Annotated in this window: 78 protein-coding genes (2 of these 78 only partly in view); 40 read left to right on the top strand and 38 right to left on the bottom strand. The window is 73.3% G+C overall.

From position 1 onward, the window contains the following. Both WMF12_RS19545 and WMF12_RS19540 read right to left on the bottom strand, forming a co-directional pair. Positions 1-2817: the 5' portion of a DNRLRE domain-containing protein gene (locus WMF12_RS19545; protein ID WP_437873061.1), read on the bottom strand. 522 nt of this gene lie to the left of the window's left edge; the window shows 2817 of its 3339 coding nt (coding positions 1-2817); its start codon is at positions 2815-2817; the stop codon falls past the left edge of the window. Positions 2818-3067: 250 nt separating this feature from the next. Next, positions 3068-3349 carry a hypothetical protein gene (locus tag WMF12_RS19540; RefSeq protein WP_437873060.1) on the bottom strand — a complete coding sequence of 94 codons (282 nt, stop codon included), beginning with the start codon at positions 3347-3349 and terminating at the stop codon, positions 3068-3070. Between the two features lie 337 nt (positions 3350-3686). Here WMF12_RS19540 and WMF12_RS19535 point away from each other — a divergent pair, with 337 nt between their 5' ends. Continuing rightward, positions 3687-6125 (top strand): SUMF1/EgtB/PvdO family nonheme iron enzyme, encoded by a 2439-nt coding sequence (locus WMF12_RS19535; protein ID WP_437873059.1) that lies wholly within the window; start codon positions 3687-3689, stop codon positions 6123-6125. A gap of 148 nt (positions 6126-6273) precedes the next feature. Here the strand turns inward: WMF12_RS19535 and WMF12_RS19530 are convergent, their stop codons facing one another. The 3 genes from WMF12_RS19530 to WMF12_RS19520 all read right to left on the bottom strand — a co-directional run bounded on the left by WMF12_RS19530 (position 6274) and on the right by WMF12_RS19520 (position 10370). After that, a complete protein-coding gene (locus WMF12_RS19530) occupies positions 6274-7677 on the bottom strand; it encodes a hypothetical protein (RefSeq protein WP_437873058.1) in 1404 nt (467 codons plus the stop codon). An 83-nt stretch (positions 7678-7760) separates the two neighbouring features. Continuing rightward, on the bottom strand, positions 7761-9767 hold the full coding sequence (locus tag WMF12_RS19525) for a potassium transporter Kup (RefSeq protein WP_437873057.1): 2007 nt from the start codon (positions 9765-9767) through the stop codon (positions 7761-7763). Between the two features lie 198 nt (positions 9768-9965). Beyond that, the gene (locus tag WMF12_RS19520) at positions 9966-10370 is read right to left on the bottom strand and encodes a hypothetical protein (protein WP_437873056.1); all 405 of its coding nucleotides are present in this window, start codon (positions 10368-10370) and stop codon (positions 9966-9968) included. On the opposite strand from WMF12_RS19520, the gene WMF12_RS19515 reads away from it, so the two are divergent. Next, entirely contained in the window at positions 10359-10571 is a 213-nt protein-coding gene (locus WMF12_RS19515) for a hypothetical protein (protein ID WP_437873055.1), read from the top strand. The two genes, WMF12_RS19520 and WMF12_RS19515, sit on opposite strands and share 12 nt — an antisense overlap. 401 nt (positions 10572-10972) lie before the next feature. After that, positions 10973-11800 carry an SPOR domain-containing protein gene (locus tag WMF12_RS19510; protein WP_437873054.1) on the top strand — a complete coding sequence of 276 codons (828 nt, stop codon included), beginning with the start codon at positions 10973-10975 and terminating at the stop codon, positions 11798-11800. 46 nt (positions 11801-11846) lie between these two features. On the opposite strand, the gene nikR is transcribed toward WMF12_RS19510, so the two are convergent. Together nikR and WMF12_RS19500 are read right to left on the bottom strand one after the other, a co-directional pair. Further along, the gene (gene nikR / locus WMF12_RS19505) at positions 11847-12269 is read right to left on the bottom strand and encodes a nickel-responsive transcriptional regulator NikR (RefSeq protein ID WP_437873053.1); all 423 of its coding nucleotides are present in this window, start codon (positions 12267-12269) and stop codon (positions 11847-11849) included. A gap of 14 nt (positions 12270-12283) precedes the next feature. Continuing rightward, entirely contained in the window at positions 12284-13402 is a 1119-nt protein-coding gene (locus tag WMF12_RS19500) for a hypothetical protein (RefSeq protein WP_437747148.1), read from the bottom strand. 394 nt (positions 13403-13796) lie between these two features. On the opposite strand from WMF12_RS19500, the gene WMF12_RS19495 reads away from it, so the two are divergent. From WMF12_RS19495 to WMF12_RS19485, 3 genes are all read left to right on the top strand, one after another. Next, positions 13797-15011 carry an SPFH domain-containing protein gene (locus tag WMF12_RS19495; RefSeq protein ID WP_437873052.1) on the top strand — a complete coding sequence of 405 codons (1215 nt, stop codon included), beginning with the start codon at positions 13797-13799 and terminating at the stop codon, positions 15009-15011. A 123-nt stretch (positions 15012-15134) separates the two neighbouring features. Continuing rightward, on the top strand, positions 15135-17018 hold the full coding sequence (locus tag WMF12_RS19490) for a protein kinase domain-containing protein (RefSeq protein WP_437873051.1): 1884 nt from the start codon (positions 15135-15137) through the stop codon (positions 17016-17018). A 181-nt stretch (positions 17019-17199) separates the two neighbouring features. Further along, entirely contained in the window at positions 17200-20238 is a 3039-nt protein-coding gene (locus WMF12_RS19485) for a response regulator (protein ID WP_437873050.1), read from the top strand. Positions 20239-20253: 15 nt separating this feature from the next. Here the strand turns inward: WMF12_RS19485 and WMF12_RS19480 are convergent, their stop codons facing one another. The 3 genes from WMF12_RS19480 to WMF12_RS19470 are packed head-to-tail and all read right to left on the bottom strand — an operon-like array spanning position 20254 to position 24841. Then, positions 20254-21366, bottom strand: a complete 1113-nt coding sequence (locus WMF12_RS19480; protein ID WP_437873049.1) for an ABC transporter permease — start codon at positions 21364-21366, stop codon at positions 20254-20256. Further along, positions 21363-24053 (bottom strand): ABC transporter substrate-binding protein, encoded by a 2691-nt coding sequence (locus WMF12_RS19475; protein ID WP_437873048.1) that lies wholly within the window; start codon positions 24051-24053, stop codon positions 21363-21365. The genes WMF12_RS19480 and WMF12_RS19475 overlap by 4 nt, the downstream gene beginning before the upstream one ends. After that, on the bottom strand, positions 24050-24841 hold the full coding sequence (locus tag WMF12_RS19470) for an alpha/beta fold hydrolase (RefSeq protein WP_437553997.1): 792 nt from the start codon (positions 24839-24841) through the stop codon (positions 24050-24052). The genes WMF12_RS19475 and WMF12_RS19470 overlap by 4 nt, the downstream gene beginning before the upstream one ends. A gap of 455 nt (positions 24842-25296) precedes the next feature. On the opposite strand from WMF12_RS19470, the gene WMF12_RS19465 reads away from it, so the two are divergent. Together WMF12_RS19465 and WMF12_RS19460 are read left to right on the top strand one after the other, a co-directional pair. Continuing rightward, positions 25297-25815, top strand: a complete 519-nt coding sequence (locus WMF12_RS19465) for a MerR family transcriptional regulator (RefSeq protein ID WP_272099309.1) — start codon at positions 25297-25299, stop codon at positions 25813-25815. Between the two features lie 242 nt (positions 25816-26057). Further along, positions 26058-26828, top strand: a complete 771-nt coding sequence (locus WMF12_RS19460) for a sigma factor-like helix-turn-helix DNA-binding protein (protein WP_437873047.1) — start codon at positions 26058-26060, stop codon at positions 26826-26828. Here WMF12_RS19460 and WMF12_RS19455 read toward each other — a convergent pair whose 3' ends face one another. Genes WMF12_RS19455 through WMF12_RS19445 form a run of 3 tightly spaced genes read right to left on the bottom strand, consistent with a single transcriptional unit; the run spans position 26829 to position 30892 of the window. Continuing rightward, a complete protein-coding gene (locus tag WMF12_RS19455; protein WP_437873046.1) occupies positions 26829-29333 on the bottom strand; it encodes a hypothetical protein in 2505 nt (834 codons plus the stop codon). Beyond that, a complete protein-coding gene (locus tag WMF12_RS19450; RefSeq protein ID WP_437873045.1) occupies positions 29321-30193 on the bottom strand; it encodes a hypothetical protein in 873 nt (290 codons plus the stop codon). The genes WMF12_RS19455 and WMF12_RS19450 overlap by 13 nt, the downstream gene beginning before the upstream one ends. 60 nt (positions 30194-30253) lie before the next feature. Continuing rightward, a complete protein-coding gene (locus WMF12_RS19445) occupies positions 30254-30892 on the bottom strand; it encodes an RNA polymerase sigma factor (protein ID WP_437873044.1) in 639 nt (212 codons plus the stop codon). A gap of 314 nt (positions 30893-31206) precedes the next feature. Between WMF12_RS19445 and WMF12_RS19440 the strand changes: the two genes are divergently transcribed. Next, positions 31207-31758, top strand: a complete 552-nt coding sequence (locus tag WMF12_RS19440) for a hypothetical protein (protein ID WP_437747138.1) — start codon at positions 31207-31209, stop codon at positions 31756-31758. A 191-nt stretch (positions 31759-31949) separates the two neighbouring features. Next, entirely contained in the window at positions 31950-32318 is a 369-nt protein-coding gene (locus WMF12_RS19435; RefSeq protein WP_437748003.1) for a septal ring lytic transglycosylase RlpA family protein, read from the top strand. 15 nt (positions 32319-32333) lie between these two features. Here the strand turns inward: WMF12_RS19435 and WMF12_RS19430 are convergent, their stop codons facing one another. After that, the gene (locus WMF12_RS19430; RefSeq protein WP_437873043.1) at positions 32334-34760 is read right to left on the bottom strand and encodes a PQQ-binding-like beta-propeller repeat protein; all 2427 of its coding nucleotides are present in this window, start codon (positions 34758-34760) and stop codon (positions 32334-32336) included. Positions 34761-34982: 222 nt separating this feature from the next. Here WMF12_RS19430 and WMF12_RS19425 point away from each other — a divergent pair, with 222 nt between their 5' ends. From WMF12_RS19425 to WMF12_RS19415, 3 genes are all read left to right on the top strand, one after another. Then, positions 34983-35609: a CDP-alcohol phosphatidyltransferase family protein gene (locus tag WMF12_RS19425; protein WP_044965217.1), complete on the top strand. Its 627-nt coding sequence runs from the start codon at positions 34983-34985 to the stop codon at positions 35607-35609. Positions 35610-35734: 125 nt separating this feature from the next. Next, complete coding sequence (locus WMF12_RS19420; RefSeq protein ID WP_437873042.1) at positions 35735-36325, top strand: Uma2 family endonuclease; 591 nt, start codon at positions 35735-35737, stop codon at positions 36323-36325. A gap of 231 nt (positions 36326-36556) precedes the next feature. Then, on the top strand, positions 36557-37519 hold the full coding sequence (locus WMF12_RS19415) for an outer membrane protein assembly factor BamB family protein (protein WP_437873041.1): 963 nt from the start codon (positions 36557-36559) through the stop codon (positions 37517-37519). 31 nt (positions 37520-37550) lie between these two features. On the opposite strand, the gene WMF12_RS19410 is transcribed toward WMF12_RS19415, so the two are convergent. Continuing rightward, the gene (locus tag WMF12_RS19410; RefSeq protein WP_437873040.1) at positions 37551-38285 is read right to left on the bottom strand and encodes a hypothetical protein; all 735 of its coding nucleotides are present in this window, start codon (positions 38283-38285) and stop codon (positions 37551-37553) included. A gap of 320 nt (positions 38286-38605) precedes the next feature. Here WMF12_RS19410 and WMF12_RS19405 point away from each other — a divergent pair, with 320 nt between their 5' ends. The 3 genes from WMF12_RS19405 (at position 38606) to WMF12_RS19395 (ending at position 46224) form a co-directional block, all read left to right on the top strand. Then, complete coding sequence (locus WMF12_RS19405) at positions 38606-40135, top strand: hypothetical protein (protein ID WP_437873039.1); 1530 nt, start codon at positions 38606-38608, stop codon at positions 40133-40135. Between the two features lie 224 nt (positions 40136-40359). Then, a complete protein-coding gene (locus WMF12_RS19400) occupies positions 40360-44265 on the top strand; it encodes a serine/threonine-protein kinase (protein WP_437873038.1) in 3906 nt (1301 codons plus the stop codon). Positions 44266-44469: 204 nt separating this feature from the next. Beyond that, positions 44470-46224: a hypothetical protein gene (locus WMF12_RS19395; protein ID WP_437873037.1), complete on the top strand. Its 1755-nt coding sequence runs from the start codon at positions 44470-44472 to the stop codon at positions 46222-46224. A 320-nt stretch (positions 46225-46544) separates the two neighbouring features. On the opposite strand, the gene WMF12_RS19390 is transcribed toward WMF12_RS19395, so the two are convergent. From WMF12_RS19390 to WMF12_RS19375, 4 genes are all read right to left on the bottom strand, one after another. Then, positions 46545-50405: a TIR domain-containing protein gene (locus tag WMF12_RS19390; protein WP_437873036.1), complete on the bottom strand. Its 3861-nt coding sequence runs from the start codon at positions 50403-50405 to the stop codon at positions 46545-46547. 229 nt (positions 50406-50634) lie between these two features. Next, positions 50635-52269: a hypothetical protein gene (locus WMF12_RS19385; RefSeq protein WP_437873035.1), complete on the bottom strand. Its 1635-nt coding sequence runs from the start codon at positions 52267-52269 to the stop codon at positions 50635-50637. Between the two features lie 124 nt (positions 52270-52393). Further along, positions 52394-52888, bottom strand: a complete 495-nt coding sequence (locus WMF12_RS19380; RefSeq protein WP_437873872.1) for a toll/interleukin-1 receptor domain-containing protein — start codon at positions 52886-52888, stop codon at positions 52394-52396. Positions 52889-53856: 968 nt separating this feature from the next. Continuing rightward, positions 53857-54606, bottom strand: coding sequence for an ATP-binding protein (locus WMF12_RS19375; protein ID WP_437873034.1), 750 nt, complete (start codon positions 54604-54606; stop codon positions 53857-53859). A 216-nt stretch (positions 54607-54822) separates the two neighbouring features. Between WMF12_RS19375 and WMF12_RS19370 the strand changes: the two genes are divergently transcribed. After that, complete coding sequence (locus WMF12_RS19370) at positions 54823-55071, top strand: hypothetical protein (RefSeq protein WP_437873033.1); 249 nt, start codon at positions 54823-54825, stop codon at positions 55069-55071. Continuing rightward, positions 55068-55472, top strand: a complete 405-nt coding sequence (gene vapC / locus WMF12_RS19365; RefSeq protein WP_437873032.1) for a type II toxin-antitoxin system tRNA(fMet)-specific endonuclease VapC — start codon at positions 55068-55070, stop codon at positions 55470-55472. Before WMF12_RS19370 ends, vapC begins: the two co-directional genes overlap by 4 nt. Before the next feature lies 1 nt (position 55473). Here the strand turns inward: vapC and WMF12_RS19360 are convergent, their stop codons facing one another. From WMF12_RS19360 to WMF12_RS19350, 3 genes are all read right to left on the bottom strand, one after another. Further along, on the bottom strand, positions 55474-56016 hold the full coding sequence (locus tag WMF12_RS19360) for a DoxX family protein (RefSeq protein ID WP_437873031.1): 543 nt from the start codon (positions 56014-56016) through the stop codon (positions 55474-55476). Positions 56017-56040: 24 nt separating this feature from the next. Then, positions 56041-56835, bottom strand: coding sequence for a helix-turn-helix domain-containing protein (locus tag WMF12_RS19355; protein ID WP_437873030.1), 795 nt, complete (start codon positions 56833-56835; stop codon positions 56041-56043). A 108-nt stretch (positions 56836-56943) separates the two neighbouring features. Continuing rightward, a complete protein-coding gene (locus tag WMF12_RS19350; protein ID WP_437873029.1) occupies positions 56944-57258 on the bottom strand; it encodes a hypothetical protein in 315 nt (104 codons plus the stop codon). A gap of 739 nt (positions 57259-57997) precedes the next feature. On the opposite strand from WMF12_RS19350, the gene WMF12_RS19345 reads away from it, so the two are divergent. After that, positions 57998-58624, top strand: coding sequence for a hypothetical protein (locus WMF12_RS19345; protein ID WP_437873028.1), 627 nt, complete (start codon positions 57998-58000; stop codon positions 58622-58624). A 31-nt stretch (positions 58625-58655) separates the two neighbouring features. On the opposite strand, the gene WMF12_RS19340 is transcribed toward WMF12_RS19345, so the two are convergent. Next, positions 58656-63824 (bottom strand): pentapeptide repeat-containing protein, encoded by a 5169-nt coding sequence (locus tag WMF12_RS19340; RefSeq protein WP_437873027.1) that lies wholly within the window; start codon positions 63822-63824, stop codon positions 58656-58658. Positions 63825-64327: 503 nt separating this feature from the next. On the opposite strand from WMF12_RS19340, the gene WMF12_RS19335 reads away from it, so the two are divergent. After that, the gene (locus tag WMF12_RS19335) at positions 64328-67033 is read left to right on the top strand and encodes a dynamin family protein (RefSeq protein ID WP_437747120.1); all 2706 of its coding nucleotides are present in this window, start codon (positions 64328-64330) and stop codon (positions 67031-67033) included. A 52-nt stretch (positions 67034-67085) separates the two neighbouring features. Here WMF12_RS19335 and WMF12_RS19330 read toward each other — a convergent pair whose 3' ends face one another. From WMF12_RS19330 to WMF12_RS19320, 3 genes are all read right to left on the bottom strand, one after another. Beyond that, positions 67086-68642, bottom strand: coding sequence for a protein kinase domain-containing protein (locus WMF12_RS19330; RefSeq protein ID WP_437873026.1), 1557 nt, complete (start codon positions 68640-68642; stop codon positions 67086-67088). Between the two features lie 53 nt (positions 68643-68695). After that, complete coding sequence (locus WMF12_RS19325) at positions 68696-70285, bottom strand: 3,4-dehydroadipyl-CoA semialdehyde dehydrogenase (RefSeq protein WP_437873025.1); 1590 nt, start codon at positions 70283-70285, stop codon at positions 68696-68698. A 116-nt stretch (positions 70286-70401) separates the two neighbouring features. Next, the gene (locus WMF12_RS19320; protein WP_437873024.1) at positions 70402-71892 is read right to left on the bottom strand and encodes a TolC family protein; all 1491 of its coding nucleotides are present in this window, start codon (positions 71890-71892) and stop codon (positions 70402-70404) included. Between the two features lie 162 nt (positions 71893-72054). Between WMF12_RS19320 and WMF12_RS19315 the strand changes: the two genes are divergently transcribed. Next, positions 72055-73101: a hypothetical protein gene (locus tag WMF12_RS19315; RefSeq protein ID WP_437873023.1), complete on the top strand. Its 1047-nt coding sequence runs from the start codon at positions 72055-72057 to the stop codon at positions 73099-73101. Positions 73102-73127: 26 nt separating this feature from the next. Here the strand turns inward: WMF12_RS19315 and WMF12_RS19310 are convergent, their stop codons facing one another. Continuing rightward, positions 73128-74615: a hypothetical protein gene (locus WMF12_RS19310; RefSeq protein ID WP_437873022.1), complete on the bottom strand. Its 1488-nt coding sequence runs from the start codon at positions 74613-74615 to the stop codon at positions 73128-73130. 140 nt (positions 74616-74755) lie between these two features. Between WMF12_RS19310 and WMF12_RS19305 the strand changes: the two genes are divergently transcribed. The 8 genes from WMF12_RS19305 (at position 74756) to WMF12_RS19270 (ending at position 82869) form a co-directional block, all read left to right on the top strand. Next, entirely contained in the window at positions 74756-75295 is a 540-nt protein-coding gene (locus WMF12_RS19305) for a hypothetical protein (protein WP_437747114.1), read from the top strand. A gap of 39 nt (positions 75296-75334) precedes the next feature. After that, positions 75335-77770, top strand: coding sequence for a DEAD/DEAH box helicase (locus WMF12_RS19300; RefSeq protein WP_437873021.1), 2436 nt, complete (start codon positions 75335-75337; stop codon positions 77768-77770). A gap of 224 nt (positions 77771-77994) precedes the next feature. After that, entirely contained in the window at positions 77995-78684 is a 690-nt protein-coding gene (locus WMF12_RS19295; RefSeq protein ID WP_437747112.1) for a hypothetical protein, read from the top strand. Positions 78685-79277: 593 nt separating this feature from the next. Then, a complete protein-coding gene (locus tag WMF12_RS19290; protein WP_437873020.1) occupies positions 79278-80627 on the top strand; it encodes an STAS domain-containing protein in 1350 nt (449 codons plus the stop codon). A 23-nt stretch (positions 80628-80650) separates the two neighbouring features. Continuing rightward, a complete protein-coding gene (locus tag WMF12_RS19285) occupies positions 80651-81046 on the top strand; it encodes an STAS domain-containing protein (protein WP_157906757.1) in 396 nt (131 codons plus the stop codon). Next, positions 81027-81812 carry an anti-sigma regulatory factor gene (locus WMF12_RS19280; protein WP_437747110.1) on the top strand — a complete coding sequence of 262 codons (786 nt, stop codon included), beginning with the start codon at positions 81027-81029 and terminating at the stop codon, positions 81810-81812. The genes WMF12_RS19285 and WMF12_RS19280 overlap by 20 nt, the downstream gene beginning before the upstream one ends. Next, positions 81809-82393, top strand: a complete 585-nt coding sequence (locus WMF12_RS19275) for a SpoIIE family protein phosphatase (RefSeq protein WP_437747109.1) — start codon at positions 81809-81811, stop codon at positions 82391-82393. Before WMF12_RS19280 ends, WMF12_RS19275 begins: the two co-directional genes overlap by 4 nt. Further along, complete coding sequence (locus tag WMF12_RS19270) at positions 82390-82869, top strand: ATP-binding protein (protein ID WP_437747108.1); 480 nt, start codon at positions 82390-82392, stop codon at positions 82867-82869. Before WMF12_RS19275 ends, WMF12_RS19270 begins: the two co-directional genes overlap by 4 nt. A 58-nt stretch (positions 82870-82927) precedes the next feature. Here the strand turns inward: WMF12_RS19270 and WMF12_RS19265 are convergent, their stop codons facing one another. Both WMF12_RS19265 and WMF12_RS19260 read right to left on the bottom strand, forming a co-directional pair. Further along, entirely contained in the window at positions 82928-83953 is a 1026-nt protein-coding gene (locus WMF12_RS19265; RefSeq protein ID WP_437747107.1) for a tetratricopeptide repeat protein, read from the bottom strand. A 294-nt stretch (positions 83954-84247) separates the two neighbouring features. Next, the gene (locus WMF12_RS19260) at positions 84248-86161 is read right to left on the bottom strand and encodes a L,D-transpeptidase (RefSeq protein WP_437873019.1); all 1914 of its coding nucleotides are present in this window, start codon (positions 86159-86161) and stop codon (positions 84248-84250) included. Positions 86162-86445: 284 nt separating this feature from the next. On the opposite strand from WMF12_RS19260, the gene WMF12_RS19255 reads away from it, so the two are divergent. The 3 genes from WMF12_RS19255 to WMF12_RS19245 all read left to right on the top strand — a co-directional run bounded on the left by WMF12_RS19255 (position 86446) and on the right by WMF12_RS19245 (position 89526). Next, on the top strand, positions 86446-87810 hold the full coding sequence (locus tag WMF12_RS19255; RefSeq protein ID WP_437873018.1) for a hypothetical protein: 1365 nt from the start codon (positions 86446-86448) through the stop codon (positions 87808-87810). 142 nt (positions 87811-87952) lie between these two features. After that, positions 87953-89224 carry a hypothetical protein gene (locus tag WMF12_RS19250; protein ID WP_437873017.1) on the top strand — a complete coding sequence of 424 codons (1272 nt, stop codon included), beginning with the start codon at positions 87953-87955 and terminating at the stop codon, positions 89222-89224. Positions 89225-89277: 53 nt separating this feature from the next. Beyond that, positions 89278-89526: a hypothetical protein gene (locus WMF12_RS19245; RefSeq protein ID WP_437747103.1), complete on the top strand. Its 249-nt coding sequence runs from the start codon at positions 89278-89280 to the stop codon at positions 89524-89526. A 17-nt stretch (positions 89527-89543) separates the two neighbouring features. Here WMF12_RS19245 and WMF12_RS19240 read toward each other — a convergent pair whose 3' ends face one another. The 5 genes from WMF12_RS19240 to WMF12_RS19220 all read right to left on the bottom strand — a co-directional run bounded on the left by WMF12_RS19240 (position 89544) and on the right by WMF12_RS19220 (position 99104). Then, complete coding sequence (locus tag WMF12_RS19240) at positions 89544-91226, bottom strand: hypothetical protein (protein ID WP_437873016.1); 1683 nt, start codon at positions 91224-91226, stop codon at positions 89544-89546. A gap of 240 nt (positions 91227-91466) precedes the next feature. Next, on the bottom strand, positions 91467-95591 hold the full coding sequence (locus tag WMF12_RS19235) for a hypothetical protein (protein ID WP_437873015.1): 4125 nt from the start codon (positions 95589-95591) through the stop codon (positions 91467-91469). Between the two features lie 105 nt (positions 95592-95696). Continuing rightward, a complete protein-coding gene (locus WMF12_RS19230; RefSeq protein ID WP_437873014.1) occupies positions 95697-96719 on the bottom strand; it encodes a hypothetical protein in 1023 nt (340 codons plus the stop codon). A gap of 159 nt (positions 96720-96878) precedes the next feature. After that, on the bottom strand, positions 96879-98447 hold the full coding sequence (locus tag WMF12_RS19225; protein WP_437873013.1) for a methyltransferase domain-containing protein: 1569 nt from the start codon (positions 98445-98447) through the stop codon (positions 96879-96881). A gap of 6 nt (positions 98448-98453) precedes the next feature. After that, on the bottom strand, positions 98454-99104 hold the full coding sequence (locus WMF12_RS19220; protein ID WP_437747098.1) for a transaldolase family protein: 651 nt from the start codon (positions 99102-99104) through the stop codon (positions 98454-98456). Positions 99105-99372: 268 nt separating this feature from the next. Between WMF12_RS19220 and WMF12_RS19215 the strand changes: the two genes are divergently transcribed. Further along, on the top strand, positions 99373-100917 hold the full coding sequence (locus WMF12_RS19215) for an ATP-binding protein (RefSeq protein WP_437873012.1): 1545 nt from the start codon (positions 99373-99375) through the stop codon (positions 100915-100917). 20 nt (positions 100918-100937) lie between these two features. Here the strand turns inward: WMF12_RS19215 and WMF12_RS19210 are convergent, their stop codons facing one another. Next, positions 100938-102449, bottom strand: a complete 1512-nt coding sequence (locus WMF12_RS19210; protein ID WP_437873011.1) for a sigma-54-dependent transcriptional regulator — start codon at positions 102447-102449, stop codon at positions 100938-100940. A 119-nt stretch (positions 102450-102568) separates the two neighbouring features. Here WMF12_RS19210 and WMF12_RS19205 point away from each other — a divergent pair, with 119 nt between their 5' ends. The 6 genes from WMF12_RS19205 to WMF12_RS19180 all read left to right on the top strand — a co-directional run bounded on the left by WMF12_RS19205 (position 102569) and on the right by WMF12_RS19180 (position 110420). Continuing rightward, the gene (locus tag WMF12_RS19205; RefSeq protein ID WP_437873010.1) at positions 102569-103426 is read left to right on the top strand and encodes an outer membrane protein assembly factor BamD; all 858 of its coding nucleotides are present in this window, start codon (positions 102569-102571) and stop codon (positions 103424-103426) included. Further along, on the top strand, positions 103423-103737 hold the full coding sequence (locus WMF12_RS19200) for a hypothetical protein (protein ID WP_044965207.1): 315 nt from the start codon (positions 103423-103425) through the stop codon (positions 103735-103737). Before WMF12_RS19205 ends, WMF12_RS19200 begins: the two co-directional genes overlap by 4 nt. Positions 103738-103846: 109 nt before the next feature. Further along, positions 103847-104323 carry a transcription elongation factor GreA gene (gene greA, locus WMF12_RS19195; protein ID WP_012236225.1) on the top strand — a complete coding sequence of 159 codons (477 nt, stop codon included), beginning with the start codon at positions 103847-103849 and terminating at the stop codon, positions 104321-104323. A 143-nt stretch (positions 104324-104466) separates the two neighbouring features. Then, the gene (locus tag WMF12_RS19190; RefSeq protein ID WP_437873009.1) at positions 104467-107829 is read left to right on the top strand and encodes a sulfatase-like hydrolase/transferase; all 3363 of its coding nucleotides are present in this window, start codon (positions 104467-104469) and stop codon (positions 107827-107829) included. A gap of 31 nt (positions 107830-107860) precedes the next feature. Beyond that, positions 107861-109162, top strand: coding sequence for a tetratricopeptide repeat protein (locus tag WMF12_RS19185; protein WP_437873008.1), 1302 nt, complete (start codon positions 107861-107863; stop codon positions 109160-109162). Then, positions 109149-110420, top strand: a complete 1272-nt coding sequence (locus tag WMF12_RS19180) for an outer membrane protein assembly factor BamB family protein (protein ID WP_437873007.1) — start codon at positions 109149-109151, stop codon at positions 110418-110420. The genes WMF12_RS19185 and WMF12_RS19180 overlap by 14 nt, the downstream gene beginning before the upstream one ends. Before the next feature lie 521 nt (positions 110421-110941). On the opposite strand, the gene WMF12_RS19175 is transcribed toward WMF12_RS19180, so the two are convergent. Both WMF12_RS19175 and WMF12_RS19170 read right to left on the bottom strand, forming a co-directional pair. Further along, positions 110942-111535: a GNAT family N-acetyltransferase gene (locus WMF12_RS19175; RefSeq protein WP_437873006.1), complete on the bottom strand. Its 594-nt coding sequence runs from the start codon at positions 111533-111535 to the stop codon at positions 110942-110944. Between the two features lie 71 nt (positions 111536-111606). Continuing rightward, on the bottom strand, positions 111607-113313 hold the full coding sequence (locus tag WMF12_RS19170) for a hypothetical protein (protein ID WP_437873005.1): 1707 nt from the start codon (positions 113311-113313) through the stop codon (positions 111607-111609). Positions 113314-113795: 482 nt separating this feature from the next. On the opposite strand from WMF12_RS19170, the gene WMF12_RS19165 reads away from it, so the two are divergent. Next, on the top strand, positions 113796-115223 hold the full coding sequence (locus tag WMF12_RS19165; RefSeq protein ID WP_437747088.1) for a serine/threonine protein kinase: 1428 nt from the start codon (positions 113796-113798) through the stop codon (positions 115221-115223). A gap of 23 nt (positions 115224-115246) precedes the next feature. Here WMF12_RS19165 and WMF12_RS19160 read toward each other — a convergent pair whose 3' ends face one another. Further along, positions 115247-115343 carry the end of a hypothetical protein gene (locus tag WMF12_RS19160; protein WP_231864919.1) on the bottom strand. It continues 707 nt past the right edge of the window, so only the last 97 of its 804 coding nucleotides appear in the window; the start codon falls outside the window, past its right edge; its stop codon occupies positions 115247-115249.

Below are 115343 nucleotides of genomic sequence, written 5' to 3'. Positions count from 1 at the left end.
GGCCCGGGGCGTGAGCGTCGTCTCCACGCCGGCGGCGTTCTCGTAGACGACGGACACCGACGCGGGATCCGAGACGCCCGCGAGGGGGACGGCGACGTCGCAGGGCAGCGCCTCTCCGCGGATCGAGACCAGCGCATTGAGGAGGTTACCTTGCAGCGTCGAGCCGGCGCTGAGGTTGTGCGCCTGCCCTCCGCCTTGAGCCGCGATGAGGTTGATGAGCTCCGCGTTCGAGTTGCCGAAGCCCACCGCGTGCACGCGAACGCCGTGGTTCACGAAGGCGTTTCGCGCCAGGTTTCCGATCGCGTTGGGGACGGTGTTGCAGCTCGACGGGATGCCGTCGGTGATGAACACGACGGCGACCTCCTCCTCGGGGTGGGTGTTCTTGTAGTTGATCGCCCAGGTCGTGGCGCCGTCCAGCGCCGGGTACATCGGCGTTTCGCCGTTGGGCGTCGGGAAGTTGATGAAGGCCTGCATGAGCTTTATCTCTTGCTGGTCCCCCATCGCCGCAGACTCCTCGGTCAACCTGTCGGCCGCGGCGCCGTTGAACGGGACGAGCGGCAGCGCACAGCCGCCGCCGCCGGCAGGCGGACAGGAAGGGGTCTCGTTGCACGGGCCCGGGTTGTCGTGCGGCCAGAACCGGAACGCGACACCGAGCCCCGCCGACGCCGGATCCTGGAAGAAGGACTTCAGCGCGTTCGTCGCCGGAATCCATCGATCCGCGCTCACGTCCACCCCCGACAGCGTCTGCCGCATCGAGGTGGATCGATCGAGCGCCACGAACAGGGTGACCGGCCTGACCTGCGTGGCGCTGGCCGTGGCGGTGCAGGCGGGCGACCCGCACTCGCCCGATTGATAGACGCTCCCGTTGTTGCCGCACTGGCATTCGGCGATCTGCCCCGCGCCAGGGGGATTGACGATGAGCTCCATCCCGTCGGTGACGCCGGTGCAGCCTGCCACGCTGATGCACTCACCCGGGGCGATCGGCTGCGCCGTTGTGCAGGCGAGGGTGCCGCCCGTCGGGTTGCACGCGTTCAGGACCCGGCTCGGGGCGGAGGATGGCAGCTGGTTGGCGGTGGAAGCATACCGGTGGATGGCGATTCCCGCCGGGGCCGGGATGGTGCCGCGGTTGCAGACGGGGATCGTCCCGCCGCAGGGCACGCCGATCGTGAGGTCCGGGAGAGAGCATTCGGGGTTCGTCTCGCCCGGCAGGTAGGCATTGCAGAGCCCCTGCTGCGGGCAGGTCTCTCCGCAGACGCTCTCCACGAGGTCGACGCAGCTCTGTGTCCACGCACCGCCCGGCGCGCAGCAGCTCGGCGACACATCGCAGACCTGCGACACGCACGAGTCGCACCCTGCGTTCAGACGCTCCCCGGTGTAACACTTGTCGTGCGCGCAGCCCGGATCGGTCTCGCAGCTGGAGCCGCACAACGATCCGGCCAGGGCGACGCAACTCGCGTCCCATTGCGGGGTGACCGAGCTGCACGTCTTGGGGGCGCACTCCGTGGCGACATAACCCGCGCAGGTCGCGCTCCAGATCCCCGTGCACCTGCCGCCTGACAGGATGGTTCCCGGGGGACATACGCCGCTGGGTGCTGTGCAGCGGCCTGGGAAGACGCAGGTGCTGCCCGTGCCGATGATCGCAGTGCACTGCGCCGTCGTGCTGCACGTGATCTCGCAGCAGCGCGGATGGTTCGCGCAGATGGTCGCGATGCACGCGTCGCCGCAGGTCGTGTTCATGTTGGTCGCGGCGCCGGGAGCCGCCACGCAGGCGTCGTGCCCGCAATCCCCCGGTACGGCCGTCGGCGTGCAGCAGTTCGGGTTGGCGTCGCAGACCTTCGTCACGCAGCCGCTGCACGTCGACAGCAGCGAGTCACCCGTCGCGCACGGATCGTGGGCGCACGCGCCCTGCGCGGGGTTGTCGCAGTGCTGGTCGAACTGGCAGTCCTCGCCGGTCGTGCACGGCTCGTTCGTGCCCTGCCGCGCGATGGACTCCGGCAGCTCGTCGAGATCACCGACCGACCAGCCATAGGCCGCGCCGGTGCCCTCGAGGTCGACGGGGCTCCCGCCCGGCGGCCCCTCGAACGACTCGCCGCCGCAGGGCGCGCACGGGCCGCCGCAATCGACGCCGTTCTCGCTGCCGTTCTGGATCCCGTCGTCGCACGTGACGTAGCAGACGTCGAGCTTCGGCCGGCTCGCGATCTCCGGCCGCTCGCTGCTCTTGAACTCGCTCCTCACGACCGGGTCTTCCTCGATGAGGACGCCGTGGTTCTCGGCCTCGCCGCTCACCCACGCGCGCGCGAGCGCGGTGAGGTCGGAGGAGCGGACGCCCGCCGCCCCGCCGCCGGTGAACGACGCGACGATCGCTGGATCGAAGGACTCTCCGAAGCTCCCCCAGGTCGCGGTGGACTCCGCCCAGGCGCTCGTGACGCGGTGGACGCGGACCGTGCTGGTGTCCGCCTTGTAGATCTGCGAGAGCGACAGGTTCGCCGACACGACCTCGGCGTTCGATGGGAGGCCGGAGAGGTCGAACCGGAGCAAGCTGCGCCGGATCCCGCCGCTCGCGCTCGTCCCCGAGCTGAGCGCCACGTTCGCGCCGTCGTTCCACGTCGGCGCGTTCTGCCAGAGCACGACGTCATCCACGCCCGCTGGTCCGGCGCCGCGCTGGACGGTGGTGCACACCTGTCCTTCGGTCGATAGTTCCTGCGCGGCGCGCGCCACGCTCTCGTCGCCGTCGTCGCCCGCGCCGCCGGGATCGGCGCCGCACGAGGCCGCGAGGGCGCTCGCCAGACCAGCGCACAGGGCGCTGAGTATTTTCATTTTATCTCTCATACAAAGATTCTCCGTGACAGACGTTGTGGTCCGCCGCGCAAGGCTTCGCCGCGCGCAAGGCCAGTGTCGTGTAGCCCCACGGTCATGAGCGCTGGGTACGAGGCGAGGTGCGGCGTGAGTCGCTGCAAAAGCCCAAGACAAATATCCATCCATGGTCCGCCGCTCACGCATGCATGTCAAGTCGTGAAGACGACGATTCCGTGGTTCGGACATGGGATGCCGGCTCCCGGCAGCTCGTTCATCGTTGACGTTCTTTGCAATTGTTTGCGTGGTCTGCAACAACTGCGTCACGCCCGCATTGGCCGCAAGATTTTGCGAATTGCATTGTTTGCGCGGTCTGCATCGACTGCGTCGCATCTACATCGCTCGCAACATTTTGCGAAGCTGTCATCACGGCGGCGGTGGATGAGCCGCGGGCGAGTCTGACCGGCCGATCAATGGCCGATCGATGGCCGACCGGACGGTCGGTTGTCCTTTGATCAGGCAGGTTCACGGCGTGGCCGCCCGCCAGGAACTGCATGGAACCTGGAGGGCAACACGCGGCGACACGAGCTGTGGGGGGCGCTGCCGCTCGGTGCGCGAGAAGGCAGCTCGGAGAGAGTGCCGTCGGCCAGGCCAGGGCGGTTACGTTGAGAGTCAATTCCAGGGACTCGGGTCGGGGCGAGCCGTACGATCCCGCGAGGACTGTGCGAGACGTGGGAACCGTGCGAGCCGTGCGAACCGTGCGAACCGGTGCGAGACAACCGCGCGGGCGCGACGATGGGCTTGACTTCCAAGAGGTCGTTTGCTCTTCCTAGTAGATTCCCCTGGTCGACTCGTCGCACCACGCGCCTTCCCGGCTGGCACCTCGGACGACCGTGCAGAAGCCCATCGACGTATTCATCTCCTATGCGCGCAGGGATGAAGCCGCTCTCCGGGAGCTCGTTTCGCACCTGGCGCCCATGCAGCGACAGGGAATCCTGCGGGCGTGGCACGACCGGGAGCTCGAGGCCGGCGCCCGATGGGAGGAAGAGGTGCGCGAGCGCCTCGAGGCGGCGCAGCTCATCTTGCTGCTCGTCAGCGCGGATTTCATCGCCTCGCCGTCCTGCTGGGACGTCGAGATGGAGCGCGCAATGGCTCGCCACGCGGCCGGCTCGGCGCGCGTCATCCCGATCCTGCTCAGGGCGTGCGACTGGAAGGGCGCGCCGTTCGGTCACCTCGCGGCGTTGCCCGACAACGAGCGCCCCATCCAGGGCCGGGCCGATCGCGACGAGGCCTGGACCGACGTCGCGCTCGGCATCCGCGCCGCGCTCGAGAAGAACGAGAAGAGCGACAAGAAGCGCCCGCGCGCGCAGAGCCACAGGCCGATCTACCCGGACGCCGAGACCCGCAGGCTCGCCCAGGAGCTGGAGCGCGCGCGCGTGCGGCTCGGGGCGCTGCAGCTCGCAGGCGGCGACACCGCCGAGGCGCAACGCGAGGTCCTGGAGCTCCGGCGGCAGCTGCGCGAGGGAGGCCAGCTCCGCGCCGGCGACAGGCTGGGGCAGCGCGGCAGGTACCTGCTCCTCGATCGTGTCGGGCGAGGCGGCTTCGCGAACGTGTGGCGCGCGCGCGACGACGAGCAGGGCCACGTCGTCGCCATCAAGGTGCTGCACTCGAGCCTCGCGGAGGACGCGATCCGGCGCGAGCGCTTCTTCCGGGGGGCCCAGCGCATGGCGGGGCTCGATCACCCCGGCGTCGTGCGCGTGATCGAGCCGCACGGCGAGGACGGCGGCTTCCACTTCTTCGTCATGGAGTTCGTCAGCGGCGGCGACCTGCACCAGGCGGTCCTCCAGCAGCGCCTCCCGGCAGCGCAGGTGATCCCCCTCGTCCTGCGCGTCGGCGAGGCGCTGCGCGCGGCGCACGCGAAGGGCCTCGTGCACCGCGACGTGAAGCCGGCGAACATCCTGCTCGAGCCGTCGGGCGAGCCGCGGCTCACGGACTTCGACCTGGTCGCGGCGGCGGACACGACCGGCGGGACGCGGACGGGGGCGCTCGGCACGTACGTGTACAGCGCGCCCGAGTCGATGGACCGGCCCCAGGACGCCGACGCGCGGGCCGACGTGTACGGCCTCGGGATGACCGCGCTCTTCTGCTTTCACGGCGCCCAGCTGCCGGCCGAGGCGGTGCACGACCGGGCGGCGTTCCTGCGGGAGCTCTCGTGCGACGGCACGGTCAAGGCCGTCCTGGAGCAGGCCGTCGCGTGGAAGCGCGAGAAGCGGTACGCCAGCGTCGACGACCTCTGCGCGGCGCTGAGCATCGCGAGCCGGCCGCGGGGCGCGCTGCAGCCGCGGCGCGGCCCGTCCGATTCCCCTCCGGCCGCGCCGCCCGTGGCGGTGGTGCCCTCCGCCACGGCGACGCCGGCGACCGGGATCCCTGCCGTCGGATCCGCGGCCTTCACCGCGCCGGCGGGGAGCCCGGGGGCGATCGTGGCCCGCGCCGTGGACGCCGAGGATGACGCCGGCCGCGCCGGGAGCGCGCCCAAGATCGAGATGGCCGTGATCGTGGGCGGGCGTTTCTGGATGGGCAGCGCGGACGACGACGTGTCGGCGAAGCCCGATGAGCGCCCGCGGCGGCAGGTGCTGGTCGCGGCGTTCAGGATGGGCGTCTATCCGACGACGCAGCGGCTCTACCGCGAGGTGATGGGCACGAACCCGGGGCTTCCCGCGAGCGACGAGCTCCCGGTGAACAACGTCAACTGGTGGGACGCGATCGAGTTCTGCAACCGTCTGTCCGCGCTACGAGGGTTCGGGCCCGCGTACCAGCTCGAAGGAGAGGGCGTGATCTGGAATCGCGAGGCGAACGGCTATCGGCTCCCCACCGAGGCAGAGTGGGAGTACGCGGCGCGGGGGACCCGCGGACGCATGTATCCGTGGGGTGATGAGCCGCCATCGGACCAGCTCGCCTGGAGCGACACGCGCATCAAGAGCCCGGTGCTCGCCATGCGGGCCGGACCCAGCCCCGTGGGGTACTACCCGAAGGGGGCGTCGCCGTTCGGGATCCTCGATATGGCGGGCAACGTCTGGGAGTGGTGCTGGGACTGGTACGGCGATTACCAGGCCGTCGAGGGTCCGGTGAGCAATCCGGTCGGGCCTTCCATCGGCTACGGGCGCGTGCTCCGCGGCGGTTCGTGGCGGGTGGTCGCGAAGAACCGGCTGCGGGCCGCGGCGCGCCACTTCATGTTCGCCAGCGCGAAGAACGCCGACGTCGGCTTCCGCTGCGTCCGCGGCTGGATGCAAGCCCACAGCGCGAAGCCGCCGGCCGGGCAGCCCGCCCGCTGACGGCGGCGCCGCCCGCGAGGGCCCCTCGCGCCGGTTGCTGTCCGCGCCGACGGGCCGCGCCGGGAAGAGCTGCGCGAGGGCGATCGAGCGAGCCCTGCGCAGCGCCCGCGAGATCGTCCTGAAAGCGCCGCACCCTCCGGCGGACCGCTCACTCCGGGAAGAACGTCTCGATCGTCAGCGCCGGCGTCCCATCCGCGTGGACCCCGCCGAGCAGCGCGAGCGTCCCGTTCGGCGCGGGCACCACGGCCGCGCCCCGCCGCGGCTCCCGAAGCGGCAGCTCCTCGACCTGCGCCGCCGCGACGTCGACGATGAAGCTCCGCGTCAGCCCGTCCTCGCCCGCCTCGGAGCCCACCGCGAGGATGCGCCCGCCGGGCAGCGCGAACGCGGCGACGCCCCCGATGGCCGCGGTCAGCGCGGCGCCCTCGACCTCCACCGCCGCGCAGGTCGCGGCGCACCCCGGCGCGAGCCGCCGCGTGGGCGCCGCGGCGCCGCCCTGGACCCCGCCGACGAGCGCGATCTCCCCGGGACCGGTCACCGCGGCGCCCGCCCCCTCGGAGGCGTCCGGCGGAAACGGCCTCGGCGAGAACTCGGTCGCGCCGTCGCCGAGCACCTCCAGCCCCGCGCCGTCCGCGCTCCCGCCCGCGACGACCAGGCCCAGACCTTCCACCCACACGGCCGCGGCGCCGGCCCGCGCAAGGCGGAGCTTCGCCACCGAGAGCGCCCCGTCCGCGCCGACGACGAGCACCTTGTCCGAAGGCGCGCCCGGCGCTCCCGCGGCCGCGCCCGCGCGCGTCGCGCCGACCACGAACGAGCGCCCGTCCGAGGCCTCGACCGTCCGGCCGCCCGCCACCTCCGCGAACGAGCCGAGCCCCTCGGGCAGCGACGCCTCGGCGCTCTGCCCCGCCGCGACGTCGGTCCAGCTTGCGCCCTCGTCGTCCAGGGTGAGCAGCAGGTCTCCCCGCACCACGAGCGACCGCGCCGCCCGCGGGAGCGCGCCGCTGGAGGCGCTCCCGCCCCACGCGGCGAGGTCGTACGCGTCGAGCCGCGCCGGGTCGACGCTGCCCGCCGCGGCGCCCCCGGCCGCGGCCCCGCCGGTGAGGATCAGGTAGCGCTCCGCGAGCGCCGCCCCGGGCGCGCCGATGCGCGACGCCGCGAGCTCGCCCGGCGGCCGCGCCCACCGGCCGGTCCGCTGGGCGAAGAGCGGCAGCACGTCGCCCGTCACCGCGGCGAGGTAGATGCCCGCCGCGGAGCGCCCCCGCACCACGGTCGCGCCGCCCGCGTCGAGGCCGCGCACATCGAACGTGTACGCCCGCTCGGCCGGGATCTCGCCGAAATCGAGCTCGCCGCCCGGCGCCGCCGCCGCCGACACGGTGACGTCTCCCTCGGCCGCCGTCGCGGTCACCTCGATCCGGGCGACAGGCGGGTCGTCCTGGAACGCGGTCGCCTCGTGCCCCGGCACGACCTCGACCGTGAGCGTCCGCGGCCCTTCCGCGCAGCCGAGGAGCGACAGGCCGAGCGCGGGAAGGACACGGCCCAGGAGCGGGATCTTCATGAGGGCCGAGTCATAGCGCCTCGAGCGCGCGAAAGCCCAGCGGAGGTGGGCCGATCGCGCCGCGCGCCGATCTCCACCGCCCGCTACAGGTCGACCTGCACGCCGATCTCCACCACCCGCTCCGGCGGCAGCCTGAAGTAGTCGGGCACGGCGCCGGCGTTCCGCGCCATCACCGCGAAGATCGTCTCCGTGATCCTGCCCATCCGGCCCCTGTCGGTGGCGAGGATCGTCTCGCGGCCGAGGTAATACGCCACGTCCGCGAAATCGATGGGCAGCGCGTGCGCCGCCGCGGCCCGCCGCAAGAGGGCCGGCACGTCGGTCGACTGCATGAAGCCCGATCGGATGACGACCTGGTGAACCCCCTTGTCGAGGCTCGTCACGTCGAGACGATCCCTGTCGGCGACCCGCGGGACGTGCTCCGTCACGACGGTCAAGATCACCACCGTCTCGTGGAGCACCTTGTTGTGCTTGAGGTGGTGCGTCAGCGCGTAAGGCGTCTTGCCCGCGCGCGCGCTCAGGAAGACCGCCGTGCCGGGGACCCGCGCGCGGCACTTCGCGTCGAGATCGCGCACGAAGGCAGAGGCCGAGGGGGCCGCCCGCGTGAAGCGCTCGGCGAGGATCGCGCGGCCTCGCTTCCAGATCACCATCATGGCGAACAGGACCGCGGCGATGACCGCCGGCACGTACCCGCCGTCGAGGAACTTGATCAGGTTGGCCCCGAAGAACGGCAGATCGAACGAGAGGAACAGGATCAGCAGCGGCAGCGCCTTCGCGAGCGGGGCTCGCCACGTGTGCCGCATCACGACGAAGAAGACGATCGACGTGATCCCCATCGTGCCGGTCACCGCGATGCCGTACGCCGCGGCCAGCCGGCTCGACTGCTGGAAGATCAGCACGAGCGCGAGGCACCCGGCCGCGAGGGCCCAGTTCGTCAGGGGGATGTAGATCTGCCCCGCGGCCTCGCTCGAGGTGTGGCGCACCTGGGTCCGCGGCAGGTACCCGAGCTGGATCGCCTGGTGCGTGAGCGAGTAGGCGCCCGAGATCAGCGCCTGCGACGCGATCACGGTGGCCATGGCGGCGAGCGCGACCAGCGCGTAGGTGAGGGGGCCCTTCGGCACCATCGCGAAGAACGGGTTCGCGGCGGCCTCGGGCTCCTGCAGCAGGAGGGCCCCCTGGCCGAAGTAGTTGAGCACGAGCGCCGGGAGCGCGGCGGCGTACCAGGCGAGCCGGATCGGGCCGCGCCCGAAGTGCCCCATGTCCGCGTAGAGCGCCTCGCCCCCCGTGATGACGAGGACGACCGACCCGAGGATCGCGACCCCATGGAAACCGTGGGCGGCGAAGAAGCGCGCCGCGTACACGGGGTTCAGCGCGGCGAGCACCGCCGGGTTCCTGGCGATGAACACGAGCCCGAGCACGGCGAGCGCGGTGAACCAGAGGACCATGACGGGGCCGAAGACCTTGCCGACGCGCGCCGTCCCCCAGCGCTGCACGCTGAAGAGCCCGACGAGGATCGCGCAGGTGAGCGGCACGACGAACGGCTTGAGCCCGCTCGTCGCCACCTCGAGCCCCTCCATGGCGCTCAGCACCGAGATGGCGGGCGTGATGACCCCGTCGCCGTAGAGGAGCGCGGCGCCGAGCACCACGAGCCCGGCGAGCCACCCGACGCCCCGCGTCCCGCTGGCGCGCAGCCGCTCCGGCACCAGCGCGAGCAGGGCGAGGATGCCGCCCTCACCGTCGTTGTCGGCCCGCGTGATGAAGGTGACGTACTTGACCGTGACCACCATCATCAGCGACCAGAAGAGGAGCGAGAGCAGCCCGAGGACGTTGTCGGGCGTCGGCGGGACGCCGTGCGTCGCGCTCACGCACTCCTTGAGCGCGTAGAGCGGGCTCGTGCCGATATCGCCGAAGACGACCCCGAGCGCGGCCAGGGCGAGCGCGGCCTTGCCGCCGTGGTGGCCGCGCGCCGCGTCCGCGTCACGCGGAGCCGCGCCGGCCTGCGACGAGCCGTCTCGGGGCGCCGCGGGATCCGTCGCTGCGCGGAGGGCAGGCCGAGCGCCGGGAGGGCGCGCCGTGGTGTCGGGGTGGTCCATGGGGCCGAGTCATAGCGCGTCGGTGGCGCTCCGATGGATCGAATCCTCCGCGGCGGCTCGCGGGAGCCGGCGCATGATGAATGATGCGTTGAGGGGAAGCTCTCGTCGCGAGACCGAAACCGTCATCGCGGTTGCGTGTCGCCGCGCGGGTCCGCGGGCAGACCGAGATGGATTGGCCAGGTTCGTCGACCTCGACCTTCAGTCACATTCGTACTTCCACATGCAGAAGCCCTGTTCGTCCCGGAGGCCAGGCCCGTGGAACATGTGCCAGCACTCCATGCCGCTCGGGCACGTGGTGTTCTCGTCGCAGGGCAACTCGCAGACCGAGTTGCACACCGGCGTGGCGGTGCCGCTCGGCGGCCGCGGGCAGTCCTCCGCCGTTTCGCACTCGTAGTTGCATTGCGCCGCCACATCGCACCACGTCGATCCATCGTCTTGTCGCTCGGCGATGTACGCCACCCTGCACCTGCGCTCTTCACCGCTCGGTTCGGGATCCGGACAAAGGTGGGGGAGGGCGAAGTTGCCCTCGTCCCCGGAGGAAACGCAGGCAGCCCACGGCCCTTCGGTGGTCCCCTCGACGGTGGTCGCCAGGTGGACTTCCACGATCGGATCGACATGGCGGTCGCCGCACGCGGCCTGTGCGGACGCGAAGGCCGTCGACAAGCCCAGAGCTTCGTAGCCGTGATCTTCATCGGGTCCTCCACGCCGCGCGCCGACGCGCCCGGCGTCAAGATGGTCTGCGCTGAGGTCACGGCGGCTGCCACGACCACCACGGTGAATCCGAGCGTGGCGAGCTCGGCATAGACCCGGGCCATGATCGGGCCCGACCGGCGATCGGCGATCAGGACGACCTTCATGCGTGGAGGCTCCGGCGGTGGCTCCGTGATCGTGGGGCTCCGCTGGGAATGACCGAACGCCTCCTGCCGCCTCGTGACCCGATCGGCCCCCTTGAGTCACGGCAGCGCCGCGAGACGGCTCACCGCGGACGAAGCCCGCGGGGATCGGTCGGCCAGCGCGCGCCCGGCGCCAGCCGAGAACTTTCTCCGCGCGCGCCGCGCATGCGAGGCTGCCCAGCCCCGCCGAAGCGCGCGCTCGCCCGAGAGCGCTCGTCCAGCCACCGGACCTATCCGGAAGATGTAGGATAAAGTAGCACACGAAAGTTGTGGGTCGCCGTCCGGGCAGGGTAGACGGGGCGAGGAGGACGCATGAGGCGCAGCAAGGGCGAGAGCATGGACACCGGGGCGGTGCGGAACCTCGAGGAGATCCAGGAAGAGGATCCCGGGGCTCGCCCGTCGCGCGCGGGCGCGCTGGTGCTGGCCTCGCTCGGCGGGGCGTGCATCGTCTTCGCGGCGGTGGCGCTCCTGCGCGCCCCGCACCGCGAGCGGCCGGTCACCGCCGATCCGCTCGGCGATCTGGTCGCGCGCGCCCACCCGGCCGGCGTGAAGCCGGCCCCGCGCCCTGCCACGATCGGGGAGGACGTGACCTTCCCCGCGGTCCTCTCGGACGCGGAGCACCCGACGACCGCGCTCGAGGCCGTGCGCGATCCGCGGGCGGCCAAGGCGGCCACCTCCGCCGAGGCGCCCGCCGCGGAGCCCGTCCCGCCGCCTGCCGCGGACCGGCTGCCCGTGGTCCCGCTGCCGGCGCAGCACGTGCTCGGGCGTCCCGGAGGCGAGGTCGCCCCGAACGACACGCTCACCGCGATGGCCCGTCACGTGTCGCGCGAGGAGGGGCCCGAGACCGAGCGGGGGGGGCCTGGCAGCTACCAGCTCCAGGTGAGCTCGTTCAAGGACCCCACCGACGCCGAGAACTTCGCGGCGGCCCTGCGCCGGCGCGGGCACAAGGCGTACGTCGAGCCGGCGTACGTCAAGGGCCGCGGCCTCTGGCACCGGGTGCGCGTGGGCCCCTTCAAGTACAAGCGCTCGGCCGTGATCTACCGGCAGGAGTTCGAGGCCAAGGAGCGCCTCGTGACGTTCATCGTCGACCCGCCCAAGACCACGGTCAAAGTGGCCGACAGCCCCGGCGACGACGCGTAGATCAGGAGCTCTGGAGAGCCCTCCTCCATCAGCGCGCCGCCCCTCGCTACCGGCGCGGCGCCCCCGGGAGCGCCGCGGCCGGCGTGAGCGCGCAGGACAGGACCCCCTTGGCCCCGGCGAGCTGCCCGGCGAGCTCGGACAGCTCCTGCCCGCGGCCCTTCAGCACCATCACCTGGAGCAGCCGGGCCGCGTCGAGGCGGACCAGCAGGCTGGAGACCAGAGACCCCGCGCGCCGCTCCTCCAGCTCGGAGATCCGCAGCACGAGCTCCCGCACCTCGGGCTCGTAGACGAGCGTCAGCGTGGCCGCCACCTCGGCCCCCTCGTCCAGCGCGGCGCGCGTCAGGTCCGCGCGGACCAGATCCCGCAGCGCCTCCGAGCGGTTCTCGTAGCCCTGCGCGGTGATGCGCCGATCGAACTCGGCCAGCAGCGCGCGATCCATCGCCACGCCGAAGCGGACCAGGTCGCTCATCGCTCGTCCCCCGTTCAGCTCTTGCGCCGCTCGAGGTGCCGCCTCGCGGCGTCCTTCACCGGCGACGTCACGTTCTTGCTCTTCGCGATGCCCCGGAGATCGGACTCGCGCAGGTGCTGGACCAGCCGCGTCGCGACGAGCACCGGCGTCCTCGGGTTCTCGACGAGGTTCCGCTTCACCGTGTAGCTCTTCAGCCACTCGGGCGTCGTCGAGATGATCCGCAGCACCTCGTCCGAGATGTTCCGGTTGCGGCTGATGAGGACGACCTCCTCCTCCTGCATCTGCGGGCTGCGCACGGCGGCGCTGGCCACGAGGCGGTTCGAGTCGCGCACGAGCAGCATGCGCTCCTCGCGCGAGCCGAGCATCGCCCGCCGGATCCGCTGCGACATGGTCATGTCGGCGAGCCGCTTGTAGAGCGGGACGTACTGCTCCTTGATCGCCTCCTTGCCCTCCTCGTCCTCGACGTGCGTGTCGACCGGCTCGTCCGCGGCGAGCGCCTCCGCGAGCGCCTGCGTCTCGCTGAACAGCACGTCGTCCGGCGTGGGCTCGGGCGACGGCTCCGCGATGAGCTCGTCCTTGATCGCGGCGCTGACCTCGCGCCACGCCGGGATGCCCGTGAGCTCGACCCCGTTGCGGGACGCGAGATCGACGAGGCGGTCGGCGGTCGACATCCGCGTGTTCTTGTTGAGGTAGAGCTTCTCGATGACGCGCGGGTTCTTGAGCAGCCGCTCCTCGTTGACGGCGATGAGCTCCGTCACCGCCTCGCCCCCGGTCCGCGCGAGCTCCTCGAGCGTCTCCGCGGCGACGCCCGGCATCGCGCAGAGCCTCTCGACGACCGGGAGGCGGTCCGCGTACGCGCGGGCCAGCCGATCGATGACTGGCGGCTGCAGATCCGCGCCGAGCGCCCCCTGGAGCAGCGGCTCGGGGAGCGCCGCCAGCGTCTTCTCCGCGGCCTCGCGGGTCGGCTCCTCGTCGCGCGACGCGAGCAGCACGAGCACCGTCACGACGTCGCCCGGCTTGAGCCCGGGGGCGATGCCGCGCGCCGCCATTTCCCTGAGCTTCTGCGGCGCGCCCGGCTGCGCCAGCTTCTGCGCGGGCGCCGAGAGGGCGCTGATGTCGATTGGCGCGGTCATCGAGGCGCCCTCGCCAGCGCGGCCCCATGCCAGGAGGACGAGCGCTTCAGCTGCCGCACGGCGGAGCTCGGGATCCCGAAGGACGCGGGTGACACGGCCGACGCGGGTGACTCGGATGACTCGGATGACTCGGATGACTCGGATGGCGCCAGCGGCTCGAGCAGAGCTAGCAGAGCGAGCGGAGCAACGGGCATACGGTCCTCCCGGCGGGCATTGCTGCCCTGCGATCTGCGGACTATCCTGAGGCCGCTGTGTGCCTGAAAGGCGCGGCGACCGTCAACGGAGAACGAACGGCGCGGACCCTGCGCGCCGTCTGCCGGAATGAAACCCGAGGTCCCGGGGGGCAGGGGACCGGCAGATCCGTCACACCCAGCACACCGAAGAGGAGCGCGACATGGGGATTTTCGATTTCGTGAAGAGCGGCGTCCGCGAGATGATGATCGCGCGCCCGGACGCGGCGAAGCATCTCATCGTTTACAAGCACCCGGACCAGAACATCCCCTTCTGGTCGCAGCTGACGGTCGACAGCGATGAGTGCGCCCTCTTCTTCAAGGACGGCAGGTACATGGGTTACCTGCCCACAGGGCGCCACACCCTCCAGACCCAGAACATCCCGTTCCTGAACAACCTCGTCAACAAGTTCACGGGCGGGGACGTCTTCATCGCCGAGATCTTCTTCGTCAAGACGCAGCCGGTCCGCGGCGTGCCGTTCGGCGGGCCGCTGGAGTCGATGGAGGATCCCACCCTTTACGAGTTCGTGACGCCGCGCATCTTCGGTGAGTTCTCGCTGGTCGTTGTCGATCCGGTGCGGTTCGTCGTCGGGTACCACGGGCAGTGCGGCGGCAGCGGCGACAACGACGTCGTCCTGAGCTGGATCAAGGGCAAGTTCTTCATGAGCGTGAAGACCGTGATCGGCCAGGTCTGCGCGCAGCAGCAGAAGAGCCTGCTCAACCTCGGCGGCATGAGCATGGAGCTCGGCGCCCGCATCGTGCAATCCGCGCCGAACCTCGAGGAGATCGGCTGCAAGATCCTCGAGATCGGCAACTTCAACATCAACTTCTCGGCCGAGGACCAGAAGCTCCTCCGCGAGGCGAACAAGGCGCGCGGCGAGGCGCGCCGCGGCATCGGGGTCGCGCAGGACACCGCCCGCGCGAAGCAGTTCGAGCTCGATCAGCGGTTCCAGCAGGACGCGCGGTACGTGCAGCAGCTGGCGGGCAACTGGCAGAACTACGCCGCCGGCCAGGCGATGATGGGCGCCGGCCAGGGCATGGCGCAGGGCGGCGACGGCAGCGGCGTCGCGGGGCTGGGCGCCCAGGTGGCGATCGGCGCCGGCCTGGCGCAGGCGATGAACCCCGCGCTCGCGGCGCAGGGCCAGCCCCAGTTCGTGCCGCCGCACATGCAGCAGCCGGGGGCGCCGCAGGGCTACCCGGGCGCGCCGCAGGGCTACCCGGGGGCGCCGCAGGGCTACCCGGGCGCGGCGCAGGCTGCCCCCGGCGCAGCGCCGTCGATCGAGCAGCGCCTGGAGCGCCTCGGGGAGCTCAAGAGCAAGGGCCTCATCACCGACGAGGAGTTCCAGGCCCGCAAGGCGAAGATTCTCGAAGAGATCTGAGTCCTTACAAGGCGGCGCTGGCCGCCGCGCGCGGCGACCCGCGGGGAGGCGCTCCACCGCGGTCGCCAAACTGGCGCCATCTGATCCGAACCACCGAGCGCGCTTTCGGCTAGACTCGATGGGGTGCCAGTGACGCTCCGCATGGCCGGGGATGCTCAGCCCGAGATGACCGCCGGCGAGTCCGAGGCTGCCGAGCTGTTCCATCGGGAAGACATCCCGCGGCTGCACGGAGACGAATCATTTGCTCAGCCTGCGGCGCGCAGCGATGTGCCGCCAGCGCGCAGCGACCTGCCACCGGCGCGCAGCGACGTGCCGCTGCGCAGCGACGCGCCGCCGCGCAGCGAGTTGCCGTTCCGCAGCGACGTGCCGCCGCGCGGGGGGGACACACTGCCAGCGCACGTCGACGCGCGTCCGGCGCTCCCGCCGCTGCCGGCGCTCCCACCCCTGCCGGCGCGCTTCGACGGGCCGGCGCGCCGGGGGAAGGCGAAGCAGACCCCGCGCGCGCGGCGCTGCCCGACCTGCAAGCAGACCTTCTCCGGCGACTCCCGCTTCTGCCCGTTCGACGGCGATCCGCTCGCCGACGCGCCCGACTGGAATCCATCGGCCGATCCGATGCTCGGGCGCACCATCGACGGCCGCTACGAGGTGCAGGCGGTCGTGGGTGAAGGGGGGATGGGGACGGTGTACGAGGTGCGCCACAAGTCGCTCGGCCGCCTCTTCGCCCTGAAGGTGCTCCGGCGCGACATCGCGCAGGACGCCGAGCTCGTCGCCCGCTTCATCCAGGAGGCCAAGGCGGCCGCGGCGATCGGCCACCCCAACATCGTCGCGGTGAGCGACTTCGGCGCGATCGAGGTCGAGACGGGGCAGGCAGAGCTGCCGTTCTTCGTCATGGAGTTCCTCTCCGGGACCTCCCTCGCGTCGCTGCTGCGCACCGAGAAGACGCTGCCGGCCGACAGGGTCGGGCAGATCATGCTCCAGTGCGCCGCCGCGCTCGGGGCCGCGCACTCCGCGGGCGTCATCCACCGCGACCTGAAGCCCGACAACGTGTACCTCGTCCGGAACGGCGATCAGGAGTTCGTCAAGCTGCTCGATTTCGGCGTGGCGAAGGTGACCGGCGGCAAGCGGCTCACGCGCATCGGCATGGTGTTCGGGACGCCGCATTACATGAGCCCGGAGCAGGCGGAGGGGAAGCGCATCGACGCCCGCGCCGACATCTATGCGCTCGGCGTCCTCATGTACGAGTGCTTCGCGGGGCGCGTCCCCTTCGAGGCGGACACGTACATGGGCGTGCTGACCAAGCACATGTACATGTCGCCCGAGCCGCTCGAGCAGGTGATGCCCGACGCCACCGCGCTCGGCGCGTTCGGCCCGATCGTCATGCGCTGCCTCGCGAAGAACCCCGAGGAGCGCTTCTCCTCGATGGCCGACCTCGTCGAGGCCATCGAGCTCGCCCTCGATCCGCCGGGCCGCGGGGTCTCCGTCGCGCCCCCGGGCGAGCTGCCTCGCCACGAGTCGATACGGCCGCGCGCGCACGAGTCGATGCGGCCGCGCGCGCACGAGTCGATACGGCCGCGCGCGCACGAGGAGGTGCTCGCCCCGGTCCAGGCGCCCGCGGAGCCGTCCGAGCCGCTCTCGATGGCCGCGCGCGTGGCGATCGCGCTCGCGGCGGTCCTCGTGCCCATCGTCATCGCCCTCGGCGTCCGCGCCTTGCGCGCCTCGGCGCCCGAGGAGCAGCCCCAGGCCGCCGCCGACGACGCTCCCGGCGGCGCCCTCCCGGCGGAGACGGCGCCCGCCAGGGCGATCGACGAGCCGCCCGCCGCGCCCGCGGCCGCGACGGCGGCGCCCGCGCCGACCGCGCAGGAGCCGCCCCGCACCCAGGGCACAGCCGCCCCGATCCCGGCGAAGCCGACCGCGGCGACGGCCCGTCCGTCGGCGACCGCGGCGCCCACGGCCTCCATGGTAAGGCCGCAAGCAACCGGCGATATCGTCGATCCCTGGAAGCGCTGATCGCCCGATCGGCGCGCGACGAAACCTGGCCTTCCCAGCCGTCCTGTGTGCACGATGGACGACGTCGAGCACCGGGCCCGCGGCCGCGGGACAAGCGATCGACGGCAGCGGCGACGCTCAGGGCGGAGCGCTTGACAGCGTCCGTTCGGGCTCGCCATCCTTCGCGAGGCGGAAACCTCTAGTGGCCAAGCAACAGCTCCTCCTGGTCGACGCGGATCCGCGCAGCGTTCGGGTCCTCGAGGTCAGCCTGAAAAAGGCCGGTTACAGCGTGACCACCGCGAAGGACGGAGCGGACGCTCTCGCGAAGCTCGAGGTCTCCACGCCGGACCTCGTCCTCAGCGACACGCGCCTCCCCAACGTGGACGGATATGCCCTCGTCCGCAAGATGAAGGAGCACGCCGACTGGGCCTCGATCCCGGTCGTCTTCCTCACGAGCCAGCGGTCCATCGAGGACAAGATCCGCGGGCTGGAGCTCGGCGTCGAGGACTACCTGACCAAGCCGATCTTCGTGCGCGAGCTCATCGCGCGCGTGACGCTGCTCCTCGCGCGGCGGACGCGCGAGGGGATCACGACGCGCCACTTCTCGACGACGGGGCGGACCAGGTTCTCCGGGTCGATCCTCGACATGAACGTCGTGGATCTGCTGCAGACGTTCGAGGTGAGCCGGAAGAGCGGGATCGTCCACCTGTCGCACGCGGACAACGAGGCGCAGGTCTACTTCCGCGAGGGCAAGGTCGTCGACGCGACGCTCGGCCGGCTCTGCGGCGAGGAGGCCGTCTACCGCGCGCTCCTGTGGAACGAGGGGACGTTCGAGGTCGAGTTCTGCAAGGTCGACAACCCCGACGGGATCGAGACGTCGACGCAGGGCCTCCTCATGGAGGGCATGCGCCGCGTCGACGAGTGGGGCCGGCTCCTCGAGGCGCTGCCGTCGCTCGCGACCGTCTTCGAGGTCGACAGCGAAGAGCTCCTGGAGCGGCTGAACGAGATCCCCGACGAGCTGAACGGGATCCTGCGCCTGTTCGACGGCAAGCGCACGCTGATGCAGGTGGTCGACGCGTCCCCGTTCGAGGATCTCTCGACGCTCTCGACCATCTCGAAGCTCTACTTCGAGGGGCTGCTGGTGCCCGCCGCCGCGCTCCCGCCCGACGACGTGGTGCCGAGCGAGCCGGAGGCGGCGTTCCACGACGAGTTCTCGCCGCTCTCGTCGCCGTCGAGCGCGCGGCGCTCCAACTACCCCGAGGGGAGCCCGGGGAACGCCGGCTCCGACGACCTCGAGGACGCCGCCGTGGTCCCGGCGCCGCTCTCGAACCGGGTCTCTCCGGCGGTGCTCCCGCGCTCCCGGCCCGGTCACGAGCTGCACGCGCCGGCGGGGGACCCCGACGCGGAGTCCCCCGGCCGCCCCGTGACGACCCGCAGCGCGGTGCACGGGCCAGGGGCGGTCGGCCGAGCGGCCAGCGCGAGCGCCGCCGTGGCGCGATCCGCGCCGGAGGGGGCGCGCGCGCCGTCGGAGCCGCCGCGGAGCGCCGTGTCGGCCGCGACGGCGCGCTCCGGCGCGGCGGGTGGCCGCGCGCCGTCGGAGCCGCCGCGGAGCACCGTGTCGGCCGCGGCGGCGCGCGCCGGCGCGACAGGGGGCCGCGCGCCGTCGGATCCACCGAGGAACGCCGTGGCGCGCCCTGTCGCGGCGGGTGGCCGCGCGCCGTCGGATCCACCGAGGAACGCCGTGGCGCGCCCTGTCGCGGCGGGTGGCCGCGCGCCGTCGGAGCCGCCGAGGAACGCCGCATCGCCTGCCGAGGCCGCCCGGGTTACGCGGCCGCGCGCCGAGGTCGATCTCGACAAGGACACCACGCTCGCGAGCAGCGATGAGGCCCCGCTCACGCGACCGCTCGTGACGCCGCGCAGCTTCGCACAGAAGCAGCGCTCCACGAGGAGCGACAGGCCCGTGGCCGCGGCCGCTCCCGCCGAGCAGCGCGTTCGCTCCACGCCCCCCGAGGCGCCCGCAGCGGCGCTGCCCGAGCCCGCGGCGCCGCCCGCGCCTGCGGCGGCGCCGCCTGTGCTTGCGGCGGCAGCGGGCGTCGCGTCGCCCGCTGGCGAGGAGCGCACCCCGGCGGCGTCGACGAGCCCCACGCTGCGCCCCCGCCCGCCGAGCGACGCGCCGCCGCCCGTCGCCGTCCCGCGCGCGGCGGAGCGTGCGCTGGCGCCGCAGCCCGTCGAAGCGAAGGCCGGGGAGGCGCGCCCGATCGAGGCCTCCCCGCCGCCGCTGCCGGTGCCGGACGCCGCCCCGGCGGCGAGCCTCGCGGCGGCGCCGGACGACGCGCCTCCTGGCGACCGCGGGCCGATCAGCGAGAGCGAGCGCTTCTTCCTCGGTGGCGGGGTGGACGCGCCGGAGGGGATGGCGGCGCGGGAGCATCCCTCGGCCGAGGACGCCGACACGACCGCCGGCGCAGTCGAGGCCACGCTCTTCGGGCCCCGCCACGAGGAGCGCCGGGCCCGCATCGCGCGGATCGTCGCCGGCCTGGTCACGGCGCTCGCGCTCGGGGCCGCCGGCGTGTGGCTGGTCGGCCAGACGGGGCGCCCCGTGCCAGCGGCGCCGGTCCATGCGCCATTGCCGGAGGAGGGGCCGGCGGGGCAGCACTCCGCGGCGGTGCCCGCGGCGGCTCTGGCCGCGTCGGAGCCGGAAGGAGAGCCGGCGGCCGCTGCCGCGGCGGGGCTCTCCGCAGCGACCCCCGCCGACGCCCCGGCGGGCCAGCCGGCCGCGCCAGCCTCGGCGAGCGCGCGGGCGAAGCCTGCCGCGGCGAGCCCCGCGCCGGCCGGAGCGCCTTCCGAGCACGCTTCGCACGCGCCGACCACCCACGCCGCGCCGCCGAGCGCGGCGGCGACCGCGGGCCAGGCCGCCGCACCGACGCGGGAGCCGGAGCCCTCGGCTGCCCCGCCCGCGTCGGCGCCTGCCGCGCCCGCGCCTGCCGCGCCGGACGAGGAGGGCGGGCCCCTCTCGACGCGCGTGATGCGCGCCCTGGAGTCGGGGCAGACCGGCAAGGCGGTGCAGCTCGCGCAGCAGCTCACCGCCGCTTCCCCGGGGAGCGCCGCGGCGTGGCACCTGCGCGGCGCCGCAGAGCAGGCGGCAGGGCGCGGCGGGCGGGCCTCGTTCCGCAAGTGCGCCGAGCTCTCCTCGCCCGAGTCCTCGCTCGGCGCCGAGTGCCGCGCGCTCGCCGGCATGCCGTGAGCGTGCGGTCCGCGCTCAGCGCGATCGCGACCTGAGCCGGGGATCGAGGGCCAGCGCCGCCACATCGAGCGCCACGGTGGCGAGCACGATGGCGGCCGCGGAGAAGAGCACCGTCCCGACGATGACCGGGCCGTCCCGGTTCTGGAGCGCCTCGACCGCCATGCTGCCGACGCCGGGCCAGCGGAAGAGCTTCTCCGTGACGATCGCGCCGCCCGCCAGCGCCCCGAGGTCGAGCGCGGCGAGCGTGGCGAGCGGCAAGAGCGCGTTGCGCAGCGCATGGACGACGAGCGCGCGCAGGCGAGAGGCGCCCTTGGCCCGCGCGGTGCGGATGAAGTCCTGGCGGAGCAGCGTCCGGAGCTCCTCGCGGACGATGCGCGCGTAGAGGGCGCTGCCGAACACGCCGAGCGTCAGCGCCGGCAGGACGAGGGAGCGCAGGTGATCGGCCGCCGTGGCGCCGTACCCGTCGTACGGCAAGAGCCGGAGCTTGTAGGCGAGCACGTACTGGAGCGCGGGGCCGATCACGAAGGTCGGCGCGCTGGCGCCGAGCAGGGTGGCGCCGAGCGCCGCGTCCTCCCAGGCCGTCCCGCGGCGGACCGCGGCGACGATCCCGAGCGAGAGGCCGAGCAGGAGCTGCACCAGCAGGGCGGCCAGCGCGAGCTCGACGGATCGCGGCACCTTCGCCTCGAGCAGATCCACGACCGGCTTGCGGTAATGGAAGCTGTAGCCGAGGTCGACGTGCAGGCCGAGCGGCCCCGCCGCGCAGCTGCGGTGCTCCGGATCGGCGCGCGCGCCCGCGTGGGCGCCAGGGGCTCCGCCGTCGCCGCCCCCCGCGGGGCCGAGGTGGACGAGCCGCCGGACGAACCGCGCGAACTGCACGGGGACCGGGCGATCGAGCCCGTGGATGGCCCGCGCGCGCTCGAGGTCCGCCGCCGAGGCCTGCGGTCCGACGAGCATCCGCGCGGCGTCTCCCGGGAGGAGGTACGCTATCCCGAACGAGACGGCGGTGACCCCCGCGATGACGATCGCGGCCCAGCCGAGGCGCCGGAGCAGGCGCGCGAGCGCGGAGCCCACCGCGGAGGCGCGGCCCGATCGGGGCGTGAGGGCACGGCGCGCGCGCGGGGTGCTCATCGGGGAAGGGCCGCGCGCGCGAGCAGCGCGCGGAGCGGCGTCGCGGTTCGTGGCGCGGCCGCGCGCGGCCCTCCGCCGGCCCCGGGCCGCGCGGACGGGTCGAGCCAGACCTCGTGCAAGCGGGACGTGAGCGCGGCGGCGCCCTCGTGGCCGCGCACGTAGGGGTGCCAGAGCTCGAGCTGCCGCGCCGTGTACGTGGGCACCCAGGGCGCGCGATCGCGGACGATGCGCTCGGCGCGGTCGTACAGCGCGAGGCGCCGCGCGCGATCCTGCTCGGCGTGGGCGGCGTCGAGCGTGCGATCGAGCTCCTCGTCGCTGAAGAAGGCGTAGTTCTGCGAGCCCTCGTCGCGGATGGCGCGCGTCGAGAGCGTCGGCTCGAAGACGCTCGCCGGGTCGGGGAAATCGGCCTGCCATCCGACCCAGCCCATGGGGACGGCGCGGCGCCGCGAGGCCTCGGCGAGGTAGGTCGCCCAGCTGACGAGCCGCAGGCGGACGCGGAGGCCGATCCTGGCGAGCTGCTGCTGGACGATCTCGCCGATCGCCTGCTCCAGCGTGTCCGGGACCGCGATGTAGTCGATGACGCCCGGGTAGCCGCCCCTCCCGGTCGCCGGGTCGTACGGGTAGCCGGCCGCGGCCATCTGCTCGAGCGCGCGCGGGAGGTCGTGCTGCCGCATCGGCGCGTCGCGCGGGGGGCCCGGGATCGACGGCGGCAGCACCCGGTCGAGCGCGAGCAGATCGGGGCGCACCTTCTCCAGCACGGCGGGGTCGAGGGCGAACGCGACAGCGCGCCGGACGGCGAGCTGGTCGAACGGCGCGAGCTCGGTGTTGAGGAAGACGGCGTTGGTCCTGTCCCGCGTCACCCAGCGCCTCTGCCCCTCCCACCCGGGCGCGGCGCGGTAGGCCGCCGCGTCGATCGCGGTCAGCTCGCGCAGGACGTCGAGCTCGCCCTCCTCGAACTTGTAGCGCTGGGTCGTCGCGCGCACGCCGGTCTGCCACGCGATGGCGTCGAGGTACGGCAGGCCCGGGCGGAAGTACCCCTCGTGGCGGGCGAGCCCGATGCCGCCGTCCTGGTCCCACCGCGCGACGCGGAACGGGCCGGCGCCGCACGGCGGCGGCGGGCTCGCCGCGTCGACCGCGGCCCCGGACGAGGGGCACACCGGCGCCATGAACGCGAGCGTCATGAGGGGCAGGAACGTCGCGTCCGGCGCGCGCAGATCGATCGCGACGGCGTGATCGCCGAGCACCCGCACGCCGGCGAGGTGCGGCGCCGCGCCCGCGTGGTACTCGGCGAAGCCCTCGATCATGTCGTACTGGCTCGCGCCCGGGCTCGGCGTCCTCGGGTGGAGCGTCCGCTCGATCGAGCGCTTCACGTCGGCGGCGCGGAGCTCCGCGCCGTCGTGGAACCGCACGCCCTCGCGCAGCGTGAAGACGTACGTCCGCCCGCCGCGCTCCACCTCGATCGCGCGCGCGAGATCGGGCGTGATGCGGCCGCCCTGGTCCCACGTGACGAGGCGGGCGAAGACGAGCTCTGCGACGGCGCTCGAGAGCTCGTCGTAGGCGAGCGCCGGATCGAGCGCGCGCGCGTTGACCGTGGTCGCGAGGCGCAGCGTCCCGCCGCGCACGGGCGCGCCGGGCGCCGGCTCGCCGCCGAGGGGCGCGCGGACGCCGCCCGCCGAGCCGCCCGAGAGCAGGAGCAGCGCCGCGCCCGCGACGAGCAGATCGACCGGCAGACGACGGCCGCGCGGGAGCGCCGCGCCGGCTGGATCGAGCGCGTCGCGGAGCCCCTCGCTCGCGCGGTGGAAGCCGAGCACGGCGAGCACGATGGCGAAGCCCGGCGCGGCCACAAGGAGCGGCCTTACCCCGAGGTACGGCTCGGCCTCGTGCAGCATGCGGCCCCAGGTCGCGGTCGGCGGCTGCGCGCCGACGCCCAGGTAGCCGAGGGCGGCCTCCGCGAGGATCATCTGCCCGGCGCTGATGGTCGCGAGCGCGAGCAGCGTCCCGCCCACGTTCGGCAGGACGTGCCGCCGGACGATGTGCAGCGGCCCCGCGCCGAGCGCGCGCGCCGAGGCCACGAAATCGCGCTGCGCGAGCTCTGCGGTCTTGGCCCGGACGACCCGCGCCGCCCCGGTCCACCCCGTGAGGCCGAGCACGAGCAGGATCGTCCCCACGTCCGCGCGCCCCACGGCGACGCCGATCGCGGTCACGAACAGGAGGTACGGCAGGGCGAGGATCACGTCGACGAGCCGCATGAGCGCGCCGTCGAGCGCGTCCGCCCGCGTGCCGGCGGCCATGCCGGCCGTGACGCCGACGAGCGCGCCGAGCCCCGTGGCGAGGGCCGTGGACGAGAGCGCGACGGCGAGCGAGAGCCGCGCGCCGTGCGCGAGGCGCGCGAGCAGGTCGCGGAAGAGCGGGTCCGTCCCGAGCCAGTGGGCGGCCGACGGCCCGGGCGGCGCTCCGGAGGCGTCGCGGGCCAGGGTGAAGTCGCTCGCGTTCGGGTCGTGGGGGATGACGGCCGGCCCCACCGCGGCGAACAGCGAGAGCAGCGCGACGATCCCGAGGCCGAGCAGCGCCGAGCGGTCCCCGAGGAACCGCCGCGCCGCGTCCTCGCCGAGGACGGCGCGCCCAGCGCGCCCGGCCGCTCGCGCCGCGCCGCGCGAGAGCCGAGCCCAGCGCGCCGTCGCCGTCACCGCTTCCCTTCGAGGAACTGCGTCACGAGCGCGACGAACTCCCCCGGCCGCTCCTCGTGGGGCGAGTGCCCGGCGTCCATGATCTCGAGCATCGCGCCGGAGATCTCGCGGGCGAGCCGCTGCGCGCTCGCCGCCGGGAAGATGCGATCGTCGCGCCCCCACACGACGAGGGTCGGCGCCGTGATCCGGGTGAGGCGCGCGACGACGGGGCGCGCGTCGAGCACCGCGCGCATCACCGCGTGGGCGCTCTCGCGCGCCGAGGGGGCGTTGAAGAGATCGTAGTGCCGGTCGACGCGCGAGAGCGGCACGGCCGCGTCCGCCCGGAACACGTCGTCGCGGAAGTACGACCGGAACGTGCCGCGGCCGTGGAGCTGCTTGAAGACGATGCCGCCCACGACCGGCAGGAGCGGGAGCTTCATCTTGAAGCTCATCGGGAACGGGTAACAGAGCGCGTCCTCAAGGACGAGCCGCTGCACGAGCTCCGGGTGGTTGGCGGCCAGCGTGATCGCGACGGCGGCGCCCATCGCGTGGCCGACGAGGTGCGCGCGGCCGACGCCGAAGGCGGCGATGAGGTCGGCCACGGCCTCGGAGAACGTCTCGATGCCGTAGGCGTACCGCGCCGGGCTCGGCTTCTCGCTCTCGCCGAAGCCCGGCAGGTCCGGGGCGATGACGTGGAACCGCTGGGCCAGCGTGTCGATCACGTCATCGAACTCCAGGTGGCTGACGAGGAAGCTGTGGATCAGCAGCAGCGCCGGGCCGTTGCCCGCGCCGGCGACCAGGACCCGCATCCTGACACCCCGGGCGGTGACATCCCTGATGACGCGTTCGACGGGTCGGGGGGCGGCGGGAGAGGCCGAGCCCCGACCCTCGCTGGCGAGGGCTTTGGCCATGGTGGCGGCGAGACTATCAGCCCTTTTGTCTGAAAGGACCGATGTGTGTCAGGGTACGGGGCATGCCGCTCCACGAGCCCCGCTGGGTGTCGGGCGCCCCCCTGCTCGCACCCATTGCACCGAGCGTCGCTTTTTTCCCCTCACGGCCCCCGACCCGCGTCGTGCCGGGCGGGCCGACGCGTCGCTCCTACGGACGAAAAATGTCCGAGGTATGTCAAGAACCCCGGCAAAGCACCGCGTCTCGCGACAGCCACACAATAATCGTAGTCGCGTCAATTGACTGTATTCCATTCAGTGGAATAGAGTCGCCCGCGTCGGTTGGGTAGGGCCTCCGGCAATCGATGGGAGGACCGGTGCAGAGGATCCCTGAGGAGGTGCTTGAGCGCATCGAGCGGGAGCACGCCCAGGGGATCACATCGAGCGATATCCTCGAGCTGTTCGCGGCTCATGGCATCAAGTTCAGCGAGGCGACGCTCCGGAAGTATGTGCAGCTCGGCTTGCTCCCGCGCAGCGTGCGGGTGGGGCGCAAGGGCAAGCACCAGGGCTCGCAGGGGATGTATCCGGCCACGGTAGTCCGCCAGGTTCAGCGCATCAAAGAGATGATGGCCCAGGACTACACCATCGAAGAGATCCAGCGTGAATTCCTGTTCGTGAGAGGTGATATCGAGGAGCTCGAGCGCACGATGGCCAAGGTCTTCAATGCGCTCAGGGATGCCGCCAAGGAGAGGCGGAGCGAGACGAGCGGCAGGGCGATAGCCCAGGACCTCGCGAGCGCAGAGTCGCTCGCGCGGGAGCTCGTCGCCAAGCTGGCGTTGATAGAAGAGCGCTTGATGGCGCAAGCGCGGCTCACGAAACAGGCGGCTTCCTCTTGAGGGGCCGAGTCGCGGGGCTTTCGTCGTCGTGAAGTACATGGGGCCGCGGGCGCGGCCCCGCCTGGGTTTGATGCGATCGACGGGACGAGCATCGGCTCGTTTCGTCGCAATTTTTTAGGGACGGCATCCGGCTTTACGTCGGGCTTAAGGAGCGGATCCCTCTGCGTTCGAGCTGGGACTCGGACGTACGGGGAGAGACGCGCGCGCTTGAGAGCGGAGACGCTACCAAACGGAGGCAGCGCATGGCGACGGTGTCTGACAGCGAGCTCGAGATCTTCGGCCTGGACGGTGCGGATGCGGCGGAGGGCGATCGCGACCCAGCGGGCTCAACGGAGCCCGTCGTGGAGGGCGCGCTCGCGCTCCAGGCCGACCCCGCGGAGTCGGGGAACGCCATCACGCGCGAGCAGCGCAGGTCGCGGCGGAAGCGCGAGATCCGGGCGCGGACGATCAGCGTCAAGCGCATGACCAAGCGCGAGCTCGAGATCGGCCGGATGCTCTACCCCGAGACCGACTACTACAAGCCGCGGGCCCGCGCCGAGTGCGTCGACGGTCCGAGGCCGTGCCCGTACGTCTCGTGCCAGCACCACCTCTATCTCGACGTCTCCGCCAGGACGGGCGCCATCAAGCTGAACTTCCCCGATCTCGAGGTCTGGGACATGAACGAGACGTGCGCGCTCGACGTCGCGGATCGCGGCGGCACGACGCTCGAGGACGTCGGGGCGATCATGAACCTGACCCGCGAGCGGATCCGCCAGGTCGAGGTCAAGGCGCTCGCGAAGCTAGAGGCGCTGAAGGACATGATGGCGCTGCGCGATTTCGTCGACGAGGGTCCGGTCGGCAAGCGCCGGCTCCCCGTGCTGACCCAGCCGGACGAGGACGAGGACGAGGACGAGGTCGACGAGGACGAGGCCACGGGCGCGGACGGCGACGCCGAGGACGATGGCCCCGAGCCGACCCGCGCTGGGCGGCCGGCCGAGATCGAGGACGCCGGCGACTTCGACGGCGGGGAGTGATCAGTCGGGCCGGGCCTCGACGGTCACGATCGCGTCCGCGCCGAGCGCGCCCGCCAGGAAGGCGCGCCACGCGGCCAGCGTGATTTTCGCGGCGGCCGCGCGGGAGGGGCGGCCGTTGAACAGGTGGATGAGCCGGCGCCGGGGCTCCGCGAGCGCGTCGCGCTCCCGCCGGGCGAGGTGGGCCTGGGCGCGGCCGAGATCGGCGTCGGTCACCCGCTGCGCCAGGCCGGCGAGGAGCTCCTTCGCGCGGGCCGAGGCCTCGCTCAGCTCGCCGGCCTCTGCCCTGATCTCGACGGCGAGCGCCGCGGCGCGTGTCCCGCCGAGGACGCGCGCGCTCGCGCGGGCCGCGAGCGGCCGCTTCGTCGGCGCTGCGCTGGCTGGAGCCGGGGACGCCGTGCTCGCCGCGGGAGAGAGCGCGGCCGCGAGCAGTCCGCCTTCGCCGTTGAGGGCGAAGGCCGTGAGCTCGGCGAGCTCGCGCGCCGTGGGAGAGGCCTCGCGCGCCGCAGGGAGCCGCGCGCCGACGACGGCCTGCGACAGGGCCGCCCCGGCCGGCAGGCGGGCGTCGTGGTGACCGAGCCGGGGCACCACCGCGCCGTCCGGTGAGCCGCACCCGCGCGGGGTGAGCCGCGGCGCGAGCCAGCGCTCGGCGGCCTCCGCCGCGGCGGCCGCCTGGGAAGCGTCGGCGTTCGCGAGGACGGCGAGCCGGAGCGGGCCGGTCGCGAGGGCCTGCCAGCGGAGCTGCACGGTCTCGAGCGCGCCGCTCGCCACCCGGTCCCAGACGCCGAACGGCTCGATCCAGGACGGGTGGTCGGGCGCGATCGCGGAGGCGAAGGCCTCGAGCGCCGCGGCCCGCCCTCCGGAGAGGTGCTCCAGGTGCTGGAGCGCCGCGGCGCGCGCCAGCGTGAGCGCCTCGGGGCCCAGCGTGGTCGCCGCGACCGCGCGCGCGGCGGCGTTCGCCACGCGGCGCCCGAGCTCGGCCGGGGTCTCGCGCTCGTCGCGGAACGGCGCGTGCGCGATCACGCCGACGGCATCCGCCGTGACCCACGGCTCGATCGTGACGTCGAGCTCGCGCCGCCGGGTCTGCACGGCGGCGAGCGCGGCGAGCGCCGTCGCGCCGGCGTCGTACAGCCCCTCCTCGGCGACGCCGCACGGGCTCCCGAGCAGGACCCAGACCTCGCCTTGCCCGCGCTCGACCAGCGCCCGCCGCTCCAGGGAGGGCTGGGCTCCCGGCGCGAGCGCGCGCGAGAGCTCGGCCTCGAAGCGCCGAGCGCCGGCCTCGCCCGGCGCCGCGGGCTTCGGCGGGTCGGCGCTCGGAGGGAGGCCGAGCGCCGTCGCCCACCGCTCCGGCGGCGCGCCCGGGGCGCTCCCCGAGAGCGCCCACCACGCGGCGCGCGCGCCGGCGTCGCGAGGGTCCTGCGCGGTGAGGACCTGACGCGTGGCGACGTCGGGGTTCGGCGGCGCCGAGAAGCCGCGGCGGATCTCCTGCCGCGCCACCGCGGCCGCGAGCGCCGCCGAGGCCTCGACGGGCGGGGCCGTGGGCAGATCGGCGGCCTCGATGGTCACGCTCACGCAGCCGCCGCGCGGGCGGGCGACCCCGAGCACCTCGACGGCGCGAAATGGGGAGGGGAGCGCCGAGAGGCGCGCGCGGAGCGGGGACCCAGGCGCGCCGAGCCGCTCCGCCGCGGCGACGGCCGCCTGGGGGCTCGCGACGCGCGCGGCCACGGTCACGCGGGCGGCGCGGCGTCCGAGCTGGTTCGTCGTGTACACGCCGACCGTGTCCGCCGCCGGCCAGGGGTCCGTGGGCGGGCCGCCCGCCGGCCAGGCGTCGATGCCCTCCGCCGCGCGCGCCGCCTCCTCGCAGAACGCGGCGGGGCCGACGGCGGCGATCGAGGTGCGCCCGGCGTGCAGCGCCGCGGCGCGCCACCCCTCGAGCTCGCGCGCGCCCGCGGGCGTCGCCAGATCGACCACGGGCTCGGCGCCCGCGAGGCCCAGCTGGCCGGTGCAGGCCGCGATCGGCGAGAGCTCCGGCGCGTCGAGCGGGCTCGATCGGAGCGCCTGCGTCCGCTCCGCGGCCCGGGCGACCTCCGGGCTGCCCGCCGCGATGGGCTGCGCGAACGCCGCCGACAGCGCGCGCAGGAACGGCGTGACGCGCGCCGCGTCCCTGACGAGCAGGCGCACGCGGAAGGCGCTGCGGTCGATGCGCGCGTCCACGTCGAAGCCGGCGGCGAGCAGGCGCGCCTCGACCACGCTGGCGAGCGCCGTCGTCGCGACCGAGCCGAGATCGGTCGCGACCGAGACGACGAGCGCGGGCGCGGGATCGCCGTCGCGCGAGACGAGCGCGAGCCGCGGCCGGGCGTCGAGGTGGCGCACCTCGATGCGCCCGACGCTGCCCTCGGGCGTCGAGGCGAGGGCGTGCCCCGGCGCCGGCGGGCCGCCGGGCGCCGCGCCGCGGCAGGCTGCGAGCAGGACGAGCGGCGAGAGGAGCGCGGGCCTCAGGGAGCGCATGCGTCGTCGGAGGGCAGCGGCGCGCCTTCCAGCTGGAAATCGGCCGGGCAACGCGGGGCGATCTTGAAGCCGTAGAAGTAGGTGAGCACGCCGGTGACGGACCGGAAGGAGGCGCCGTCCGCGAGCGGCGGCCCCTCGCGCTCGAGATCGTAGAGCTCGTTCGAGAGGCGCGGGACGTCGGCGGGGCGCACGCCGGTCCCGACGTCGATCGACGCGGCGTAGCGGCCGTCGCGGTTCGAGGGGTCGCCGGCGATCCTGACGCCCTCGACCCGCACGAGCATGCCGATGTACGGGCGCGCCGACGCGTAGCCCCTCAGGTCGTCGAGGGGCACGCGGATCGGGACGGCGGGGCGGTCCTCGAAGCGGAAGCTCATGGTCCCGCCGAGCTCGGGCAAGGTGCGGCAGCCGCCGAAGCGGCCGGCGGAGGGGCCGAGGAACTCGGTGAGCTCGCCGAGCACGTCGACGACGTCGCCGGGGATGAGCCGCAGATCCGGGGGGTCGAACGCGGGCTGGAAGACCGTCATCCCCGAGTAGGGGACCGGCTTGTCGGCGCTGTCTTGCACGTAGTGGTTGCCGCGCGCGCCCTCGCCGGTCTCGTCGAAGCTGTCGATGGCGACGAGGGTGGCGCCGGTGACGTGGGCGCGGCGAGCGGGCGGCGCGGCGCAGCGCCGGCTCTCTTCGTCCTCCGGGTCGAGCCACCCGGCGTCACCGACGATCTCGGCGACGCGCGCGCCGCCGCCGCGCTCGTCGGCGAGGGGGATCGCGGGGGCATCTCCGTCGCCGCCGCCGCACGCGCCGAGCAGCGGGGCGGCGGCCGCGATGAGCGGGAGCGCGGAGGAGGTGCGGGGCGGGCGAGCCATCCTCTTCGGCTCATACCACAGGGCCGACGGCCGCCGAGCCCCCTTCGGGGGAGGGAAACGTCACGCCGCGAGGCTGACGCTGGACAGCATCGCCTCCAGGCGGCTCTGGATCTTGTGGCGCTTCGAGTACACCGTCTTCACGCTGATCCCCATCCGCGCCGCGATCTGCTCCGGGGGCAGGCCCTCGGCGAAGTAGAGCGCGACGAACTCGCGGTCCTTGTTGGAGAACGCGTGGAGCACCCGCCCCACGAGCGCGGCGCGCTCGCGGCGCTCGGCCTGCTCCTGCGGCGAGGGGCGCTCGCAGGGGAGCTCGACCGCCGCGTCGTCGAGCGGGGCACAGCGCGGCGCGCGCCGCCTCGAGCGCAGATGGTCGTACGCGCAGTGGACGGCGAGCGTGCCGATCCAGGAGCTCAGCCGCGCGCCGCGGCCTGCGTCGAAGGTCCTCAGCTTGCGCATGTCGTTCGAGAGCAGCTGCACGAGCAGCGTGGCGTGGATGTCGCGGATGTCGTCCTGCGCGACCACAGCGGAGAAGCGGGCGATCACGCCGCTGATGCAGCGGTGGACGAGCCGATCGTAGCGGGCGTGGAAGGCGCGCCAGGCGCGCTCGTCCCCCGCGATCATCGCCTCCACCAGCGCACCTTCGGCGAGCTCGCCGAGGTCTTCGCGTCCGTTGTCGCCGAGAAGCAAGTCGTTGGGCATGCCTGGCTCCTGTGCACCCGACGTGCCAGCGAGGACCGATGCGCGGGGCGTCGCGTCGCTGCGCGGCGTCCTCGCCCGGCGGCGGCCGTCGTCGCGCGATCTTCCGCGGAGCGCCGACGCGGCACGCGATCTCCGGAGCCGCGGAGCTCGGGCGACGAGCGCGCGTCGCAGGGGTCATCGCAGCGGCGGCGGGTCGTCGCGGACCTGCGCGTGCCCGAGGCGCTGTTAACGCGGGTTCACGCGCCCGGCGCCGTTCTGGAGACCCCGCGCGCATCGGCTCGGCGCGCGGGCCTGTTTCGGGTTATGGACGGATCGTGCTCTCCGGTCGTGCCCTGGCCCTCGCGGTCCTCGCGTGGTCGCTCCTCAAGGTCGCGGTGCGCCGTCTCTTCGACGACGGTCCGAGCGGGCTCGCGCTCTTCCGCGAGAACTACGATGCCGATGGCCTGCCGCCGCTCTCGCCCGCCGAGCGCGCGGCCCTGCCCCGCTTCTCCCGCTGCATCGCGTGCGGGCGCTGCGACCTCGGGGAGGCCGAGCGCATCGCGGCCTCCAGGGGGGCTTACCGCGGCCTCATGACCGTGGTGCTCGCGTCGTCGCGGAGCATGCCGGACTTCGACGCGGCGGCGCTCGCGCTCGCGCACGTGCCGGAGGAGGTGCTCGCCGAGAAGGAGAGGATCTGCCCGACCGGCGTGCCGTTCCGCGAGCTGGCCGGGTTCGTTCGGGCCAAGGCCAGGCCCCAGGCGGCGCCGTCCGCGGACGGGGCGGGGAGCGGCGAGCCCTCGGCCCTGGCCCTGGTCGCCGCGGTGACCTCGCCCGCGGCCGACCTCGACCCCTCGTCGGCCGATCGCGCCGCGCCCGAGGCGACGTGATGACGCCCGGTGGACGCCGCGGCGTGGCGAGGACGCTCGCCTTCCTCCTCCTCTTTTGCACCCCCGCCTGCTCCGCTCACCAGCCTGCAGCGCCCCGCACGGGAGCCGACGCGCCGATCGCGCTCGGCGTCGCGCCGAGCACCCCGCCGGCGCCCCCGCGGCACCAGGCCGAGGACGACGATCCGGACGACATCGACAGCGTCTCCACGCCGATCGCGCCCGCGAGCGCGCGGAGCGCGGCGAAGGGGACGCCGATCCAGGGCGGGCGCGCCACCTACTACGCCGACAAGTTCAACGGCCGCCGCACCGCGAGCGGCGAGCGCTACAACCCGCGCGCGCTCACGGCCGCGCACCGGACGCTGCCCTTCGGCGCCGTGGTCGACGTGGTCCGCCGGGACGGCCGCCGCGTGCGCGTGCGGATCAACGACCGCGGCCCGTTCAAGCGCGGCAGGATCATCGATCTGTCGCGCAGGGCCGCCGAGCGGATCGGGCTCATCGAGGACGGCGTCACCCAGGTGACGCTCGAGCTCATCTGGAAGCCGGCGCGACGGCCGCGCTGACGCGCGCCGCCGCGGCTACTGGACGAGGCTGAGCCGCGGGGCCGCGGCGAAGGCCGCGAGGTGGCCGCTCTCCTCGGCCACGTAGACGTCGCACCGCTCGTCCACCCGCAGGAGATCCGGGATGAGGTCCGTCGGCACCTTGCCGAGCAGCGCGCCGTCGCGCGGCCGGACGACGTGCACCTCGCTCTGCGGCACGAACAGCGCGCCCGAGCGGAGCACCGGCTCGAGGCGCCGCGGCCTGTCGCCCTCGACGCCGCCCGCGATGACGTGCCGGTACCGGACCGCGCCGTCGTGCGCGCCGACCCCGACGATCTCGCCTGCCTCGCTGTTCACGACGACCACATCGTCCACCATGAGGCACGAGGCCGTCGACGCGCACGCGGTCAGGTCGAAGCGCGTCGCCCCGGTGCGGCGATCGATCCCCACGAGCCCCGTGCCGCGCCGCCCGTGGGTCACCACGCACACCGTCTCGGGCCCGAGCAGCGGCGCGCCGACCGGCGCCACGTGCTTCGGCAGATCGACCGTCCACCGCGCCTCGCCGGACCACGGGTCGAGGTGGTGCAGCCGCGCCCCGCCGCGGCCGACGAAGGCGCCGTCGCCCGCCAGCGCGAAGAGCGCGTCGTGATCGACCGCCACCGGCGACGCGAACGGGAGCCGGTCGCAGAAGCGCCACACGACCTCGCCGCTCAGCACGTCGAGCGCCGCGAGGGCCGGCTCGCCGCTGCCCACGAGGACGAGCTTGCCCGCGCGGCGGAGCCGGAAGTTCTCGCCGCGCCGCGCGGCGTAGCGCCAGCGCACCTCGCCGGAGTAGAGGTCCACGGCCGCGAGGTGGCGCGTCCCCTCGCTCACGATGAGCATCCGCGGCAGCCCGGGGGCGCTCACCACCGCGCCCGAGGCGTTCGCGCCCACGCGCGGCGAGAGCCGCGTCGACCAGGCGACCTCGCCGCTCGACAGATCGTGCAGCTGCAGCGTGCCGTCGGGCAGGAGCCGCCCGAGGCCGACCGGCGTCATCACCGAGACCGCGCGCGGCGCAGGCTTGCGCCACAGGCACTCGCCGGTGCGCCGATCGATGCACGTCAGCTCGCGCGTCGAGCCCACCACCAGCACGTCGCCGCAGAGGAACGTGGCGCGGAGATCGAGCGACGGGATCGCCGCGATCCACCGGGCCGTGAAGCGCAGGCGCGTCCGCCCGAACGTGTCCTCGGCGGCGGCCTGCGGGCGCGCCGCCGCCGCGAAGGCGCGGTACGTCTCCGGGGCCACGTTGATCTTCGCTTCGTTGCGCGTGAGCTCGCGGAGCCGCTCGGCGAGCTCGCGGACGCGCGCCCGGAACTCGAACAGGCGCAGGTTCGACGTCTGCCCGCGATCGCGGCGCACCAGGCTGCGCGCGAGCGCACGCCCGAACGCGACCACGCCCTGGGCGAGCGCCGCCACGTCGACGGCCGGGAAGGTCCAGGTCTGCGCCCGCTCCTCGGCGGCCGCGAACGAGGGTACGCGGCCAGCGCCGGGCGCGCGGGGATCCGCGGAGGGGACGCGGCCCACGCGGGGCACGCCGAGCGTGAGCGACAGCGCCCCCTCGCTGTGCAGCCGGACGCCGAGGATCGCGCCGCCGACGGTCAGCCGCCGGTGGTAGGGCTGGCGCCGCGCCCACGCGTCGAGCGACTCGAGCGACAGCGACGCGAGCTGCTCGGCGAACGGGAAGACGAAGACGTCGGGCAGCTCCCGCGCCTCCTCGCCCACGAGCACGCGGATCTTGCCCCGGAAGAGGAGCGAGAAGAGGTCGGCCCGGAGCACGGCCGGCTGCGTGAGCGCCGCGCCCTGCGACGTGCGCAGGAGCGCCTCGGCCGCGATGGCGATCGGGATCTCGCCGGTCGGCTCGACGCCCACGATCGCGGGCTCGCCTCCCGCCTCGTCGGGCGAGAACGGCAGGGAGGCCGCGAGGCACCGCCGCGCGGCCGGGAGCCGCTGCTCGCCGATCCCGCCGAGATCCGCGTCGTTCTCGGCGAAGGCGGCGTCGCGGCGCGCGCCCGGGCCCCTGCGCGAGGCGAACCGGTCGATGGCCGCGAGGAGGCGCGCGCAGAGCGCTTCGCCGTCGAAGCGCCGCTCGTGCAGGGCGACCTCGGGCACGTCCCCGCCCTGGAAGACGGTGACGAGGAGGTCGCGGCCCACGCGCTCCAGCCCGAGCTCCCAGGGGTCGGGCTCGAGGCACAGGCGCACGACCGCGCGCGCGCGGCGTCCGGAGGCGAGCTCCGCCGCGGCCTCGGCGAGCTCGCAGAGCAGCGGCAGCGCCTCGGCCTCGGCGCGTAGCGGCAGCGCCGCTCCATCGAGCGGAGGAGACGCGTTGCGCGCCCCCTCCAGGACGAAGTCGAGCACATCGTGCAGCGACGTGCGCTCGGGCTCCGGTGAGCAACGGGTGTTGTCGGCGACAAGTGACAGTCCGGGCATCCGCCGACGGATGCTAGGCAGCGCGCGGCCCGGTCCTAAGTTTTGTGCGCGGATCGCCGCGGAGTGGACAAGCACGTGCCACCTGGCTAGACGGCGCCGGCGCCGGGCGCGCCGCGGCCCGAGGCGCCCTGCGACGCGAGGACGCCCCGAGAACGGCGACGCGCGCCGCGCAGAATGGTTGGCAATCGAACCGGACGTGCGACACTGCGCACCCCGAGCGCCATGCCTGCCGAGAGACCGCCCCATTTCTCGATGCTCCGGTCGTTCGCGCTCGCCGACTTCGTCACGCTGGCGAACGCGGCGAGCGGCACGCTGAGCATCCTGCTTTGCCTGAACTACGTGGCCGAGCGCGAGCGCATCTATATCTGGGTGGCGTTCGGGCTCCTGCCGTTCGCGCTGGCGTGCGACGTCCTCGACGGCACGATCGCGCGCTGGCGTCGCAAGCACTCGCCGCTCGGGGCCGATCTCGACTCCCTCGCCGACGTGGTCTCGTTCGGCGTCGCGCCCGCGGTGCTCGGCTACGCGCTCGGCCTGCGCGGGCCGTGGGACGCCGCCGCCCTCGTCTACTTCGTCGCCTGCGGGATCAGCCGCCTCGCGCGGTACAACGTGACGGCGGCCGAGCTGTCGGACGAGCGAGGAAAGGTGCGCTACTACGAGGGGACGCCGATCCCCACGAGCCTGCTCATCGTGCTGCTCTTCGGGGTGCTGTTTGCCAAGGAGCGCGTGCACGAGCAGCTCTGGCTCGGGTCCATCGCGCTCGGCCCCTGGGCGTTCCACCCGCTCAGCCTGGTCTATGTCGTGAGCGGCAGCGCCATGGTCAGCGGCACGTTGAGGATACCGAAGCCGTAGCGGGGAGGGGCAGGCGCGCGCCGACGCGCGCCGGGGAGGGGCAGGCGCGCGCCGACGCGCGAGCGTTCAGGTTCGGCGCGCCACACACCCTTGCCTCTCCCTGGGCGTCCAGGCAGGCTCCGGTCATGGGTCAGCCCGCCGGGAAGCAGCCCCGCGCCACGTACGCCGACCTCGAAGCCGTCCCGTCGAACAAGGTGGCGGAGCTCGTCCGCGGCACCCTGCACGTGTTCCCCCGCCCGGCGCCGCGGCATGCGCGAGCCGCGTCCCGGCTCGGGGGGAAGCTGTCCGGCCCCTTCGACCTGGGCGAAGGCGGGCCCGGCGGCTGGACCATCCTGGTCGAGCCTGAGCTGCACCTCCCCGACCCGCGCACGCCTGGTGAGTTCGACGTGCTCGTGCCCGACCTCGCCGGCTGGCGGATCGAGCGCATGCCCGAGCTGCCCGAGACGGCCTTCTTCCCGCTCGCTCCGGACTGGATCTGCGAGGTCCTGAGCCCGTCGACCGAGGACGTCGATCGCACGGAGAAGATGCCCCTCTATGCGCGCGAAGGCGTGCTCCACGCGTGGCTCGTCGATCCAATCCGGCGCACCCTCGAGGTCTTCTCGCTCGCCGCGGACAGGGGCTGGGAGCCCGGCCCCGTCCACCGCGACGCGGCGCGGGTCCGGGTCGTGCCCTTCGAGGCCATCGAGATCGATCTCTCGGTGCTCTGGGCGAAGTAGCGGAGGCGAGTCCCCGGTCCGGCGGGCCGCGCACGGTCGCTCTCGATCACGGGCACCCGGCGGCGATAGACTGTCCGGATGCGGCCCTGCTGGAGCTGTGGTGCCTCGCTGGAGGCAAGTCGTGATGGGATCGCATGCCCGCGCTGCGGCGCAGATGCCCCCGGCGTCGCAGGCGCGGCTGCGCCGCGGGGCGCGCCCGCGCCCGCGCCGGGGCCATCGCGGGCGACGAAGGTGCTCCTCGCCGCGGCGATGGCCGCGGTCGGGATCGGCTTCGCGGTGATGTTCTTCGCGCGCGTCGACCCGCCGCAGGAGCCCGCGCCGCGCGCGCGCCCGCTCTCCACGCAGCTCGACGCCCTCTGCTTCGTGGACGCGAACGGCGACGACGCGCCCGACCCGGTGCTGTGGCAGGACGGCAAGACCCGCGGGCGCGTGGTGGCCGTCGACGGGCGCAGCGGGCAGGGGATCTGGGCCTCGCAGGAGATCGAGGAGCCGGACGCGCTCGCCTGCGCGGACCCGAACATGGTGCTCGCGGGCGGGGGCGACGCCGCGCTGCGCGCGCTCGACGCCCGCACCGGCAAGGAGCGCTGGGTGGCGAACCTCCCCGGGGTCCCCGACGAGATCGCGGGGGGCGACGGCTGCGCGACCGTGGTGATGAAGGACGGCACGGCGACCGGGATCAAGCTCGAAGGGGGCGGGGCGGCCGACTGCCCGACGGCGCCGCAGCCGTCGGCGATCACGGGGCACTTCTGGGAGCGCAAGAAGAACCCCCAGGTGGTCCAGGCCGGCGGCGTGGAGGTCGTGCTCACCGCGCCGGCCGGGGGCCCGCCGCGGCTCACCGCCGAGGGGCGGCGGGGCAGCGAGCCGCTCTGGAAGAAGGAGCTCGCCGCGCGCGCGCCGCTCTCCGGCGGGCGGCCCGACCTGTTCCTCGTCGCGAGCGGCGGCGCCGCCGTCGTCGTCGGCGTCGACGTGGTGAACGGCACCGAGCCGCGGATCATCTCCCTCGATCCGGTGTCCGGGGCCGCGCGGTACGAGCGCGCCGCGGCCTACCTCGGCGACCGGCTCACGGCGGCGAAGGCGTCCGGCCCCTACGTCTACGTCATCAGCGGCGCCGCGGTGAGCGGCGCCGCGCTGCGCGCGATCGATCCGGCGACCGGAGAGACCGCGTGGCGCGCGACCACGCCGCCGTCGCCGTGAGCCGGTCGCCGGCGTGGCCCGCGGCGCGCCCTCAGCAGAGGCAGCCCACGAACGTGCCCGAGAACAGCGGTCGCTCCATCACGGCGGCGCCGCACGTCGGGCACGTATCGCCGAGCTTGAGCTCGCGGGGCTGCGGCGCCGGCTTCGCCGGCTGCGCGGAAGGGGACGTCCCCGCGACGGCGAGCGGCTGGAACTCCACGATCGACACGCGCGAGAACCCCTGCCTCGGCGTGGCGCTGCGCTGCGGCGACGTCAGGAGATCGTGCTTGCTGCGGACCGGCAGGATGGGCCGCGACATGTTGATGTACGCGAGCTCGATCGTGTAGAGCGCCGGATCGAGCATGCGCGGGTCCTCCGGCTGGACGATCCCGTGCTGGAAGGCCTCGATCAGCATGTCGACGTCCGTCCTCGCGTTGCGGTTGCGCGCGGCGTCGACCAGGAAGAGGCCATTGCCGTAGTAGGCGGCGTTGAGCCAGAAGCCGGTGCCCGCGGTGTGGTAGCCGCCGGTCGCCCACTTGTACCCGCGCAGCGAGCGCACGTGTGTCGTCAGCGCGTTCGCGAGCGCGTACGACGTCATGCCGAGGGGCAAGAGGCTCACGAGCGCCGCCGGGTGGAAGTTCAGGCAATCGCTGCAACAGACAGGCACCGTCGGCACGAGCGCCTGCGCCGGATCGATGCAGACCTGGACTTCCGATTCGCTGCGATAGCAGCCGGTAAAACACGAATGCCGCTCGACGGCGGCCAGGAGCGCGGCGGGAAGTGCCATGCGGGGAACTATACCGTCCACGAGGGCGCATGGCTGCCACGAGGCGCAGCGGCGCCGCCGTTGTCCGAGGCGTGCGCGCCGCGGCGAGCCCAGGTGTTCGCGACGTTCGCGCGCACGTGCCCGCGTGGTCGCGTCTCGCATCTCGCCTGCTCGCACGATTGCGAGCAGACGAGCGCAATTGCGTCCTTCGTGCGCCTGTCACAGGATCGCTGCGTGCTGATCGCCGTACACCCTGAGCGCTTGCTCTGCTGCCGGTGCGTCCTCGATGGAGAACGCGCGGAGCGGCGCGGGCTCCGGTGCAGCGCGGGCGTCAGCGCCTCGTGTCCATCGGAGTGCCGCGCGGACGCACGGACGGCGTGACGGGGCGGGAGCGTTCGCTGCTCGTTGCGCTCGCCGGCGCGCTCTCGGCGCTGCTCCCGGCGCTCGCGCTCTCGGGGTTCACGGTCGACGACGCCCTGATCACGGCGCGTTATGCGCACCACCTCGCCCGGGGGCTGGGCTACCGCTTCAACGCGGCCGGGCCGGTGACCGACGGCGTGACGCCGCTCGGGTGGGCGTTCGTGCTGGCGCCGTTCGCGGCCGGCGGGCCGCTCGCCGCGCTCGCGGCCGCGAAGGCGCTCGGCGCCCTCGCGTGGACGCTCGCCGCCGGCGTCCTGGCGCTCGCGATCGATCGCGCGTCCGCTCGTCCCATCCGGTTCGCGGCGCTCGCGCTCGTGCCGGCGTCGGCGCCGCTCGCCGCCTGGAGCGTGGCGGGCATGGAGACGGGCGTCGTCGCGGCGCTCGGGGCGCTCGCCGTCGCGCTGCCGGCGCTCGGCCGCGCGCTCGCCGGCGCGGCCTGCGCGGGGGCCGCGGCGGCGCTCCGGCCGGAGCTCCTGCCGTTCGCGCTCGTCGTCGCGCTCTCGGCCCAGGCGGCTCCGCGCCGCGACGCCGCGGGGGGCGCGCCGCCGCGCCCCGCGTGGGCGCGAGCGCTCGCCGCGCTCGCGCTCGCGGGCCTCCCCTTCGTCGCCGTGGCCCTGGCGCGCCTCTCGATCTTCGGGCGGGCCGCGCCGCTCGCCGCGCTGGCGAAGGCGCCGGACGCGGCGCTCGGGGCCCGGTACGCGCTCGCGTGTTTCCTCCTGACCGGGCCTGCGGCGCTGATCGCGCCGGCCGCGTGGCGCGCGCTCCCCGCGTGGCCGCGCGGGCTGCTCGCGGCGGTCGCGGTGCACTTCCTCGCGATCGCGGCGGCGGGCGGCGACTGGATGCCGCTGTCGCGGCTCGTCGTCCCGGCGCTGCCCGCCGTGGTGCTCGCGGCGGCCCACGTCGCCTCGGTGGCCCACGCGCGCGCCACGGCGCTCCGGCTCGCGCTCGCGCTCGCGGGGGAGCTCTTCGTGATGGTCCGGGTCGGGCCGACCGCCGCGCGGGTGGGCAGCGACCGGCTGCGCGTCGTCGAGGAGCTCCGCGGCGCGCTCGCCGGGGCGGAGGTCGTCGCGGCGCTCGACATCGGCTGGCTCGGGGCGGCGACGGGCGCGACCCTCGTCGATCTCGCGGGCGTCACGGATCCGGCGATCGCGGCGCTGCCCGGCGGGCACACAACGAAGCGGATCCCCGGGGCGCTGCTCGACGCGCGCCGGGTGGACGCGCTGGTGCTGCTGCTCGCCGAGGGCGAGGCGCCCGCGTCGCCGTGGCCCGCGTCGCGGTTCGCGCGCGGGGTGGAGCAGCGCGTCGCGCGCCTGCCCGGCGCTGGCGACGCGTTCGCTCCCGTGGCGGTGAGCGGCCTCCCGCACCTCCGCTACGTCGTGCTGCGGCGGCGCGCAGACGACGCGGACGCAGGCAAAGCGCCCCGTGACGCGGGCGCGCAGCGCGACAGGTAGGTGAGCCGGCGAGGCGCGCCGGTGCGCCAGCGTGTGCGCCGCGCCGATGCGAGCGCCTGCGCCGCGACATGCGTCCCTGGGAGGTGGCTCGGCCAGGGGATCGGCCGCGGTGAGCCGGCGCGCACGCCGCGCGGCGTCGAGCGAAGTGACAGTGGACGGACGGCGCGCGCCGCTGGCACGCTGTGCGATAGCGGCAGAGCGCCCGCCAGGAGCGCGTCAGCTCGATGCAGGCAGGAGAGGTCGTCGACGACCGGTTCGAGATCGAGGAGCACGCCGCCTCGGGCGCGACGGCGCGCGTGTACCGCGCGCGCGACCTCCGGTCCGGCGAGCTCGTCGCCCTCAAGCTCCTCCAGACAGCCGCGACCGCGTCGCTGAGCGCCCTCGCGCGCGAGCATCTCGCCCTCGCGACGCTCGCGATCCCCGGCGTCGCCCGTTACGTCGCGCACGGAGCGACGGGCGGGGGCCGGCTCTACCTCGCGATGGAGTGGCTCGATGGCGAGACCCTCTCGGAGCGGCTCGATCGCGGCCCGCTCACGCTCGCCGAGGGCCTCACGCTCGCCGCGCGCATCGCCGAGACGCTCGCCGCCGTCCACCAGCTGGGGTTCGTGCACTGCGACGTGAAGCCGGGCAACCTCATCCTCGAGGGCGGCGACCTCCAGCGCGTCCGGCTCATCGACTTCGGCGTCGCGCGCTTCTCCGGGGATGATGAGGAGGAGTTCCCGACGCTCGGCGACATCCGCGGCACGCCCCAGTACATGGCCCCGGAGCAGGCCCGCGGCGAGCCGCAGATCGACGCGCGCGCCGACGTGTTCGCGCTCGGCAGCGTGCTCTTCGAGTGCCTCACCGGGCGCGCCGCGTTCGGCGGCAGCGACCCGCTCTCGGTCCTCATGAAGGTCCTCCTCGAGGAGCCGCCGCGGCTCAGGGAGCTCCGCGACGACGTCCCGGCCTGGCTCGATCGGCTCGTCGCGCGGATGCTGTCGAAGGCGCGGGAGTCCCGGCCGCGCGACGCGGGCGTCGTCGCGGCGGCGCTCGCCTCGGAGGCGCTGGATTCACGCCTCGACGCGGGTCCGCCGTCGCTTCAACCCCCGTCGTCCCACCCGCCGGCGCAGCGCGGCCGCGAGATCACGACCAGCGAACGGAAGGTCATGTGCCTCCTGCTCGCCCGGGAGGGCCAGGCCGACGCGGAGGCGACGCTCTCCGACGTCGAGGACGAGGCGAGGGCGCGGGCGATCCGCGAGATCGTCGAGCGCCACCGCGGCCGGATCGAGCTCCTGGAGGCGCGGTGGCTGCTCGTGACGCTCTCGGGATCGGCCGCGCCCACCGACCTCGCGGCGCAGGCGGCCCGCTGCGCCCTCTCGCTCAGGGAGCTGCTCGGCGGCGCCCGCCTCTCGCTCGTCATCGGCCGGGCCGAGGTCGCCGCGCGGCTGCCGGTCGGCGCGGTGATCGATCGCCTCGTGCAGCTCGTGCAGGGCAGCCGCGAGCCCCTCCATCCGGCGGCGATCCGCATCGACGACACGACCGCAGGCCTGCTCGGCGCGCGGTTCGACGCCACCCGGGACGCGTCGGGGTGCTGGCTCCACGGCGCGCGCGAGGAGCCCGAGACGCAGCCCTCGCTCCTCGGCCGGCCGGCGCCCTACGTCGGGCGCGAGCGCGAGCTCGGGCTGATCGAGGCCGAGATCGACGCCTGCTTCCGCGGGGCGGCCCCGGGCGCGGTGCTGGTGACGGGCGCGGTGGGGTCGGGCAAATCGCGCCTCTGCTACGAGCTCGTCCGCGCGCTCCGGTCGCGCAGCGAGCCCCTCGCGGTGTGGCTCGGCCAGGCGGACCCGATGAGCGCCGGCTCCGCCTTCGGCCTGCTCCAGCGCGCGCTCCGCCGCGGGCTCGGCCTGCGCGACGGCGAGCCGATCGAGTCGAAGCGGCGCAAGATCCGCGCGCGCGTCGAGCGCCGCTGCGGCGCCGCGGCGGCCGCGCGCGTCGCGCCGTTCCTCGGCGAGCTCGCGGGCGCGCCGTTCCCGGACGACGACGACGTGCAGCTCAGGGCGGCGCGGCGGCACCCGCTCCTGATGAGCGACCAGCTGCGCCTCGCGTGGGAGGATTTCCTCGACGCCGAGTGCGCCGCGCAGCCGGTGCTCCTCGTCCTCGACGACCTGCACTGGGGCGACCTGCCGACCGTGACGCTGGTCGAGGCCGCGCTGCGCAACCTGAAGGGCAGGCGGTTCGCGGTGCTCGCGCTGGCGCGGCCCGGCGTGCACGAGCTCTTCCCGGGGCTCTGGGGGCCTCACCTCGTCCGGGAGGTCCGCCTCTCTCCGCTCGCGCCGTCGGGCGGAGAGCGGCTCGTGCGGGAGGCGCTCGGCGCCCGGGCGAGCGCGGAGCTCGTGAGGACGCTCGTGGAGCGCGCCGACGGCAACGTGTTCTACCTGGAGGAGCAGATCCGCGCCGCCGCCCGCGGCCGGACCGCGGCGCCGCCGGAGACGGTGCTCGCGATGGTGCAGGCCGGGCTCGACGCGCTCGACCCGGAGGTGCGCCGCGTGCTGCGCGCCGCGAGCGTCTTCGGCGAGGCGTTCTCCGAGGCGGGGGTCGCCGCGCTCGTGGGCCGATCGGAGGTCGCGCGCGAGGTCGACGAGCTCGTGCGGCACGAGGCGATCGTGCGGATCGGGCCGCGGAGCGCGGCCGGCGACGCCGCGCTCCGGTTCCGCCACGCGCTCATCCGCGAGGCCGCCTACGGCATGCTGACCGAGGGCGATCGGCGGCTCGGCCACGCGCTCGCGGGCGGCTTCCTCGCGCAGCGCGGCGAGGCCGATCCCATGGCGCTCGCCGAGCACTTCGAGCGCGGCGGCGAGCCCGCGCGCGCGGCCACGGCGTACCTCGCGGCGGCGCGGCAGGCGCTGCGGGGCAACGACCTCGGCGCGGTGCTGGCGCGCGCGGCGCGCGGCGTCGCGTGTGATCCGGCGCCCGTCACCGTGGGCGAGCTCCGCCTGCTCGAGAGCCAGGCGCACTTCTGGCGCGGCGATCTCGCGCTCGCCGAGGAGCGCGCCGCGGCCTCCGCGGAGCACCTCGCGGAGGGATCCGCCGCCTGGTTCGCCGCGCTGACCCGGATCATCATCGCCGCGGGCGCCACGGGCGGCCTCGAGCGCGTCGAGCGCTGGGCCGCCGTCGCGCGCGACACGCCTGCGCCCCTCGAGGACGGGAGCTCCGCCAAGAGCGCCTGCCTGAGCTCCGCCGCGCTCATGCTGATCTTCGGGGGCCGCTATGCGCTGGCCGACGCGCTGCTCGAGGGCGCGGAGCGCGCGATCGAGGGCGCCCCGGCGCCGGATCTCGAGGCCGTGGCGAACCTCCACGAGGCGCGCGCGATCCGCGCGCACGCGGGCGGCGACCCCGGCGCGAGCCTCGCGGGCATCGCGGCGGCGCTCGCGGCGTTCGAGCAGGCCGGCGACGTGCGGCGGGCGTGCATGGCGCGCATGAACCTCGGCTACTCGTACGGCCAGGTGGGTCAGCTCGAGGAGGCCGAGGCGGCGCTGCGCCAGGCGCTCGCCGAGTCGGAGCGCATGGAGCTGCGCGGCACCACGGCGTACGTCCTCCAGAACCTCGGCCTGGTGCTCTCCTACCGCGGCCGGCTCGACGAGGCGAGGTCGGTCGAGGAGACCGCGTGCGCGATGCTGGAGCGCCACGGCGACGTGCGGATGGAGGGCTGCGCGCGCGTCTACCTCGCGAGCATCCTGCTCCTCGCGGGCGATCCCGAGGCGGCGGCGCGCGAGGCGCGGGCCGCGGACGCGATCCTCGAGCGGGCCCCGCCGATGCGCGCCTACGCCGTCGCGGTGCTCGGGCGCGCGCTGCTCCACCTCGGCAGCCCTGGCGACGCGCTCGCCGCCGCCGAGCGTGCGCGCGCGCTGCTCGAGGAGGTGGGCGTGGAGGAGGGCGAGTCGGTGGTGCGCCTGGTCTACGCCGAGGCGCTGTCGGTCTGCGGGCGTCGCGCCGACGCCGCGCAGGCGATCGCCGAGGCGCGCGATCGCCTGCTCGCGCGCGCCGAGAAGATCAGCGACGGCGCGTTCCGGGCGCACTTCCTGGAGCGGGCCGTGGACAACGCGCGCACGCTCGAGCTCGCGCGGGCGTGGCTGGGCGAGGCGGCGGAGTAGCCGAGCGCGCTCGTCGCTCCTGGCGAGGCGCGCTGCGCGGTCCGCGCGCCGGCCGCTGCGCCGCCGGGGTGGCCTGCGCCGTCGTCCTCCGGTCGATCCTACCGCTAGCGAGCGGGCGGCGCGACCTCCTGACCGCGAGCGAGCGGGCGGTGCTACGCCCCGTCGGAGGGCGGTCGGCCAGGTCGTTTACACTGGGAGGCGGCGATGAGGAGCCGCCCTTTCATCACGCTGCGCCTCCCCAGGGTCGTTCATCCGGGCGAGACGTTCGACGTCGGGCTCTCGCTCGAGAGCGCCGCGAAGACGCCCATCAACTTCGTGCGCGTGGCCCTGCGGCACACGCACGAGCGGCTGGTTCCGGTCGAGGGGACCTTCGAGGTTCGCGATCTGCTCCTCCTCAGCGAGGAGGTGGCCGGGGAGGGGCGGCTCGGCGAGGGGATTCACCGCTACCGGGTCTCGTTCGCGCTGCCTGGTGATCTCCCGCCGACGTTCGCCGGCGCCTTCCAGGCGTGCCGGTGCGAGGTCCGCGCGCACGTCTCCATTCCGTGGTGGCTCGACGCGCGGGAGAGCCAGGAGGTCCTCGTCCGGCCCAGGTCCGCTCGGCGGCCGGAGGACGAGCCGTTCATCGACGCGAGCCACCGGGGGCGCGGCGCGTTCGTCGAGGTGTCGCTGCCGGGCCGGACCCTCACCCCGGGCGCGATCGTGACCGGGGCCGTCGCCTTCGGGGGTCTCCCGGGGCGCTACCCCTTCGGGCTCCGCGTCGCGCTGGTCGGCAATGGGGTGGAGCAGGTGAACGCGCGCAGCGGTTCGTACGAGAGCTGCCCGAACGTGTTCTTCCAGGATGTCACAGGGATCGCCGAGGGAACGGAGGTGCCTTTCCGCATCTCTCTGCCGGGCGATCTCGCGCCGTCCTTCCGCCTCCGCGAGGTTGCCCTGGAGTACGCGCTGGAGGTGACGATCGAGCACCTGGCGGGCGGGGAGCTGGTGCGGCACCGCGTGCCGGTGATCGTCGGCCTGTTCGAGCCGCGGACCGGGCGCGACGGAAAGCGGCCCCGGATCGGCGCGGATCGCTGGCGCGCGGTCTGGGCGCGCGCGGGGCGGCGGGCGGGGCTCTCGCTGGAACGGGGGCTGCGGCTCCGCGGCGTGCGCGCGGGGTGCACCGTCGAGGTGGCCTCTGCCGTGAAGGGGTTGAGGGCCGGCCTGGGCGCGACGGTGCGGTTCGCGGAGCCCTGGGGGTTGCGCCTCGACGTGCAGTGGCGGCGCGTGCTGGAGCTCGATGGGCTGGAGACGGGGGACGAGGGATTCGATCGGCGCTTCCGGGCGGCGGGACGGGAGGAGGCGCAGGTGCTGGCCGTGCTCGGGCCTGCGCTCCGGCGTGCGCTGCGTGCTTTCCATCGGGCCGACGTGGACGACAGGGAGGCGTGGGTGTGGAGCGCCGCGGAGGCGTCGGACGAGCACGCGCTCGACGCGTTCCTGGCGCAGGTCAACGCGCTCGCGCAGGCGCTCGCGGAGGCCGGCGCGGCGCTGCCGCCGCCGGCGGCGATGGCGGCGTGGCTGCCCGCGTGGCGCCGCTTCGCGGAGGAGAGCGACGGGGCGCTCCGGGTCGGTTCGATGCGGCTCTCGGGGACGCTCGAAGGGGCGCGGTTCGAGCTGGAGACGCTGTTCAAGGGGGCCGTTCCTGCGAGGACGCGGGTCTCGTTGCGGCTGGATCCGCCGATCGAGGGCGCGGCCCGGCCGAGGAACGCGGCGGAGCAGGGGATCGCAGCGGCGATCCTGGAGCAGGCGGCGCGCCTCGGTGGGGTTGCGGATGCGGAGGAGGGGGTCGCGGTGGCGCCGGGCGCGATCGCGGTGGTGATCGGGGCGCCGCTCGCGGATCCGGCGGCGGCGCGGGAGGTGTTGCGGCCCATGCTGGCGCTCGCGCGGCAGATGCGGGGGGAGGGGCGGGGCGGGCCGTACCGGTGAGGGGGAGCGAGGGCGGTGACGAGCCATGGCCGGGGGCTGGTCGGCAGGGCAGGCGAGGATGTCGGATATGGCCTGGGGCCTGGTCGGCGGGGCAGGTCGGTATGTCGGAGATGGCCCGGCGGCTGGTCGGCGGGGCAGGTCGGCATGTCGGAGATGGCCCGGCGGCTGGTCGGCAGGGCAGGCGGGCATATCGCGATATGGGCGGGGGACTGGTCGGCAGGGCAGGCGAGGATGTCGAGACATGGCCGGGGGCTGGTCGGCAGGGCACGCAGCATGTCGCGACAAGGCCAGGGGTGCACCCGGGGACCTGGCCTTGGGAGCTACCCGGATTTCCCTCGGAGCGCTTCAACCGCGCGCCGGATGCCCCTCGCCACGTCGGTCCAGGCTTCATGGCGATCCGGCCAGCTGGTGACCGGTCTGGCATCCCTGGGTAGCACCTGGAATCTGGCAAATGACGCGCTTTGCCAGTCGGTCGGCCGAAGGATGACCGGGATGACGCTGGCCTTCCCGGCGTCGTGGCGTGCGAGGGCGCGCTTCATCTCGTTGTTGAAGCAGTAATCCGAGTCGAGGAAGTTCGCGCTGACGAGGAGAAGGATCACGTCGGCCTCGTCGAGGTGCTCGTCGATCTGGCCAGCCCACGCCTCGCCGCCGATGATGCGGCGATCATGCCAGCTCTCGAGGAGACCCTCGCGTTTGAGAAGGGCGAGGTGGTTCTCCAGCTCGTCGCGAAGAGGCTCGTCCTCGTGGGAATAGCTGAAGAAGAGGCGGATGGCCTTCTTCACGGGGTCAGCTGGTGCCGGAGTTGTGAAATAGAGATGCCAGAGGTTGCCGTTTGCGTCTCCCGCACAGAGAAGCTCATGCGAAACAGCCATGCTGACGAATGAGCAGGATCCGCGCACTGTCTCCAGGCATTCCCCTGTAGAAGCTCTCCATATTTTGAGTGTCCTGTCGTTGGAGGCCGACACGATACGCTGGCCATCGGGGCTGAACGCGCATACATTGACCCCATCGGAGTGGCCTTCGAGGGTGGCGAGCAGCTGCCCGGTCGCGAGGTACCACACCCTGAGCGTCCTATCACTGGAGGCCGAGACGATGCGCTGGCCATCGGGGCTGAATGCGCAGGCATTGACCCCATCGGAGTGACCTTCGAGGGTGGAGAGGTGCTGCCCCCACACCTTGAGCGTCCTATCGTAGGAAGCCGAGACGATGTGCTGGCCATCGGGGCTGATGACACAGGCATTGACCGATTTGGAGTGGCCTTCGAGGGTCAAGAGGAGCTGTCCGGTTGCAACGTCCCAGACCTTGAGCGTCCTGTCCCGTGAGGCCGAGACGATGCGCTGGCCATCGGGGCTGAATGCGCAGGCATTGACAGAATTGGAGTGGCCTTCGAGGGTGGAGCGGAGCTGCCCGGTCGCGAGGTCCCATACCTTGAGCGTGCTGTCGTCGGCGGCCGAGACGATGCGCTGGCCATCCGGACTGATCGCGCAGGCATTGATCCAATGGGAGTGGCCTTCGAGGGTGGAGAGGAGCTGCCCGGTCGCGAGGCCCCATACCTTGAGCGTCTTGTCGTAGGAGGCCGAGACGATGTGCTGGCCATCCGGGCTAATCGCGCAGACATTGACAGAATCGGAATGGCCTTCGAGGGTGTAGAGGCTCTGCCCGGTCGCGAGGTCCCACACCTTGAGTGTTTTGTCGTTGGAGGCTGAGACGATGCGCTGGCCATCTGGGCTGATCGCGCAGGACTTGACCACATAGGCGTGGCCTACGAGGGTGGAGAGGCTCTGCCCGGTCGCGAGGTCCCATGCCTTGAGTGTTTTGTCGTTGGACGCGGAGGCGATGCGCTGGCCATCTGGGCTGATCACGCACGATTTGACAGAATCGGAATGGCCTTCGAGGGTGGAGAGGAGCTTCCCGGTCCCGAGGTCCCATACCTTGAGCGTTTTGTCGTTGGAGGCCGAGACGATACGCTGGCCATCTGGGCTGATCGCGCATGCATTGACCGACCAAACATGGCCTTCGAGGGTGGAGAGGAGCTTCCCGGTCCCGAGGTCCCATACCTTGAGCGTCCTGTCGTCGGAGGCGGAGACGATGCGCTGGCCATCGGGGCTGATCGCGCATGCATTGACCGACCAGACGTGGCCTTCGAGGGTGGAGAGGAGCTTCCCGGTCGCCAGGTCCCATACCTTGAGCGTTTTGTCGTCGGAGGCGGAGACGATGCGCTGGCCATCGGGGCTGATCGCGCACGCCTTGACCCGACCGGAGTGGCCTTCGAGGGTGGAGAGGAGCTTCCCGGTCGCGAGGTCCCATACCTTGAGCGTCCTGTCGTTGGAGGCCGAGACGATGCGCTGGCCATCCGGGCCGATCGCGCATGCATTGACCGACCAGAAGTGGCCTACGAGGGTGGAGAGGAGCTTCCCGGTCGCGAGGTCCCATACCTTGAGCGTTCTGTCGTTGGAGGCCGAGACGATGCGCTCGCCATCCGGGCTGATCGCGCATGCGTTGACCGACCAGACGTGGCCTTCGAGGGTGGAGAGGAGCTTCCCGGTCGCAAGGTCCCATGCCTTGAGCGTGCTGTCGTCGGAGGCCGAGACGATGCGCTGGCCGTCGGGGCTGATCGCGCAGGCATTGACCCGACCGGAGTGGCCGTGCAGTGTGCGCTCCTCTCCAGTCCACATCCGTACCGGATGCCGCAGCCGGATCTTCGGCAGGCTACGCGGGAACTGCACTGTCCGCGCAATTTGTTCCGCCTCCCACCCGGCCGAGCGCAGCCGGTTGTAGACCAGCTCCGGCAGCGCCTCCTGTGCTTCGCGGAGCCAGTGCGACTCGGCCCGCACCGCCCGATAGAGCAGGTCGATCTCGCCATCTCCGAGCTCCTTCGCGCTCAGGCGCAGCGCATCCTCGAGCGCCGAAGGCCCATCTTCGCGACAGAGCGCCTCCAGCAGCCCGAGATCCCGACACAGGCCCCGCATCTTCTCCCGCTCGCCCGCCGCGAGCGCGTGTGCGAGCGCATGGCGCGCAGCATACCGCTTCCGGAAATCGCTCTCCCTCGTTCCCGTCGGCCACCGCGCCGTCGTCTCCAGCAGCCGCCGGTGCAGTTCGGCCATGCGCTTCGGCCCGAGCTTCTCCGCGACGAAGGCGCGAAACGCCTCGTGGTACGGCCGGTACGCCCGCGCGCCGCGCCACGACGCCGGCTCTTCCAGGAGCAGCGTCCGCGCGGCGCGAAGGAAGTCCTCCCCGGTCTCCACGTTCTTCCAGCCCCCCGCCGCATCGATCTCCTCGATCGGCACCGCCTCGCGCGCTGCGCACACCAGCCCGAGCCCGCTCGCGACCAGCCCGAACTGCTCGCCCGGCAGGCTCCGAAGCTGTTGCCAGATCTGCTCTAGGAACCCGCTCAGTCCGCGAGGCAGGCGCTCCACGCGCCGCAGCTCGACCGGCTGTTCTTCGAGCCATTCCCTGAGCTTCACCGCATAGAGGAGGTTCCCCTCCGCCCGCGCGACCGCTTCCTCGACGAGCCTCGGGTCGAGCGGAGGCGTGAACCGCGGCGCCTGATCGCCCCAGAACGCGCGGCAGGCCTGCTCGTTCGATCCCGCCCACGCGGGCGCGTCGAGATCGAGGCGCCGGACGTTCCCGCGGCTCTCCAGCCACGCGAGGTGCGGGTACTGCGGGCGCGAGGCGCAGAGCGCGTGCACGCGCGGCGGCAGCGCATACGGCAGGAAGCTCGGCAGCGGGTTCTGTCCGGCACCGTCGCTCCGCGCCTCGTCGAGGCCATCCACGACGAGCACCAGGCGCTCGCCTCGGGGGGCGAGTTCGTGCTTGGAGACCTTCGCCAGGAGCTCGATCAGCCGGCTCTCCGGCCGCGCCTCAGGGTCCCTCTGCGCCGGGAAGAGCGCCTCGATCTGCGCCGAGAGGGAGCGCGCGACCGCCTCGGGGCGATCCCAGTCCATGACGTCGCGCCGGAGGAAGTGGTGCGGCGCCCTGTGGCCGCGCTGCTCCTGCACGTCGAGCCATCGCGAGAGGATCGCGCTCTTGCCCATGCCGGGCCCGCCCGTGACGAGCACCCAGCGGCCCGAGACGCCCGCGCCGTCGAGGTGGCGATCGATGGCCGAGAGGACGTCCTCACGACCGAAGAAGTGCTCGTGGCGGCTGCGCTCGATGCCGAAGTCGATGAGGTCTCTCGCCACGGCGCCAGTCTAACAGCGCGCATGCCCCGCCCGGCGAGCGCCGCGCGATGCGGACCAGGGCTTCGAGCGGCGTGTCCGCGCTCCCGGCACCCGTCCGCGGATGGCGCGGCGCCCGCAGGATCCCCGATCTGCGGCCCCTACCGTCCGATGCGCGCGCGGACGGTGGCGCGCGCCTTCGCCGAGAGCGTCTCGAGGGAGGGATTCGCGCGGATGTCCCGGTCCCCGAGCCTCAGTCCCAGCGGTCGAGCTTGTAGGTAACCCGCCCGTTCTTCGTGGTGACGCGGAAGAGGTAATCCCACTTGCCGGCGCTCTTCTGGAGCTTGATGCCGCAGGCTGACGCCTCCTTGGCTCCCGCGATGGTCGCGTTCTTCGCGTACGCCTCCATGGTGGCGCGGATGCCGTGGTACTCGCTTCGCAGGTCTTCCGGAAAGAAGCCGCCGCTGCGCTCGTGGTTCACGTCTCGCGCGCCGTCGAGGAGGAAGAAGACCGACTGGCCCTGGTGCGGGTACTTGTCCGGGCCGTCCCACATCGTCGGCTGCAGCGCGATCGCCGTGACGTCCTGGAACTGCCCCGCCTTCAGGTTCCACGCGCTCGCCGGCGAGCCCTTGACGTACATGTACCAGCTCACCTGGTTCCGCTTCTCTTCGCGATCCCACTGGAGGATGGGCGGCGAATCAGGGTTCGCGGCCGTCACCAGCGCTGCGTACGACGCGTTCTGCTCGGGCACGAAGAACTCGATGCGCTCCGCGTCCGCGAGCACGGTCCGCTGGAACTTCTCCCAGGTCATGATGACCGGCGGCTGCTCCACGGACGCTGCGGCCGTGGTGATCTTGGCCTTCAGGTGGCCGAAGACGCCGCCGCCCCGCTCCTGGGGCGCACCCGCCTTCGGCTTCCACAGCGCCTGGATGTCTTCCAGCCTGGCGAACCGGCGTTCCAGCGCGCCGGCCGAGCCGAGCTTTTGCACGATGGCCTCGGCCTGCGCGATGTTGCCGGCGCTCGGCGCCGCCTGGGGGCGCTGGTAGAGGAGCGGGTGCATCTTGGCGTCGAACTTCGCCTTGATGTCGGCGAAGCCGAGCCCGGCCTGGATATCCTCCAGGAGGGTGCCGATCATGCCGCTGCGCACGTGGCAGAACCCGGCCGGCGCGGTCGCCGCGGCGAGCCATGTGAGGTTGTCGCGGGCGACGGGGTTCTTCGTCGCCGCGCGCGCCTCATGCAGGTCGAGCAGCCACTTGGCCACGCCGATGCACTTCTCCGAGCGGTAGAGGTTCCCGGTGGTCAGGAGGGTGTGCGCCTGCCTCACGACCTCGAGCGGGAACTCGGCGAGCCCTCGGCAGAGGGTGCCGTAGTCCTGGAGCTTCTCGGCCACGACCTGCGAGGTGGTCTGCACGGCGGACGGCTTGAAGACGAGCTCCCGCCCGGGCGCGACGGCCATGTGCTTCCAGGAGAAGGGCGGCTTCTGGCTCTTGTTGCTCGGCATCCCCCACGTGCGCTCGTCGGAGAGGAAGACGCCGGTCACCTTCGCGCGCGCGACGAGGAGCGCCATGGCCTCGACGGACGTCCGGAAGAACGGCGGCGCTGCATCGGGGGCCCACGCGATTGACGTTGCGGTCCCATCGGGCGCGACCTTCACCAGCCCGCCGAAGCGCTCGACGAAGCGGCGGCACGCGCTGCATGTGTAGTGCTGGCGCCGATCCGCGCGAAGCCCGTCGAGGAACGCGTCGAAGAGGCCGGCGGCGTCCGTGGTGAAGAGGCGCGCGCCGCCGGCGGTCACCTCGCCGAAGCGGGCGCGGATGGCTTCGAGGAAGGCCGGGTACCGTTCGTCGTCGATCGGCTCAGCCTGCGTCGTCGTGATCGCGTCGGACATCGCGTGCTCCTTGAAGGGCGTCGGTGCGCCCATCGTATCTCGGTCCGCCTCGTTTCGAGCGTCGTTCACGGCGTCGCTGCATCGAGCGGCCGCGCGGTGTGCACCAGACGAACGTCCCGGGAAGCTACTCGGCGCGTCGTCGAAGCGCCTCGATCGCGTGCTGGATGCCTTTCACCACGTCGGTCCAGGCCTCGTCGCGGTTCTGCCAGCTGGTGACCGGTCTACCATCCCTGGGCAGCGCCTGGAGCCTGGTGAAGGGCGCGCCATGCCAGTCGGTCTCCCGAAGGATGACCGAGATGACGCGGGCCTGGCCGGCGTCGTGCCGCTCGAGGGCGCGCTTCATCTCCTTGTCGAAGCAGTAGTCGGAGGCGAGGAAGTCGGCGCTGACGAGGAGGAGGAACACCTCGGCTTCGTCAAGGTTCCTGTCGATCTGGCCAGACCACTCGTCACCGGCGCCGATGCGGCGGTCGTGCCAGGTCTGGAGGAGGTCCTCGCGCTTGAGGAGCGCGAGATGGTTCTCCAGCTCGTCGCGGAGGGCCTCATCCCTGTGGGAGTAACTGAAGAAGAGGCGGATGGGCTTCGTCGTTGGCAGACCTTTCTCGCGAGGTGCCGAGGCCATGAAGTAGAGATGCCAGATATTGCCGTTTGCGTCGCCGGCGCAGAGGAGCTGTTGCGATACAGCCACGCTGATGAATGGACTGCCTCCGCGCACTGTATCCAGGCGCTGGCCATCGGGGCTGAGTGCGCAGGCATTGACCCGACCGGAGTGGCCGTACAGCGTGCGCTCCCCTCCGGTCCACATCCGTACCGGATGCCGCAGCCGGATCTTCGGCAGGCCGCGCGGGAACCGCAGCGTGCGCGCGATTCGCTCCGCCTCCCATCCGGCCGAGCGCAGCCGGTTGTAGACCAGCTCCGGCAGCGCCTCCGGCGCCTCGCGGAGCCAGTGCGACTCGGCCCGCACCGCCCGGTGCAGCAGGTCGACCTCGCCGTCCCCGAGCTCCTTCGCGCCGAGGCTCAGCGTATCCTCGAGCGCAGCCGACCCATCCTCGCGGCAGAGCGCCTCCAGCAACCCGAGGTCCCGGCAGAGCCCCCGCACCTTCGCCCGCTCGCTCGCCGCAAGCGCATGTGCGATCGCGTGGCGTGCAGCATAGCGCCTCCGGAGTTCGCTCTCCCCCTCGGCCACCGGCCACCGCGCCGTCGTCTCCAGGAGCCGCCGATGCAGCTCGGCCATGCGCTTCGCCCCGAGCTTCTCCGCGACAAAGGCGCGAAACGCCTCGTGATACGGCCGGTACGCCCGCGCGCCACGCCACGACGCCGGCTCCTCCAGGAGCAGCGCCCGCGCTGTGCGCAGGAAGTCCTCCCAGGCCTCCACGTCGCTCCACCCCCACGCTGCCTCGATCTCCTCGAGCGGCAGCGCCTCCCGCGCCGCGCAGATCAGCCCGAGCCCGTTCGCGACGAGCCCGAATTGCTCACGCGGCAGACTCCGGAGCTGCTGCCAGATCTGCTCCAGGAAGCCGCTCAGCCCGCGGGGCAGGCGCTCCACGCGTCGTTGCTCGACAGGCTGCTCCTCGAGCCATTCCCTGAGCTTCACCGCATAGAGCAGGTTCCCCTCCGCCCGCGCGATCGCCTCCTCGACGAGCCTCGGGTCGAGCCGCGGCGTGAACCGCGGCGCCTGGTCGGCCCAGAACGCGCGGCAGGCCCGTTCGTTCGAGCCCGCCCACGCGGGCGCGTCGAGTTCGAGCCCGCCCACGCGGGCGCGTCGAGATCGATGCGCCGCACGTTGCCGCGGCTCTCCAGCCACCCGAGGTGCGGGTACTGCGGGCGGGAGGCGCAGAGCGCGTGCACGCGCGGCGGCAGCGCGTACGGTAGGAAGCCCGGCAGCGGGTTCTGCCCGGCGCCGTCGCTCCGCGCCTCGTCGAGGCCGTCGACGACGAGCACCAGGCGCTCGCCTCGGGGGACGAGCTCGTGCTTGGAGACCTTCGCCAGGAGCTCGATGAGCCGGCTCTCGGGCTGCGCGTCGGGGTCCCTCTGCGCCGGGTAGAACGCCTCGATCTGCGCCGAGAGGGAGCGCGCGACCGCCTCGGGGCGATCCCAGTCCATGACGTCGCGCCGCAGGAAGTGGTGCGGCGCCCTGTGGCCGCGCTGCTCCTCTGCGTCTAGCCATCGCGACAGGATCGCGCTCTTGCCCATGCCGGGCGTGCCCGTGACGAGCACCCAGCGGCCCGCCGCGCCCGCGCCGTCGAGGTGGCGATCGATGGCCGAGAGGACGTCCTCACGACCGAAGAAGTGCTCGTGGCGGCTGCGCTCGATGCCGAAGTCGATGAGGTCTCTCGCCACGGCGGAAGTCTAACAGACGACCTCCTCGTTGACGCGAGCGGCAGAGCGTCTCCGCGTCCCCCTTCGATCCGCGGCAGCGCCGGTCCCAGCGATCCGAACGTCAAACCCGGCGCGAGGAGAAGCGACGGTAGCGGCCGCGTTGAGCCTGCTGCCTCATCGCCGGCTCCACGTGCTAGAAAGATCACCCTATCCGCTCGTTCCGGAGGAGCACCCTGGATGAACACGGTTCGCAAGCTGTACGAGAGCGACGAGCAAGGCACAGTGCGCGTTGACCTGGAGGTCGGCGCCCCTCACCGTCGAGTCGAGGTCGTGCTCGTCTGGCAGGAGATCGATGCCCCCCAAATCGCGCCGGAGGCGCTGGAGAAGAAGCGGGCCGAGCTCGAGGCGCTGGCCGGCGCCTTGTCCGATGATCCCATCGCGCGTCCCGTACAGCCGCTCCTCGAGACCCGGCTGCCGATCGAATGAAGTACCTCCTCGACAGCAACACCTGCATCCGATTCCTCAACCAACGGTCGCAGGCGCTCATCGATCGCCTGACCGACACACCCGATGAAGACATCTGCGTGTGCAGCGTCGTCAAGGCGGAGATGTTCTACGGGTCGGAGCGAAGCGCGCGGCGCGAACGGAACCTCGCCGTTCAGCGAACCTTCTTCGCTCGCTACAGATCGCTCTCGTTCGACGACGTAGCCGCAGAGAGGTACGCCGTGATTCGAGCTGATCTCGAGGGACGCGGACAGGCCATCGGAGCCAACGACCTGCTCATCGCCGCGATCGCGCTCGCACACGATCTCACGTTGGTGACGCACAACATCTCCGAGTTCTCCCGCGTTACGAAGCTCCGCCTGGAGGACTGGGAGACGACCTGAGCTAACCCATCACCCCGCTGGTGCGGTCGCCTCGATTGGCAGCGCCTGGCGCGCCGCGCAGCGCACCCCGAGATCGTTCACGCTTCGTCCGCTCCCCGCCACGAGCGCCGATCGCCACGGCGACCGTCGCGCCGACGAACACGATCTGCATCACCGTTCGCGGCCCGAGCGGCGTCACCGGGCTGCCGCCCAGGCTGAGCCCCGCGCGCGCCGCATACACGTTCGCAGGGAACATCGCCACGAGCAGCACCGTCAGCCCCGCAGCCGCCCACGGCGCGAGCCGCGGAACCAGGAGCGCCGCCGCGCCTGCGATCTCCAGGACCCCCGTCGCGGCCACGAGGAGCTCGGGGTAGGGCAGCGCCGGCGGCACCATTGCCGCGAGCTCGGCGCGCCGGCTCCCGAAGTGGGCCGATCCGGTCAGCAGGAACATGGCCGCGAGGGCGTACCGCAAGCACGTCACCCAGCTCCCGAGGTGCCTGACGCCGAGGCGCCCGAGGACAACGAACAGCGCGAACGAGATCGAGAGAACGAGGAGAGGTGCCATGCCCTCAAGGTGGCGACCCGCTCCTCACCCGTCTTGAACGAGCTGGCTACGGCGTCTCAGATCGGAGGGGCTCACCCCGAACATCCGGCGGAAGGTCCGGGTCATGTGCGCCGCGTCCGCGAAGCCGGCCGCGCTGGCGGCCTCCGAGAGCGCCGCGCCGCCGGCGATCGCCTCCCCGGCGCGCTCCAGCTTGAGCCACAGGAGGTATGGGCGCAGCGGCACGCCGACGCTCTCCGTGAAGGCGTGCATGAACCGCCCCGGCGAGAGCCGCGCGATGCCGGCCAGGGCTTCGAGCGACGTGTCCGCGTCTCCGGCGCTCGCCCGCAGGTGGCGCAGCACCCGCTGGACCCCGGGGTGCCTCGGCCTCGGCGAGGAGGGCGGGACCGCGATCCCCAGCGCCTCGAACACGCCGGGCAGCGCCGCCGAGAGCCCGGCCTCTCCGCGATCGGCGATGCGCGACCGCAGCCGATCCGCCATCTCGCTGCCCATGACCTCGATGGGCGACGCCCCGAGCGCCTGGGTGAGCCCATCGCCGACGTCGCTCTCCGGCTCGATGAACACGATGAGCACACGGGCGCCCGACGCGTCGATCGCGTGCGCGGTGTGCGGGGCCGTGAGGACGGCGCCTCCCGGCTGAAACGCGCCCCTGTCGGCCGTCTGGATCTGGAGCTCCCCGTCGAGCGCCAGCACGAGGTGCCAGCAATGGTGGGCGTGCAGCGTGCTCCGCTCTCCAGGGCCCCACGTCGCCAGCACGGAGGGCCACGGGCGCAGGGTGCCCACGGGCGCGGCGAGGCCTGTCGTTCTCGGCGGGAGGAGCATCGGTCCGGAGTCTACCCGGACGCAGCGAATGCCCGGCGAGGGCTCACCGCGCGAGAGCCGAGACTCTCCCAGTGTGCGCCTGCGCGCGCGGTCAGCCGAGCTGCCGCCCTACCGTCCGATGCGCGCGCGGATGGCGGCGCGCGTCTCCGCCGAGAGCGTGTCGAGGTAGGAGTCGGACAGGGCGTGGAGCACTTCGTCCGGCAACGCCAGCAACACCTGCTCGGGCGGCAGCCCCGCCACGCGCTGCTCGGGCGGCAGCCCGGCCATGCGCTGCTCGGGCGGCAGCCCGGCCATGCGCTGCTCGGGCGGCAGCCCGGCCATGCGCTGCTCCGGGGCGTACGCCGACAGCACCCGCTCGGGAGGGAGGGTGGCCAGGAGCTTGCGGACAACCTCGTCGAAGCCCTCCAATTCATGAATTTCCATGGCGATCTCCTCGGCTCCAAGCTGCTGCGAGAGCCACCTTCGGGCCTCGACGGTCCGGGCCTCGCCGTGCCGAACAAGCGTAGCAGATCGTCGTCCTCTGCCTCCGCCGCTGCGTCGATCTCGACGATGAGCAGCGCGAACGCCCCGCCCTCGACCCGCCAGTAGCCGCCGCCGAGGTCGCCCCATTCCATGCCGAGCTCGGCCACATCCGCGTCGAGCGACCTGGTGCGCGACGGGACGAGCAGCACGCCGCACAGGTCGCTCCGCCGCTCGATCCGTTCCGGCTCGTCGGCGCAGTACAGGTGCAGGTAGCTGCACAGCCGGTCGAGGTTGCGCCTTCGGTAAGGCCGGCCGATGCTCTTGAACTCGACGATGGTGTCCCTGGGCAAGAGGTCCCAGAGCTTCTTCAGCGTGCCCGCGGGCTCGCTCGGCCCCGCGCTCCGGCGCAGCAACAGGTAATCGGCGCGGAGCGGCTCGTTCGAGAGCGGCACCTCGCTGCGCACCTCGAACCGGCGCGAGCCCCGTTGGTTGAGCAATGCGACGAGCAGCACGTGCCAGGCCGTCCGGGTCGAGCCCATCGTGCGCCGTCTACAGGCCTGTCCAGATCGGGGCCAACAATCCGTGCTGCCAGCGCGGCGAATCTCTGCCACTGCCGCGCGCCGATCGGGGGCGAGCTATCCGCGACCACGGCCGGCTGGACGCTGGACAACCGTCGCCGTCCAGGATTCTCTCATCCCGGATGACAGCTCGCCGGTTCAAGCGCGGCAGCCCCGGGCTCGCCGTCGCCTACGTCCGCATCTCCACGGACGCCACGTGCGCCTCCGCCGCGGAGCAGCGCGCAGCGATCGATGCCTGGTCCAGCCGGGAACGCGTCGAGATCGCGTCCTGGCACGAGGATCGCGGGGAGGACATCGGCGACCGGCCCGGCTTCGCGGCGGCGATCGAAGCGCTCACCCTCGCCGGCGCCGGCCTGTTCGCGGTCGCGAGCGAGGACCGCGCCAGCATCGCGGGGATCAGCGGCCCGTACCGGTCCGCCGCGGGCGAGCGCGGCGCGCGCCTCGTGACCGCCGACGGGAGCGGGATGCCGGATGGGACGCACGGCTGCCCGATCTGCGGCGATCCCTTGGACCTGTGGCCACGCCACCCGCGCGCGGTGTGCGGGCTTTGCAAGCATGAGGCCACGGACGAGGCCGGGCGGCCTCTCGAGTTCTTCAACACGTCGTTCGGCGGCGGCTTCGGGGCGCGCTACGCGGATACCGGCGAGCCTCGGGACAGCCACGCATGCGTCATCCGGGGCGTGAGGTGCCGCGCCGACGAGGGCCGGTTCGGCGGGATCGTGATCGAGGCGATCGACAAGGTGCCGTAGTCGTTCGGGCTGCCAGCCCGGCAATCCGCGCTCAGCCCCGGCCGAGCGCAGGCGTCGCGGGGAGCAACGGCTCGTCGTCCGGGATGCGGAGGCCGGGGACGAGCGCATCGAGCTCGCCCGGCTCGAAGCGGCAGAGGTTGACGATGTGCCAGAAGCCGCCCGCGATGTTGCCGCCGAGCTTGTAGCGGCCGTCGGGGCGGAAGGCGACCCAGCCCTCGGGGAGCTTGAGGAGCATGGCGAGGCAAGCGCCGGTACGCAGGTCCCAGAAGCGGACAGCGCCGTCGGTGGAGCAGGAGAGCAGCGTGTCGCCATCCGGCATGAAGGCCACGCTCACGACCTCGCCGGTGTGCCCCAGGAGAACGAGCGCCCTGTCGTTGCTGGACATGCGCCAGAGGCGAACGCTCCAGTCATCGGAGCCCGATGCGAGCCATGCACCGTCGGGGCTGAAGGTCACGCACTTCACCCTGCCGGCATGGCCGTGCAGCTCGCGTGGCTGGCCGCCCTGGGCGAGCGGCCAGAGCCGCACGGTGGTGTCGTCGGATCCCGAGGCCAGCGTCGCGCCATCAGGGCTGAACGCCACGCTCTGCACGCCATATCGATGACCTTCCAGCACGCGCGCTGCGCCTTCGCCGTCCACCCTCCGGAGTCGGATGGTCCGATCGATCGAGCCCGAGGCCAGCGTCACGCCATCGGGGCTGAACGCCACGCTGCTGATCCCATCGTCGTGACCGTCCATCACGCGAAGCAGCCCCGCCGTCTCGGTGCGCCAGAGTCGCACTGTCCCGTCGCGCGACCCTGATGCGATCATGTCCCCGTCATGGCTGAAGGCGATATCCGTGATGCTAGGACAGTGCCCCTTCAACACGCGCGCCGGGCCGACTACGCCGAGCCTCCGGAGCCGGACCGTGTGGTCTCGCGATGCGAACGCCAGCGTCGTGCCGTCAGGGCTGAAGGCCAGCTTCGCCGAGGAGATGCCGCGATCCATGAACGGCGGAAGCGCACTCCATGTCGACATCCGCCAGAGATGAACGCCAAAGTCCTCGGAGCCGAGCGCGAGCGTCGCGCCATCGCCGCTCAAGCCCATGACCATGGGCATGCTCGGCTGTCCTTCCAGCACGCGCGAGACGCCGCCCGTCGACACGTGCCACAGCCGCACCGTGCTGTCTTTCGAACCAGAGGCGAGCGTCGAGCCATCGGGGCTGAAGGCGACGCTCGTCACGCCGGCGGAGTGGCCCTCGAGCGCGTGGTACGCGACGCCTGAACGATTCCACAGCTGCACGGCTCCGTCTCCTGAGCCAGAGGCGAGCGTCGCGCCGTCGGGGCTGAACGCGACGCTTCTCACGTGTCGCGCGTGGCCGTGCAGCATCTGCAGCGTCTCGCCGCTCAACATGTGCCAGAGGCCAATGTCGTAGTCCACGGAACCGGAGGCCAGCATCTCGCCGTCGGGGCTGAAGGCGACGCTGAGCACGCCAGCCCGATGGCCGCTCAGCGCGCCAAGCATGTCGCCTGTCGAGACCTGCCAGAGCCGAATGATGGTGTCGTACGCGCCGGAGGCCAGCGTCTCGCCGTCGGGGCGGAACTTCACGGCCATCACTCCATCCCGGTGGCCGTGGAGCACGGCGATCTGTCTGAATGTGGCTAGCTGCCAGAGCCGAACGGTGAGGTCCGACGAGCCGGAAGCCAGTGTCTCGCCGTCTGGGCTGAACGTCACGCTCTTCACGGAGAGACTGTGCCCCTGGAATACGCAGAGCACGTTGCCAGTCGACACGTCCCAGAGCCGGACGGTGCAATCGTCCGAGCCGGACGCGAGCGTGTCCCCGTCAGGGCTGAAGGCGACGCTCGTGACCCAGTCGGTGTGGCCGTTCAGCGTGCGCAGCGCGCTCCCGGTCGCCATGTCCCACAGCACGATCCCGTGGGAGTGACCCGATGCGAGCAGGGTTCCATCGGGGCTGATCGCCACGGCATTGCACCGGCTCCCTTGCACCCAGGCCGGCTCGAACCTCGCCGCCTCCGGCATCGCCGCGCCGAACGTATCGCACCCGTCGAACCGCGCCCCCCGCGCCCCCACGAGCTTCGCCCCGCGCAGCCTTGTCGAGGCGAGCGTCGCCCCCGTCAGATCCGCGCCTACAAGGCGCCCCCGGATTGCCGTCGCCCCCGTCAGATCCGCCCCGGTGAGGTTTGCCCCGGTGAGGTCCGCCCCGTCGAGCAGCGCCCTCGCCATCAGCGCGCCGCTCAGGTTCGCCCTCACGAGCTTGGCTTCCCGTAGATCCGCCCCCCGGAGGTCGCAGCCGCTCAGGTCCTTCCCCGAGAGGTCCTGCCCTCGCAGGTCCGCCCCCGCGAGGTTCATCCGCTCGCTCACCCCGAGCCCCATCCGCCCGTCGATCCGCAGCGCGTTCGCCGCCGCCACCGTCCCCCACGCCCCGCCGAGCGCCTTCCGCGCCCACCGCTCCGCCGCCTCCCTTCCCGCGAGCGCTCCGAAGAAGTCGGCCATCAGATCGCTCACCTCCCGCTGCGCGAGCGCCGAAACCTCGCCGGCGCGCTGCACCTCCTCGGCCGCCTCTCGCGCCACGAGCCACTCGAGCACCGACTGGTGGATGAACCGGAAGTTCTCCTGGTCGTCCCACACGAGCAGCGTCCCCGATCCGATCTGGTGCGCCGTCACCCCGACATCGAGCTCGTGCCTGCCGAGCGCCTGCAGCGCTGCGATGAGCTCCGCCGGCAGCTCGCGCACGTTCACGCTCTGCTCCGTCCGCTGCCACAGCCGGGTCGCGAGCTCCGTCACCGCCCGCCACCGCTGTGCCACTGACAGCCCCGGCTGCGCGCCCTTCGGGTGCGCGCGCTCGTACTCCCAGACGAGCCACCGATCCAGGAGCAGCTTGTACAGCCCCGCCGAGGTGATCTCCCCGTCGCCCGACTTCGCCTGCCGCAGCTGCGTCTCCTCGATCTCGGCGATGAACCCCAGCATCCGAGGGTTCGCCGACAGGCCGAGCAGATCCTTCACGTCCGCGAGCAGCCGCATGCGCGCGTCGGCCGCCTCCTCGCCGCCGAGCCGGTTGAGGAGGAACCTGCGGATCTGCGCCTCGGTGAACGGCAAGAGCCGCGCGAGCCGGTAGCCGGGCAAGAGCGCGGCCTTCTCCGCGAGCGCCGACCTCACCTGCTGCTCCGAGATGAAGTGCTGGCTCCGGCTCGTGACCACGACCTTCGCCGCCTTGCCCTGCGCCGCCTGGATCAGCGTGTCGAAGTGCTCGACCGCGCGGTCGTACGTCACGCGGAAGGCGAGCTCGTCGAAGCCGTCGAACAGGAGCACGATCCGCCCCTCGGCCAGCATGTGCCGGAACGCGGGCAGATCGATCTTGCCGAGCCCCGCGAGCGCCAGGTGCTGCGCGATGAGCGCGTTCAGGTCGCGCGCCTTCTCCAGCGCGCGCATCTCGATGAGCACCGGCGTCAGCGGGCCGCCCGCCTTGCCCATTCGCCGCGCGAGCTCGTGCAGGAGGAACGTCTTGCCCGTACCGAAGTCGCCGAGCACCAGCACGAACCGGCTGTGCTCCGAGTCGAGCAGCTCTGCGATGGCGTCGAGCGCGCGCTCGCGCACCGCCTCCTCCTGGCCCGTCGTGAGCGCGACGCGCTGGTCGACGTAGAGATCCGGCGGATACGTGAGGTCCCGCTCGAGGCTCGCGTTCTGCCACGCCAGGTAGCCGCGGAAATCGATGAGCCCCTGGTACTCGAGGAACCGCACGAGGCGCACGCGCCGCGCGCTCGCGTAACGCACGAGCTCCTCCGGCGCGGGCTCGCCGCCGTAGACCAGCGTGGACACGAGGCCGGGATCCTCGCGCCGGTACGAGGCGTCGATGCTCTCGATGAACGCGGAGACCGCCTCGGTCGAGATGCCGCTCTCGAGCGCCGCCAGCGGCGCGATCCGGACGATGCCGCCCTCGTTGACCGAGACGCGAAGGTAGACGCCGAAGGGGAGGGGCGCGTCGAACCACTCGATCTTCACCCCCTCGGGCTCGCGGAGCCTGCACACGCGCTCGACCCGCGAGAGGAAGTCGTCGCTGCGCCCTTCCCCTGGCAGGAGGATGTCGTCGCCGTGCGGACTCGCGTGGCCGCCCCGCGCGCTCGCCGGGAGGCGGCGCAGCCTCGGGCCCCGCCCGGCGTGCTCGGCGCGCGCAGGCGGAAGAAAGCGCCTCAGAAACGCGACGAGGAACTCCGCCGAGGCGCGGCACGCGAACGCGCGGAAGCTGTCGTCCTTGTCGTGATCGGCGTGATCCGAGACGGCCTTCGCGATGATCGACCGCCGCCCGAGGCGCTCCGCGACGTAGCCGATCGCCGCGGCCTCCATCTCGACGCCGAGCACCTTCCGCCCGATCGGCTTCAGCCCCTCGAACAGCCCCGCGTCCTCCTGCACCGCCTTCCCCGTGGCGATCGGGCCGATGTGCACGCGGAACGGCCGGGCCGGCGGCGGGCCGTCCGGGTGGAGCAGGCGATCCCGGCGGACCTGCGCCACGCCCGCCTCCGTGAGCTCGAGGCCGCCGTCGCCGATGCGGAGCACGCCCGCCGCCTCCAGCTCGCCGATGCGCTCGGTCCAGCCCGGGCACCGCGCCGCGCGCTCCGGCCGCGAGACGGGCGGCGGTCCCCCCTCCACCTGGCTCTCGTAGAGCGCGTGCCGGAGCCACCACGCTTGCGACGGCTTCGACGGCGGGCGCTCGGCCGCGAACGCCGCCTGCCGCTCGAACTCGCGCGCGAAGAGCGCGGCATCCATGTTCCACGTGCGCTCGAGGTTGTACGTCTCGATATCGTGGAAGAACGCGCCCTCGCCGCCGGGGTGGGCGACGCGCTTGCCCTCGTCGTAGCTGTAGACCCGGTCGGCGACGATGACGTCGCCGAGCGACACCTCGCCGCGTTTGCCGGCGCAGATGCCGCACATCGCGAGGCACCCCGGATCGAGCTCCTCGATGAGCCCCTGCGCCCTCGCCGCCGCAGCGCTCTCGCCCATCCGGCCCGACCACGCAGCGGCGACGCGGAGCGGCTCGCCGCGGTCGTTCGGGACGTCGCGGACGTAGTACGGGAACCCGCCCGGATCCCGCGCCTCCCGCCAGCCGTCTCGACCGCCCTCGCCGAGCGCGAGGACCGCCTCGAGCTCGTCCTGCAGCGCGGTGACGATCAGCGCGTCGACGCGCCCTGTAACGATGTCTGCCGGCACAGGTCCACTCTAACAACAGGCGCTCACGTTCCGGGCTCGGTCCGGTCGAGACCTGGCCGAGCGCTGGTGGTCAGATCCTGAATGGGCCCAGACCTGGCGGTCCCCCTCGTTTTCAAGGTCTGGTCCAGGTCGAGACCTGGCAAAGCGCCCGTCACCAGATCCTGAGCAGGGCCCAGACCTGGCGGCTCCCTCGTTTTCAAGGTCTGGTCCAGGTCGAGACCTGGCAAAGCGCTTGTCGCCAGATCCTGAGCTGGGTCCGGACCTGGCGGTCCCCTCGTTTTCGAGGCCTCGCCCAGGTCGAGATCTGTCCGAGCGCTCGTCGCCAGACGGCTGACCTGGGCCCAGACCTGGCGGTCCGCTCGTTTTTGAGGCCCCGCCCAGGTCGAGACCTCCACCGAGGCTCCCCGGGGGAGCCTCGGGCCAGATCGGAGCCTGGCCGCCCGCCGCTCCGGCCTTCGCTTCTTCCTGGACGACCGCCCTCCCGGAAGGCTTTCATCCCGCCCATGGCGAGGCTCGTCGAGGCGCTGAACCGGTTCTTCGGGCGGGTCGAGATCCTCGCCCTCGGCCTCGAGAACGAGCGCAGCGCCGCCGAGGCCGCGCTCGCGAAGGGCATGCCCCTCGAGGCCCGCGAGCACGCCCGCACCATCCTCTCCGTGCTGCCCGACTCGGCGGTCGGGCTGGCGCTCTGGGCCGACGCCGCGGAGGACGCGTGGCTCGACCAGGAGGTCGTCGCCTCGCTCACGGATCTCGCGAAGCGCGTCCCGTGGCGCGCCGACGTGTGGCTCCGCCTCGGCCGCGCGGGGCAGCGCATCGGCTGGGACGGCGCGCGCGACGCGCTCGAGCGGGCCACGTCGGCGCCGGAGGAGCGCGACGCGGCGCGCCTCGCGCTGCTCGATCTCTCGGACCTCGACCTCGCCGCGGGCGACCCGGCCCGCGCGCAGCGCTGGCTCGACCGCATCCCGGCGCCGCTCACCACCGTGCCCGACCGCGACGTGGCCCTCCGCCGCGCCGAGTGCGCGCTCGCGTACGGCGATCTCGACGGCGCGCGCGCCGCCGCGGAGATCCTCGGCGAGCCCACCGCGATCGAGGGGCGCGCCGCCCTCGTGCTCGCCCGGCTCGCGCTGGCCGAGGCGAGCGCCGCGGCGGGGTTCCCCGCGGCGGGCTCCTCCGCGGCGGCCCTGCCGCCCGCCGTGGTGGGGCGGGCGCTCGACCTCGGGCTGCGGGCGCTCGTGCTCGACGTCCCCGGCGCGGCCGAGCTCTGCGCCGCCCTGGTCGCCGCCTCCCGCGACGTGCTCGTCGTCGACCGCGTGCGCCGCGTCGTCCGCGCCGCGGGCGCGCTCGACGAGCCGACCTGGGCCGCCGCGTTCGCCTTCGCCGAGGGGCGGCGCGACGACGCGCGGCAGGCGCTCGCGCGCGGGCTCTCCGCGGGCGACCGCGCCGCCGCGGCGGCGCTGCTCCGCATGGCCGTCGAGACCCGCGACCTCGGCGCGCTCGACGCGCTCGCCGCGCGTGGCAACGCCAAGGACGACGACAAGGAGCAGCGCGGCGCGGCCGCGCCCCCGCTCCCCCCCGACCTCGTCCGGCTGCGCGACGCCGCGGCGATGGCGTCCGCGGGGCAGGGGAGCGGCGCGCTCGACGCGCTCGACGCGGTGACCGGTGAGGGCGCCGCGTGGGCCGACGACATGCGCCGCGCGATCGCGCTGGCGTGGGTGCCCCCTGCGGGCGGCCCCGCCGGGGCCCGCGCCGCCGCCGCGTGGGGCGACGTGCTGCGCGAGCTCGCGCGCACGGCCAAGCTCCTCGACCGGCTCGACCTGCTCGCGGCGATCGAGGCCCTCGCGGTGGAGCGGGAGCGGCCGCTCCGCGCGGCCGTGGTGGGCGAATTCAACGCGGGCAAGAGCACCTTCCTGAACGCGCTGCTCGGCGAGGACGTGGCGCCGACCGGCGTCCTGCCCACGACCGCGACGCTCCACTGGGTCGCCTGGGCGCCCGATCCGTTCGCGCGCATCGTCGTGCGCGGCGGCCAGGACCGCGTCGTGCCGCACGCGGCGCTGAAGGACACGCTGCGCGCGCTCGCGGCGGCCGGGGACAAGGTCGCGCGGGTGTTCATCTACGCGCCCATCGAGCGGCTCAAGCGCGTCGAGATCCTCGACACGCCCGGCTTCAACGCGCCCGACCCCGATCACATCGCCGAGGCGCGGCGGGCGTTCGACGAGGCCCACGTCGCCATCTGGCTGCTCGACGCGCCCCAGGCGATGAAGGAGTCGGAGCGGCGGGTGCTCTCCGAGATCAGCGCGCTCGGCGTGCCCGTGCAGATCCTCGCGAACAAGGCCGATCGGCTCAAGCCCGACGCCCTGGAGACGGTGCTCGCGCACGTGCGCGACAGCCTCGCGGCGAGCTCCATCGCCTCGCTCACGCCGCCGATCGCGTTCTCGGCGCGGCTCTCGCTGAAGGGGCGCCTCGGCGACGAGGCGGCGCTCGCGGCGTCGGGGTGGGCCGAGGTCGAGGCGCTCTTCGCCGAGCAGATCGTCGACGCGAGCGACGCGCTCCGCGAGCGCGCGCTCCGCCGCAAGGCGGGCCGCATCGCGGCCGAGCTGGCCCATGCGGCGTCGGCGCGCGCGGCCGAGGACCGCGAGGCCGGGCGGAGGGCGCGCGCCGAGGCGGATCGGCTCCGCGCGAGCGCGGCGTACCTGCGCCGCGACCGGCGCGCGCTCGCCGCGGCGATCGACAAGGCGCTCGAGCCGGCGCGCCGGGAGCTCGCGTCCGACCTGCGCCCGATCGCGGCGCTGCCCGAGGAGCGCAAGCGCACCGACGCGAGCGTCCGCGCCTACGTGCAGGAGCGGCTCGTGGCGCGGCTGAGCTGGCCGCTCTCCGCCGAGATCGCGAGGGCGGCGCGGGCCGGCGCGGAGCCGGGGGCGCGCGGCGCGCGCGGCGCGAGCGGCGCCGAAGAAGGGGGCGCCGCGCCGTCGCCGCGGGCGGCGGCCCACGTGCGCGCCGTCCTGATGGGCATGGTGGCGGTCCACGACGCCCCCGACGAGCTCGCGGCGCGCCCGATCGAGGGCGTCGTCGAGGCCGCGATCGACGCGTTCGCGATGGCGCTGTCGGCCGAGGCGGAGGCGCCGGTCCCGCCGCCCGCGTCGGCGGCGGTCGAGCTGCGCGCGCAGGCGCTCCGGGCCGCCTTCGAGGCGCCCGTCACGCCGGCCAGCGCCTGAGGCGCGAGGCGTCGGCGCCCGTCACGCCGGCCAGCGCCTGAGGCGCGAGGCGTCAGCGGCTCAGGAAGAAGGCGAGCACCCCGAGCGCCAGCCCGATCAAAAGCGCCAGCGGCACCACGAGCTTGACCATCCACAGGTCCGTCGGGCGCGCGGGCGGGCGGCGGTCGCGCCGGACCGGCGCAGGCGCGATCTCGATGACGTTCTCGGCCGAGGACCGCGAGGGCGGCCGCGGCGGCGCGGCGGCGGCGGGCGCGCCGGCGCCTCGCCGCGCCTCCGGCCTCGGGGACGGCGCGCGGGCGCCCGCGGCGGGGAGGAGCGGCCCGAAGTCCTTGCGATCGTGGATCACCACGTCGCTCGCCGGCGGATCGCTCGTCGGCGCGACGAGCCGCCGCACCGCCGGGAGCGTGCGCGAGAAGTCGTCCGACGTCGGTCCGGCCGGCGCCTCGCGCGGGAGGGCGATGCCAGGGAGCGTCGCGGCGAGCGACAGGATCGCGCTCGACGGCGGCCCGTCCGTCAGCGACGCCTCGCGGAACACGGACTTCGCCAGCACCTCGCCCCGCTGCGCCGGCGGCGGCAGATCGCCCTCGCGCAGCGGCGGCGCGGCCGTCATGGAGCTCCGGAGCGACGGCGGCATCGCCACTTCGAGGGTCGGCGCGTCCTCGGGCGCGCTCGTCCGGGCGGCAGGGAGCAGCGCGTCCGACAGGTGGGGGAGGAGCCGCTCGAGCTCGTCGCGCAGCTCGGCCGCGCTCTGCTGGCGCTGGTTCGGCCACTTCGCGAGCGCGGTGAGGATGATCGCCTCGAGGGCAGGGTGGATCTGCGGCAGGAACTGGCTCGGCGCGGGCGGCGGCTTCCGGAGGTGATCCATCGCCACCTCCCACGCGACGGCCGTGGGCGGGAAGGGGAGCCGGCCCGTGACGAGCAGGAACAGGAGCACCCCGCACGCGTACACGTCGCTGCGCCCGTCGATGACGTCGCCGCGGCACTGCTCCGGGGACATGTACGCGGGCGTGCCGACGACCACGCCGACCGTGGTGACCGAGCCCCAGACGCTGATGGGCGCGCTGTTCGGCCCGTCGTCGTCGCCGCGGGTGTTCCTCTCGACCATCTTCGCGATCCCGAAGTCGAGCACCTTCACGCGCTCGACCGCCGGATCCGCCGGATCCCGCATGACCATCACGTTCTCGGGCTTGAGATCGCGGTGCACGATGCCCCGCGCGTGGGCGGCGGCGAGGGCGTCGGTGATGCCGATCAGGAACCGCGCGGCGCGGGCCTCGGAGAAGCGGCGCTCGGCGAGCAGGACCTCGAACAGGTCCTGCCCGGCGACGAGCTCCATCACGATGTACGGCAGGTGCCCTTCCACGCCGGAGTCGAGGATCTGCACCGTGTTCGGGTGGTGGAGGCGCGACGCCGCCTTCGCCTCCCGGTAGAAGCGGGTGACGAACGTCTCGTCGCCGAGCAGCTGCGGGTGCATGATCTTGATGGCGACGTCGCGCGGCTCCGCGTCCTGCTCGCCGCGGTAGACCGCCGCCATCGCGCCTTCGCCGATGAACCCGGTGACGCGGAAGCGCCCTGCGATCGTCTTGCCGATGAGTTGCGGGCCCGCGCTCATGAGCGAGACTTCACCATAAAGTCCACGGAAAGAGCTACCCCGGCCTTCGCGATCTACGGCTTCGCCGGCGCGGGGCGGGGCTCGCCCTTCGCCCCGAGGATCGCCTCCAGGATCGGCCGCGACCCCTGCACTGCGGTGCGCTGCGAGTAGAAATGGAGCCCGCGCAGGCCGCCGAGCTCCTCGCCGCCGCCGGCGCGGCCCGGGCCGCCGTGGATCGTCTGAGGGAGGACGGTGCCCGGGCCGGGCGCCTGATCGGCGATCTTCTCGCTGCCGAGCAGGACGCGGCCGTGGTACGGCGCGACGCCGATCAGCACCTCCGCCGCGAAGGCGCGGTCGTCGCTGTAGACGGAGCAAACGAGGCTCCCGCGGCCCCGTCGCAGCAGCGCCACGGCGTGCGCCGCGCCGCCGTCGTACGGGAAGAGCGTGGCGACGGGGCCGAAGACCTCGTGCTCGTGCGCGGCGGGCGCGCCGTCGGGGCCGCTCGCGACGAGCAGCGTCGGCGGCACGAAGTACCCCTTGCCCGATGGCACCCCGATCGCCTCGAAGGGCCCGGCGCCGCCGAGCGCCACCGCAGCACCTGCCGCGAGGCGCTCGATGCCCGCGCGCACGCCGCGGAGCTGATCGGACGTGGTCAGCGGACCCACCGTGACGCCGTCCTGCGCGGGATCGCCGACGCGCGCGTCGCGGAGGCGGTCGACGAGGTCGTCGCGCACGGCGTCGACGACGGCCGCGGGCGCGAAGACGCGGCGGATCGCCGTGCACTTCTGGCCGGCCTTCTGGGTGATGTCGCGCACGACGTCGCGCAGGAACATCGCGTACGTCTCGGAGCCGGGGACGGCGTCTGGGCCGAGGACGGCGCCGTTCAGGCTGTCGGCCTCGACGTTCACGCGGACGCCGTCGCGCACGAGGCCGGGCGAGAGCCGGAGCGCGGCGCCGGTGGCGCTCGATCCGGTGAAGGCGAGGACGTCCTCGCCGCCGAGGTGCGCGAGGAGATCGCCCGGCGGGCCGGCGACGAAGGAGAGCGCGCCGCGCGGCAGCGGGGCGCGCTCGGTGAAGATCTTCATCAGCCGGAGCGCGACGAGCGCGGTGCTGGTCGCGGGCTTCGTGATGACGGGCATGCCCGCGAGGAGCGCGCAGGCGGCCTTCTCCGCGAGCCCCCACGCGGGGAAGTTGAAGGCGTTGATGTGCACCGCGACGCCGGGGCGCGGGACGAGGATGTGCTGGCCGAAGAAGCGCGGCGAGCGCCCGAGCTGCACGCCGTCGCCGTCCGTGAGCAGCCGCGCGTCGCCGAGCTGGGCGCCGAGGTCGGCGTAGTAGGCGAGCGTGCCGATCGCGCCGTCGATGTCGAACTTGGCGTCGCCGCGGGTGTTGCCGCCATTCCGGATGGCGACGTCGATGAGCGCGTCGCGCTCGGCGTGCGCGGCGCGCGACATGGCGCGGAGCAGCTCGCCGCGCTCGGCGAACGTGAGCGCGCGCAGCGCGGGCCCGCCCTCGGCCCGCGCGAACGCCACCGCGGCCGCGAGGTCGAGGCCGTCCGTGCTCGTCTCGGCGAGCGGCTCCTCGGTCGCGGGGTTGACGAGCACGTGCGGCGCGCCCTGGCCGGCGCGCCACTGCCCTTCGACGTAGCTCTCGAGCCGCTCCATCGGGCGCGTAGCCTACTCGCGCGGTCGCTCGGCACAACCCCCGCGCGAGGTCGTTGCCGCGCTCGGCGCGCGCCGGGCCGCGGCCGCGCTCGGCGGGCGCACGTCCTGCGCGCACCTCATTTGCACGAGGCGGACGCGAGCAGCGCGGTGATCTTCGCCTTCACCACCTCGAACTCCCGCACCGCGAGATCGAGCTCGGCCTCGCGCTGCCTGCGGCCGGACTCGACAAGATCGAAGCTCGTCGTGGTGCCGGCCTCGAACGCGACCTGCGTGAGGCGCGCGGTCTCGCGCGCGAGGTCGCGCGACTGCTCGGCGACCGCGCGCGACTGCTCGGCGACGGCGACGCCCCGGACCGCCTGCGTCGTCTCGAGCCCGGCGGTGCGCTCCACCGCCCCGAGGCGCGCGCGCTGCTGCTCGACCGCGGCCCTGCTGATCTGGAGATCGCCGTAGCGCGCCCCGCCGTCCCAGATGGGGACGGTGAGCACGGCGCTGATGGACCACCCCCAGGACCGCGCCCTTCGGGTGGACTCGTCCCCGATCGAGGTGCGGGCGCTCAGCGTGCTCGACAGATCGACGTACGGGGCGAACGCGAGCTTCGCGTCGGTGAGGTTGCGCTCCGCGATCTCGAGCTCGGCCCGGGCGGCGCGGACGTCCGCGCGCTGATCCGAGCGCGCCTCGGCGCACTCCGACTGCACCTCCGCCGCGATCGCGTTCAGCGAGAAGCCCTGCGGGACGCCGACCTCGCCGCGCTCGCCCAGCACGGCCCCGAGCGTCTCCCGCGCCTTGCGCAGCGCCTCGTCGCCGGACACGAGCGTCGCGCGGGCGAGGGCGACGTCCTGCTCCGCGCGGACGACATCGAGCTTCGTGCCGGTGCCGAGGCGCTCGCGCCGCCGGGTCAGCTCGAGCCGCTCGAGCGCGCTGCGCAGCCCGACCCGGTTGATCTCGCTGACCCGCTCGGCCGTGACGATCGAGACGACGGCGTCCGCCACCGCGCCGACGGTGACCCGGCGGCGATCCTCGAGGCTCAGCTTGGCGACGTCCACCGAGCGCCTCGCGGTGCCGATGCCGTACCAGGCGCGCGGGGCGAGGATGGGCTGGCGGAGCGTGAGCGACGCCGACGCGGTCGTCGGCGCATCCTCGATCGCCCCCGCGCCCGGCTCCCCTGGCGCGGGGAGCGAGGGGCTCACGCTGCTGCCGCCCGCCAGCTCGTGCGTCAGGTCGCCGCGCGCGTCGAGGCTCGGGAGCGCCGCGGCGAGCGCCCGCCGCGCGACCCCCTCGGCGCGGGCGACCTCCTGCACGGCGATGGCGAAGTCGACCGACCGCTGTTCGATCATCACGCGCGCGTCGTTCCAGCTCGCCAGCGTGCGCGCCGGCGGGGGGACCGGCGCGAGCGCCGGGTCGTTCACCTCGATGCGCTGCGGCATCGCCGCCGGCGCGGCGGCCGCCGTCGTCGGGGCCGCCGCGGGCGCCTGCTGGCCCGGCCGCGGCTGAGCCTGCTGGCCCGGTCGACCCTGGGGAGGCGCCGGCTGCGCGAGGGCGACGCCTTGGCACAGGGCGAGGACGGCGAGGTGGCTGACAGCGACCATGCGGAGCCGGCGATGGGGCATGCGCGACTCGATGCGCCGAACAGGGCGCGACGACAAGCCCGAAGCGGGCAGGGGCGCGCTCCCGCCCTGTGCGCGTGTGCGAAACCGTGCGCGCGGCGAGCCCGCGCCGTGGGTCACGGTCGTGGCGACGAACCGAGGATGCGCCACTATTCTGGACCACCGATGCCAAGCCGGTTGCCCCCGATCGACATCTGCCTCGGCTGCGGGACGCGGCGGCGATGTGGCCCCGCGGACCCCTGTGCTCGCTGCGGCGAGCCGCCCCACCGCGCCGTGTGGCGGCGGTCCGAGCCGCGCGGCGCGTCGCCGAAGATCGAGCTGTTCCTGAGCGCGATCACGAGCGGGTTGCTGCTCGCGTACACGGCGCTCTACGGCCTGCTCCTCTCGGGCCTGGCCGGGGCCGCGGACGACTCCCTCGCGGCCGCCGCGCTGTTCGCGGCGAGCGTTCTGCTCGGCGCGAGGCTCGCGCGGTGGATCGTGCGGTCGCTGTTCGATCTCTGGGGCACGACGTGGGCTTACTGCTCGGCCGACGGCGCCCGCCGGGGGACCGTGCGCACGCTCCTCGGGTGGTACGGCGCCGGCGAGGGCGTGAGCCTGACGGGGTTCCACCCGACGAGCGCGGGCTCGACGCTCTTCTGCTCCTCGGACGCGATCGAGGCGGGGCTCCCCGTCGTCGCCGCGAACCTCTCGCGCATCGCGGGGGCGAAGGGCGGCGACGCGTTCTCGCCGTTCGAGGTGCTGATGCTCAGCGCCTTCACGGGCCTCGTCGCGCGCGGCGAGGCGACCATCAGCAGGGCCACGGCGGTGCGCTGGCGGAAGGGCTGGCTCGGCGCCGCGCGGCGCGGCGCGCCGAAGCCGATCTTCACGATCGAGCGCTCCGGCGATCGCGAGGAGGGCAGCGCGATCGAGCGCGAGATCCTCTCGGCGCTGCAGGCCAAGGCGGACGGCCTCGCGCTCCTCGCGGAGCCCTCGCCGCCGGGGGGCTACCGCGACGCCGCGTGGCGGCCGCCGCCCGCGCGGCTCTGCATCGAGGAGGTGCTGTGCCCCCGCGCGCTCGCGCTGGCGGCGAGGGCGCTCCGGAAGGAGCCCCGCGGCGGCGCGCCGGTCGCGGTCGCCGCGGCGCTCGACGAGTTCGGCAAGCGCGACCCCGCCCGGATGAGCCACCTCCGCGTGCTGCTCGCGGAGCAACACCGCCGCGCGTCGTCGGCGTGAGCGGCGCGTGAGCGGCGCCGCGGCGCTCAGTGCCAGACGCCGATGCCGGCGCTCACGCTGTCATAGCGAGGCGCGAAATCCATCGACGCCTGCAGCGTCAAGGCGGTGTCTGGGATCAGGCCCCAGAAGGTCGTCGAGAGCACGCGGACGTCCGCGCCGAACGTGAAGTGCTGCCGGCCGACACGCCCGCTCCCCAGGCGGCTGAAGCGGTTCGGCTCGTAGTAGCTGCCGAACCGCGTGTGCACGCGGCCCGGGATCGGCTCCGTCTCGATCCCGAACCGCGGCGAGAAGCTCACGTGCGCGCCCGAGGTGCCCACCGCCGACGGGCCGTGCTCGCTCCCGGGCTGCTTCTGCGCCAGGAAGCGCTCCAGGCTCACCCCGTTCGACACCGGGCCCGTGACGAGGAGCTCCGCCGTGATGAGCAGGTGCTCGCGCGGCCAGTTCCAGTAGCGCGCGCGCCGCTCCGCCTCGAGGATGGCCGGCCCCGCGGCGAGCTCGCGCTCGTCGTCGGCGCGCTCGCGCGCCCTCTCTGTCGCGAAGACGCGCTCGCGCCGCGCGCGCTCCTCCGGGTCGTCGATGGCGCCGAGCTCGCGCTCCCTCCGCTCTTCCCGCGCGGCCTGCCTGCGCGCGACCGCCTCGCGGAGCTCCCGCTCCTGGACGTGCGGGTCGATCCACGCCGGGTTGAGCGGGCGCGGTCCGACCTGCACGGCGAGGCCGACCTCGAGCTCCCAGGGGAGGACGACCTCGTTCGGCAGGATCAGCCCGCCGGCGCGGCGGACCTGCCCGTCCATCACCACGCCCTCGCCGAGCAAGCCGCCGCCGTTCACCGGGAAGCGGAACGTGGCGCCGAGCCGGTAGGACGCCCAGTCGGGGCGCACGAGCACCCCGAGCTCCGGGGAGATGCCCGCGATGGTCAGGTCGGTCTGCTCGGCGCCGAGGTTGAGCGTCACCGCGCGCGCGCCGGCGCCCAGCACGAGCGCGTCGCCGAGCAGGCGGACGCCGCCGAGGAAATGGTACTTGCCGATCACGACCGTGGTCTCGGCGCCGGCCTCGTCCGTCAGGGAGTACCGTTGCAGCTCGGCATTGACCCCGACGCCGAAGTCGCCCGCCTGGAGCTGGCCGCCGAGGGTCAGGTACACGAAATTCGAGTAATCGAGATCGATGTCGCCGCTGTTGTCGAAGTCGTTGTTCTCGAAGAGCTCGATGGGCAGCGAGATCGATGCGGCCACGTCCCACTCGAGCCAGCGCATGCTGAACGGCTCGCGGAGCGCGGGCGCCGCGGCGTTGGCGACCATGCCGGCGATCCCCTCGGCGTAGCCGGCGTAGGCGCCAGCGATCCCGGTCACGCGCAGCGGCGCCAGGATGGGCCCCTGGAAGAGGTCGATGGTGTAGGCGTTGTCCTGGAGCGGCTGAGCCAGCGCGGCCCCGGGCGGGCCCAGGACGAGGGCCAGCGCGGAGAGCGCCGCAGCGGATCGGCGGGCGATGATGCGGAGCGCCGCGGTCCTGTCGGTCACCTCGCGCTGCTCCCGTCCAACAGCATCTCGTCGCGCCCGCGGCGAGGTGATAGCACTGGCCCGCACGGAAGGGACCGTGGAAGCGGAGCCCGACCGTCGGCGGCCGCGCACCCCTGCCCGCCCTAGGAATCGCAGCTCCCATGCCCGCTCAAGCTCCCGCGCCCATCGCTCCCGCCCCGGCCGTGCCGGGGACCGAGGCGCGAGCGCGCCCTCTTGGAGCGCGGCGCCGCCCTGGCGGGCCTCGCGCCCGTGGCCGGCGCATCGCCCTGGTCGCGTACTACAGCTTCGCCGCGCTCATCATCGCCTCGTGCACCCTCCAGCTGATCCGGCAGGTCTTCTTTCTGCCGGCCGCGCCGTCGCCCTACGCGAGCTGCGAGGAGGGCCTCCTGGCGCTCGTCCGGGCCGTCGAGCACGCCAGGGAGGCCGCCCCCGGGACCGACGGGGAGGACGCCGCCCTCGCCCGCTTCAGGAGCACGCTCGCTCCGGCGTGGACCTACCGGGACGGAGTGGCCGCCTCGTGCCGGGGCTCGGAGGACAACGAGCGCGCTCTCGACGCCATCGAGCGGCTCCGCTATGCGGAGGAGCACGCAGCGCGGCGCGAGGCAGGCGATCTGGCTCCGCTGCGGCGGCGGGTCCGGGCGATCGTCGATGGCCAGCTTGGGCCCGCGTCCCCGAGATAATACCCCGACGCGGCGATCACGCAGGACGATATGACCGACATGACCGTTCCTTCTCCCCCTGCCGCAGTGGCGGGTGAAGCGCAGACCGGCGACAAGCCCCAGCCGCCGCCTACCTTCGATGTGCTCCCTCTGTCGTCCGAGCTGCGCGAGACCCTCGCGGAGATTGGCTACGTCCACCCGACGCCGGTGCAGCTCGCCGTCTGGGAGCCGGTGACGCGCGGGCGCGACGCGGTCGTGCAGGCGCGCACCGGCACCGGCAAGACGGCGGCATTCGGGCTCCCGATCGTCGATCATGCCGTGAAGCGCTCGCTCGCGCAGGCGCAGGTGCTCGCGCTGTGCCCGACGCGGGAGCTCGCGCTCCAGGTCTCGGCGGAGGTCGAGCGCCTCGGCAAGCGCAAGGGCATCAAGGTGGTCGCCGTGTATGGCGGCGCGCCGATGCAGCGGCAGATCGACGCGCTCGCCGCGGGCGCGCAGGTCATCGTCGGCACGCCGGGCCGCGTGCTCGACCACCTGCGCCGCGGGACCATCGTCGCCAAGCACATCCGGCTGCTCGTGCTCGACGAGTGCGACGAGATGCTCTCGATGGGCTTCGAGCGCGAGCTCACCGCGATCCTCGCCGAGCTGCCGCCGGAGCGGCAGACGCTGCTGTTCTCGGCGACGCTCCCGCCCGACATCGAGCGCATCGCGCGCAGCAAGCTGCGCTCGCCCGAGTTCATCACCCTCTCGGGCGACGCCGTCGGCGCGCTCCAGATCCAGCACTACGTCTACCTGATCACGGGCGACAAGCTGACCTCCCTCGTCCGCATCATCGAGGTCGAGAACCCCGAGAACGCGGTCGTCTTCTGCAATACGAAGGACGAGACCGAGGCGGTCGCCGGGGCGCTGAAGCGCCAGGGCTACGACGCCGACTGGCTGAACGGCGATCTGCCGCAGTCCGATCGCGAGAAGGTGATGAGCGCGACGCGCGAGGGGCGCCTGCGCTTCCTCGTCGCCACCGACGTGGCCGCGCGCGGCATCGACATCTCGCACCTCACGCACGTCATCAACTACGATTTCCCGCAGGACGCCGAGGCGTATGTGCACCGCACCGGCCGCACCGGCCGCGCGGGCCGCACCGGCACGGCGATCGCGCTGATCACGCCGCAGGACGTCGGGCCGCTCTACATCCTCCGGCTGACGTACAAGATCCGCCCGCTCGAGAAGCAGCTCCCCACGGAGGGGGAGCTCAAGACGCGCGCCGAGGCCGATCTCGTCGCGATGCTCGCCGAGGCGTTCCTGTCGAAGGGCACGCACCGCGACGATCTCTCGCTCGCGCGCCGGCTGCTCACGCACGACCAGGCCGAGGCGATCGTCGCGGGCCTCCTGCGCGATCACCTCGGCGCGCGGCCGACGGCGCAGGAGGAGGCGAGCGCCGCGCGGCGCGCCCAGCAGCCGCAGCGCGCGGCGGCGCGCGAGAGCGAGGGGCGCGGCACGGATCCGTCGACGAAGCCCGAGCCCGCGGCGCGCGGGCGGGCGGCGCGGGAGGCGATCCCCCGCGCGGCCGACTCGGCCGAGCCGCGCTCGCCCGAGACGGAGCGCAGCGAGCGCGAACGCGAGCTGGCGCGTGAGGGCGATCGGGACCGCGGGCGGGAGCGCGATCGGCGATCGCTGCGCCTCCGCCGGGACGAGGGGCGGCGAGGCCCTCGCGGCGCGGACGCGCCCGGGGGGGAAGAGCCGCGCCGGCCCGAGGGGGCGCGGGCGCGCGACGACGGCCCCGTCTCGGTCGAGCCGCTCACGCGGCCGGAGCCGCTGATGCGGATCGAGCCGCCGCGAGCCGAGGGCGGGTCGGGCCGCGGCCCGGCGGAGCGCCTGCGCGATCGACCCGCTGCGACGCTGCTATCGGCGCGCCGCGGCGCTGGCGCCGCTGGCGCCGCTGGCGCCGCGCCGGGCAGGCCTCAGGGCGGCGCGTCAGGACAGCCGTTCTCGCGCCACGCCGACTTCACCATGTGGCAGCCGCCCGAGGAGGAGGGCGACGACGAGCCGATCCTCGGCGAGCCTCCGTCTCCGGCGCCCGGCTCGCCGGTGTCGCGCGGCGGCGAGCGCGAGCGCGAGCGCACGAGCGGCGCCCTGCCGTCGGCCACCGGCGAGGCCGCGGTCGAGATCGAGAGCGGCGAGGCCGGCGAAGCGCCGCGCGCCGAGCCCTCGCGCGACGAGGCGGACGGAGAGTTCGTCGAGGTCTTCATCAACCTCGGCCGCCGCGACGGCGCGCGCGCGGCGGATTTCCAGCGCGCGCTCATCGAGCGGGGCGGGATGGCCAAGGGGGACATCCGGCGCATCCGGGTGCGCGAGCGCAACGCGTTCGTCAGCGTCCCGAAGGCCGAGCTCGCGCGGGTCGTGGCGACGCTGAACGGCGCGACGATCGCGGGCAAGGAGGCGCGCGCGGAGCAGGCTCGGGAGCGCACGTCAAGCGCCGAAGAGGTGGCGGAGGACGCCTGAGCGCGGGTCGCGCGGATCGACGCAAGAGCGTCTGTCCGCTGCCACATGGCGGCGGAGCGGGCTCCACGCGGGCGTTTCAAGCGGTTCCGCGCGGCGCACGACACCGCCTGGCGGCGCAGGTCGATGGTACGTCGGTGGGGGCTTGCGTGCGACGTCGTCCAGGCGTCGCCGCTCGGCGCGCAACGCGCTAGCCAAGCTCGCCCACTGGTCGTATCACGGAAGGGATGGGGCGCAGTGGAGCGGAGGACATCGACCGGCTTCGACGGGACATCGATCGAGCGCTTGCTGACAAGCTCGATGCGGACAGGGTGCTCCCGCTGCTCGCGCGCCTGGCCCGCGCGACGGCGCCCGGGAGCGAGCCGTGGCTCTACGCGCACCGCCACCTCGCGGAGATGGGTGTGGAGCACGATCCGTGGCGCGCCGCGCTCTTCGCGCGCCGCGTGCTGCAGTTCCACGAGGAGGACGACGGCGCCTGGGCGGTGCTGGGCCTGGCGCAGTCGCTGCTCGGCAACTACCGCTACGCCGCGCGCGCCTACGAGCGCGCGCTGGCCATCGCGCCCGAGAATCCGTGGTACGCGCACAACCTGGGGCACCTCTACGACGTCGCGCTGAACCGCCCGCACGACGCCTTGCCGCTCCTGGCGCAGGCCACTGAGGCGCAGACAGGCGAGGCCGACATCGCCGCGAGCTACGCGCACGCGCTCGCCCGATGCGGCAAGCTGGTGCTCGCCAAGAAGATCTTGAAGCGCGCCATCCGTCACGGGGCGACCGCGGACCAGATGGCGCTGTGGCGCTGGCTCGACGCGGGTGCCCCGACCACGGGCGAGAGCGGCCCGGACCCTCGGCGCCCGGCCGACTCGAAGCGCAAGGCCAAGCGACGGCGCGCTCGCGAGCGTCAGAGCCTCGGCGATTGAGGTTGAGCGACCCGCGCGCGGCTGTGATCACGCAATCCGCGCTGGTGACCGGCGCGCGTCGCATGGGGGGAACCTCACGTGAGCTCCGGCCCTCTCCATCCGCACATTCGAGGAGCGGAAGCAGGAGGTGCGCGCCAACCGAGCTCGGCTGCGCTGCGGCGCGGCATAAGCTGCTGCTGGCGTGCTCGATCGTGACGCGGGGCACGGGAGCGGTTGTGCGGGCACGGGCTACCTCGGCTGGGCGACGGTGGATGCCGTCGCCACAAGCGACACGCATGGCTGACGCGAAGCTTGACGGTGGGTTGCCCGGTTGGCGATAAGCTGTGTTTCTCGACTGGTGCTGGACACGGTCCCCGCTTGGGACAGGGCACCCTGCGAGGAGAAGAAATGAGCGTCACGAGCGTGCAAAGGACGGACAGGACGGCGAAGAGCCACGCGCTCTCCGCGGCCGTCTCGTTTCGCCCGCGCGGCTCATCCTCCCGGCGCGCGCATCTGGAGCAATCCTGCAAGGGGATTCTCCGCGCCGCGCACCGGAGGGACGCGCTGCCTGGCGCCACGCACGGCGCGCGCGGGCTTACGACGGGGAGTTCGCGATGAGCGAAGAAGCTCTGCGGCAAGAGATTGCGAGGCTCACGGAGCGCGTCGCGACGCTCGAGCAGCAGATCGAGGGGCACGAGCGCGCGGCGAAGGAGCAGGCCGCGCAGCTCGACCGGGCGACGCGCGAGGCGCGCGAGCGCGGCGAGCAGCTGGCCCGAGCGGACGAGGAGCTGCGGCGACAGGCTGGCATCTTCAAGCTCGTGCTCGACAGCATGGCGGACGGCGTCGCCGTCGTTGACGACAGGGGCGAGCTCCTGATGCGCAACCCGGCCGCGGAGCACATGCTCGGCCGCGCGCCGCTCGACCTCACCTCGGGGGACGACGCGGGGCCCGGCGACGCCACGCTGTTCTTCCCCGATCGCGCGACCCCCTGGCCGATGTCCGAGCACCCGCTGTCGCGCGCGCTGCGCGGCGAGACGGTCGATCAGATCGAGCTCTTCGCGAGGAAGTCCGCCGACCAGGACGGGCGGGTCGCCCGCCGATCCAACGGCATGGCGGGCGGCGCGATGCCGACGCTCGCGCCCACCGCGGGGCCGCAGGGGGACGACGTCGAGCCGCGGTCGGTCCGCGTGCCGTCGGTGTTCTCCGAGCCGCGCATCGAGACCGGCCCGGTGTCCGGCCTGTTCCTGACGGTCAGCGCCAGCCCGATGCGGGGCAAGGACGGGGCGATCTCCGGCGCCGTCGCCGTGTTCCGCGACGCGACCGAGAAGAAGCGCCTCATCGAGGATCTCGAGGCGAAGAACCGCGACCTCGTGGAGAGCGAGAGCGCCAAGAGCGAGCTCGTCGAGCGGCTCCGTTACGCGATCGACGAGATCTCGACGCCCATCCTCGAGCTGTGGGACGACGTCCTCGCGCTGCCGATCATCGGCGTCGTCGACTCGCGCAGGAGCGCCCAGATCATGGAGCGGCTGCTCGACGAGATCGTTCGCCGCCAGTCGCGCTACGTCATCATCGATGTGACGGGCGTCGAGGTGATCGACACGCGGACGGCCGACCATTTCATGAAGCTGATGAAGGCGGTCGAGCTGCTCGGCGCGCGGTGTCGGATCACCGGGGTCAGGCCCGCCGTCGCGCAGACGATGGTGGAGCTCGGCATCAACCTCGGCACCGTGCGCGCCGCGCGCAACCTCAAGCATGCGCTGCGCGAGAGCATGGCGCTCGCCGGCCAGAAGCCGACGCCCGCGTCCCTCATGGGGACCCGCCGCGGCGCGGCCAAAGATAACGAGAAGCAGACAGGACAACCGTTCACACCTGGCGGCCCGCGGGCCGCCTTCGATCCGTCGGGCAGCGGTGCAATGACCACGACACAGCTGCAGCTCAGCGCGAGGAAGGAGACGTCCACTTGATGCAAGCGGGTAGGGTCCCCATCGTGGGCCTCTTCGGGAACTTAATCGTCTCGGTGCAGGGCGGGCTCACCGACGGCCAGGTGGAGCAGCTGCGCGACGACGTGACCGGGTCGATCGAAGCGCGATCGCCCCGCGGCCTCATCGTCGACCTCTCCGGTGTCGAGATTCTCGATAGCTATCTCACCCGCGCCATCCGTGACATCGCGCTCACGGCCCGGCTGATGGGCGTCCGGACGGCGGTGTGCGGCTTGCGCCCCGCGGTCGCGATCGCGCTCGTGGAGATGGATCTCGAGATCCCTGGCGTGGTGACGGCGCTCAACCTGGAGCGCGCCGTCGAGATGCTCGCGCCGTCCGCGGAGGACGACATGATGCCGCCGGAGCTCACGAACGAGGTGTCGCATGAAGATCCCTCCTCGTGACGGACCGCCCTCCAGCGGCGGCGCCACGGGGCCGCCGTCGAGCCGGTCCAGCGGACCGGTGTCGACGCGCTTGCCGGGTACGCCGCAGTCGGCGCGCGGCCCCGTGCCGTCGTCTCCGCAGATCGTCGGCCGCTCGATCACCGATCAGATCGAGACGGTGCTGGCGCAGTTCCTCTCGCCTGCGGTGAGGAAGAGCGTCATCGACTGCGGGATCCGGCAGGCGAAGGTCGATCCGCTGGTCGCGCGCGAGGGTGATCTCCGGCGCCTCCTCGTCGAGGTCAAGCGCGGGGTGAAGCTGTTCGTCCGCGACCAGGCGCAGCTCGATCGGTGCATCTCCGAGCTCGGTGAGCTCGACCACGCTGCCCCTGCGCCGCGCGAGATCACCATCGATGTGCGCAACGAGGAGGACGTGCTGCGCGCGCGGTCAGCCGGCCGCGAGCTCTGCATCGAGCACCTCGTCAGCGACGTCCTGCAGACGAAGATCGTCACGGCGATCTCCGAGCTCGGGCGCAACATCGTCAGGTACGCGGGCAGCGGACAGGTCGTCGTCCGCTCGCTCACCTCGCCGATGCGCGCGATCGAGATCGTCGCGCAGGACAACGGGCCTGGGATCACGAACCTGCCGGAGATCCTGAGCGGCAAGTACCGCTCGCGTCACGGTATGGGCGCGGGCCTCCGCGGCACGAAGGCGCTCATGGATGCGTTCGACGTCAAGACGGCGCCAGGCGCGGGGACGACCGTGACGGTCAGGAAGTACCTCGGATGACGGTCGCCATCGGGACCGCGTGCTGCGTCGCCGCCGGCGAGGAGATCGCCGGCGACGAGGTGGTGGTGGTCCGACATTCCCCGTGGGTGCTGATCGGCCTCGCCGACGGGCTCGGTCACGGTCCCCACGCCGCGCAAGCGGCTTCCGCGTTCTGCCGCTACGTGGAGGACCACGCGTCGATGCCGATCGAGGATCTCTTGACCGGGGCAGGGGAGCAGCTCGCGTCGACGCGCGGGGCCGCGGCTGCGCTCCTGCGCATCGACGAGAGCGTGGGCGAGCTCGAGTTCTCGGGCGTCGGCAACATCGCGATGAAGGCGATCACGCGGACGGCCATGCCGAGCTTCTGCTCGGCGGGGATCCTCGGGCGGCGCGTGCGGCGGCTCCGCAGCTTTCGCTTCCCCATATCGCCTGGCGATGTCGTCCTGCTCCACTCCGACGGGATCTCCAGCGGCTTCGATCTCGGCGCGTTCCGCGACTTCGATCCCGAGGAGATGGCGCGCCGGATCGTCGACGCCCACAAGAAGTCGTTCGATGACGCCACGTGCGTCGTCGCCGTGGTCCGCGACAGGGGCGCGGCGTGACGCAGCGGTCCCCGCCCGCGTTCAGCATCCCCGTCACGCGCGAGGAGGATCGCTTCGCCTGCGCGGCCGAGGGCGCGCACATCGCGCGCTGGGCAGGGCTCTCGGAGCGCGCCCAGCACGAGCTCGCGATCGCGATCGCCGAGCTCGTGTCGAACGCGGTGCGCCACGGCGGCGGCGGGAGCATCAGCATCCGCGCGATCCGCGACGACACGCAGGCGGGCGGCGGTCGGTGGGGCGTCGAGGTGATCGTGCGCGACTCCGGCCCAGGCCTGGACCCGAAGCTGGCGCTGCTCGAGGACGTCGGGCCGAAGAGTGATCGCGGCCCGTCCTCGTCGAGCTCTGCGCGGCTGACGCCGAGGATGCCCGGTCAGGGGCTCGGCGTCGGGCTCGGCGCCGTGCATCGGCTGATGAGCTCCGTCATCATCCGTTCGTCACCCGGCATCAGCACAGAGATCATCGCCGTCAAGTGGAAGTAAGCGGCGCCCCGCGCGCGCACGCGGCGCGGCGGTCGTGGCGAGGAGCGCCCTCGCTCGATCAGTTGAGCTCTTTCTCGGTCCGCTCGTTCTGCTCGGCTTCGAGGAACGTCGCGGTGATCTCGCGCTCGAGCGCCAGGTTGATCTCGCGCTCCAGCGCCTCGATGCTGCCCGCGAGGCGGGCGACGTTGAGGGCGTAGACGAAGACCCGCGCGCACGGGTGGACCTCGGCGCTGCCGCGGAGGCCCCGCTCGCGCTCGTCGGCGTTGAGGCCGTCCAGGAGGACCAGCGCGCGGGGATCGACGCCTTCGGCCACGAGCTCCATCCCGGGCACGTCGGAGATGTAGAGCTCCGCGCCCTCGACGTAGCGCCGGAGCACGGGGTTGAGCGCGGCGACCGTCTTCTGGGCCAGCGTCACGAAGCCGTCGCGGCTCGGCGCCCAGGGGGGCATGCCGAGCTCGACGTCGAGCTCACGGGAGCGCAGGAAGGCCTGCGTCGCCCCGCGGACATCGCCCCGCTCGTCGCGGATGAGGCCGAGGTAGTAGTGGGCCTCGGCGTGCCGCGGGTCCTTGAGCGCTGCCTCCTCGATGAGGGCGGCGGCCTTGTCGGCCTGGCCGATCTCGTAGAACGCGCGGCCCACGAGGAAGGTGTGGTTCGGGTTGTCGTAGGGGCCCTCGGGGATCCTCGCCGCGACCTGGGCCGCCTCGTCGAGATCACCCTTGCCGAGGAGCGCGTCGAACTTCAGGAGGAGCGCGTCGATGATCTCCTCGTCGACCTCGGCCAGATCGAGCGCCTGGTCGCACATCTCGATCGCCTGGTCGAAATCGCCGAGCGGGTGGATGTAGACCTCGGCGGCGTTGAGCATCGCCTCCAGGTAGGTGTCATCGAGGGCGATCGCCTGGCGGTACGCCTCGATGGCCTCCTCGCCCTCGCCCTCGAGGGCCGCGACGAAGCCGAGCAGGTTGTGAGCCTCCGGCGAGTTCGGATCTAGCTCGAGCGCCCGCCGGGCCGACGCCTCTGCTCCGCGCGTGTCCCCGCGCTGGACGAGATCCCACCCGCGGTCGAGGTGCGCCGAGAACTGGTCCATGGCGGCTCCACAAGTGTGCGAAGGGGAGCCCCGAGTCAAGAGGGAGCCCTGTCAAAGCGACCGTTCAAGCTGTTCCGAGCACGGCCCGCCCGGATTTCCAGCAACCGGCGGAGGCAGGGTGGCGGGCGGCAGGCCCGCTGGCGAGTCCAGGCGAGGCGAGGCGCGGCTCCGGCGCGCTCTCGTACCACGCGTCGCGACGAGCCCGGTCCGGCCGCTCCCGCGCGGCCCGCTCGATGGGGAGCGCACGGTGTTGCTGCGTCCTCGTCGCGCGGCCGCGCGCGCCGAGCGGCCCGCTCACTCGTGGATGGACACGAGCGTGCCGCGGTTCTCCGGCGTGGCCCAGACCCCGTGCCAGCCGCGCGGGAGCCTGGGCTCGCTCCAGAAGAAGACCTTCTTCGCGTCGAGCGGCGAGAGGTTCACGCAGCCGTGGCTCATCTCCCGGCCGAAGTTTCCGTGCCAGAAGGCGCCGTGGAGGGCGTACGAGCCGTCGTAATACGCGACGAACGGCACGTCCTCGATGCTGTACGGCAGATCGCCCGCGACCGTGCCGTCGCCGTCCATCGTGGTCGCGACGTGCTTCTCGCGGATGCGGAACACCCCCGTGTGCGTGGGGTGGTCCTTCTTCTTGTCCTTCGAGCGCCTCCCCGGCGAGATGAGCGCCGCGAAGACGGGCTTGTCGCCCTCGATCGCGACCAGCGTCTTGCGCGACAGGTTCACGTCGATCCACTTCTCGCCCGGCGCGAGATCCGGCGGCGGGGCGCCGAGATCGGTGTACGTCCCGTCGGCGCCCTTCATCCACCAGCCCTCGGTGGTCTTCCGGTACACCGTCGACTTGTGGGTGTGGCTCTCGCCCGTGAGGCCGAACGCCGCGAAGCGATCGAGCGAGCCGGCCACGGAGACGGACTTCTTCTCGGCGTCGAACTGGTACTTGCTCGCCGACTTCGCGAGGATGAAGCCGACCGACTTCGCGCCCTCGGGGAAGTCGATGCCCTGCGAGGCCGGCGGCTTGATGATGTACATGCGGTCGCTCGGCGCGACGAGGCCCGCGGTCGTCTTGTACCAGCTGCGGCCGTTCCAGCCGAAGGTCTTGTCGACCGCGACGAAGAAGCCCTTGACCATCCGCTTCGCGACCGTCGAGTCGGCGTCCTTGTCGAGATCGGCGAGCGTGACGTTGAGCGGCCTGCCCTTCTCGTCGACGTTCTCCCACCAGGGCTTCTCGGGCTCCTCCTCGACCGGCGCCGGCGCGATGCCGAGCGACGCGGCCGCGGCGACGGCCGCCGCCTTGTCCTCGACTGCAGCCGGATCCGCGGCGACGGCGGCCACCGGCGCGGGGCTCGCGGCGGCCTCGGCGCTCGCCGCGGCGCGAGCGGCGGCCGCCGCGGCGACCTCCTTCTCGGTCTCCTCGTACAGCGCCTCGGCGCGCTGCTTCTCCTCTTCCTTCCGCTTGCGCTTCGAGGACTCGAGGTACGGCTCGTAGCGCGTCATCTCGTCCTTCGAGGGGACGGAGCGGTAGAGCGGCGTGCCGTGGGTCGTGTTGAAGGCGTACTTGTACGGGAGGACGTCGTCGAGGTTCGGCGGCGTGATGCCGAGGCGGACCTGCGGGTTCGAGAGGTCCGTCGTGGCCGACCTCCCGCAGACGTAGCCGCCGTCGAGGAGGCGGTACCAGCCCTTGGCGCAGCTCCCGCCCTTGATCGGCTTCGGATCGACCGGCACCTTGCCGCCGAGCCGGATGTAGCCGAGCCGCTGCTTGGAGAACTCCATCGTCGGATAGACCGCCGCTTGCGGCACGATCGAGCCGAGCAGCGGCCCCGTGTACGGCTTGTCGGGCGCGGGCGGCTCCGGGGCCTCCGAGGGCGCGGCGGTCGGGGCCTCCTTGGGCGCCTCGGCGGACGCGGCGGCGCGCGCCGAGGGCGCGGGGCGGGGGAGGGACGATGTCCGCTCGGGCGGCGAGGCGCCTTCGGTGGAGGGGCCGGGAGGGGCCTCGCCCTGGCAGCCGCTCGCCCACGCCGCGGTGCCGGCGAAGGCCGCCGCGGCGATGAACCCGAGCGCGCTGGACACGAGCGAGGTGCGCGCGACGCCGCCCCCGGGGCGTCCGGTGTCCGGCGCCGGTTGCGGGTTCCGCAGGTCGTCGGTGCGGACGTTGCCGCTGCCGTGCGATCGTGCGGGGTCCTTCTGCCCGCGAGGGCGGGGCGCCTGAGAGCGGTTCATCGCATCCACAGCGTTGGGCGAGGACTGGCCTTCCCGATCCTCGCGGTCTGATGATCGACCCGTAGGGTCGGGTCGGCTCGGCGGTCTTAGTACCTGGTCACTCACGTGTCGATCCACTTCTCTGCGGAGCGCGCGCCCCTCGAGCTGACGACGGCGGACGCCGGGGCAGGCGGCATCGCATGACCATCGCTTGAGCGAACGACGTGCCACGAAGCCGCGACGCGCGGCGCGGGCGCGCTCCGGGGCATGGATGCCGTTCGGACGGCTGCTGCTAGGGTACCGCCGTGGCGGAACGGACCCCGGGGCGTGGCTTGAACAACACGACGGAGGTCCAGCGCGTGGGCCGTGGCACCGCGGTCGTCCCGCTCGTTCGCGCCGCATCCAGGCGGGCGCTCGTCACCGCGGCCGTCGTCGCGGCGCTCCTGCACCTGCCCCTGCTCCCGACCCCGCTGTTCGCGTGGCTCGACGCGATGTTCGCGCTCCGGGGCGAGCTGGCCGACTACGACGCCGGCGAGACGATCGTGCCGATCGATCTCGATCTCCTCGCGGACGACCCCAGCGCGGTCGCGGCGGCGCCCTCCGCGAGCGGCGGCGAGGGGGCGCCTTCCGGGGCGGGCGCCGCAGCGCCGGCGACGCCGTCGCCCGCGACGCCGCCCGCCGCGTCGGCGAGCGCCTCGCCGGAGGCGCCGGACGCGGGCGCGCCCGAACGGCCGCGCCGGAAGCCGCCGGGCGACGCAGGCCCGGACGCGTCTGGCGATGGGGGCACGGAGAACGACGGCGACCACCCGAACCTGCGGACCCCGCTGAGCGCGGCGGGCGCGCCGGGCAAGCTCGCGTCGAAGGACCCGAACGTCCAGGTGCTCATCGCCGGCGACCGGCTCCGCAACCACGAGCTCGGCGCGTGGTTCGGCCGGATCCTGACGACCATCCCCCAGTGGCAGTCCTTCTTCAGCGACACCGCCGTCGACCCGATCCGGGACATCGACCACCTCCTCATCGCCGGGCCGCAGCTCCGCGACTCCAGCAAGGTCGTCGCCGTCATGGACTACCGGGCGCCCGAGGAGACCATGCGCGCGGCCGTCGATGTCATCGTGCAGCGGTCGAACGGCTCGTGGATCGAAGACGCCCCCGTCCCCGCCGCCCGGGCCACCGCCGACCGCAGCAAGCGCATCTTCGCGATGGTCCCGGACCGGCGGCTGCTCGTGGTCCTTCCCGCTGCTGAAGAAGATCAGCTGTCCAAGTTGAAGTCTATGAAAGGATTCAACAAATCTTCAGCAGCGGGCATCGTCATCTCGATGCTCACGCCCGCGAACGCGTTCCGCGGGGTCCAGGCGGTCCCGCGCAGCCTCGCCTGGATGCGCCTCACCGTCACGCCGACCAAGGACGGGGGCGCGGACCTCGCCCTCACGGCAGGCGATGAATCCGCTGAAGATGCGCTGGTTCACGCGCAGGAGCTCACGAAGACCTTGAACGCGATCCGGACCATCGACCTGGGGATCACGAGGATCGATGTGGTGGATGAGATCGCCTTCAACACCGACGGGAAGGTCATCTGGTCGAAGCTCCACGTCACGAACCGGCAGCTCAAGCTGATCATGGGCTTCGTGGAGAAGGCGCTCTTGGAGCAGGGCGGCGCGCGGAAGCCGTAGCGCGCGGGGCGAGAGCGGCCGCGCCGGGGCGAAGGCGGTCGCGCCGGGGCCAGGGGGGCCGTGCCGGGGCGGAGCGCGGCCCGGGCCGCGCGGAACACTAGCCAAAGCGGCGGCGTTCAGTTAATCCGACCAGCCCGCGCCGATGACGCCCGAACACTCTCCGTACGCCGTGCTCGATGAGCTTGCCGGACACCCCCGCGGCGACGACCTCGCGCGGGTCGTCCACACCGCGGCCTTTGCCGCCGCGGACGAGCGGCGGACGACCCTGGAGGGCGGCCTCGCGGAGCTCGTCGACCGGGCGGGCCTGTCGGTCGCCGACGCGGAGACCCGGTTCGGCAACGTGGTCCGGGCGCTCGAGCGCGGCACGAGCGAGGGCGCGGGGAGCGCGACCCGTGTGCTCCTGGCCACGCTGCTCGCGCGCGGGGTCGCGCTCTCGCCGCCCGACGGGCCGGAGGCGGAGGGCCGCGTCGCCGAGGCGCTCGTCTGGCTGGCGACGTACACCTCCGTCGACGCGCTGACCGCGCTGGACGCCGCGCTGGGCGACCGCGCCGCGGGCCTCTGGCGGTCGATCGCCGCGCTGGTCCGGCGCGCTGACCAGGGCGCGCTGCCGCAGCTCGGCCGGGCGGGCGCGATCATCGCCGCGGCGGCGCTGCGGGGGAGCGCCTCGCCCGACGCGCGCGCCGAGGCCGCGGCGCTGGTGGACGACGTGCGCGATCCGATCGTGCGCTCGCTGCTGCGCGACGCGCTGTCGCCCGGCAGGCGGCCGAGCCGCGCGCCGAGCGCCAGCGGGGCCGCGCAGGAGGGCGCCGGAGCGATCGGGGACGAGAGATGGGCGCCGGAGCGCGACGGCGGGGTGACGGCGCGGCTCGCGGGCGAGCTGTCACCGCCGCCGCGCGGGCCGGTGGCGCTCGTGCTGCTGGCGGCGACGGGGATCCTGCTCGTGATGCACGTCCTCCGGCTCGCCGGGCGGTTCCTTCTGCGGTACCGCCGGCCCGCCGCGCTGGAGGTCGGCCCGAAGGGCGTGACCGTCCGGAGCCGGACCGAGCTGTTCGGCCGGACGCTGAAGGAGCGGGAGACGTACATCCCGGTCGAGGCGCTCCTCCGGGCGACGCGCGAGGTGCGCTACCCGCGGCTCGCCCTCTACGCGGGGCTCGTCGCGCTGGGGCTGGGGACGTACCTGGGCGTGTCGCTGCTCGTCGACGGCGCGCGCGCGGGCTCCCCGGAGCTGCTCGGCATGGGCGCGCTCGTCTTCGCCTTCGGCGCGGCGCTCGACTTCGGGCTGTCGCACCTGGAGACGGCGACGCGCGGCCGCTGCCGCGTGGTGCTCGTCCCACGGAAGGGCCCTGGGGTCGCGCTCGCGGGGATCGAGCGCGACGCTGCGGACCTCGCGCTGGGCAAGCTGCCGCGCGCCTGAAACTTGGCCGGGTCGCGCCGCCTCCGCTAGGCCGATCGGGCGAGGTGATGGCGATGCGCTCGAAGACCGAAGCGATGGCGGGGCTCAGGCGGATGCTGCACGACATGCTGACCGCGCGGGAGGGCGGGGAGAGCGCTCCCCGCCTGGCGCGGGTGAAGGGCTGCGTCGACGGCGCGATGCGCGCGCTGCTCGACAGCGGGCAGGCGACCCGGCAAGAGCTCCTCGATCTCGTGGCCGCGGAGCGCGCGCGCGTGAGCGGCCCGGCGACGGCGGAGATCGGCGCGATGTCGCTGAGCGCCTGACGGCGCGGCGGCGCCGATCACGGCTGCGGGCAGCTCTGGTTCGTGGCGAAATCCCAGCAGGCGCCGCTCACCCCGGCCGCGCCGTCGCTTCCGGGGGAGCCGCCGAGACCGGCGGAACCGCCGTTGCCAGCCGTGCCTCCAGTGAACGGCACCTCGGTGGCCGTGGGGCTCGGCGTGACCTGGTAGGCGATGCCCACCGCGTGGCCGCCTCGGCCGCCGCCGCCAGGGCCGCCATCGCCGCCCGCACCGCCCTTGCCACCCATGCAACCCGCGAGCGAGCCAGCGCCGGAGACGCGACTCCCCCCTTTGCCCCCCATGCCGCCCTCGCCGCCGGGGCTTCCACCTCCGCCCTCACCTCCATGGCCCGCCTTGCCGACGGCGATGGTCACATCGGTCAGCGCCAGCTTGGTCCCCAGGCTGAGGATCCCGATGCTCGACCCGCCGGCCTTGCCACCGCCGCCTCCCGTTCCACCGCAGCCGCCGGCCCCGCCGCCGCCGCCGCTGGCGCCCGCGCCGTCGATGTAGCTACCCCCGCTGGACATGCAGAAACGTCCTGCTTTCGCGCCTCCTCCTCCTCCTCCGCCTTGACCGCGCGTCCCGCCGACGCCTGCGCCGCCGTCACCTCCGGTGATGCTGGCCAGCGTCAGCGTGGTGCCGTTGCCAGCTGTGCCAGCGCCGCCAGAGGCGCCCCTCGCGCCGCTCGCGCCGTCCCTGCACTCCACCGTCTCTCCCGTCTCTCCCGTCTGCCCGTGTCCGATGCCGCCGATGCCGGATGCGGGCGGGGAGGCCGCACCAGGCGTGCCGTCGCTGCCGGTCTGCCCGCGCCCTTCATCTACAGCGGGCTGTCCACCCAGGCCGCCGGCGCCGCCGCTCGTCTCGCCATCGGCGCACGTCGTTACGCCGGGCTGGCCGCTGTAGACCGCCACGAGGCACGCGCTCGAGACGTCCTCCAGCGCGTCCGCGCCATCCTGCACGACCTCCGGCGTCTCGCCGCTCGCGCCGTTCACCCCGTTCCCTGCGATCACGTCGACCTGCTCGAGCTGCGCGTCGATGTCCGCGACCGCCACGCCGATCGACGATCCGCCCGGAGCCGTCGCGTTGGCCGCGCTGATCGTGAAGCTCCGCACCCGTGTCCCGCCCGCGTCCTCCGTCAGCGTGAGCGCCACCTTGTTCCCGGGCCCGCCGATGGCGCTCCGCGCCGCCGGGCTCCACGTCCAGCCCGCGCCGCAGTCGAAGCCGCCGATCACCTCGACGGCCGCCCTGACCGTGACGCTCTCCTCGAATACTCCGCTCGAGCACGCCAGCACCCGCTTGCCGTTCGCGTTCGCGAGCGCCTCCGAGAGCGACGCGTACGGCCTGGCCTTCGTCCCATCTCCTCCGGACGCCGCGCCCGCGCTCGCGAACACCGCGCACCGGTCCACCACCGTGCTCGCATCCTGGGTCGGGTCCGGCTCGCACGTGGGGCCAGGGCCTTCGCCGCCGCCCGTCGTTTCGGGGGGGCAGTACCTCGAGTCTTCCTTGCAATCCTCGGCGTAGGACAGCGGCCAGCACCCGGCGAGGTGCAGCGCCGCGACGGCCGACGCGGCGGGAAACAGCCACAGCGAGAACGGGACGCCGATCCGCCGCCGCGCGGCGCGCCGCGCGGGCGCGCCGGCCTGGTCCTGCGCTCCACCGGACGGCGCAGGGGATGCGTTGCTCACCGCGTTGCTGCTCGTTCGTTCCGTCGCTCTCATCGTCCCAAGCCTTTCCTGTGACGCTTCGCTCTGCCTGCAGATCCTCGCAGAAGACGCACCCGCGCCCTGGCCGCGCCGACCCAGGAGCATACCCAGTCGGCGGATCGCCTGCTCAACGGCGATCCGTCGGCCGAGTGCTCCAGGGGGACGCCGCACGCGGTGATCCCGTCGTCTCGCGGCCCAGGCGCTCGCGCTCCAGCGCGCGCTTCAGGGGGTGACGAGCGCCACGTCTCCCTTCGTGGTCTGTCCGCCGACGCGCCACCAGTTCGCGATGAGCAGCCGCCCGTCCACCTCCACGATGCGCGAGAAGGCGCCCGCGAACCCCTCCTGCTCGATCTCCTGGATGAGCCAGCTGTGGCCGTCGCCGCTCTTCGTCCCGATCGCGAGCCGCAGGGTCCCGCTCGTCGCGTCCTGGTAGCTGATGCGCACCTCCCCGGCCGCCGTCACGAACACGTTCGCGTCGTCGCCGATGAGGTGCTGCCCGTCCTCGAAGGGGACGCCCTCGATCCCGAGCCCGTCGTCCGCCACCTCGGAGGGCTCGACCTCCGTGCCTCCCTTCACCCGAGCGTACCGCAGCCCCTCCGAGCGGCCGTCCGCGTAGGCGAGGTGCCAGTCGCCGGCGTGATCGATGAACAGCGACGTCCCCATGCCCACGTCGCCCGTGTCCGTCCCGTCCGGCGCCGCGCCGTCCACGATGCGGGTCTCCCACGCGCCCATCGATCTCGACGCGATCACCACGTCGCCGTGGATGCGATCGTAGAACGCCAGGCCGAACCCGCCGGCATTGTCGGGCGCCATCGCGATGTAGTCGCCGATCGCCTCGGGGTACGTCTCGATCCGGTTGCCGTCGGAGGTCGCTGCGCACGCCGGCGAGCCGCCGTCGTCGATGCACGCCTGCCCGGAGGCGCACCCCGGCTCGCAGTCGCCGGCCGCGAGCGGCGTCGCGCAGCGCCCCGTGCTCCGGATGCACTTCGCCCCGGCGCCGCAGAGGAAGGCGCGGCACGGCGTCGCCTCGTCCTTCGCCACGTCCTCGAACCGCCACGCGCCCTCCCCGGGCGTGGCGCTCTCGCCGGTCGCGATCCGGACGCTCGACGTGACCGCGCCGCCCTCGCCCGGCTCCATCGCGAGGTAGGCGATGACGGGCGACCCCTTCACGAAGAGCAGCTTCGCGTAACGGCCGATGTCGCTGCTCGGCGCCTGCTGCACGAAGCTCACCGCCCACGTGTCGCCCTGCCGCTGCGCGAACTTGAGCGCGCGGTTCGTGCGGTCGTAGTAGGCCACCGCCGGCTCGCCGTCCGGCCCCACCGCGATCGACGTCCAGAGGCCGACGTCGTCGCCAGGGTCGGTCTGGCCCCCGCGGAACCCGCTCACGTCGAACCGGGCCGGGTCGACCGGGGGCTCCGCGGGCACGCCGTCGATCGCCTCCCACGCGACCGCCTCGCCGTCCCACGTGCCGACCACGAGGTCGCCCCACGCGAACGCGTTCCGCCAGTCGGCCTCCGCGTAGCCGGCGACCCAGACCGTGCGCTTGTCGGCGGCGACCGCGACCGAGGTGTACGCGCCGATGAGCCCGTGCTCCAGCGTCATGCAGTCGGGCGCGACGCACCCCGGCTCCACCTCCTCCGGCTCTTCGCTGCACGAACATCCGGCGTGCGAGCCGAGGAGCGCCATGACGGCGACCCCGGCCAGCGCGCCCTTCACGCCCCGCGCACCGCGCTGCGCGGGGCGCCGAGCCGACGGGCCCCGGTCGCCGCGCCGCGCGAGCCGCAAGGCCGCCGCCGCGACGGCGAGGCCGAGCCAGAGGACGCCCGACGGCGTCTCGCCGGCGCCGCCAGCCATGACGCAGCCGCATCCCGCCGACGGGTCGACGGGGACCCGGCCGCGGAGGATCGCCTGCCGCGCCGTGCCGAGGTTCCCCTCCTCGTCCACGGCCTCGACCTCGATGTCGACGGCGTCACCGACGTCCACCGACGTCGTCTCCGCCGCCGTCGACCACGGGGACCACGCGCCGTCGTCGAGCCGCACGCGCACCTTAGCGCGCGCGGCGTCCGAGACCCGATCGCGCACCTCGAGCGGCGCCCGGCCGTCCACCGCGGCGCCGACGGCGATGACCGGCGGATCGACGTCGACCACCATCTCGACGGTCGCCGGCGTGGGATCCAGCGACAGGGGAGCGCCCGCGATCCGCGATCGCACCGAGATCACGTGACGCCCCGGGAGCCGCAGCCACTCGTCGCGCAGCTCGACGATGCGCTCATGCGTGAACGGGCGCCACACGCCGCTGTCGATGCGGTACGAGTACTCGACGGCCCGCGTGCCGTCGTCGAGCGGCGAGCTCATGACGAGCCGCGCCGTCGGCCCGTTGTCGCGGGTCATCGTGGGCAGGCGGAGCCCCTCGGCGCGCACCTCCTTGCGGCTCAGCTCGGCCTGGGTGTCGCTGCTCGGCGAGCGCTGCTGCGCCGTCGTTCCGAACGCCGCGAAGATGCCGAGGTAGTTGTCCTGCCCCTTCGTGAGCTTCCGCAGGCCGGGGGAGCCCGCGCCCTCGGCCGACTCCGGGATCACCAGCGAGAGCCCGAGCGCGGAGAGCGGCCCGTCGAGATCGATCGCCGGGATGCCGCCGCCGATCAGCTGCCCGAGCTGACCGCTGAGGAGGCCGCCCAGCGCCTCCGCGATGTTGTCGGGGTTCTCCCGGAGCAGTCCGTTGTTCGTCACCTCGCCGTTCTCGACCCTGAGCGCCTCGATCACCGGCGTGAGCCCCTCGGGGGTGACCGAGAGGTTCATGGGCACATCCACGTCGAACGTCGCCGTCATGAACCGGATGAACCTGTCGAGCGACCAGACGTAGAAATCGAAGCTCGCCCGGTCCAGCTGGACGCGGATGAGCGGGTCGTCGCTTCCGTTCGTGCCATTGCCAAAGGTGAGCCGAGGCGGCGCCTGCGGGCGGATGACGACCGCGACTTGCTGCGACTCTCGCTGCAGCGCGAGATCCTTTGCGGAGGGGGCCAGCAGCCCCAGCGTGCCAGAGTTGAGAAGAGGCACGGTCTCCGTGGAGATCCCGAGACAGAGCAGGCCGCTGTTGTAGAGACCGTTCATGGCATAATTCGCGAAGCGCTCGGAGATCGCGAGACCGACGTGGGGGCCTGGAAGGTCCGCTGGCCAGTCGGAGACGGTGTTGGCGACGAGCTCATCGGGAATCGGGATGCCCGCCGGGAGCGCCATGTTCGACAGCGGCACACATTTCGATGTCGGCACCGGCTCGGCGCCGCCGTAGAGGCCAAGGGTGAGCCCGTTGCCGACCGGGTTGAGGTCGCCCCACGCGAGATCGGAGCCGTCGTCCCGCTCGCTCGTGCCGCCGCCGGCGAGCAGGAGGTCGAACCCGCCCTGCGTGCCCGGGGAGATGCTCGCGAGCAGCCGGCCGAGATCGATGTGGCCCTCGACGCCGAGCAGGATCGAGGCGCACTCGTCGTTCGCGTGCGTGCCGTAGCGGCAGACGCCGCCGATGTCGTTCGTGCCGTCGGGGCAGGCCGGGTCCTGCGTCGGATCCGCCTTCAGACAGAGCTGCTGGTCGAGCTGGGCCTTCAGCGTGTCAGCGAGCGAGCCGGTCAGGAGGGGGAGGACGATTGGGCTCAAGAAATCGAGGATGTCGCCGGCGACGGAGTCGCCGCAGTCGAGCTGCAGCCTCGACTCGAGCTGATCCTCGTCGATGCCGAGCCGGACGATCTTGACGCGGGAGTAGCCCTGCCGCGAGTGCTGCGGATTCACGTCGATCTCGACCGAGAGCTCGACGTCGAGGTTGATGTTCGTGAAGGTCTGGTCGTCGGGCGGGCACGCGTCGTTGCCGTTGAGGGTGGCGATGACCGTGCTGTCCGTGACGAGGAAGTCGATCAGGATCGGGAGGTTCTGCAGGCGCACCGGCAGAGACCCCCGGATTCGCAGGTTGTGCGGGGTCCGCGGTTCGAGATGAAGCGCCGCGCTCCCCACGTCGATCTCCGCTGCGCACCTCGGCGGGCTCGCGTTCGGGTCGGCTCCACCAGGACAGACCGTGTAGTCGACCAGCGCGGACCCGGAGGACCGGGGGATCGGGAAGGTGATGATTCCACCGTCCCCACCCCCGAGGAGCGCGCGCCCGAGGACACCCAGGTTCTGCTCGAGGAACTCGACGCCCGACTGCGTGAGCCGCGCCGCGCCGGCGTTCTCGATGCGGTCCGCGGGCTTGAAGCCGGCGGGGAGGGGGGTCATTCCACAGCCGGCGCACCCGCCTCCCGAAGCGGCACATCCGGCGATGACGAGGAGAACAAGGATGGCGGAGAAATGCTTGATGACGCGGGGCATAAGGAACCCTCCGGGGGAGCACGACCCGCAGCGCCGCGCCCGCTGGGCGCGGGCTTCAGGACGCCACGACAGATCGTACGCTCCCCGGAGAGCCGCCCGCAAGCGCTACTGGGGACAGAGACCGGTAATCTTGACGGCGCTCGCGGCATACTCGCCGCCGAGCGCATAGGCGTCGGCGCACTCGTCCGTCGCGGCCGAGTTCGTCGCGCTGCACCAGTCGCCCTTCAGCACGATCTCGCCGTTCTCGTCGCGCTTGCACGTATTGGGCGTCTCACCGGTGCCGTACTCTCCAATATCGCCCGAGAGCACGACACAGAGGCTCTGCTCGATCCCGGGGATGATCACCCGGTCGACCTCCTCCAGCGTGATGAACGCGGTGAGCTTGCCGCCGTTGATGAACGCAGGGGGATCGCCGTCCGGGCCGGGGAGGCAGGCCTCGATCGGGTTGAGCCCCTCGCGGTTGTACCGTCCGATGCAGTTGTTGTCCGCCGACACCTTCGCGTCGGTGAGCTGCACCTGGTGCATGGGCAGGACGATCGGCTCGGCGGCCGCGTCTCCCGCGCCCGTGTCCAGGAAGATCGGGACGTTCAGGATGTCGGACGCGCCGCTCCACGCGCCGTCGGTCAGGGGGGCGTCGAGCTCCTTCGGCGCGATCTCGAACTCGCCTGCAGACATGTTGGCGAAGCAGTAGCCCGCGAGCGGGTCGCTGGTGGGCATCGCGCCGCCGGTGCGCAGCTTGCCGGTCGCCGTGTCGAACTCGAGCAACCAGGAAAAGGTCCCGGTGCCATTCAAGTTGCACACGGGCAGATTCATCGTCAGGCCCTCGGCGACGAGGCGGGCGATATAGCCGACCGCGAGTACGTCGGGCTTCGTGATCGTCAGCTGCGCCATCCGCAGACCGAACTTCGTCGCGCCCTGATTGTCGTGGACGGCAATGCACTCGGAAGCGACAGCCGTGCAGACCGGGTTCGTCGGCGAGCAGTCGCCTGGAGCCCCGCCGCCGGTCCCTCCCGCTGAGCTCGAGCTCGAGCTCGTCTCGCCGGCGTCGTCGCCCCCGCACCCCGCTCCCGCCGCCGCGCCCATCAGCGCGGACACACCTAATACGCAAAAACCCTTCAGAAACCGCATCTCTTGCCTCCTCTGGTGTCGCAAGGTGCGGAGTATAAGCGGCGGCAATGCGATGACCACGCGGTCGAGGTGACGCCGCGCCGCGTCGCTAACGCCACATTCACGTCACACGCCGATGAGCCCGGCGCGCTTCGTTCGCGTCGCCGCGCGGCGTGACGCCTAGCGGCGCTCGTAGCGGTCGCCGAGCCGGGCGCCGACGGGGAGCGCGCGCAGCAGGCGAATCATGGTCCACACCGTGCCGGCCAGCTTGCGCAGCTTCGAGGTGCCGACGCGCTCGTTGTACTCGATGGGCAGCTCCACCACGCGATAGCCGCACTTCGCAGGGAATAGCAGCGTGTCGATGGGCAACGCGTCGCCCTCACCGTCGAAATCGAACGCGCGAATCACCGAGCAGCGGTAGGCGCGCATTCCGCTGTGGACGTCAGATGTCGGGATGCCATGCATCGCGTGTGTCATGGCGGCAAAGGCGCGGTTGGCGATGTAGTTCGGGACCGGCATGGCCGCCGGCCTCGTGCGGGTGCGCGCGCAGTTCACCACGTCGGCGCCCTCCTCCTCGATGAGGCGCCTGAGCACGGGGATGTTCTCGGCCGGATAGGTGAAGTCGCAATCGAGGTAGATGAGCAGATCGCTCCGGGCGGCGGCGCTGTACATGAGGAGCTCCATGGCCGGCCCGTGGCCGCGGGGCGGCACCTGCCGGAGCACGCGCGCCCCGAGGCCGGCCGCGATCTCGGGGGTCCTGTCCCGCGTGGAGCTGTCGACGCAGAGGATCTCCGCGTCGGGCGCCGCCTTCCTGATCTCGCCGATCATGGCGCCGACGCTCTCCTCTTCATCCATGGTCAGCATGCCGACGGTGAGCCGCATCCGGCGCGGGCGCGGCGGCTTCCTGGCGACGATCACGTGCTGGAACGCGAGGAGGCCGGGCGCGCGGTCGGCGACCACGTCCTCCAGCGGGCGGACGAGCGCGTGATACGCCTTGTAGGGGAGCGAGCTGGCGAGATCGCCGGGGTCGTCTCCTGCGCCGAGGCCGCGGAGGATGAGCCCCTTGGCGGCCCGGACGAGCATCGGGTTCTGCTCGACGCGGAGCACCTCGAGCCCGGCGCGCTCGATGAGCCGGACCGCCGACGCGCGGGTGAAGAAGCGAAGGTGCGTGTCGTCCAGGATGCCGCTCGGCTCGTAGTCGAACCGGCCGGCGAGCAGGCCGAGGCGCACCGGCCAGGCCGCGACGTTGGGGAGCGAGATGATGACGTGGCCGTCCTCCTCGAGGTGGTGCAGGAAGCGGCAGAGCACGGCGAGCGGGTCGGTCGTGTGCTCGAGGACGTCGGCGAACAGGAGCAGGTCGAAGCGCCGGTCGCCGAGCGCCTCGCGCACGGCGGCGTCGCTCGTGATGTCGGCGGCGAGGACCTCGTCGAGCGCCGCGCCGGCGCGCGCGAGCGAGCCGGGCGCGATATCGATCCCGGTCACGCGCGCGCCCGTGCGCTTGACGGCGGCGCCGTTGAGCCCGATCCCGCAGCCGACGTCGAGCACCGTCCGCGGCCGGCCGGCGACGGCGACGAGGGCCCGGTTCACCTCTTCGACCGCGTACTTGCGCCCGGCGAAGGCCTCCGGCGCGGCGCGGGGCGGCGAGCGTCGACCCGGGGCGTCCCCGTTACCGAGAGGGCGCGGCCCGCGGTCTTCGCGGCCCTCCCCGTCTTCCCCGTCTCCTCGCGCGTGGCCGGGCTCGGCGTTCACGCGCGGCTACTTAGCACGCTTCTCCCAGGCGGCGTTGAATTCGCGGATCGTCTCCTCGGTCTTCGGGTTGTGGAGCATCTTCCGCAAGATGGCGGGAGGCACGGTCACGATGTGCGCGCCGGCGTCGAGCGCCTCGTTCACGTCCATGAGGTGGCGGATCGAGCCGACGATGATCTCGGCGCCCAGCCGCTCGCGCTCGAGCCTCGCGCGCGTGCGCTCGATGACCGGGGTCGCGGCGTAGCCCATGTCGCGGATTCGCCCGCTGAAGATCGAGACGTACGCGCCGCCGGCGAGCGCCGCGAGGTACGCCTGGTTGAAGCTCATCACGCACGTGACGTTGGTGCGCACGCCGCGCTTCGCGAGGGCGTGCGTCACCTTGAGGCCGACGTCGCTGAACGGCACCTTGACGCAGATCCGCTCGGGCGCCCACGCGTGATAGCCGCGGGCCTCGTCGAGCATCGCCGCCTCGTCCTCGCTCGTCAGCTCGACCGACACGGGCCCCGCCGACGCCGCGAGCACCTCGCGGATGCGCCGCTCGAGATCGACGCAGCCCGCGTCGCGCGCGAGGATGAGCGGGTTCGTGGTCACGCCGGCGAGCACGCCCCAGGAGAAGAGCTCCTTGATCTCGGCCGGGTTCGAGCTGTCGAGGAAGAACATGGAGCGCTCCAGCGGGCTCGCTCGAGCCCCGGCGCGGTCTAGGCCAGTTCGATGCAATAGAGAAGGGGGATAGCGAAGGGGAGAAGGGGAGAAGTGGAGAAGTGGAGAACGAGACACCGTCCACGCTGCGCGGCTCGCCGCGCCGCCCTGCAGTGACGTTCGCGGTGCGGCCGGTGTGAACGACGTTGCAAAGACGGAGAGTCCGCGCTTCAGTTCTGGTTGTCGGAGATGTCCCTCCGACGGAACGTTTCTCCACGGCCATGCGTCGATGAGCAGCGGACGATCGTCGAGGGATCCGGTGGCGCACAGCCCGCTGCTCGCGGCTTGCTCGCCGGCGGGGCTCTACGTCGCCGCGCCCGACGGCCGCCTCGTCGACTGCAACGAGGTGCTCGCCCGGCTGCTCGGCTATGGCTCGCGGGAGGAGGCGCTCGCGGCGGGCGATCTCCACCTCGGCGGGGGCGCGGCGGGCGCGACGCCGCCGCCGGCCGGCGCGGTCGAGGGCTTCCTCACCCGCCGCGATGGATCGGCGGTCCGGGTGATGAGGACCGAGACCATCGCGGAAGCGCGCGGCGAGCGGCTCGTGGTCGGGGCCATCGTCGATCTCTCCTCCGCGCGCTGCACCGACGATCGCCGGCGCGAGCTCTCGGAAGGGCTCGGCCAGGCGCAGAAAATGGAAGCGGTGGGGCGGCTCGCGGGCGGGATCGCCCACGACTACAACAACCTGCTCGCGATCATCCTGAACTACACGAGCCTGGTGATAGAGGAGCTCGACGAGCAGAGCCCGGTGCAGAAGGATCTCGCCGAGATCAAGCGCGCCGCGCAGCGGGCCGCGTCGCTGACGCGGCAACTGCTCACGGTGAGCCGGCGGGGGCTCGCGCAGCCGGTCGTGCTGGATCTGCGGGACGTCGTGCGCGGCATGGACGGCGCGCTCCGCGCCGCCGTCGGCGACAGCATCGATCTCGCGATCGCGCTCGGTCCGTCGGCCTGCCGGGTGCTGGCGGACGCGGGGCAGCTCGAGCAGGTGGTGATGAACCTCGCGCTGAACGCGCGCGACGCGATGCAAGGCGGCGGCCGGCTGTCGATCGAGGCGCGCGCGGTCCGCGTCGGCGCTGCGGGGAGCCTGCGCGACGCGCACCCGGCGGTCCCGCCCGGCCGGTACGCGCGCCTCGTCGTGAGCGACACCGGCAGCGGGATGTGCGACGACGTGCGGACGCGCGCCTTCGAGCCGTTCTTCACGACGAAGCCGAGGGGGAAGGGGACCGGCCTCGGGCTCGCCACCGTGTACGGGATCGTCAAGCAGTGGCACGGCCACATCGAGCTCGCCTCCCGGCCCGGGCAGGGCACGCGCGTCGAGATCTACCTGCCGCTCTCCGCGCGCGGGGCGTCCTCGCGGCGAGCGCGCGCGGGACATCCGCGCCGCGCCGCGCCGCGCCCGGGCGAGGGCGGGACGGTGCTCGTCACCGACGACGAGGACGCGGTGGTCACGCTCGCGAGCCGGATCCTGGGGCAGAACGGCTACACGACGCTGACGGCGCGCGGGCCGCGCGAGGCGCTGCGCGTCTGCGAGGCGCAGCGCGGGCGCGTCGACCTCCTGCTCACCGACGTGCTGATGCCCGAGATGTCCGGCGGCGAGCTCGCCGCTCGCCTCGTGAAGCTCAGGCCGGACATGAAGGTGCTCTTCATGTCCGGCTACACGGGCGACGCCCTCGACGGCCCGTTTGCCGTCCGGCCAGGCGCCGCGGTGCTGGGGAAGCCCTTCACGGCCGAGTCGCTCCTCCGCGCCGTCCGCAGGGCGATCGAGGGGGCCGCGTAGGCGGGACGTGCCGGCTTTGCTTACGGCGCCTCACCTCGCTTGATGCCGTACGTGCGGATCTTCTTGTGGAGGTTCGTGCGCTCGACGCCGAGCAGAACGGCCGCGCGCGAGATGTTCCAGTCGAGGCTGGCCAGCACCTCGACGATGTAGCGGCGCTCGGCCCGATCGCGGAACTCGCGGAGCGTGAGGCGAGGGCGCTCCGGCTCGTGGCGGGCCGCGCCCGCGGGCGGCTCGGCCGCGACGGGGGCGGGGGGCGCCGCCGCGCCGTCACCGGCGGCCCCCTGCGCGTCGTCCTCGAACGGGTTCTCGTGCGGATCCTCCGGGAGATCGGCGATCGTGACGACATCGCCCGAGAGGATCGCGGCGCGCTCGATCACGTTCTTGAGCTCGCGGACGTTGCCCGGCCAGCTCCGGCGCTCGAGCGCGGCGTAGACCACCGGATCGATGGCCTTCTGCTTGAGGCCGTTCTCGTTGCAGAACGCCGCCATGAACGCGTCGGCGAGCGCGCGCAGGTCCTCCATGCGGTCGCGCAGCGCCGGGCTCTTGATGGGGAACACGGCGAGGCGGAAGAAGAGGTCCTCGCGGAAGCGCAGCGCGGCGACCTCGCGAGAGAGGTCCTTGTTCGTCGCGGCGAGCACGCGGACGTCGACGTACCGGCTGTGCTCGCTGCCGACGCGGCAGATCTCGCCCGACTGCAGCGCGCGCAGCACCTTGGCCTGGGCGGCGAGGTCCATGTCGCCGATCTCGTCGAGGAACAGCGTGCCGCCGTGGGCCTGCTCGAAGAAGCCCCGCTTCGGTCCGCTCGCCCCGGTGAACGCGCCGCGCTCGTGGCCGAAGAGCTCGCTCTCGATGAGCTCGCGCGGGATCGCGGCGCAGTTGACCCGGACGAAGGGGCCCCGCGCCCGCGGCGACAGCCGGTGGATGGCGCGGCTCACGAGCTCCTTGCCCGTGCCGCTCTCGCCCGTGATGAGCACGCTCGCCTTCGTGGGCGCGACGCGGTCGATCTCCTTGAACAGCCGCTGCATCGCCGCGCTCTGGCCGATCATCTCGTAGCGCGCCTGCACCTGCGCCTTGAGATCCTCGACCTCTCGAGCGAGCCGTGAGTTCTGCAGCGCGTTCTTCACGCCCACGAGGACGCGCTCGCGGTTCAGCGGCTTCTCGAAGAAGTCGCTGGCGCCGAGCTTGATCGCCTTCACCGCGTCGTTGACGGTCGCGTGGCCGCTGATCACGATCACCGGGAGCTCGCGGGTGGCGTCGTCCTGGCGCACGCGCTGGAGGAGGTCGAGGCCGTTCATGCCGGGCAGGAGCAGGTCGACAAGGGCGAGGTCGACGGGGCTGTCGCCGTGCGCGAGCAGCTCCAGCGCCGCCTCGGCGCTCGGGGCCTCCGCGACCTGGTAGCCCTCGCCCTGCAGCACCAGCGCGAGGGTGCGGCGGATGTTGCGCTCGTCGTCCACCACGAGCACGGTGGGCGCGGCGGCGCCTCCGGGCGGGGCGGTGGCCGCTGGGGCGGGCGGCGGAGAGGAAGCGGGCATGGGTCGACCATACCCCAGCTCAGCCGTGCGCCACGATGCGGGGAGCGAAGGAGCACAGGCCCGGCCCCACAGCGGAAGCCCTGGCGCGCCGGCGCCGGATTGGGTACGAGGCCTGCTCGATGAGACCCTCCGCCGCTGTCCTCGCCCTCGCCGGGTGCCTCGCTGCCCTCGGCGCGCTCGCGGGCTGCGATTTCGAGCTCAACGACGGCCGCACCGCGACCCTCACGTACACCGAGGACGCGCGCGCCGCGTACAACGAGGCGATGGCCGCCTTCCAGGCCAAGGACTGGGAGGACGCTCGCGCCCTCTTCGGCGAGGTGAAGCGGCTCTTCCCTTACAGCCGCTACGCCCGGCTCGCCGATCTCAGGATCGCGGACCTCGATTTCGAGCAGGGAAAGTACCCGGAGGCGATCTCGGAGTACCGCGCGTTCATCCAGGAGCACCGGACGGACCGGAATGTCGAGTACGCGAAGTACCGGATGGCGAAGGCGCTCTACCTGGACATCGACGACACGGTGTTCCTGCCACCGGCCGAGGAGCGCGATCAGGCGACCACGCTCGAGGCCTACAAGGAGATCCGGACGTTCCTCCGGCAGTACCCGCGCAGCCGGTACCGCGAGGACGCGGCTTACATGCTCGAGGTCGTGACGGGGCGGCTCGTGCGCCACGAGCTCTACGTCGCGCGCTACTACCTCAAGGAAGACGCGTTCGACGCGGCCCTCGCCCGGATCGACTACGCGCTGCGGACCTTCCCGGGCTCCGGGCTCGATCCGGAGGCGCTCGTCCTCAAGGGCGAGACGCTCCTCAAGATGAAGAAGCCCGACGAGGCGCGCGCCGTGTTCGAGTCGGTCATCCGGGACTGGGGCGGCCCGTTCGCCGTGACCGCGCGCCGGTTCCTCGACGAGATGGGCGGGCCGCGCGGCACGCCTGCCAAGAAGGCGGCGTCGGGCCGCGCCCCCGCGAGGCCGCAGCTGTGACGCAGGCCGTCGGACGGCCGTCCTCCGGCGCTCGCTACGTGCTGGAGCAGGCCGACGCCGGAGATGCGCCAGGGGAGTTCGTGTACCGGGGCCTCGTGCGGCTCCCGGACGCGGACGTCCCGGTCGAGGTGCGGGTCGCCGAGGCGACCGGCGCGGCCACGGCGACGGTGGACGCCGCGGCCGTCCCGCACGGCGGACCGCATCCCGAGGAGCTCTCCAGGACGGCGGCGGCCCTCGTCCGGAGCGCGACCAAGTCAGCGGACGCCCATGCGCGGCGGCCGCCGCGGAAGATCGTTCGCTGGCGCGGCTAGGCGAAGGCGGCGGGGCACGCGCTGCGGTCCGGGCGCCTGGCGCCTCGGGCGATTGGCGCGCCTAGGGCCGTCGTCTCCCGGCCGGGAGCCATGCTAAAAGCGTCCCACCATGTCCGAGAAAGTACCGATGACGCCCGAGGGACAAGCGCGGCTCCGCGAAGAGATGCGACGGCTGAAAGAGATCGACCTGCCGCAGGTCGTCAAGGACATCGGGACGGCCCGGGAGCACGGCGATCTCTCCGAGAACGCCGAGTACCACGCCGCCAAGGAGCGCCAGGGCATGATCGTCGCCCGCATCAGCTACCTCGAGCAGACGCTCTCGCGCGCCGAGGTGATCGATCCGTCGAAGCTGAGCGGCAGCAAGGTCCAGTTCGGCGCCAAGGTCAAGCTCGCGAACGTGGACACGGACGAGGAGCAGAGCTTCCAGATCGTCGGGCCCGAGGAGGCCGATCTCAAGGTCGGGCGCATCTCGATCGCCTCGCCGCTCGCGCGCGCGCTGCTCGGCCATGAGGTCGGCGAGGAGGTCCGCGTGAACATGCCCGCCGGGCCGCGCACGTACGAGATCCTCGAAGTCTCCTACGCATGACCGAGCGCAACGGGGCCGCTCCGATGCGCCCGCGGGGCCATGGGGGCGCCAGCCGGCCTCCTGGGGGGCCCGCGCCCTCCGGGCGGCCCCTCCTGGGAAGCCGGCCTGACACGACGGCCGCCGGGGAGGGGATCGCCGGCGTCATGCCGGGGCCGGCCGGCCACCGGGCCCCGGCGGCGCCGCGCCCGCAGGCCGGGCCGGCGCGCCCGTCCACGCCGGCGCCCGCGCCGAGCCGCGCCACGTTCCCGAGCGGGAACTCCGACGCGCCTCCGAGGAAGCTGGAGACGGAGATCGGGTGGCGCATGGCGGACGCCTACCTTGCGCTCGCGGCGCTCGCGCTCGCCGAGCTCCTGGTCGTCGGCGTGTGGCGGTGGCGAGAGCTCCTCGGGCCCTACGAGCTCGGCCGCGCCCTGCGCGACCTCCTGCCGCTCGCGCTCTCGGCCGCGGCGCCGTGCGCCGCCGTCCTCGGCGCGGTGCTCGAGATCGTCATGCGCGCCGAGCGCAAGGCGTTCCGCGCCGCGGCAGCGCTGATCGCGGGCGCGTTCGGCGGCGCGGTGGCCTTCGGGGTCTCGACGGGGCGCATGCTCGAGGGTGGCCGGCGCGCGCCCTTCATCGCGGCGCTCGCGCTCGTCGCGGCCGCCGCGACGTTCGCTGCGGCGCCGCGCGCCGCGCGCGCCCTGAAGCGAGCGCGCGCCGCGGCCTCCGGCAGGTGGCTCCTCCTCGCGGCGATCTGCGCGATCGTCCTGCTCGAGGTCGCGAACGTGCGCGTCTTGCCGCGCCTCTACGCCGCCTTTCACCTGGGGCTCGCGGCGCTCACCCTCGCGGCGGCGACCTTCGCGACGCCGGCGCTGCCTGCGCGCGCGGCTCGCCTGGAGGACCTGCACGGGCGGCGCTCGCCCAGGCTGGTGCGCGCGGCGCTCGCGCTCGTCCTCTTCGCGTTCGGCGCGGCGCTCGCGCCCGGCGCCGCGGACAGGCTCGCGCTGGCGGACAACATCCGGCTGATCTACGCGACGCACAGCCCGCTGCTCGGCCACGTGGTCGAGCTCGCCGCCGTGCTGTCGCCGCCCGAGCCGCTCGACGCCGCGCCGCTCGACGAGCGCGCGAGCGGGCACGCCATCGATCTGCGGGGGCGCGACATCGTGCTGATCAGCGTCGACGCCCTGCGCGCCGACCACGTGGGGGCGTACGGCTACGACAGGAAGATCACCCCGAACCTCGATCGCCTCGCGGCCGAGGGCGTGCGCTTCGACGCGGCGTACACGCCGACGCCGCACACGTCGTACGCGGTGTCGTCGCTCATGACGGGCAAGTACATCCGCCCGCTCGTGCTGCAAGGGCTCGGGGACGACTCCGAGACCTTCGCGCAACACCTCCGCCGCTACGGCTACAAGACGGCGGGCTTCTATCCGCCGGCGGTGTTCTTCATCGACGGCGAGCGCTTCGGCGCGCTGCGCGATCGGGCGCTCGACTTCGAGTACCGGAAGGTCGAGTTCGCGAGCGCAGAGCTCCGGCTGGAGCAGGTGCGGAGCTACCTCGCCGGGCTCGGGCCGGAGCAGCGCGCGTTCATGTGGGTGCACCTCTTCGAGCCGCACGAGCCGTACGAGGCGCACCCGGAGCACCCGCTCGGCGACCGCGACATCGACCGCTACGACGCGGAGATCGCCGTGGCGGACGCGGGGGTGGGCGCGATCGTGGACGAGGTCCGCAAGGGGCGCCCGGACGCCGTCGTGATCGTCACGGCCGATCACGGCGAGGAGTTCGGCGAGCACGGCGGTCGCTACCACGGCACGACCGTGTACGAGGAGCAGGCGCGCGTGCCGCTCCTCGTGAGCGCGCCCGGCCTGCTCTCGCCGCGCGTGGTCCGGGCGCCGGTGCAGCTCGTCGATCTTCTGCCGACGGTGCTCGCGGGGCTCGGCATCCCGAGGCCGGCGCGCGTGCGCGGCGCCGACCTCGGGCCGCTGCTCGCCTCCGGCGACGAGGCGGCGGAGCAGGGCAAGGCGGCGCCGGGCGGGCCGCCCTCGCTCCCGGGCTTCGCGTTCGCCGAGACGGACACGCAGACGCTGCTCGCCAAGGGCACGCTGCGGCTCGTCTGCGCGCGCAAGATCGGCGCGTGCGCGCTCTACGACGTGGCGACCGATCCGCGCCAGCAGGAAGACATCTCCGCGCTGCGCCCGGCGGAGCTCGCCGCGATGCGGTCGGAGCTGCGCGCGATCGAGGCGTCGCACGGGCGTTACGAGGTCCGCGGCCTCCGGCAGGAGGGCAAGGGCTGGCCCGACGCGCTCCGCCGCGGCATCGCGGGCGACGCCGACGCGGTCGTCGAGGTCGCGGCGCTGCTCGACGACGCGGACGTGGCCATCCGGCGCAAGGCGGGCGAGGTGCTGTTCGATCTGCGCCGCTCCGAGGCGGCGCCCTCGCTGCGCCTCGCGCTCGTGCGCGACGAGGACGACGAGGTGCGGCGCTGGGCGGCGCTCTCGCTCACGCGGCTCGGCGAGGGCGCGCCGCTCACCCGCGATCTCGTCGTCGATCGCGATCGCAAGTGGCGGCGCCTCGCGGCGCTCGCGCTGGCGGAGTCGGGCGATCGCCGCGGCGACGACGTGCTCGTGGCGTGGCTGCGGCAGGTGGTCCGCGGCCCCGAGCAGGACGGCGGCGCCGACGCGGGCGAGGTGACCTCGTTCGAGCGGGCGCGCGAGATCGTGGACGCGCTCGCCAAGATCCGGGTGAAGGCGGCGCTGCCGCCGCTCATCGCGGCGCTCGGCGACGTGCGGCTCCGTCCGTACGCCGCGGCCGCGCTCGCGGCGATCGGCGAGGACGCCGCGCGGCCGGCGCTCGCGGAGCGGCTGAGCCAGGAGCCGTACCAGACCGCGCGGGTCGCGATCGCGGAGGCCCTCGTGAAGCTCGGCGCCGGCCCCGAGCTCCGGGCGCCGCTCCTGCGCATGCTCGGCACGCCCGATCCGCTGCCGGGGGGGCTCGGGCTCGCGCTCCGGGCCGACATCCTCGACCTCCTCGGCGGGCCGCGCGAGCGCGATCTCGGCCGCCTGCGCCGCTTCGCGAAGAGCGGGGTGGGCCTCGGCGTCGTGATCCCGAAGGCCGGCAACGGCAAGGGCGTGCGCGTCCTCTGCCGCGCGCGGACCGACGACGGCCGCCCCGGCGAGGTGCGGTTCGGCAGGCCCACGCGTGGCTGGCGCCCGCCGAAGCGGGACGGCGCGTCGCTCGTCCCGGCCAGCGCGCCGGAGCTCGATCCGGAGCGCGCGGTCACGCTCGCGATCCCGCCGGGGAGCGAGCCGACCGAGGCGTTCGCGACGCTGCCGCCCGCGGCGGGCGCGCAGGCCGGCAATTACGGCGATTTCGTGGTGTACGCGACCCAGAACGTCGAGGTGTCCGCGTGCGCGGTCGTCCCGCTGAGCGACGAGATCCCGCCCCCGCCGCCTGCGCCCTGGTCGCCCGGGGAGGCCGGGGCGCCGCCGCGCTCGGACGACGAAGCGCCCGCCGCTCACCGGCCAGATTGACGCCGCAGGCCGCGAGACTAGAGTCCGCCGCGTGTCGGACAAGGACCGAGAGCAGGCCGAAGAGAAATCCGCGCGGAGCGACGGCGATGTCGCCACGCGGAGCGATGGCGACGAGGACGGGGCCGCGGAGGCGGCCCCGGCGAGGCCGCCGCGCGGCGCTCCGGTGAAGGACGCCGGCGGCGGCGACGGCGACGGCGACGACGAGGCCGCGCAGCGCGTGGCCGACGCGCTCGGCGTCGGCGAGGCGGAGGAGGCTCCCGCGCCGGAGGCGGCGGGCGAAGAGGCGGCCGAGGCGGCGCCGAACCGCGCGGCCCGCCGCCGCGACGAGGCCACGGCGCGCCGTCGCAAGAAGAAGGCGATCGGCGAGGAGCTGCCCAAGGACAAGAACGCCCGCGCGAAGGAGCTGCTCGCTCGCCGCAGGGAGCAGGCCGAGGGGCGCCGCCCGGTCCAGCTGCTGCCGGGCGAGATGGTCGAGGACGCGCTCAGCCGGATGAGCAGCGGCGCTGGCCGGTGGATCAAGGCGAACTTCCACATCCTCCAGTGGGGCGTGCTGGCGGCGCTCGTCGCGACCGGCGGCGTGCTGTTCTACCTGTCGCGGGTCGAGAAGAAGGACGCCGTCTCTTCGTCGGCGCTCGTCTCGGCCGTCGCCGCGGATCGGGGCAGGGTGCTCGCCGAGGACACGCGCACCGAGGAGGAGAAGGAGCTCGACGTCACGAGGACCTTCAAGACCGCGGACGAGCGGTCGGCCACCGCGCTCGCCGAGTACAACAAGGTCATCGACGAGCACGCCGGCACCGGGGCGGCGACGCTGGCGAAGCTGGGGCAGGCCGGGGTGCTGCTCGACAAGAAGGACTACGCGCACGCGCTGGACGCGTACAGCGTCGTGGTCTCGTCGCCGCTGGCCGGGGCCGATCCCGACGTGAAGGGGCGCGCCATCGAGGGCATCGCCTTCGCCCGCGAGGGCAAGGGTGATCTCGACGGCGCGCTCGCGTCGTTCAAGGAGCTCGAGGCAATCGACATGAAGGGCTACAAGGAGCTCGCGCTGTACCACCAGGCGCGGCTCCACCTGGCCAAGGGCGACACGGACAAGGCGAAGGAGCTGCTCAAGAGCGCGCACGAGAAGCTCCAGGCGCCGTCGACGGAGGGCCGCCCGTTCCAGTTTCTCGAGGCGGTCGTCGAGGAGATGCTGCGCAAGATCGATCCGGCCGCCGTGCCGCCGCGCGCCGCGTTCGGAGGTCCGAAGGGCCAGTCGATGACGCCGGAGGAGATCGAGCAGCTGCTCCGCCGGGCGCGTGAGAACGCGGAGAAGAAGGCGGGCGATGCGCCGCACTAGCCGCGCAGCGGGCGTCGCGCTCGTCTGGCTGGGGCTCGCGCCGCTGAGCGGCTGCGGCAACCTGGGCGTCGCTGCGGCGCCCGATGCGCCGCTCTGGCTGCACCACCCGGGCGGCGCACTCGGCATCACCATGCGCCGCGAGCTCACCGCCGAGACGCGCAAGGTCGGCGAGGCCTACGAGCGCGGCCGCCCCGAGATCGACGTGGCGCACCGGCGCGTCTTCGTCGGATCGAGCGATCACGGGCTGTATGCGCTGCGCGCGGACACGAGCGACGTCCTCTGGCGCTTCGAGACGCTCGGCCCGGTGCAGTGCGAGCCGCTCTACGACGCCGCGTCGGACACGGTCTATTTCGGCTCGGACGATGGCGCGCTCTACAAGGTGCGCGCGTCCGACGGCGCGCTGCTCTACCGCTTCATGACCAACGCGAGGGTCGCGCGGCGGCCGGTGTTGCGCGACGGCGTGCTCTACGTGACGAACTCGAACGACACGCTGATCGCGCTCGACGCGGCGACGGGGGCGATGCGCTGGCACCAGCACAGGACGCCGGCGGGCGGGATGGAGATCTCCGGGCACGCGGGGCCGGCGCTCGGCCGGGACAAGGTCTACACCGCGTTCTCGGACGGGGTCGTGATGGCCTACGACCTCAAGGACGGGTCCGAGCAGTGGGCGCTCGTCGACCTGGCTGCCGAGGCCGAGCAGAGCGCGGGCGGCCAGACGCCGAAGTACCTCGACACGGACACCACGCCGGTCCTCGGGAAGATCGCCTCGGGCGATGTGGTCTTCGTGGCGGGTTACGCGGGCGGGGTCTTCGCGCTCGACGCAGAGAACGGGACCCGGGCCTGGATGAACGAGACGGCGGTCGGCGTGACCGAGCTTCTCCTGTGGGAGCAGCCTGCGCACCAGCCCCGGAGCGGAGGCGGTCCGATCGTGCCCGCGCGGAAGGTGCTGCTTGCGTCCTCCGGCATGACCGGCCTGTGGGCGCTCGATCCAGAGGATGGCCGCACGATCTGGCGCCGGGACCTGCCTGACGGCGGCATCTCGGCCCCCGTGCCGTTCTCGGGGGCGCTGCTGGTGACGACCACGCGCTACGGGATCTTCCTGTTCTCTCCGCTGGACGGGGCCGTGATCGACGGCATCGAGACCGGCGGCGGCATCGCGATGACGCCGGCGGCGTACGGCCGGCGTGCGTTCGTCCTGACGAACGGCGGCTCGCTGCTGAGCCTCGACGTCGAGACGCCCCCGGTTCCGAAGGGCTGAACACACGTACAGACTGAGGCGCGGCGGCTCGATGCTGGCGGGCCGAAGGGCGCGCGGGGCGTTGCGGACGACGCCTTGAGGCGTGTTGCGGGGCTCCGGAGTGGTGCCTCCGGCCAGGTCTCGTGGCGGGCAGAGCCAGGGGTGGCGGCGACCGCGGGCGAGGCCGACCGACCCAGGTTGCGGCGACGGCGGCAGGCCGACCGACCCAGGTTGCCGCGGGCGAAGCCGACTGACCCAGGTTGTGGCGATGGCGGCGACCGCCGCGGGCCGATCGGCCCTCAGATGCATGAATTTGCTCGCGAAATCGAGCCGATCTCCCCTGCCCGCAGCACCGGCCTTGGATCGCATAAGAAACATTATGTCAACTCGCGCCCCCGGTCGGTTTTCCGGGCCCCACGGCTGGCGCGAGCGCAGCCAGGCGAACCCCGGCCGAGCCGTCGCGCGCTTCTGCAACCGCGCCCCTTCGCCCGGGCGCCCGCCGGCCCACGACGGCCCCGAGCGAACGGTCCGCCCGGCCGGGTTCAGCTCTCGCTGCGCTCGTCGCCCTCGTCCAGCGCTTCAGGGCGTTGCGGCGGAATGGCCGCCCACAGGATGACCTCGCCGGCTCGGGCCGGCGGGCTCCCGGAGGCCTCCTGCTCGCTCCACCACGCGCGGACCTTCGCGGGCGCGCCCTCGCCGAGCGGCTCGAAGCCCTTCTTCTCGTAGAAAGCCTGGGCCCAGCCCGCCTTCTCCCTGGAGCGTACGACGACCTGATCCATGCCGAGCTCGCGCGCTCGATCCTGGAGGTCCGCGAGCAGCCGCGTCCCGATGCCGCATCGCTGGTGGTCCGGGTGCACCGAGAGCTCCTCCAGGACTGCGACCCCAGGCGCCTCGTCACGCCACGCCAGGTAGCCGGCTACCTCGTCGTCCGCTTCTGCCACGCGCACGTCGTGCCGCCGCGTCAGCGCGGCGAGATCGGCGAGCGTCCGCGCCTCGATCTCCGAGACCCCAACCCCAGCGCCAGCCTCGCGGTGCGTCGCCGTACAGGCCTGCTCCAGCGCTACGAGCGCCGGCAGCTGGGCCTCCTGCAGTCCTGTCACGCGGATCCGCTTCGGGGCTGTCCGTTCGTCATGCATCCCCCGAGGCTACCGTCGATGCGCGGGATGCCCCACTTCTTGCCGAACGTGTCCCGCGGCGCCGTGGCAGCTCAGCTGCGCAGCTGGAGCAGCCGCGCGATCGTCTCGCCGTCCCCGGGGCTCAGCGGGACGAGGATCCCGAGCGCCGCGCCCCGTGGCGGAGCGTTCCTTCCGTCCATCGGGACGAGCCGGAGCTCCCCGGCGCTCGAGATGCCGATCACCGCGATCCGCAGCGCCGGCAGCGGCTCGATCTGCGACGCGGGAAGCCGCGGCGGAGGCGCCTGCCATTCCCCTTCGTACGGCGGATCGTTCCACGACGAGTCCTCCGACGAGCCCCCACGATCGTCCGTGAGGGCTCCCTGCGACCAGGACGCCGCCTCCTCCGCGCCCTGGCCCTGCATCGCGTCCGAGGGCTCCCCCGCCAACGTCGGATCCCCCTGGTGATCCGCAGAGGCGATGCCAGCGTCGGCTTCATCCGGCTCGGCCTCGGTCCAGTCGGCGCGGTCGTCGGACGCGTCGCCCGCCTCCGGTGCGGCAGCGGGCGGCTTGCCGTCGCCCGCCAGCTGCTCCAGGGCGAGCATCGGCGTCTCCTCGTCCAGATCCTCGATCCGGAGCTCCATCAGCACCCGCTGCTCCTGCGGGGTCAGGGGGCGGCGCGCGGTGCCCTCATCGTCCGTGCTCGGCCAGAGCCCCGGGCGCCGCTCTGTCGCCTCCTGCGAAGAGCCCGCGCCGAGCGGGACCGCCGGCCGCCGCGCCAACGCCGCGGCCATGGCCGTCGGCGTCGGCACCGTCGCGCGCTGATCGGCCGGAGGATCTGCGTCGGCCAGCTGCTGCTCCCCGCTGGCACTCTCGCGCGCGGCGTCCGACGCGCCCTGCCCCGGCTCCTGGCCAGCGAGCGCACCCGCCGCCGGGAGCTTGACCGCTGGGACCTCCTCGGTCACCGCGGTGGTCGACGACACCCTCCCGTGGGGCGACGCCGCGAAGCCGGTGATCGCACGCGCGTTCGCCGGGACAGCGCGGCCAGGCGATCCGGCCGTCGAGGCGGGCGCGCCCGGCGGGGCGCCGGTCTTCGTCGCCGCGGCAGGGCGCGCCGGGAGCCCTGGCGCGTGGCTTGGCGTGCGCGCCGCCGGCGACAGCTGGGTCGGGGTCACCTCGCGCAGGGCCGCTGCGCTCACCGGCCCAGGGGCGCGCCGCGGCACCACCGACGCCGGCCGGCCCAGCCCCGTCGCGGGCCTGGGCACGGCGCCGTCGCGGAACGTCGCCGCCGCGGACGTGATCGGCCCTGTCGGCGCATCGCCGGCAGGCGCGCGGACCGAAGGCGCCCGCATCGCGGCGGGCGGCGCGCTCGTGCCCGCGCCGCCGCGCTCGGCTCGTCCTGCCTCCACGCCCGGCGGATGCGACGGTCGCGCCAATGCCCCCGGCGCGCTAGGCCTGGGCGGCGCCGCGCTCGCTGTCGCGGGAGGCGCGCCGGACGCTTGGGGAGGCGCGCTCGCGGCCGCATTCGGCGGCGCGCTCGCGGTCGTGGGCTGCGAGGCCGTGGCCGTATCCGCCTCGAGCGCCGCGATCTTCTGCGCCACCTCCGCGGCGGCCTTGAAGAGCTCGAGGGCGCGCAGGTCGGCGTTGGCATCCGAGGCCTGCTCCGCGGCGCGGCGCAGCCATTTCAGGGCCTCGTCGCGCTCCCCGCGCCCCCACAGCGCGGTCGCGGTCGACAGCGCCCAGTGCACGTCTTCGTTGTCTTCGTCGTGAGGCGGCGGGATCGGGCGCAAATTGGCTTCCATGAGGCCTCGTCGAGCAGGTCGCTCACCGTGTATCACGACTCCAGCGCCCGCGTCTTCAACGCGAGCTGGCGCACTTTTCGCACCTTTACGCGCACTTTTACACGCGTCTTTACACGCAACGAATCATTCCCTTTCGCCGCACTCGTTTCCCATCCCCATCGTTTCCCATCGGTTCGCATCCGTTCCGATCTCCTCGCGCGCCACATCGATCGCCCCGGCCGCGCTCGCCGCGCCCTCTCTTCGGGCCGCGCTCGCCTACCCTCCGCAGCGATGCGTCCCTCCGAAGCGCCTTCGCCCCCGAGCTTGAGGTCCGTATACGCTTCGTGGCACCCTGGCTTTGCGGGACCTCCTTCGTGACGTGCAGGCGCGATGGCGCTGCGTCGCTCCGGCAGACGTCGAGGCTACGGGCCTCCACGAACGTAACGGTGGCACTCGAGCCCTACCCCTCCAAACTCCGCCTCCCCATCTAGTAGGACCACCGCGTGCAGATCCTGTCGGACCTCAAGCCTGGAGACACGCTGGGCCGCTACGAGCTCCTCATGCCGGTCGCCCGTGGAGGGATGGCGGCCGTCTGGGCGGCGCGCCTCGTGGGATCCCGCGGCTTCCAGAAGATCGTCGCCATCAAGACGATGCTGCCGGAGTTCGGCGACGACCCGGCCTTCGAGGCGATGTTCCTCGACGAGGCGCGCCTCGCGTCCCGCATCCGGCACCCCCACGCGGTCGAGATCGTCGAGCTCGGCGACGAGAACGGCGTGCTCTACATCGTGATGGAGTGGGTCGACGGCGACACGATCGCCTCGCTGAACAAGCAGGTGAAATCGACCGGCGGCGTCCCCCTGCCGATCCTCCTGCGCATCGCCTCGAGCATCTGCGCCGGCCTGCACGCCGCGCACGAGCTGCGCGACGACGAGGGCAGGCTCGTCGACCTCGTGCACCGCGACATCTCCCCGCAGAACGTGATGGTGTCGTTCGACGGCATCGTGAAGATCGTCGACTTCGGCGTCGCCAAGGCCACGGGCCGCCTGCACGAGACGCACGTCGCCGGCCAGCTCAAGGGCAAGATCCCGTACCTCTCGCCGGAGCAGCTCACGTCGGGCAAGGTCGATCGGCGCGCCGACATCTTCTCGCTCGGGGTCCTCCTCTACACGACCCTCAGCGGATACCACCCGTTCCGCGGCAAGACGGACGCGAAGACGATGGAGAACATCATTCGCTTCGCCCCCGTCCCCATCCGCGAGCTCGTGCCGGACGTCCCCTTCGATCTCGCGCTGGCGATCGAGCGCGCGCTGGCCAAGGATCCGGCGGACCGCTGGAGCGACTGCGCGTCGTTCCAGCGAACGCTCGACCAGATCGCGATCTCTCTCGGCGCCTCGGTCACGGACGGCGACGTCGGTCGCTTCGTCCGCGAGACGCTCGGGGACGCCGTGACCGAGCGCCGGAAGAAGCTCGCTACGGCGATCCAGCTCGCGGACAGCCGCTTGTCGTCGCGGGGGGAGCTCCGCTCCACGTCCGGGCGGCGAGGCGAGCCGCGCAGCAGCAAGCGGCCGCCCGCCGGGAACACGCCGCTGCCGGCCACGTTCGCCGGCATCCTCCCCGTCTCTCTCGACGAGCCGCCGCCCAAGTCCTCCTTCCCGCCGCCCTCCAGCCGCAAGCTGCCGGTCAAGTCCGCGCCTCCGGCCCTGATGACGCCGGCGCCCCGCCGACGGCGGCGGTGGCCCCGCCGCATCTTCCTGGCCTTGGTCGTGGTCCTGCTGCTCGTCTCGGGGGCGGCGCTCGCCGCCCGCGCGGGCCTCCTGCCCGTGCCCGGCGAGGTCCATGACGCCCTTCGCGACGTGCGCGCGCTCCTTCGCGGCGCGCGCGAGCTGCTCCGCGGCGTCCTCGAGCGGCTGAGCGCGCTTCTCGCGGACTAGCGCGGACTAGCTCCGCGCGGCCGTCACTTGATGCCGGCGGACGGCTCCGGCAGGCAGACGCCGAGCGCGCAGAGCAGCAGGTTGACGTCGCCTGCGGCGCAGTACACCTGCCGCGCGCAG

The organism is Sorangium sp. So ce363 (assembly GCF_051520435.1).
Classification (GTDB): Bacteria; Myxococcota_A; Polyangia; order Polyangiales; family Polyangiaceae; genus Sorangium; species Sorangium cellulosum_B.
The sequence above is the reverse complement of the archived record's forward strand: the minus strand, read 5'-3'. Positions and strand labels throughout refer to the sequence as shown.

Bases quoted from the DNA above. Each gene is read 5' to 3' on its own strand.
- WMF12_RS19180 (WP_437873007.1), top strand. From the start codon at position 109,149: ATGCGCCGCACTAGCCGCGCAGCGGGCGTCGCGCTCGTCTGGCTGGGG.
- WMF12_RS19455 (WP_437873046.1), bottom strand. From the start codon at position 29,333: ATGCGCTCCCTGAGGCCCGCGCTCCTCTCGCCGCTCGTCCTGCTCGCA.
- WMF12_RS19525 (WP_437873057.1), bottom strand. From the start codon at position 9,767: ATGGACCACCCCGACACCACGGCGCGCCCTCCCGGCGCTCGGCCTGCC.
- WMF12_RS19500 (WP_437747148.1), bottom strand. From the start codon at position 13,402: ATGACCGCGCCAATCGACATCAGCGCCCTCTCGGCGCCCGCGCAGAAG.
- WMF12_RS19370 (WP_437873033.1), top strand. From the start codon at position 54,823: ATGAACACGGTTCGCAAGCTGTACGAGAGCGACGAGCAAGGCACAGTG.
- WMF12_RS19480 (WP_437873049.1), bottom strand. From the start codon at position 21,366: ATGAGCACCCCGCGCGCGCGCCGTGCCCTCACGCCCCGATCGGGCCGC.
- WMF12_RS19335 (WP_437747120.1), top strand. From the start codon at position 64,328: ATGGCGAGGCTCGTCGAGGCGCTGAACCGGTTCTTCGGGCGGGTCGAG.
- WMF12_RS19290 (WP_437873020.1), top strand. From the start codon at position 79,278: ATGAGCGAAGAAGCTCTGCGGCAAGAGATTGCGAGGCTCACGGAGCGC.
- WMF12_RS19355 (WP_437873030.1), bottom strand. From the start codon at position 56,835: ATGCTCCTCCCGCCGAGAACGACAGGCCTCGCCGCGCCCGTGGGCACC.
- WMF12_RS19250 (WP_437873017.1), top strand. From the start codon at position 87,953: ATGACGCCCGAACACTCTCCGTACGCCGTGCTCGATGAGCTTGCCGGA.
- WMF12_RS19175 (WP_437873006.1), bottom strand. From the start codon at position 111,535: ATGCATGACGAACGGACAGCCCCGAAGCGGATCCGCGTGACAGGACTG.
- WMF12_RS19460 (WP_437873047.1), top strand. From the start codon at position 26,058: ATGGCGACGGTGTCTGACAGCGAGCTCGAGATCTTCGGCCTGGACGGT.
- WMF12_RS19190 (WP_437873009.1), top strand. From the start codon at position 104,467: ATGCCGGGGCCGGCCGGCCACCGGGCCCCGGCGGCGCCGCGCCCGCAG.
- WMF12_RS19260 (WP_437873019.1), bottom strand. From the start codon at position 86,161: ATGAACCGCTCTCAGGCGCCCCGCCCTCGCGGGCAGAAGGACCCCGCA.
- WMF12_RS19265 (WP_437747107.1), bottom strand. From the start codon at position 83,953: ATGGACCAGTTCTCGGCGCACCTCGACCGCGGGTGGGATCTCGTCCAG.
- WMF12_RS19345 (WP_437873028.1), top strand. From the start codon at position 57,998: ATGACAGCTCGCCGGTTCAAGCGCGGCAGCCCCGGGCTCGCCGTCGCC.
- WMF12_RS19330 (WP_437873026.1), bottom strand. From the start codon at position 68,642: ATGAGCGCGGGCCCGCAACTCATCGGCAAGACGATCGCAGGGCGCTTC.
- WMF12_RS19325 (WP_437873025.1), bottom strand. From the start codon at position 70,285: ATGGAGCGGCTCGAGAGCTACGTCGAAGGGCAGTGGCGCGCCGGCCAG.
- WMF12_RS19400 (WP_437873038.1), top strand. From the start codon at position 40,360: ATGCAGGCAGGAGAGGTCGTCGACGACCGGTTCGAGATCGAGGAGCAC.
- WMF12_RS19320 (WP_437873024.1), bottom strand. From the start codon at position 71,892: ATGCCCCATCGCCGGCTCCGCATGGTCGCTGTCAGCCACCTCGCCGTC.
- WMF12_RS19445 (WP_437873044.1), bottom strand. From the start codon at position 30,892: ATGCCCAACGACTTGCTTCTCGGCGACAACGGACGCGAAGACCTCGGC.
- WMF12_RS19220 (WP_437747098.1), bottom strand. From the start codon at position 99,104: ATGTTCTTCCTCGACAGCTCGAACCCGGCCGAGATCAAGGAGCTCTTC.
- vapC (WP_437873032.1), top strand. From the start codon at position 55,068: ATGAAGTACCTCCTCGACAGCAACACCTGCATCCGATTCCTCAACCAA.
- WMF12_RS19315 (WP_437873023.1), top strand. From the start codon at position 72,055: ATGCCAAGCCGGTTGCCCCCGATCGACATCTGCCTCGGCTGCGGGACG.
- WMF12_RS19170 (WP_437873005.1), bottom strand. From the start codon at position 113,313: ATGGAAGCCAATTTGCGCCCGATCCCGCCGCCTCACGACGAAGACAAC.
- WMF12_RS19295 (WP_437747112.1), top strand. From the start codon at position 77,995: ATGGGGCGCAGTGGAGCGGAGGACATCGACCGGCTTCGACGGGACATC.
- WMF12_RS19430 (WP_437873043.1), bottom strand. From the start codon at position 34,760: ATGCCCGGACTGTCACTTGTCGCCGACAACACCCGTTGCTCACCGGAG.
- WMF12_RS19450 (WP_437873045.1), bottom strand. From the start codon at position 30,193: ATGGCTCGCCCGCCCCGCACCTCCTCCGCGCTCCCGCTCATCGCGGCC.
- WMF12_RS19360 (WP_437873031.1), bottom strand. From the start codon at position 56,016: ATGGCACCTCTCCTCGTTCTCTCGATCTCGTTCGCGCTGTTCGTTGTC.
- WMF12_RS19530 (WP_437873058.1), bottom strand. From the start codon at position 7,677: ATGAAGATCCCGCTCCTGGGCCGTGTCCTTCCCGCGCTCGGCCTGTCG.
- WMF12_RS19300 (WP_437873021.1), top strand. From the start codon at position 75,335: ATGACCGTTCCTTCTCCCCCTGCCGCAGTGGCGGGTGAAGCGCAGACC.
- WMF12_RS19420 (WP_437873042.1), top strand. From the start codon at position 35,735: ATGGGTCAGCCCGCCGGGAAGCAGCCCCGCGCCACGTACGCCGACCTC.
- WMF12_RS19510 (WP_437873054.1), top strand. From the start codon at position 10,973: ATGAGGCGCAGCAAGGGCGAGAGCATGGACACCGGGGCGGTGCGGAAC.
- nikR (WP_437873053.1), bottom strand. From the start codon at position 12,269: ATGAGCGACCTGGTCCGCTTCGGCGTGGCGATGGATCGCGCGCTGCTG.
- WMF12_RS19350 (WP_437873029.1), bottom strand. From the start codon at position 57,258: ATGGAAATTCATGAATTGGAGGGCTTCGACGAGGTTGTCCGCAAGCTC.
- WMF12_RS19210 (WP_437873011.1), bottom strand. From the start codon at position 102,449: ATGCCCGCTTCCTCTCCGCCGCCCGCCCCAGCGGCCACCGCCCCGCCC.
- WMF12_RS19280 (WP_437747110.1), top strand. From the start codon at position 81,027: ATGAAGATCCCTCCTCGTGACGGACCGCCCTCCAGCGGCGGCGCCACG.
- WMF12_RS19230 (WP_437873014.1), bottom strand. From the start codon at position 96,719: ATGCGGTTTCTGAAGGGTTTTTGCGTATTAGGTGTGTCCGCGCTGATG.
- WMF12_RS19385 (WP_437873035.1), bottom strand. From the start codon at position 52,269: ATGTCCGACGCGATCACGACGACGCAGGCTGAGCCGATCGACGACGAA.
- WMF12_RS19425 (WP_044965217.1), top strand. From the start codon at position 34,983: ATGCCTGCCGAGAGACCGCCCCATTTCTCGATGCTCCGGTCGTTCGCG.
- WMF12_RS19395 (WP_437873037.1), top strand. From the start codon at position 44,470: ATGAGGAGCCGCCCTTTCATCACGCTGCGCCTCCCCAGGGTCGTTCAT.
- WMF12_RS19205 (WP_437873010.1), top strand. From the start codon at position 102,569: ATGAGACCCTCCGCCGCTGTCCTCGCCCTCGCCGGGTGCCTCGCTGCC.
- WMF12_RS19410 (WP_437873040.1), bottom strand. From the start codon at position 38,285: ATGGCACTTCCCGCCGCGCTCCTGGCCGCCGTCGAGCGGCATTCGTGT.
- WMF12_RS19245 (WP_437747103.1), top strand. From the start codon at position 89,278: ATGCGCTCGAAGACCGAAGCGATGGCGGGGCTCAGGCGGATGCTGCAC.
- WMF12_RS19495 (WP_437873052.1), top strand. From the start codon at position 13,797: ATGGGGATTTTCGATTTCGTGAAGAGCGGCGTCCGCGAGATGATGATC.
- WMF12_RS19235 (WP_437873015.1), bottom strand. From the start codon at position 95,591: ATGCCCCGCGTCATCAAGCATTTCTCCGCCATCCTTGTTCTCCTCGTC.
- greA (WP_012236225.1), top strand. From the start codon at position 103,847: ATGTCCGAGAAAGTACCGATGACGCCCGAGGGACAAGCGCGGCTCCGC.
- WMF12_RS19215 (WP_437873012.1), top strand. From the start codon at position 99,373: ATGAGCAGCGGACGATCGTCGAGGGATCCGGTGGCGCACAGCCCGCTG.
- WMF12_RS19305 (WP_437747114.1), top strand. From the start codon at position 74,756: ATGCCCGCTCAAGCTCCCGCGCCCATCGCTCCCGCCCCGGCCGTGCCG.
- WMF12_RS19540 (WP_437873060.1), bottom strand. From the start codon at position 3,349: ATGCAGTTCCTGGCGGGCGGCCACGCCGTGAACCTGCCTGATCAAAGG.
- WMF12_RS19470 (WP_437553997.1), bottom strand. From the start codon at position 24,841: ATGCGGGTCCTGGTCGCCGGCGCGGGCAACGGCCCGGCGCTGCTGCTG.
- WMF12_RS19275 (WP_437747109.1), top strand. From the start codon at position 81,809: ATGACGGTCGCCATCGGGACCGCGTGCTGCGTCGCCGCCGGCGAGGAG.
- WMF12_RS19380 (WP_437873872.1), bottom strand. From the start codon at position 52,888: ATGGCCTCGGCACCTCGCGAGAAAGGTCTGCCAACGACGAAGCCCATC.